103 protein-coding genes, 6 tRNA genes and 1 other RNA gene (1 of these 110 only partly in view) are annotated in these 115,343 nt (G+C 56.3%); 50 read left to right on the forward strand and 60 right to left on the reverse strand.

The window, feature by feature from the left end; all coding sequences use genetic code 11:
- Window positions 1-161: 161 nt before the first annotated feature.
- From MXM41_RS06510 to MXM41_RS06525, 4 genes are read right to left on the reverse strand one after another with little or no spacing between them, the layout of a single operon-like run.
- Window positions 162-503 (reverse strand): tryptophan synthase subunit beta, encoded by a 342-nt coding sequence (locus MXM41_RS06510; protein WP_325930613.1) that lies wholly within the window; start codon window positions 501-503, stop codon window positions 162-164.
- A gap of 26 nt (window positions 504-529) precedes the next feature.
- Entirely contained in the window at window positions 530-2,476 is a 1,947-nt protein-coding gene (gene lapD, locus MXM41_RS06515) for a cyclic di-GMP receptor LapD (RefSeq protein WP_325930614.1), read from the reverse strand.
- Between the two features lie 9 nt (window positions 2,477-2,485).
- Window positions 2,486-3,175, reverse strand: coding sequence for a cysteine protease LapG (gene lapG / locus MXM41_RS06520; RefSeq protein ID WP_325930615.1), 690 nt, complete (start codon window positions 3,173-3,175; stop codon window positions 2,486-2,488).
- A 9-nt stretch (window positions 3,176-3,184) separates the two neighbouring features.
- Window positions 3,185-4,846 carry a Mur ligase gene (locus tag MXM41_RS06525; protein WP_418936766.1) on the reverse strand — a complete coding sequence of 554 codons (1,662 nt, stop codon included), beginning with the start codon at window positions 4,844-4,846 and terminating at the stop codon, window positions 3,185-3,187.
- Window positions 4,847-4,962: 116 nt separating this feature from the next.
- Between MXM41_RS06525 and MXM41_RS06530 the strand changes: the two genes are divergently transcribed.
- From MXM41_RS06530 to ypdK, 5 genes are all read left to right on the forward strand, one after another.
- Window positions 4,963-5,856: an alpha/beta hydrolase gene (locus tag MXM41_RS06530; RefSeq protein ID WP_325930617.1), complete on the forward strand. Its 894-nt coding sequence runs from the start codon at window positions 4,963-4,965 to the stop codon at window positions 5,854-5,856.
- Window positions 5,857-6,011: 155 nt separating this feature from the next.
- A complete protein-coding gene (locus MXM41_RS06535) occupies window positions 6,012-6,368 on the forward strand; it encodes a hypothetical protein (RefSeq protein WP_325930618.1) in 357 nt (118 codons plus the stop codon).
- The gene (locus tag MXM41_RS06540) at window positions 6,365-7,810 is read left to right on the forward strand and encodes a hypothetical protein (protein ID WP_325930619.1); all 1,446 of its coding nucleotides are present in this window, start codon (window positions 6,365-6,367) and stop codon (window positions 7,808-7,810) included. Before MXM41_RS06535 ends, MXM41_RS06540 begins: the two co-directional genes overlap by 4 nt.
- Before the next feature lie 248 nt (window positions 7,811-8,058).
- Window positions 8,059-8,979: a kdo(2)-lipid IV(A) palmitoleoyltransferase gene (gene lpxP, locus MXM41_RS06545; RefSeq protein ID WP_325930869.1), complete on the forward strand. Its 921-nt coding sequence runs from the start codon at window positions 8,059-8,061 to the stop codon at window positions 8,977-8,979.
- Between the two features lie 353 nt (window positions 8,980-9,332).
- The gene (ypdK, locus tag MXM41_RS22810) at window positions 9,333-9,413 is read left to right on the forward strand and encodes a membrane protein YpdK (protein WP_098946261.1); all 81 of its coding nucleotides are present in this window, start codon (window positions 9,333-9,335) and stop codon (window positions 9,411-9,413) included.
- A gap of 54 nt (window positions 9,414-9,467) precedes the next feature.
- Here the strand turns inward: ypdK and alaC are convergent, their stop codons facing one another.
- Window positions 9,468-10,709 carry an alanine transaminase gene (alaC, locus tag MXM41_RS06550; protein WP_325930621.1) on the reverse strand — a complete coding sequence of 414 codons (1,242 nt, stop codon included), beginning with the start codon at window positions 10,707-10,709 and terminating at the stop codon, window positions 9,468-9,470.
- Window positions 10,710-11,093: 384 nt separating this feature from the next.
- Between alaC and MXM41_RS06555 the strand changes: the two genes are divergently transcribed.
- Both MXM41_RS06555 and MXM41_RS06560 read left to right on the forward strand, forming a co-directional pair.
- Window positions 11,094-12,791, forward strand: a complete 1,698-nt coding sequence (locus MXM41_RS06555) for a sensor histidine kinase (RefSeq protein WP_325930622.1) — start codon at window positions 11,094-11,096, stop codon at window positions 12,789-12,791.
- Between the two features lie 12 nt (window positions 12,792-12,803).
- Window positions 12,804-13,541, forward strand: a complete 738-nt coding sequence (locus MXM41_RS06560) for a LytTR family DNA-binding domain-containing protein (protein ID WP_325930623.1) — start codon at window positions 12,804-12,806, stop codon at window positions 13,539-13,541.
- 41 nt (window positions 13,542-13,582) lie between these two features.
- Here MXM41_RS06560 and glk read toward each other — a convergent pair whose 3' ends face one another.
- Window positions 13,583-14,548, reverse strand: coding sequence for a glucokinase (gene glk / locus MXM41_RS06565; protein ID WP_325930624.1), 966 nt, complete (start codon window positions 14,546-14,548; stop codon window positions 13,583-13,585).
- A 204-nt stretch (window positions 14,549-14,752) separates the two neighbouring features.
- Here glk and MXM41_RS06570 point away from each other — a divergent pair, with 204 nt between their 5' ends.
- Window positions 14,753-15,988: an ion channel protein gene (locus MXM41_RS06570; protein WP_325930625.1), complete on the forward strand. Its 1,236-nt coding sequence runs from the start codon at window positions 14,753-14,755 to the stop codon at window positions 15,986-15,988.
- Here the strand turns inward: MXM41_RS06570 and ipdC are convergent, their stop codons facing one another.
- Window positions 15,989-17,644, reverse strand: coding sequence for an indolepyruvate decarboxylase (ipdC, locus tag MXM41_RS06575; protein WP_325930626.1), 1,656 nt, complete (start codon window positions 17,642-17,644; stop codon window positions 15,989-15,991). It abuts the gene before it with no gap.
- Between the two features lie 184 nt (window positions 17,645-17,828).
- Here ipdC and mgrA point away from each other — a divergent pair, with 184 nt between their 5' ends.
- Together mgrA and ypeC are read left to right on the forward strand one after the other, a co-directional pair.
- Entirely contained in the window at window positions 17,829-18,827 is a 999-nt protein-coding gene (mgrA, locus tag MXM41_RS06580) for an L-glyceraldehyde 3-phosphate reductase (RefSeq protein WP_325930627.1), read from the forward strand.
- Window positions 18,828-18,953: 126 nt separating this feature from the next.
- Window positions 18,954-19,298, forward strand: a complete 345-nt coding sequence (ypeC, locus tag MXM41_RS06585) for a DUF2502 domain-containing protein YpeC (protein ID WP_325930628.1) — start codon at window positions 18,954-18,956, stop codon at window positions 19,296-19,298.
- A gap of 29 nt (window positions 19,299-19,327) precedes the next feature.
- On the opposite strand, the gene MXM41_RS06590 is transcribed toward ypeC, so the two are convergent.
- Window positions 19,328-20,569, reverse strand: coding sequence for an Nramp family divalent metal transporter (locus tag MXM41_RS06590; RefSeq protein WP_325930629.1), 1,242 nt, complete (start codon window positions 20,567-20,569; stop codon window positions 19,328-19,330).
- A gap of 346 nt (window positions 20,570-20,915) precedes the next feature.
- Here MXM41_RS06590 and MXM41_RS06595 point away from each other — a divergent pair, with 346 nt between their 5' ends.
- Window positions 20,916-22,103, forward strand: coding sequence for a NupC/NupG family nucleoside CNT transporter (locus MXM41_RS06595; RefSeq protein ID WP_325930630.1), 1,188 nt, complete (start codon window positions 20,916-20,918; stop codon window positions 22,101-22,103).
- A gap of 44 nt (window positions 22,104-22,147) precedes the next feature.
- Here MXM41_RS06595 and MXM41_RS06600 read toward each other — a convergent pair whose 3' ends face one another.
- The 3 genes from MXM41_RS06600 to MXM41_RS06610 form a co-directional block, all read right to left on the reverse strand.
- A complete protein-coding gene (locus MXM41_RS06600) occupies window positions 22,148-24,334 on the reverse strand; it encodes an EAL domain-containing protein (RefSeq protein WP_325930631.1) in 2,187 nt (728 codons plus the stop codon).
- Between the two features lie 206 nt (window positions 24,335-24,540).
- Window positions 24,541-24,616 (reverse strand) — tRNA-Ala (locus tag MXM41_RS06605).
- Window positions 24,617-24,657: 41 nt separating this feature from the next.
- Window positions 24,658-24,733, reverse strand: a tRNA-Ala gene (locus MXM41_RS06610).
- A gap of 220 nt (window positions 24,734-24,953) precedes the next feature.
- Here MXM41_RS06610 and MXM41_RS06615 point away from each other — a divergent pair.
- On the forward strand, window positions 24,954-25,313 hold the full coding sequence (locus MXM41_RS06615) for a YfeC-like transcriptional regulator (protein WP_325930632.1): 360 nt from the start codon (window positions 24,954-24,956) through the stop codon (window positions 25,311-25,313).
- Between the two features lies 1 nt (window position 25,314).
- On the forward strand, window positions 25,315-25,710 hold the full coding sequence (locus MXM41_RS06620) for a YfeC-like transcriptional regulator (protein WP_325930633.1): 396 nt from the start codon (window positions 25,315-25,317) through the stop codon (window positions 25,708-25,710).
- A 35-nt stretch (window positions 25,711-25,745) separates the two neighbouring features.
- Here MXM41_RS06620 and gltX read toward each other — a convergent pair whose 3' ends face one another.
- A complete protein-coding gene (gene gltX, locus MXM41_RS06625; protein ID WP_325930634.1) occupies window positions 25,746-27,161 on the reverse strand; it encodes a glutamate--tRNA ligase in 1,416 nt (471 codons plus the stop codon).
- 257 nt (window positions 27,162-27,418) lie between these two features.
- Between gltX and MXM41_RS06630 the strand changes: the two genes are divergently transcribed.
- From MXM41_RS06630 to MXM41_RS06655, 6 genes are all read left to right on the forward strand, one after another.
- Window positions 27,419-27,494: transfer RNA gene (locus MXM41_RS06630), tRNA-Val, on the forward strand.
- Window positions 27,495-27,538: 44 nt separating this feature from the next.
- Window positions 27,539-27,614, forward strand: a tRNA-Val gene (locus MXM41_RS06635).
- A 46-nt stretch (window positions 27,615-27,660) separates the two neighbouring features.
- Window positions 27,661-27,736 (forward strand) — tRNA-Val (locus MXM41_RS06640).
- A gap of 4 nt (window positions 27,737-27,740) precedes the next feature.
- Window positions 27,741-27,816: transfer RNA gene (locus tag MXM41_RS06645), tRNA-Lys, on the forward strand.
- 32 nt (window positions 27,817-27,848) lie between these two features.
- Window positions 27,849-27,971, forward strand: a non-coding RNA gene (locus MXM41_RS06650) — RtT sRNA.
- A gap of 121 nt (window positions 27,972-28,092) precedes the next feature.
- The gene (locus MXM41_RS06655) at window positions 28,093-28,431 is read left to right on the forward strand and encodes a FlxA-like family protein (protein WP_325930635.1); all 339 of its coding nucleotides are present in this window, start codon (window positions 28,093-28,095) and stop codon (window positions 28,429-28,431) included.
- Here the strand turns inward: MXM41_RS06655 and MXM41_RS06660 are convergent.
- A complete protein-coding gene (locus MXM41_RS06660; RefSeq protein ID WP_325930636.1) occupies window positions 28,428-29,363 on the reverse strand; it encodes a LysR family transcriptional regulator in 936 nt (311 codons plus the stop codon). The genes MXM41_RS06655 and MXM41_RS06660 overlap by 4 nt on opposite strands.
- Window positions 29,364-29,452: 89 nt before the next feature.
- Here MXM41_RS06660 and MXM41_RS06665 point away from each other — a divergent pair, with 89 nt between their 5' ends.
- Window positions 29,453-30,451: a bile acid:sodium symporter family protein gene (locus MXM41_RS06665; RefSeq protein WP_325930637.1), complete on the forward strand. Its 999-nt coding sequence runs from the start codon at window positions 29,453-29,455 to the stop codon at window positions 30,449-30,451.
- Here the strand turns inward: MXM41_RS06665 and MXM41_RS06670 are convergent.
- The 3 genes from MXM41_RS06670 to zipA all read right to left on the reverse strand — a co-directional run bounded on the left by MXM41_RS06670 (window position 30,448) and on the right by zipA (window position 33,744).
- Entirely contained in the window at window positions 30,448-30,663 is a 216-nt protein-coding gene (locus MXM41_RS06670) for a DUF3820 family protein (RefSeq protein ID WP_325930870.1), read from the reverse strand. The genes MXM41_RS06665 and MXM41_RS06670 overlap by 4 nt on opposite strands.
- A gap of 1 nt (window position 30,664) precedes the next feature.
- Window positions 30,665-32,680 (reverse strand): NAD-dependent DNA ligase LigA, encoded by a 2,016-nt coding sequence (gene ligA, locus MXM41_RS06675; RefSeq protein ID WP_325930638.1) that lies wholly within the window; start codon window positions 32,678-32,680, stop codon window positions 30,665-30,667.
- 68 nt (window positions 32,681-32,748) lie between these two features.
- Window positions 32,749-33,744 carry a cell division protein ZipA gene (gene zipA / locus MXM41_RS06680; RefSeq protein WP_325930639.1) on the reverse strand — a complete coding sequence of 332 codons (996 nt, stop codon included), beginning with the start codon at window positions 33,742-33,744 and terminating at the stop codon, window positions 32,749-32,751.
- 230 nt (window positions 33,745-33,974) lie between these two features.
- On the opposite strand from zipA, the gene cysZ reads away from it, so the two are divergent.
- The 5 genes from cysZ to crr all read left to right on the forward strand — a co-directional run bounded on the left by cysZ (window position 33,975) and on the right by crr (window position 38,818).
- On the forward strand, window positions 33,975-34,736 hold the full coding sequence (gene cysZ / locus MXM41_RS06685; RefSeq protein WP_325930640.1) for a sulfate transporter CysZ: 762 nt from the start codon (window positions 33,975-33,977) through the stop codon (window positions 34,734-34,736).
- A gap of 154 nt (window positions 34,737-34,890) precedes the next feature.
- A complete protein-coding gene (gene cysK / locus MXM41_RS06690; RefSeq protein WP_039029656.1) occupies window positions 34,891-35,862 on the forward strand; it encodes a cysteine synthase A in 972 nt (323 codons plus the stop codon).
- Window positions 35,863-36,241: 379 nt separating this feature from the next.
- Window positions 36,242-36,499 carry a phosphocarrier protein Hpr gene (ptsH, locus tag MXM41_RS06695; protein ID WP_000487600.1) on the forward strand — a complete coding sequence of 86 codons (258 nt, stop codon included), beginning with the start codon at window positions 36,242-36,244 and terminating at the stop codon, window positions 36,497-36,499.
- Between the two features lie 44 nt (window positions 36,500-36,543).
- Entirely contained in the window at window positions 36,544-38,271 is a 1,728-nt protein-coding gene (gene ptsI, locus MXM41_RS06700; RefSeq protein WP_325930644.1) for a phosphoenolpyruvate-protein phosphotransferase PtsI, read from the forward strand.
- Window positions 38,272-38,314: 43 nt separating this feature from the next.
- Window positions 38,315-38,818 carry a PTS glucose transporter subunit IIA gene (gene crr / locus MXM41_RS06705; protein ID WP_325930645.1) on the forward strand — a complete coding sequence of 168 codons (504 nt, stop codon included), beginning with the start codon at window positions 38,315-38,317 and terminating at the stop codon, window positions 38,816-38,818.
- Between the two features lie 48 nt (window positions 38,819-38,866).
- Here the strand turns inward: crr and pdxK are convergent, their stop codons facing one another.
- From pdxK to MXM41_RS06755, 10 genes are all read right to left on the reverse strand, one after another.
- Complete coding sequence (pdxK, locus tag MXM41_RS06710) at window positions 38,867-39,703, reverse strand: pyridoxine/pyridoxal/pyridoxamine kinase (RefSeq protein WP_325930646.1); 837 nt, start codon at window positions 39,701-39,703, stop codon at window positions 38,867-38,869.
- 5 nt (window positions 39,704-39,708) lie between these two features.
- Window positions 39,709-40,620 (reverse strand): cysteine synthase CysM, encoded by a 912-nt coding sequence (gene cysM, locus MXM41_RS06715; RefSeq protein ID WP_325930648.1) that lies wholly within the window; start codon window positions 40,618-40,620, stop codon window positions 39,709-39,711.
- A 67-nt stretch (window positions 40,621-40,687) separates the two neighbouring features.
- A complete protein-coding gene (cysA, locus tag MXM41_RS06720; protein WP_325930650.1) occupies window positions 40,688-41,782 on the reverse strand; it encodes a sulfate/thiosulfate ABC transporter ATP-binding protein CysA in 1,095 nt (364 codons plus the stop codon).
- Window positions 41,772-42,647 carry a sulfate/thiosulfate ABC transporter permease CysW gene (gene cysW / locus MXM41_RS06725; RefSeq protein ID WP_325930651.1) on the reverse strand — a complete coding sequence of 292 codons (876 nt, stop codon included), beginning with the start codon at window positions 42,645-42,647 and terminating at the stop codon, window positions 41,772-41,774. The genes cysA and cysW overlap by 11 nt, the downstream gene beginning before the upstream one ends.
- Window positions 42,647-43,480, reverse strand: a complete 834-nt coding sequence (gene cysT / locus MXM41_RS06730) for a sulfate/thiosulfate ABC transporter permease CysT (RefSeq protein WP_032612989.1) — start codon at window positions 43,478-43,480, stop codon at window positions 42,647-42,649. The genes cysW and cysT overlap by 1 nt, the downstream gene beginning before the upstream one ends.
- A complete protein-coding gene (locus tag MXM41_RS06735) occupies window positions 43,480-44,496 on the reverse strand; it encodes a sulfate ABC transporter substrate-binding protein (protein ID WP_325930653.1) in 1,017 nt (338 codons plus the stop codon). The genes cysT and MXM41_RS06735 overlap by 1 nt, the downstream gene beginning before the upstream one ends.
- Before the next feature lie 163 nt (window positions 44,497-44,659).
- Window positions 44,660-45,559: a Dyp-type peroxidase gene (locus MXM41_RS06740; protein ID WP_325930655.1), complete on the reverse strand. Its 900-nt coding sequence runs from the start codon at window positions 45,557-45,559 to the stop codon at window positions 44,660-44,662.
- Window positions 45,560-45,652: 93 nt separating this feature from the next.
- Window positions 45,653-46,228, reverse strand: coding sequence for an RpoE-regulated lipoprotein (locus MXM41_RS06745; protein WP_325930656.1), 576 nt, complete (start codon window positions 46,226-46,228; stop codon window positions 45,653-45,655).
- Window positions 46,229-46,290: 62 nt separating this feature from the next.
- Entirely contained in the window at window positions 46,291-46,740 is a 450-nt protein-coding gene (locus MXM41_RS06750) for a DUF2919 domain-containing protein (RefSeq protein WP_325930658.1), read from the reverse strand.
- Window positions 46,727-47,152 (reverse strand): GNAT family acetyltransferase, encoded by a 426-nt coding sequence (locus MXM41_RS06755; protein ID WP_142486647.1) that lies wholly within the window; start codon window positions 47,150-47,152, stop codon window positions 46,727-46,729. Before MXM41_RS06755 ends, MXM41_RS06750 begins: the two co-directional genes overlap by 14 nt.
- Before the next feature lie 212 nt (window positions 47,153-47,364).
- Between MXM41_RS06755 and amiA the strand changes: the two genes are divergently transcribed.
- Window positions 47,365-48,240 carry an N-acetylmuramoyl-L-alanine amidase AmiA gene (gene amiA, locus MXM41_RS06760; RefSeq protein ID WP_325930659.1) on the forward strand — a complete coding sequence of 292 codons (876 nt, stop codon included), beginning with the start codon at window positions 47,365-47,367 and terminating at the stop codon, window positions 48,238-48,240.
- Entirely contained in the window at window positions 48,240-49,139 is a 900-nt protein-coding gene (hemF, locus tag MXM41_RS06765; RefSeq protein ID WP_325930660.1) for an oxygen-dependent coproporphyrinogen oxidase, read from the forward strand. The genes amiA and hemF overlap by 1 nt, the downstream gene beginning before the upstream one ends.
- Window positions 49,140-49,518: 379 nt before the next feature.
- Here hemF and maeB read toward each other — a convergent pair whose 3' ends face one another.
- Entirely contained in the window at window positions 49,519-51,798 is a 2,280-nt protein-coding gene (gene maeB, locus MXM41_RS06770; protein ID WP_325930661.1) for an NADP-dependent oxaloacetate-decarboxylating malate dehydrogenase, read from the reverse strand.
- 292 nt (window positions 51,799-52,090) lie between these two features.
- On the opposite strand from maeB, the gene tal reads away from it, so the two are divergent.
- Both tal and tkt read left to right on the forward strand, forming a co-directional pair.
- Window positions 52,091-53,041, forward strand: coding sequence for a transaldolase (gene tal, locus MXM41_RS06775; RefSeq protein WP_325930663.1), 951 nt, complete (start codon window positions 52,091-52,093; stop codon window positions 53,039-53,041).
- 19 nt (window positions 53,042-53,060) lie between these two features.
- Window positions 53,061-55,049: a transketolase gene (gene tkt / locus MXM41_RS06780; RefSeq protein ID WP_325930665.1), complete on the forward strand. Its 1,989-nt coding sequence runs from the start codon at window positions 53,061-53,063 to the stop codon at window positions 55,047-55,049.
- A gap of 90 nt (window positions 55,050-55,139) precedes the next feature.
- Here the strand turns inward: tkt and MXM41_RS06785 are convergent, their stop codons facing one another.
- From MXM41_RS06785 to aegA, 3 genes are all read right to left on the reverse strand, one after another.
- The gene (locus MXM41_RS06785; protein WP_325930666.1) at window positions 55,140-56,183 is read right to left on the reverse strand and encodes a DUF1176 domain-containing protein; all 1,044 of its coding nucleotides are present in this window, start codon (window positions 56,181-56,183) and stop codon (window positions 55,140-55,142) included.
- 125 nt (window positions 56,184-56,308) lie between these two features.
- Window positions 56,309-56,884 (reverse strand): GDP-mannose pyrophosphatase NudK, encoded by a 576-nt coding sequence (nudK, locus tag MXM41_RS06790; protein WP_325930871.1) that lies wholly within the window; start codon window positions 56,882-56,884, stop codon window positions 56,309-56,311.
- A 65-nt stretch (window positions 56,885-56,949) separates the two neighbouring features.
- The gene (aegA, locus tag MXM41_RS06795; RefSeq protein ID WP_325930667.1) at window positions 56,950-58,911 is read right to left on the reverse strand and encodes a formate-dependent uric acid utilization protein AegA; all 1,962 of its coding nucleotides are present in this window, start codon (window positions 58,909-58,911) and stop codon (window positions 56,950-56,952) included.
- A gap of 219 nt (window positions 58,912-59,130) precedes the next feature.
- Here aegA and narQ point away from each other — a divergent pair, with 219 nt between their 5' ends.
- The gene (gene narQ / locus MXM41_RS06800) at window positions 59,131-60,825 is read left to right on the forward strand and encodes a nitrate/nitrite two-component system sensor histidine kinase NarQ (protein ID WP_325930668.1); all 1,695 of its coding nucleotides are present in this window, start codon (window positions 59,131-59,133) and stop codon (window positions 60,823-60,825) included.
- A gap of 199 nt (window positions 60,826-61,024) precedes the next feature.
- The gene (gene acrD, locus MXM41_RS06805) at window positions 61,025-64,138 is read left to right on the forward strand and encodes a multidrug efflux RND transporter permease AcrD (RefSeq protein ID WP_325930670.1); all 3,114 of its coding nucleotides are present in this window, start codon (window positions 61,025-61,027) and stop codon (window positions 64,136-64,138) included.
- A gap of 107 nt (window positions 64,139-64,245) precedes the next feature.
- Here acrD and ypfM read toward each other — a convergent pair whose 3' ends face one another.
- Complete coding sequence (ypfM, locus tag MXM41_RS06810; protein ID WP_015572204.1) at window positions 64,246-64,305, reverse strand: protein YpfM; 60 nt, start codon at window positions 64,303-64,305, stop codon at window positions 64,246-64,248.
- A 389-nt stretch (window positions 64,306-64,694) separates the two neighbouring features.
- On the opposite strand from ypfM, the gene MXM41_RS06815 reads away from it, so the two are divergent.
- The 3 genes from MXM41_RS06815 to MXM41_RS06825 are packed head-to-tail and all read left to right on the forward strand — an operon-like array spanning window position 64,695 to window position 66,406.
- A complete protein-coding gene (locus MXM41_RS06815; protein WP_325930672.1) occupies window positions 64,695-65,051 on the forward strand; it encodes an ArsC family reductase in 357 nt (118 codons plus the stop codon).
- 3 nt (window positions 65,052-65,054) lie between these two features.
- The gene (gene dapE / locus MXM41_RS06820; protein WP_325930673.1) at window positions 65,055-66,182 is read left to right on the forward strand and encodes a succinyl-diaminopimelate desuccinylase; all 1,128 of its coding nucleotides are present in this window, start codon (window positions 65,055-65,057) and stop codon (window positions 66,180-66,182) included.
- Window positions 66,183-66,208: 26 nt separating this feature from the next.
- Window positions 66,209-66,406 (forward strand): YpfN family protein, encoded by a 198-nt coding sequence (locus tag MXM41_RS06825; protein ID WP_039029679.1) that lies wholly within the window; start codon window positions 66,209-66,211, stop codon window positions 66,404-66,406.
- 39 nt (window positions 66,407-66,445) lie between these two features.
- Here MXM41_RS06825 and ypfH read toward each other — a convergent pair whose 3' ends face one another.
- The 6 genes from ypfH to dapA all read right to left on the reverse strand — a co-directional run bounded on the left by ypfH (window position 66,446) and on the right by dapA (window position 72,964).
- The gene (gene ypfH / locus MXM41_RS06830; protein WP_325930674.1) at window positions 66,446-67,141 is read right to left on the reverse strand and encodes an esterase; all 696 of its coding nucleotides are present in this window, start codon (window positions 67,139-67,141) and stop codon (window positions 66,446-66,448) included.
- A gap of 73 nt (window positions 67,142-67,214) precedes the next feature.
- The gene (locus tag MXM41_RS06835; protein WP_325930872.1) at window positions 67,215-69,212 is read right to left on the reverse strand and encodes a tRNA(Met) cytidine acetyltransferase TmcA; all 1,998 of its coding nucleotides are present in this window, start codon (window positions 69,210-69,212) and stop codon (window positions 67,215-67,217) included.
- A 15-nt stretch (window positions 69,213-69,227) separates the two neighbouring features.
- Window positions 69,228-70,091 carry a neutral zinc metallopeptidase gene (locus MXM41_RS06840; RefSeq protein WP_325930675.1) on the reverse strand — a complete coding sequence of 288 codons (864 nt, stop codon included), beginning with the start codon at window positions 70,089-70,091 and terminating at the stop codon, window positions 69,228-69,230.
- A 120-nt stretch (window positions 70,092-70,211) separates the two neighbouring features.
- Complete coding sequence (purC, locus tag MXM41_RS06845) at window positions 70,212-70,925, reverse strand: phosphoribosylaminoimidazolesuccinocarboxamide synthase (protein WP_325930677.1); 714 nt, start codon at window positions 70,923-70,925, stop codon at window positions 70,212-70,214.
- 109 nt (window positions 70,926-71,034) lie between these two features.
- Window positions 71,035-72,069, reverse strand: coding sequence for an outer membrane protein assembly factor BamC (gene bamC / locus MXM41_RS06850; RefSeq protein WP_325930678.1), 1,035 nt, complete (start codon window positions 72,067-72,069; stop codon window positions 71,035-71,037).
- A 16-nt stretch (window positions 72,070-72,085) separates the two neighbouring features.
- Window positions 72,086-72,964, reverse strand: coding sequence for a 4-hydroxy-tetrahydrodipicolinate synthase (dapA, locus tag MXM41_RS06855; RefSeq protein ID WP_325930680.1), 879 nt, complete (start codon window positions 72,962-72,964; stop codon window positions 72,086-72,088).
- Window positions 72,965-73,109: 145 nt separating this feature from the next.
- On the opposite strand from dapA, the gene MXM41_RS06860 reads away from it, so the two are divergent.
- Together MXM41_RS06860 and bcp are read left to right on the forward strand one after the other, a co-directional pair.
- Window positions 73,110-73,679, forward strand: a complete 570-nt coding sequence (locus MXM41_RS06860) for a glycine cleavage system transcriptional repressor (RefSeq protein ID WP_325930681.1) — start codon at window positions 73,110-73,112, stop codon at window positions 73,677-73,679.
- On the forward strand, window positions 73,679-74,149 hold the full coding sequence (gene bcp / locus MXM41_RS06865) for a thioredoxin-dependent thiol peroxidase (RefSeq protein ID WP_325930682.1): 471 nt from the start codon (window positions 73,679-73,681) through the stop codon (window positions 74,147-74,149). Before MXM41_RS06860 ends, bcp begins: the two co-directional genes overlap by 1 nt.
- 82 nt (window positions 74,150-74,231) lie before the next feature.
- Here the strand turns inward: bcp and MXM41_RS06870 are convergent, their stop codons facing one another.
- Window positions 74,232-75,293, reverse strand: a complete 1,062-nt coding sequence (locus tag MXM41_RS06870; RefSeq protein ID WP_325930683.1) for an AI-2E family transporter — start codon at window positions 75,291-75,293, stop codon at window positions 74,232-74,234.
- Between the two features lie 222 nt (window positions 75,294-75,515).
- Here MXM41_RS06870 and bepA point away from each other — a divergent pair, with 222 nt between their 5' ends.
- Together bepA and arsC are read left to right on the forward strand one after the other, a co-directional pair.
- The gene (gene bepA / locus MXM41_RS06875) at window positions 75,516-76,979 is read left to right on the forward strand and encodes a beta-barrel assembly-enhancing protease (protein WP_325930684.1); all 1,464 of its coding nucleotides are present in this window, start codon (window positions 75,516-75,518) and stop codon (window positions 76,977-76,979) included.
- An 11-nt stretch (window positions 76,980-76,990) separates the two neighbouring features.
- Entirely contained in the window at window positions 76,991-77,350 is a 360-nt protein-coding gene (gene arsC, locus MXM41_RS06880) for an arsenate reductase (glutaredoxin) (RefSeq protein WP_325930686.1), read from the forward strand.
- Between the two features lie 35 nt (window positions 77,351-77,385).
- On the opposite strand, the gene MXM41_RS06885 is transcribed toward arsC, so the two are convergent.
- The 4 genes from MXM41_RS06885 to MXM41_RS06900 all read right to left on the reverse strand — a co-directional run bounded on the left by MXM41_RS06885 (window position 77,386) and on the right by MXM41_RS06900 (window position 81,850).
- Entirely contained in the window at window positions 77,386-78,087 is a 702-nt protein-coding gene (locus tag MXM41_RS06885) for a DnaA inactivator Hda (RefSeq protein WP_325930873.1), read from the reverse strand.
- 95 nt (window positions 78,088-78,182) lie between these two features.
- Window positions 78,183-79,472: a uracil permease gene (gene uraA / locus MXM41_RS06890; RefSeq protein WP_325930688.1), complete on the reverse strand. Its 1,290-nt coding sequence runs from the start codon at window positions 79,470-79,472 to the stop codon at window positions 78,183-78,185.
- Between the two features lie 94 nt (window positions 79,473-79,566).
- Window positions 79,567-80,193 (reverse strand): uracil phosphoribosyltransferase, encoded by a 627-nt coding sequence (gene upp / locus MXM41_RS06895; RefSeq protein WP_106994631.1) that lies wholly within the window; start codon window positions 80,191-80,193, stop codon window positions 79,567-79,569.
- A gap of 226 nt (window positions 80,194-80,419) precedes the next feature.
- The gene (locus tag MXM41_RS06900) at window positions 80,420-81,850 is read right to left on the reverse strand and encodes a 6-phospho-beta-glucosidase (RefSeq protein WP_325930693.1); all 1,431 of its coding nucleotides are present in this window, start codon (window positions 81,848-81,850) and stop codon (window positions 80,420-80,422) included.
- A gap of 279 nt (window positions 81,851-82,129) precedes the next feature.
- Here MXM41_RS06900 and purM point away from each other — a divergent pair, with 279 nt between their 5' ends.
- The 4 genes from purM (at window position 82,130) to ppx (ending at window position 87,651) form a co-directional block, all read left to right on the forward strand.
- On the forward strand, window positions 82,130-83,167 hold the full coding sequence (gene purM / locus MXM41_RS06905; protein WP_325930694.1) for a phosphoribosylformylglycinamidine cyclo-ligase: 1,038 nt from the start codon (window positions 82,130-82,132) through the stop codon (window positions 83,165-83,167).
- On the forward strand, window positions 83,164-83,805 hold the full coding sequence (purN, locus tag MXM41_RS06910; protein ID WP_325930695.1) for a phosphoribosylglycinamide formyltransferase: 642 nt from the start codon (window positions 83,164-83,166) through the stop codon (window positions 83,803-83,805). The genes purM and purN overlap by 4 nt, the downstream gene beginning before the upstream one ends.
- Before the next feature lie 240 nt (window positions 83,806-84,045).
- Window positions 84,046-86,106: a polyphosphate kinase 1 gene (gene ppk1, locus MXM41_RS06915; RefSeq protein ID WP_325930697.1), complete on the forward strand. Its 2,061-nt coding sequence runs from the start codon at window positions 84,046-84,048 to the stop codon at window positions 86,104-86,106.
- A gap of 3 nt (window positions 86,107-86,109) precedes the next feature.
- Complete coding sequence (gene ppx, locus MXM41_RS06920; protein ID WP_325930698.1) at window positions 86,110-87,651, forward strand: exopolyphosphatase; 1,542 nt, start codon at window positions 86,110-86,112, stop codon at window positions 87,649-87,651.
- Window positions 87,652-87,659: 8 nt separating this feature from the next.
- On the opposite strand, the gene MXM41_RS06925 is transcribed toward ppx, so the two are convergent.
- Complete coding sequence (locus MXM41_RS06925; protein WP_325930875.1) at window positions 87,660-89,900, reverse strand: EAL domain-containing protein; 2,241 nt, start codon at window positions 89,898-89,900, stop codon at window positions 87,660-87,662.
- 346 nt (window positions 89,901-90,246) lie between these two features.
- Here MXM41_RS06925 and MXM41_RS06930 point away from each other — a divergent pair, with 346 nt between their 5' ends.
- Window positions 90,247-90,453: a YfgG family protein gene (locus MXM41_RS06930; protein WP_325930699.1), complete on the forward strand. Its 207-nt coding sequence runs from the start codon at window positions 90,247-90,249 to the stop codon at window positions 90,451-90,453.
- Window positions 90,454-90,480: 27 nt separating this feature from the next.
- On the opposite strand, the gene MXM41_RS06935 is transcribed toward MXM41_RS06930, so the two are convergent.
- Entirely contained in the window at window positions 90,481-91,365 is an 885-nt protein-coding gene (locus MXM41_RS06935; RefSeq protein ID WP_325930700.1) for a LysR family transcriptional regulator, read from the reverse strand.
- A gap of 98 nt (window positions 91,366-91,463) precedes the next feature.
- Here MXM41_RS06935 and MXM41_RS06940 point away from each other — a divergent pair, with 98 nt between their 5' ends.
- Entirely contained in the window at window positions 91,464-92,645 is a 1,182-nt protein-coding gene (locus MXM41_RS06940) for an MFS transporter (RefSeq protein ID WP_325930701.1), read from the forward strand.
- On the opposite strand, the gene MXM41_RS06945 is transcribed toward MXM41_RS06940, so the two are convergent.
- On the reverse strand, window positions 92,642-93,367 hold the full coding sequence (locus MXM41_RS06945) for an SDR family oxidoreductase (RefSeq protein WP_325930702.1): 726 nt from the start codon (window positions 93,365-93,367) through the stop codon (window positions 92,642-92,644). The two genes, MXM41_RS06940 and MXM41_RS06945, sit on opposite strands and share 4 nt — an antisense overlap.
- A gap of 221 nt (window positions 93,368-93,588) precedes the next feature.
- On the opposite strand from MXM41_RS06945, the gene MXM41_RS06950 reads away from it, so the two are divergent.
- The 3 genes from MXM41_RS06950 to MXM41_RS06960 are packed head-to-tail and all read left to right on the forward strand — an operon-like array spanning window position 93,589 to window position 95,096.
- Window positions 93,589-94,050, forward strand: coding sequence for a DUF6130 family protein (locus MXM41_RS06950; protein WP_325930703.1), 462 nt, complete (start codon window positions 93,589-93,591; stop codon window positions 94,048-94,050).
- A 35-nt stretch (window positions 94,051-94,085) separates the two neighbouring features.
- On the forward strand, window positions 94,086-94,340 hold the full coding sequence (locus tag MXM41_RS06955; protein WP_325930704.1) for a DUF1471 domain-containing protein: 255 nt from the start codon (window positions 94,086-94,088) through the stop codon (window positions 94,338-94,340).
- A gap of 9 nt (window positions 94,341-94,349) precedes the next feature.
- The gene (locus MXM41_RS06960; protein ID WP_325930705.1) at window positions 94,350-95,096 is read left to right on the forward strand and encodes an alpha/beta hydrolase; all 747 of its coding nucleotides are present in this window, start codon (window positions 94,350-94,352) and stop codon (window positions 95,094-95,096) included.
- Window positions 95,097-95,157: 61 nt separating this feature from the next.
- Here the strand turns inward: MXM41_RS06960 and guaA are convergent, their stop codons facing one another.
- Window positions 95,158-96,735 carry a glutamine-hydrolyzing GMP synthase gene (guaA, locus tag MXM41_RS06965; protein WP_325930706.1) on the reverse strand — a complete coding sequence of 526 codons (1,578 nt, stop codon included), beginning with the start codon at window positions 96,733-96,735 and terminating at the stop codon, window positions 95,158-95,160.
- 68 nt (window positions 96,736-96,803) lie between these two features.
- Window positions 96,804-98,270 carry an IMP dehydrogenase gene (gene guaB / locus MXM41_RS06970; protein ID WP_156239545.1) on the reverse strand — a complete coding sequence of 489 codons (1,467 nt, stop codon included), beginning with the start codon at window positions 98,268-98,270 and terminating at the stop codon, window positions 96,804-96,806.
- Window positions 98,271-98,429: 159 nt separating this feature from the next.
- On the opposite strand from guaB, the gene xseA reads away from it, so the two are divergent.
- A complete protein-coding gene (gene xseA / locus MXM41_RS06975; protein WP_325930707.1) occupies window positions 98,430-99,803 on the forward strand; it encodes an exodeoxyribonuclease VII large subunit in 1,374 nt (457 codons plus the stop codon).
- Window positions 99,804-99,809: 6 nt separating this feature from the next.
- On the opposite strand, the gene MXM41_RS06980 is transcribed toward xseA, so the two are convergent.
- Window positions 99,810-100,949 carry an MFS transporter gene (locus tag MXM41_RS06980; protein WP_325930708.1) on the reverse strand — a complete coding sequence of 380 codons (1,140 nt, stop codon included), beginning with the start codon at window positions 100,947-100,949 and terminating at the stop codon, window positions 99,810-99,812.
- A gap of 157 nt (window positions 100,950-101,106) precedes the next feature.
- Between MXM41_RS06980 and MXM41_RS06985 the strand changes: the two genes are divergently transcribed.
- On the forward strand, window positions 101,107-102,126 hold the full coding sequence (locus MXM41_RS06985) for a M4 family metallopeptidase (protein ID WP_325930709.1): 1,020 nt from the start codon (window positions 101,107-101,109) through the stop codon (window positions 102,124-102,126).
- A complete protein-coding gene (locus MXM41_RS06990) occupies window positions 102,127-102,477 on the forward strand; it encodes a protealysin inhibitor emfourin (protein WP_325930710.1) in 351 nt (116 codons plus the stop codon). It begins immediately after the preceding gene.
- Here MXM41_RS06990 and MXM41_RS06995 read toward each other — a convergent pair.
- From MXM41_RS06995 to pbpC, 12 genes are all read right to left on the reverse strand, one after another.
- Window positions 102,474-102,695 carry a zinc ribbon domain-containing protein gene (locus tag MXM41_RS06995; RefSeq protein WP_325930712.1) on the reverse strand — a complete coding sequence of 74 codons (222 nt, stop codon included), beginning with the start codon at window positions 102,693-102,695 and terminating at the stop codon, window positions 102,474-102,476. The two genes, MXM41_RS06990 and MXM41_RS06995, sit on opposite strands and share 4 nt — an antisense overlap.
- Before the next feature lie 52 nt (window positions 102,696-102,747).
- Complete coding sequence (locus MXM41_RS07000; protein WP_325930713.1) at window positions 102,748-103,782, reverse strand: Gfo/Idh/MocA family oxidoreductase; 1,035 nt, start codon at window positions 103,780-103,782, stop codon at window positions 102,748-102,750.
- A 61-nt stretch (window positions 103,783-103,843) separates the two neighbouring features.
- The gene (locus tag MXM41_RS07005; protein WP_325930714.1) at window positions 103,844-105,397 is read right to left on the reverse strand and encodes a peptide MFS transporter; all 1,554 of its coding nucleotides are present in this window, start codon (window positions 105,395-105,397) and stop codon (window positions 103,844-103,846) included.
- Between the two features lie 342 nt (window positions 105,398-105,739).
- A complete protein-coding gene (der, locus tag MXM41_RS07010) occupies window positions 105,740-107,215 on the reverse strand; it encodes a ribosome biogenesis GTPase Der (RefSeq protein ID WP_325930716.1) in 1,476 nt (491 codons plus the stop codon).
- A 110-nt stretch (window positions 107,216-107,325) separates the two neighbouring features.
- On the reverse strand, window positions 107,326-108,504 hold the full coding sequence (gene bamB / locus MXM41_RS07015; RefSeq protein ID WP_325930717.1) for an outer membrane protein assembly factor BamB: 1,179 nt from the start codon (window positions 108,502-108,504) through the stop codon (window positions 107,326-107,328).
- Between the two features lie 10 nt (window positions 108,505-108,514).
- On the reverse strand, window positions 108,515-109,135 hold the full coding sequence (locus tag MXM41_RS07020; protein ID WP_325930718.1) for a YfgM family protein: 621 nt from the start codon (window positions 109,133-109,135) through the stop codon (window positions 108,515-108,517).
- A 13-nt stretch (window positions 109,136-109,148) separates the two neighbouring features.
- A complete protein-coding gene (gene hisS / locus MXM41_RS07025; RefSeq protein WP_325930719.1) occupies window positions 109,149-110,423 on the reverse strand; it encodes a histidine--tRNA ligase in 1,275 nt (424 codons plus the stop codon).
- Between the two features lie 91 nt (window positions 110,424-110,514).
- Entirely contained in the window at window positions 110,515-111,633 is a 1,119-nt protein-coding gene (gene ispG / locus MXM41_RS07030; protein ID WP_325930721.1) for a flavodoxin-dependent (E)-4-hydroxy-3-methylbut-2-enyl-diphosphate synthase, read from the reverse strand.
- Window positions 111,634-111,663: 30 nt separating this feature from the next.
- A complete protein-coding gene (gene rodZ / locus MXM41_RS07035) occupies window positions 111,664-112,674 on the reverse strand; it encodes a cytoskeleton protein RodZ (protein ID WP_325930723.1) in 1,011 nt (336 codons plus the stop codon).
- Between the two features lie 292 nt (window positions 112,675-112,966).
- Window positions 112,967-114,133, reverse strand: coding sequence for a bifunctional tRNA (adenosine(37)-C2)-methyltransferase TrmG/ribosomal RNA large subunit methyltransferase RlmN (locus tag MXM41_RS07040; protein WP_103180711.1), 1,167 nt, complete (start codon window positions 114,131-114,133; stop codon window positions 112,967-112,969).
- A gap of 162 nt (window positions 114,134-114,295) precedes the next feature.
- A complete protein-coding gene (ndk, locus tag MXM41_RS07045) occupies window positions 114,296-114,727 on the reverse strand; it encodes a nucleoside-diphosphate kinase (protein ID WP_325930727.1) in 432 nt (143 codons plus the stop codon).
- 155 nt (window positions 114,728-114,882) lie between these two features.
- Window positions 114,883-115,343: the 3' portion of a peptidoglycan glycosyltransferase PbpC gene (gene pbpC / locus MXM41_RS07050; protein ID WP_418936767.1), read on the reverse strand. Its footprint extends 1,879 nt past the window's final position; the window shows 461 of its 2,340 coding nt (coding positions 1,880-2,340); its start codon lies off the right edge, out of view — the gene reads right to left on this strand; its stop codon occupies window positions 114,883-114,885.

Here is a 115,343-nt window from a genome sequence, read left to right on the forward strand (position 1 = left end):
CGCCTTCCTGCATCAGATTTATTGATGCAGATACGGGTCAGAGCGCTATATTAATAGAAGCTAGAAATAAACAGGAATGTAAAAGGCCAGCACAATCAACCCAGGTATTGGGAAACATCCCCTTATTAGTTGTTGATAAATCCCGACACGTAACAGACTGTCTAAATAAGCCCCTCGTCATCATCCGCGATTAACCCTTCCAGACCACTCAGCGAGCGGCGCGCCTGTGCACGGCTGGTGAGTTTGGCCTGCGCGGCAGGTGGCAGGTCGGTAATGGTTATCACCCCTTTGCTCATCAGCACCTCAATCAGATCCTCAAGCACACGCACCATTTCAAGGTCGCTTTGTCGTAGCTGATACAGCATGGCTTCGCGAATGTCCCGCTGGCGCATCCACTCGTCAATCTCGGGCGTACAGAGATCGTGCTGTTCTGTCATTGCGGGAAATGGTGTCAGTTCCACCCGAATAATTCGATTTTCCGTATCGCGTTCTATGTAATACATATCCAGCCTCTGCATATCCTGTGAGGTTAATTTGCACCCAGCGTACTGGCATCAGCGAAATAGCGCCCCATTGCGCCATACAGACCCATTTTTTCGAGGATTGCCAGTTCGCCTGCAGTTTCCACTCGTTCGGCAATTAAGGGAAGATTAATCTGACGGGCCGCCCAGTAAATAGCCTCAATAAACAGTTTCTTATCCTCTTCGCTGTCAATATCGCGAATATAACTGCCATCAACTTTAATCCAGGCCAGGCCCCATTGCGGTAAATTGCCGATAAGGTGGAAGCGACCACCAAAATGCTGGATCCCCAGACGGCAACCCAACGCCTTAAGGCGACTGACCAGAATATTTACCCGCTCGACATCGGGCAGTTCACTCTCATCCAGTTCAAACGTCAGCCAGGTTGCCAATTGCGGCGCGCTTTTCAGCGGCTGCAGCAGGGCGTTCAGGCTCTCGTCATCCGCGATGCTGGCACCGCTGATGCTCAGCGCCAGCGGACGCGGCGATTTTGCCAGCTCACGCAGGGTCTGCTGGAGCATCACGATATCCATGCGACGGCTGAGATCGAGCCGGTGAATCCACGGCATAAAGCGCCCCGCAGGCACCAGCTCGCCCTCCTGCGTTTTAATTCGCGCGAGGATTTTATGATGCAGCACCAGATGAGCGTTATTGCACGCGTAGACCGGCTGCGAGAAAAGCTCGAAGCCACCGTTCGTCAGCACCGCGTCCAGACGGGTGTACCAGCTGTGATGGTCCTCTTCGCTCTCCGTGGCTGCTGCGGTATCGGGCGTAGCAAAGATGCGCATCTCGGTTTCGGCTCTTGCCAGCGCCTGATCCGCCTGCGCCAGTACCGCCTGCGGCGTATCGCCAACGTTAAACGGCACCAGAGCGAAGTGCGCCACCGGCGTCACATCGCTCATCCCCATCTCAGACAGCGCCTTCAGCTGCGTGCTGAGGGTGTTGCGCAGATTGTCGAGATCCTGTCCCGGGATTTGCGGGGCAATAATGGCAAACTCCCCGCCGCGTACTCGGGCTAAAAAGCCGTCGTTAGGGAAATAGTTGCGCTGCAGGCCGCTCAGAATATCCGCCACGGCCACCAGCAGCCGATCGGATTTGGCACCGCCCAGACGCTGGTTAAGCCCCATCAGATCCTGCACCCGCAGCAGCATAATATGCCCGCCAGCGTTCTCTTCATCGCTCAGGCGCGACTGCAACTGCATATCAAACGCACGGCGGTTACTCAGGCCGGTCAGGCTGTCGTGATAGGCCTCCTGACGCAGCGCTTCGGTGCGCCTGGCCTGCTCGCTGAATAATGCCTTGAGCTGCGTCACCATCATGTTGGTGGCGTCCACCACCCGGCGCAGTTCGGGCGTTTTCGGCAGCGCCTGGACGTTGAGGAACTCGCGGCGGCAGATAGCCATGGCCTGCCCGGCAATATAATTAAGCGGACTCAGTACGCGGCGTAACATCAGGGTGGCCGCCAGCACAAACAGCAGGCTACAGCCGATCAGCCACAAAAAACTGGCGACGATGCTGTTCCACAGGCGGGCCAGGGCGAACATCGGATGGCTGACCACTTCGACCCGGGCGACCTGGGTCCAGCCCCGCATCACAATGGCATCGCCTTCACCGGGGCTGAGGTTCACCAGCCGTACAAACCACTGAGGTACGCGGGTGCTTTGCGGCACGTCGCTGCGCTCGATGATCGGTTTATTGGTATTAATATCGATTACGCGAATACGATAGAAATAGCCGCTGTCGAAGATGGAGTTCACCATCAGCTCGGTCATGGTTGGATCGTCAATATGGGTAGTCAACGACAGCCCCAGCGCCGTCGCCGCGTCCTGCGCATGGGCGCTGAGCTGATTACGATACTGATCCCGTGAACTTTCCAGGGTAACAAAAAAGTTGCCGCAGAAAATGACGAGCGTAAATAAACAGATGCCGATCAGTAGCTGTTTATAAAGTGACATGCCCCTATCCTATTCATTAATTACAAATCCTTCTGCACGCATACGGGTGAGAAGATCCTGCCATCGGGAGAGCCGTTTGCTGTCACCCACGCGTTTGTTGCCGCCGGATTGCGGCAGCCACAGCCCTTCGCCGTTAAACGCATAGACCGGAAGCAGATCGGTACGCTGTGTAGCAGGCAAGATGGCGGTTTTCAGATTGTCCAGAACCAGCGGGATCGCCGTGGGGGTGGAGTACCACGTCACCACCATGTGCGCCTGATTCAGTTCGAGTGCTTTAACATAGGTAATACGTAACTGGTTTGCGGGAACGCCCATTTCACGCAGGGTAAAATATTTCGCCAGCGCAAAATCCTCGCAGTCCCCTGCCCCTTTTCGCAAAAACTCAATCGGCGTTGCCCAATAATCCTGCTGCTTCCAGACGACGATATCATCGCGAAAAGCCATGCGGGTGTTAAAAAACTGATTAACGCTGTTTAACTTGTCCTGGATCGTGTTCTGAGGCGGCTGGTTGAGCAAGGCGGCCCACTCATCAATCCGCTGCCGGGCAGATGCAGTTGCCGGGCCATACAGCCGTTCGGTACGGGTACTGATGGCGCTGAAATCCCACCCGGCGCCGAGCCCGGAGGAGAAAACCAGGAGCAGCAGCCAGAGTGACAGCCAGCGTCGATAGCTCACCTGGAGAGAACGAGGAGGCCGCATGACGTTAACTTACTTCTCACCTGACCGGACAAGCCAGTGCTTACGGTACGCGACATAGCCGGAAAGGTAGTGCTCCACATCGTCAATCCGCACGCGATAGCTATGGTGGCGAATAAAAAAGCTGCCGACAATCGAGGCCGGGTTTTTGAAGAACATCGCCAGTTCCGGCCAGAAAAAGCCGTTCGCCAGATAGCGGGCCCGGGTCTCCAGCGCCTGGTTGAACAGCGTCATATCAAAGCCCGCCAGCAGATGCTGGTGCGGCGATGTCTCAAGCCGCGCAATCATCCGCGATGCCGCCATCATCAGCTCCAGCAGCGTGGGATAGGTGGTGATTCGGTTCTGGACAAAGTCAAGATGATCGCGCACGTTATCCAGCCCAAACTGGTAATACCGCTCCTGCGGTCGGTAGAGCGTCAGCTCGTTGACGCAGTAGCTGAGCCAGTGATCGTGGGCCTGCCAGTGTTTTTGTTCGATAAAATGATCCATCGCCCTTTCGACTATCGCCAGCCAGCGCGGGGCTTTTGTGAGCCCGTAAAGACGCATCAGCGCAAACGCCGCTTCACCGTCGTAATAGATAATGCGGTGCGCCGCCTTCAGCGACAGATCCCCGGCGTTCAGCACATGAATAAAACCGCCCGTCTGCGGATCCTGCATAAAGCCGATCCCATTCGCCAGCCGCGCCATCGGTTCGAAATAACGCCGATCGCCGGTCAGCTCGCTGTATTTCGCCATCGCCAGGATGCACACCGCGTTGCCGCCAAGCTTAATTTCATCCCCGGTATCGACCAGGAAATCGGCTTCGCTGCCATCTGGCAGTACGTAAGTGCGAATAAAGCTGGTGCAGAGATCGTTAAGCGCCCGTTCGATCGCCGCCAGCTGTTCAGGCTGCCGGGTAACCTCCCACCCTTCGAGCAGCGCATAGGTTGAGCTGGCGTGACGCAGGGTATTATAGGTGGGAATGGCGCGATCGAAGCAGGGAAACCAGCCGTACTGGTAGCGCCCGGAAGGGATGATTTGCCGTGCAAGATAGTCGGTAGCGGAGACGATCATCGGCTCAAGCGCCGTCGCCTGCCAGTCAGGGAGCTGGCGGTAGCCGCTGTTGCGCCCGGTAGACTCGATGGGCAGCAGCTGCTCGCCGTCGCAAAACAGCGCCCGGGTGGTGAATCGCCAGAGCGTCTGGTCAGGCTGGTCCGGCCATGTCAGCACCGCGCCGAAGCGACGGCGGGAAAAATGCGCCAGGTTGGTGGCATTCGGCGTGGCAACGCCGTGGTCGCCGTGGTAGAGCAGCGCGTTGGCCGCAATCTCCTGCTCCAGCATCGCGTAGCGAAACGCCGGATCCAGGCTAATGCCAAAGCGAAAATAGTTACGTTTGGTTTTGGCTAAACGGGATTGCAGGGTATCCCAGCGCAGGGTCTGAACCTTATCCACGAGGTCAACCCGCAGCCAGCATACCGCTGCGCCGCTCTTTTGCTGCCACTGCTGCAGCGCCTGTGTTCCCTGTTGCCAGGCCTGATCGAAGGAGTCGCCGCAGCCCTGCACAATATGCGCACGGCTTTGACCGTCAGAAGCACTAAAAAAGATCGCCCACGCGGGGCAGATCGGCGGTTTGGGCGCAACATCCAGCAATTCCATCGCCGGGCGGGTTTGCGCCAGTAATTGGCTGAGCGGCATTTTTACTCCTGATAACGCCTGAGGAAACCCTGTCAGAAAAATCCTAACCGATGATAACATTATGTATGATGAGTTGTGTATTCTGTATATCTATAGTTTCCCTTTGAGGCAATGGTGTGAGGCGACGTTTTGCGGTATGGATCCTGCTGCTGGTCAGCGTTTTTGCTTACGCTGAGCCGCCGCTGCTGTGGAACCAACCGGCGTCCCGACAGCACTGTCCGACCGGCGACGACGCCGTGTGGGTGCACTATCCGAAAGGTCACGCCTGCATACGCTATTTTAGCGCAGGCGATCTGCAGGCCGCCCCGCTTGTGGTGGTGGTATTCAGAGGCGACCGCGTCTCACAGATTAAGCGTCCTCCCGCGACGATCCCCGGCAATACCGCTGCCGATCAGCGCCGTCAGGCCCGGGCTATCCTGCGCCAGACCGGCTTGCCCACCCTTATTCTCGCCCGCCCTGGCACCTACGGCTCCAGCGGCAACCATTACCGTCGTCGCCAGGCGCAAGAGTTTCAGGCCATCAATGCCGCCCTAAATGCCATCAAAGCGCATTACGGTATTCAGCGCTTTATCCTCACGGGACAGAGCGGAGGCGCAACTGCCGCGTCCGCCCTGCTGACCACCGGCCGCCGGGATATCGACTGCGCGGTGCTGACCTCCGGTGCCTGGGGATTGCTGGAGCGGGCGCAACGTATTCATCAGAAACGCGGTGAAGGTCCCGTCCCCGCGCGGGACACCACCGGCCTGCCTCACCCCTGGGATCCGCTCGACCATGTCGACGGGATCGCCGCCGATCCCTTCCGACTGATCCTGGTGATAGGCAATCCGCAGGATCGCAATGTGCCCTTCGATCTTCAGGCGCGATTCGCAAATACGCTGCGCGAGCATGGGCACCGGGTGAGACTGCTTGAACGTCCTGCGGCTGCGCCGATGTACCACAGACTGCTGGATAATGCCGGCATTCACGCTATTCGTCTTTGTCCGCAACGCGGGCACGCCCAGAAACAGTAGGGATCAGAACACTGCCCCGCCCCGGGGCACTCTACCCCGGCCCCATCTCGTCGGAAAATAAGCAGAATTTTTAAGCGATACAACTACCTGAATTAAAATTCCCGATTACAGTTAAAAGACGTCACTCCGCTGTGCAACAGAGTCAGGACAAACTGATGAGCGTGCCACTGCAAAAAATGCCCCGCTGCGGGGTGGTGTTATTAACGCTGCTTCTGAGCGTGAGCGGTTGTGCTTCCCGTGATAATGCCGGAAGCCGGGCGCGTGTGGCGCCCAGGTATCTTCCCCCCGCGCCGGTTCAGGTTCCTGTTGTGCCTGTGTACAGCGCACCAGGCCTTTTCCTCAACGCGCCAGAAGAGGCTCCGTCGACTCCCGTAAAAGCCAAAAAACGGCCTCCGGTCAAAGCCGCAGAACAGCCGGCACCCCGGGTGGTGCCGGTGCTTGATAATTCATTACCCGAACAGATCTGGCAGCCAGCGATCACCCGTCAAACCAGCCTGGAGCTTAAATCATGACGGAACGCGTTATCGGTGAACTGGAAAGTCGGCCTGATATTAAACGCCCGACGCTGCCGCTGTGGCAAAACGGTCTGGTTATTCTCCTGACCCTCGCCTACCTCATCTGCGAGCTGGCCTTTAACTCGCGCCTGCTCGATCTGGTGGGCAGTCTCTCCACGTCCGACGACATTCACGGTATCGAGCGCTACGGGCGAGCTTTAACCGCCATCGCCGCAGCGCTGCTGGTGTTTCAGCTGGTGCTGGCGGGCAACGCCAGGCTTAAAAAACGCGGCGTTACGTTTCCTGCGCTCTGGGTGGCGAGCATGGTGTTTTCGCTGTGCCTGCTCACCGGCGTGGTGACCTGGCAAACGGTGGAGTGGGTTATTGAGCGCCAGGTCGCGCAGAGCACCGGCGAGTTTCGACAGAAATCGATACTGGCGCAACTCTATCAGCAATCTTTAATCGACGGGCATCAGACGCTGGAAGGGATCCCGCTTGATGACGATGGCAGCCAACGCGAAACCTGGACCAGCCCTTCCGGGAAAGCGTTTCTGGCGATGCTGCCGCTGCTGATGAGTTCGGTCAGCCGCTATCACGAACTGCTTGAGCGAGAGGCGGCGCAAAACCTGCGCGACAGCATCAGCGTCCAGGAGGGTGGTATTCTCGGCTATTACAAACGCTGGCTGGCCGCGCGAGGGGAAATTTATAAAGACTATCTTAGCTATAACAGCGTAATGCAGAAAAAGGTGATTTATAACGGCGTGACGATCCCGGCCCGGCTCAGCTGGGAAGCGTTTTTCATGCTCGAGGTGGTGCAGAAAGGGCTGCGTGAAAAGCTGACGCTTCCCCTGCAAATCCGGGTGCGGCCTGAGTATCCGAAAGATGATGCCCTGAAACAGTTTGCGCTGGAGCTCCAGGCGCCCCATCTTGACTACGCTGTGCAACAGCAGCTTCCTCGCCTGCAGGCTGCGCTGGCCAGTTACGGGGCGGGCGGGGCAAATGAAAAACGCGGCGAGGACGCAGCGCGGGCGGTGATTGTTCCCCCCATTGCGCTGATGTTCTCCCTGCTCGGCGCCCTTACTCATGTGGCAAAACTGCTCTATCTGCTGCTTCTCCCCTTAAGTGCCGCCCTGCTGTATATCACCGCCTGGCGTCCCGTTCGCCTGCTCAACCGCCATCCGCTAATCTTCCCGGTAATGTTGCTTTGCCTGCTGCTTAGCCTGTGCAGCCTGATGAATAACAGCATTACCGCCTCCCCTGCCTATCACTCTTTGCGGCATGCGTTGCAGGGAGCTGAAGTGTCGATCGCCGACGCGCCCTCATCCCTGAGCGGCGGCACATTATTGCGGGTGATTCATGCGGTCAGCATCGGGCAAAGTTACAGCTATCCGTTGAACCACGCCTTACGACAGAACGTGCTACTCGGCTTTGATTTTGGCTATGCAACACGTAATGAATAGCGTTTTAATCTGGATAAAAACAGCCGCTGTTTTACCCATTTTAGCGATCGTTTTTTGAGCAAAAAAGTAGTGTTAGCAGTTAAGATATATCAGTGCTACATTACGCCGCCCAACGGCGACAGACAATTTTCAGACCACAGGCATATACGTTATCAGCCCTGAACCAATAGTATAAACGCAGGTCATAATAGCAATCTGGCGTAACGCCTGTCTGGCGCTACCTGTACACTCTTCATAAAGGTCGTTTTATCTTGTCTCAATGCAAATTCACGCGCACGCTTTTGCACCCGCGTTACTGGTTTACGTGGTTTGGCCTGGGTGTCCTGTGGCTGCTCGTGCAACTTCCTTATCCGGCGCTGCGCTGGCTGGGCGCTGGCCTTGGGAGCATCTCGCGTCTTTTTTTGAAACGCCGTGAATCTATCGCCCGCAGAAACCTCGAACTCTGTTTTCCCGCACTCTCCACTGAAGCTCGTGAACATCTCATCAGCGAAAATTTTAAATCCATCGGTATGGCGTTGCTGGAAACGGGCATGGCCTGGTTCTGGCCAGACTGGCGAGTACGCAAGTGGTTCGACGTTGAAGGTCTGGAAAATCTGCAGCGCGCGCAGGCTAAAAACCGCGGGGTGATGGTGATCGGCGTGCACTTTATGTCGCTGGAGTTGGGTGGCCGGGTGATGGGGTTATGCCAGCCGATGATGGCCACCTATCGTCCGCATAACAGTGCCCTGATGGAGTGGGTGCAGACGCGCGGGCGTATGCGTTCAAACAAAGCGATGATCAGCCGCAATAACTTACGCGGGCTGGTCATCGCCCTGAAAAAAGGGGAACCGGTCTGGTTTGCGCCAGACCAGGATTATGGCCGCGATGGCAGCAGCTTCGCCCCTTTCTTCGCGGTAAAGGACGTGGCCACCACTAACGGCACCTTTGTTATTCGCCGTCTTTCAAAGTCGACGATGTTGACGGTTACGATGGTAAGAAAAGCCGACAACAGCGGATATCGCCTGTTTATCATGCCGGAGATGGAAAACTATCCTCAGGAAGAGCTGGCCGCCGCGGCTTACATCAACAAGGTTATCGAAAAAGAGATCATGCGTGCCCCGGAGCAGTATTTATGGGTGCATCGCCGCTTTAAAACACGCCCTGTGGGTGAACCTTCCCTCTACAGCTAGCTTTCTGTCGAAGGTTAGCTTCCTGATGAAACTCACCTTTTCAATCACCTGTAGTCACGCCAGTTTATCGTTAGCAGGCTATGTTGCCGAAGGGCAATTTATTACCCAAGGAAATTAAACTGTCGCCGTTCCACGACACTCGTAAGTGACGGAAATTATTTAAAAAAATGCCTCTTGTCACTGCCGAAATTTAGGCGTACATTAGCGCCGTCTGGCTATTAGAAAGCACAGAATTCTGAGCTGGAGTCCTCGCCGTAACGGGAAAATTCTCATTTCCGCCCCGGCCTGACTTCAACTCTCTATACTCAGTTGGACTCTGTTTTTTTGATGCGTATCACGAAATACGCGGAGCGATGAACGTGAAATATTTCTTTATGGGTTTTTCAGTGATTGTGTTCGCCTGGGTTGGCACGTTTGCCCTGATGATGAACTGAGCAAAGAAAATACAGTCAAAAAAACAGGCGCCTCAGGCGCCTGTTTTTTTATGGTTACTGACCAGCCTGCTCTGGCGTCGTTTTGGTTACCTGCGGCAACAGCCCGTCGGCGCGGAACATGCTTTTAATGCCCCTCACCGCCTGACGAATACGATCGCTGTTCTCAATCAGCGCGAAACGAACATGCGTATCGCCGTAGTCGCCAAAGCCAATCCCCGGCGAGACGCATACCTTCGCGTCCTGCAAGAGTTTCTTGGCAAACTCCAGCGACCCCATCGCAGCGTAGGCTTCCGGGATCTTCGCCCAGACATACATCGAGGCTTTCGGTATCTCGACCATCCAGCCCGCCTCATGTAGCCCTTTGACCAGCACATCGCGACGACGTTTGTACTGGGCAGCAATGTCCTTCACACACTGCTGATCGCCCTCGAGGGCAGCAATCGCCGCCACCTGCAGCGGGGTAAAGGTGCCATAGTCGTGGTAGCTTTTGATGCGCGCCAGCGCATTGACCAGCGTCTTATTGCCCACCATAAAGCCGATACGCCAGCCCGCCATGTTGTAGCTTTTCGACAGAGTAAAGAATTCCACCGCGACATCGCGCGCGCCGGGAACCTGCATAATCGACGGCGCTTTCCAGCCGTCATAGACGATATCGGCGTAGGCCAGGTCATGCACAACCAGCACGTCGTAGCGCTTCGCCAGCGCCACCACTTTCTCGAAGAAATCGAGTTCGACACACTGTGCGGTCGGGTTGGAAGGGAATCCGAGGATCATCATCTTCGGCTTCGGATAACTTTCGCGGATGGCGCGCTCCAGCTCGTTGAAAAAGTCGACGCCTTCTACCAGCGGAACAGAGCGCACCTGCGCGCCCGCAATCACCGCGCCGTAAATATGGATCGGGTAGCTGGGATTCGGCACCAGCACAGTGTCGCCATGGTCCAGCGTCGCCAGCATCAGATGCGCCAGCCCCTCTTTCGACCCGATGGTGACGATAGCTTCACTCTCGGGGTCAATATCAACCTGATAGCGTTCCTGATACCAGCGCGAGATGGCGCGGCGTAAACGTGGAATGCCTTTGGAGGTGGAGTAGCCATGAGTGTCCGGGCGCTGGGCGACAGTACAGAGCTTCTCAACGATATGCGGCGGCGTAGCGCCGTCCGGGTTGCCCATACTGAAATCAATAATGTCTTCGCCGCGCCGACGCGCAGCCATTTTCAGTTCAGCGGTAATATTAAATACATAGGGGGGAAGACGATCGATACGCGAAAAACGGCGTTCAGGACTGGAGTCAGCCATACATTCCTCAGATTACGTTAGCGCCCGGACCGTCCGAGCGACGTCGCCACGAATGTGGCGTGCTTAGAAAATAACCTGAAAAAATTCAGCTTGTCGAGGGGAGAAATAAAAAAAAATCGTCGCGCTAAAACGGGAACTCTGCTGCGGACAAAACCGGAAGCGAAAATGAAAAGCGGCATTTATGATTTCAACTGATTAACATTTTAATATCAATATAGTTACGACGCTCGGGTGACTTTTCCCCTTTTTGCGCCCCTGAATGATTCCTGCCCCAATCCCCTTTCATTAATATGGTTTATCCCCATTTGATAAAACAGACGGATAGCTGGTCATTAAGCGTCAGGTTTTTTATTATGACTCTTTCCCGTTTTCCCAGGTTTTCCCGTGCACGAAATATTCAATATGCTGCTGGCGGTTTTCGATCGCGCGGCATTAATGCTGATTTGTCTGTTCTTTCTCATCCGTATCCGCCTGTTCCGCGAGCTGCTGCATAAGTCCGCCCACTCGCCGCGGGAGCTGCTGGCGGTCACCGTCATCTTCTCAATGTTTGCCCTTTTCAGTACCTGGTCCGGGGTGCCGGTGGAAGGTTCGCTGGTGAACGTGCGTATTATCGCCGTGATGTCAGGAGGGATCCTGTTTGGCCCCTGGGTAGGGATTATCACCGGCGTTATTGCCGGGCTCCACCGTTACCTGATCGATATCGGCGGCGTGACGGCTGTCCCCTGCCTGATCACCTGCATCATCGCGGGCGTGATGTCGGGCTGGATTAACCGTAAATTCCCCAAACAGCAGCACTGGCGGGCGGGGATTCTCGGTGGGATGGTCTGTGAAACCATGACCATGATTCTGGTGGTGGCCTGGGCACCGACTGTCGAACTGGGGGTGGATATTGTCTCGAAAATCGGCATCCCAATGATCCTCGGCACTGTCTGCATCGGCTTTATTGTGCTGCTGGTGCAGAGCGTGGAGGGCGAAAAGGAGGCCAGTGCCGCCCGACAGGCCAAGCTGGCGCTGGATATTGCCAATAAAACGTTGCCGCTGTTTCGCGATATTAACGCCGAATCGCTGCGCCAGGTGTGCGACATCATCCGCAGGGATATTAACGCCGATGCGGTGGCGATCACCAACATAGACCGGGTGCTGGCCTACGTGGGCGTGGGTGAAGCTAACTACCGGGACAGCGATGATACCGTCAGCCCCACCACCCGCCAGGCGATAAACGGCGGCAAAATCATCATCAAAAATAATGATGAAGCCCACCGCACCCCGGAGATCCACTCCATGCTGGTGATTCCCCTGTGGGAAAAAGGGGTAGTCACCGGCACGCTAAAAATTTACTACTGCCATGCCCACCAGATTACCTCCACTCTGCAGGAGATGGCGGTCGGACTGTCGCAGATTATCTCCACCCAGCTGGAGGTCTCCCGTGCCGAGCAGCTGCGGGAGATGGCAAATAAGGCTGAGCTGCGCGCCCTGCAAAGTAAAATTAATCCCCATTTTCTGTTCAATGCGCTGAACGCGATCTCGTCGTCGATCCGCCTTAATCCGGACACCGCCCGCCAGCTGATCTTCAATTTGTCGCGCTATCTGCGCTACAACATTGAGCTGAAAGACGACGAGCAGATCGACATCAAGAGAGAGCTTTACCAGATAAAAGATTACATCGCCATCGAGCAGGCGCGGTTTGGCGATAAGCTCACGGTCATCTATGACATTGATGAAGAGGTGAACTGCGTGATCCCGAGCCTGCTGATCCAGCCGCTGGTGGAGAATGCCATTGTTCACGGCATTCAGCCGCGCAAGGGTAAAGGCGTAGTGACCATAAGCGTCGCGGAATGTGGCAATCGCGTGCGGGTGGCGGTGCGCGACACCGGGCACGGGATCGATCCGAAAGTAATTGAGCGGGTGGAGTCGAACGAGATGCCCGGCAATAAAATTGGTCTGCTTAATGTCCACCACCGCGTTAAGCTGCTCTATGGCGAAGGGTTGCATATTCGCCGCCTTGAGCCAGGTACCGAGATCGCCTTTTATGTCCCGAATGAACGCGCCGCCGTTCATGCCCAGACGCTGTTGTTGCCTTAGAGAGAGTGACGCATGAAAGTCATCATAGTGGAAGATGAAATACTCGCTCAACAGGAGCTGAGCTGGCTGATTAAAGAACACAGCCAGATGGAGATAGTCGGCACCTTTGAGGACGGGCTGGACGTGCTGAAATTTCTGCAGCACAACCGGGTCGATGCCATTTTTCTTGATATCAATATCCCGTCCCTGGACGGCGTGCTGCTGGCGCAGAACATCAGCCAGTTTGCCAGCAAGCCGTTCATCGTCTTTGTCACCGCGTGGAAAGAGCATGCGGTGGAGGCCTTTGAGCTGGAAGCGTTCGACTATATTCTGAAGCCCTATCAGGAGTCGCGGATCGTCAGCATGCTGCAGAAGCTGGAGCACGCCTGGCACCAGCAGTCCGGCGCGGAGCAGGCCGCCGCCTCACCGGTGATGCGTGAGAATGACACCATTAACCTGATCAAAGATGAGCGCATCATCGTGACGCCGATGGACGATATCTATTATGCCGAAGCGCATGAGAAGATGACGTTTGTCTATACCCGCCGCGAATCGTTCGTCATGCCGATGAACATCACCGAGTTTTGTAGCAAACTGTCGACGAGCCATTTCTTCCGCTGCCACCGTTCCTTCTGCGTTAATCTGAACAAGATCCGCGAGATCGAACCCTGGTTCAACAACACCTATATTTTGCGGCTGAAGGATCTGGAATTTCAGGTGCCGGTGAGTCGCAGCAAGGTGAAAGAGTTTCGCCAGCTGATGCACCTGTGAAGAGAGAGCCCCGGTGAACGGACGTCACCGGGGATGAGCCATTACAGCACCTGGCCCAGGGTCTGACGCAGATGCGCACCGGCGCCCAGCAGGCCCGGGTTGTCATGCACAATCAGGTACACCGGGATATCCCGCACGTAATCGCGAAAGCGCCCCTTGTCTTCAAACCCGCCGCGGAAACCGGATGATTTAAAGAAGTCGAGGAACCGCGGGACGATCCCGCCCGCGATATAAACCCCGCCAAAGGTGCTCAGGTTCAGCGCCAGGTTGCCGCCAAAACGCCCCATAATGACGCAGAACAGTGACAGCGCGCGACGACAGTCGATGCAGCTATCTGCCAGCGCGCGTTCGGTCACGTCTTTCGGCTGCAGGTTTTCTGGCAGACGCCCGTCAGATTTTACGATAGCCCGGTAGAGATTCACCAGGCCGGGGCCTGAGAGCACGCGCTCCGCCGACACGTGGCCGATCTCCGCGCGCAGCTCTTCGAGAATAATGCCCTCTTCTTCGCTGTTTGGCGCAAAATCGACGTGGCCGCCTTCGCCTGGCAGGCTGATCCAGCGCTTGTCGACGTGCACCAGATGCGAAACGCCAAGCCCGGTGCCTGCGCCATACACGGCAATCGGCTTACCTTCAACCGGCCCGGTGCCGCCGAACTGGATCAGATGGTCCGGCTTTAACATCGGAATCGCCATCGATACCGCGGTAAAGTCGTTAATAATTTCCAGATGCGCAAAACCGAGGTTCGCTCTCATTTCAGCAATAGAGAATGCCCAGGTGTGGTTGGTCATCGCCACCCAGTCGCCGGTAATCGGGCAGGCAATGGCGATACAGCCATCCTCAACGCTGACATCATGCTCCGTCAGATAGACACGAACCACCGCTTCCAGACTGGGATAATCCAGCCCGGAATAGGTTTTGGCGCGGGAGATTTCGCCGGTGTTGACGTCACATAACGCCAGACGCGCGTTAGTCCCCCCTACATCACCTACCAAAGCATACTTTGTCATTCTTCTACTGCTCCGCTAAAGTCAAAATAACTGTTTGGCACACTCTAAATTCAAGGCCCGATAACAACAACGACCTGAATAAAAGCACCCCAGGATTATCGATCTTCGTCACATAATAACTTTACCGTTTCAGCACCATTTGCACTATTACCATCAGGCTGAACGTGCAAAGTAAAGAGAGCCATTTTCTACAAGGAAATCATCATGCTCCATCCGCGTGCCAGAACGATGCTGCTGCTGGCCCCTCCTGCACTAATTATTGGCGTCGCATCCAGCCTGATCCTGATTGTGATCATGAAAGTCGCCTCGGTGCTGCAGTTGGTGTTGTGGACCTCATTACCGGCCTCCCTCGGGCTTAGCGCGAGCTCTCCGGCATGGGTTATTTTGACCCTTACTCTCACCGGTATCATCGTGGGGCTGGTCATCCGCTATAGCCCGGGCCATGCCGGGCCGGATCCGGCGACAGAGCCGTTGATTGGTGCCCCGGTGAATGCCGCAGCCCTGCCCGGCCTGATTATCGCACTGATTGTCGGGCTGGCGGGTGGCGTCAGCCTCGGGCCTGAGCATCCGGTAATGGCGGTAAACATCGCCCTGGCCGTCGCCGTCGGCGCGCGCGTCTTCCCCCGGGTCAACGCCCTTGACTGGACTATTCTCGCCTCTGCCGGCACCATCGGCGCGCTATTCGGCACCCCGGTTGCCGCGGCGCTGATTTTTTCGCAGACCCTGAGTGGTAATATGGATATCCCACTCTGGGATCGTCTGTTCGCCCCACTGCTCTCAGCCGCTGCGGGCGCGCTAACCACCAGCCTGTTTTTTCATCCTCAATTCTCGCTGCCCATTGCCCACTACAGCCAGATGCAGCTGGTCGATATTATTAGCGGCGCGATTGTCGCCGCTATCGCCATCGCGCTGGGCATGGTGGCGGTGTGGTGCCTGCCGCGACTGCACCAGCTGATGCATCGCCTGAAGCATCCGGTGCTTATCCTCGGCGTGGGCGGGTTTATTCTGGGGATATTGGGGGCCATCGGGGGCAACATTACTCTGTTTAAGGGGCTGGATGAGATGCAGCAGATGGCCTTCAGCCAGCTATTCAGCGTGTCAGATTATCTGCTCTTTGCGCTGATCAAACTGGCGGCGCTGGTGGTGGCGGCGGCCTGCGGTTTTCGCGGGGGGCGCATTTTCCCGGCGGTATTTGTCGGCGTGGCGCTGGGGTTGATGCTGCATGAGCACGTTGAGACCGTGCCGCTGGCGATCACCATTTCCTGTTCGATTCTGGGGCTGGTGCTGGTGGTTACCCGGGATGCGTGGCTAAGCCTGTTTATGGCGGCCGTGGTAGTGCCGGACATCACCCTGCTGCCGCTGCTCTGTATCGTGATGCTGCCCGCCTGGCTGTTGCTGGCGGGCAGACCGATGATGATTGCCGGACGTCAGGAGAAATAATCAGGCGCTTTTACGTGCCTCCAGCGCCTCGAGGATCCCGCTCAGCAGCGGCGGAACGTCGGCTTTTGGCAGCATAACCTCAATCAACGACAGCCGTTCCGGGTGCGCCACTCTCTCCAGCACCTCTTCAAGCTGCACCGTCTCGCTAACCCGCCAGCACTCAGCCTGACAATTCAGGCTGAGCGCCTGCGGGATCTGCGTCCAGTTCCACAGCGCAATGTCGTTATAGCGTTGATTCGGGCCATGAATGGCGCGCTCCACCGTATAGCCTTCGTTATTAAGCACCATGATCACCGGGCGTTGGTTGTCCCGCAGCATTGAGCCCAGCTCCTGAATGGTGAGCTGCGCCGCACCGTCGCCGGTAATCGCGATCACGCGACGATCCGGGCAGGCGGTCTGCGCGCCGTAGGCAGCGGCCAGGGTGTACCCAATTGAGCCCCAGATCGGCTGCACGATAAAGTTCACCTCATCCGGCAGACGCAGCGCGCCGGCGCCAAACGCCGAGGTACCCTGGTCGGCAAGAATAATGTCACCCGGACGAATATAAGTTTGCAGCGTTTTCCAGAAGCTGTCCTGCGTTAGCGAGCCGGGATTTACCGCATGAAGTTGTCTTGCCGGGCGGGGCGTATTGCTGGTGTTAGCGTACTGATGGCACAGGCTGGCGAGCACCTCAATGGCCTGGGCCATCGGGATCCCGGTATACCAGACATCTCCGATGCGCGAGGTGTGCGGCTGAACATCGATAGTCTGCTGCGGGGTGAGTTTATGGGTGAAGCCTGCGGTAAGCGTATCGGTAAAGCGCGTGCCCACGCAGATCACGGTATCGGCGCCTTCAATGGCGTCGTTGATGTCCGCCGCGCTGGCAGAGCCGCTGTAGGTGCCGGCAAAGCCGGGTTTGCGCTCGTCAAAAATACCTTTCCCCATCAGCATGGTGGCATGGGCAATTGGCGTTTGATCCACCCAGCGCTGCAGCTGGTTTTTCAGGCCGTAGCGCAGAACCAGAAAGTCAGCCAGCAGCGCGGTGCGTTCGCTCGCGCTAAGCCGCTTTTCCGCCGCCTGGCGGAATGCATCAAGACGGAAGCTGTCGCTTTCATAAATGCGATCAATGAGAGCGTTTACAGGCGGGGTGGCAGGTTTTTTTGCCACATCGGCAGGCAGCATGATATAGCCGGGACGGCGCTCTCGCAGCATTTCGGTTAATACCCGGTCGATTTCATAGCAGGCATTCTGTTCGGTCAGGTGCGCCTGCGCGACGGTAACAGGCTCACTCATCTTATAAAAGTGTCGAAACTCGCCATCACCGAGCGTATGGTGCAGCAGTTCCCCTTTTTTCTGCGAGGCGCTACCCGGCGCACCCACGATATGCAGAACCGGAACATGCTCGGCGAAACTGCCCGCAATGCCGTTCATGGCACTGAGCTCCCCCACCCCAAATGTGGTCAGCAGCGCGGCAAAACCTTTGCAGCGCGCATATCCATCGGCGGCATAGGCCGCATTCAATTCGTTGGCACAACCGACCCAGCCAATATCCGGGCTGGCGATAACGTGATCGAGAAACTGCAGATTGTAGTCGCCCGGAACGCCAAACAGATGATCGGCACCACAATCTGTAAGACGGTCCAGCAGGTAATCGGCGACGGTGTAGGGGGTATGCATGACAGTTATCCTTATAATGTTGACGTCAATTTGAGTATTGAAGAAGCGTGATTGCTGTCCAGGAATGGCGATAATCAGCTTATGGAAATAATGCTTTACGTATTTTCGCGAGGTAATCTGCTTGTCTGACGTTTAGTGTAAACGTATACACTGAAAGACATTCTGACCCAGAGGGAGAGGATTAATGGTTTACCAGGCGGACCAAAGCCGTTATAAGTCAATGACATATCAACGATGCGGGCAGAGCGGTCTTAAGCTCCCCGCCATCTCCCTGGGGCTATGGCACAACTTTGGCGATGCCACCCTGATCGAAAACAGCCGTCAACTTTTACATCGTGCCTTTGACGTCGGTATTACGCACTTCGACCTTGCCAATAACTACGGTCCACCGCCGGGCTCGGCAGAGCGTAACTTCGGGCGGATCCTGCAGGAAGATTTCTGTGCCTGGCGCGATGAGTTAATCATCTCAACCAAGGCGGGCTACACCATGTGGGATGGGCCCTACGGCGACTGGGGCTCGCGTAAATACCTGATCGCCAGCCTCGATCAGAGCCTGAAACGCATGGGGCTGGAGTATGTCGATATCTTCTATCACCATCGTCCGGACCCCGAAACGCCGTTAAAAGAGACAATGAAAGCGCTCGACCATATCGTACGCCAGGGTAAGGCCCTGTACGTCGGGCTGTCCAACTATCCGGCAGAGCTGGCCCGGCAGGCCATTGAAATCCTCGACGATTTGGGTACGCCCTGTCTTATTCATCAGCCGAAATACTCGATGTTTGAACGCACGCCGGAAGCGGGATTACTGGATGTGCTCAAGGATAAAGGGGTGGGCTGCATTGCTTTTTCACCGCTCGCGGGGGGCCAGCTAACCGACCGCTATCTGAATGGTATTCCGGCCGATTCCCGGGCCGCCAGTGGCAGCCGGTTCCTCAATCCGGATCAGCTCACCGAAGAGAAGCTGGCGAAAGTGCGGCAACTCAATGCGCTGGCCGAACGCCGTAACCAAAAGCTATCCCAGATGGCGCTGGCATGGGTGTTACAGCAGGAGGCCGTCACCTCGGTGCTGATTGGTGCCAGCAAAACGGCACAAATTGACGATGCGGTGGGCATGCTGGCTAACCGTCACTTCACGCCTGCGGAACGGAATGAAATAGAAACTATCCTGGACAGCGTAAATTAAAAGCACTTTTAGCAAAAAGTGCTACGTCTTCTGAATTAGGAGTTAAAGCGATTATCCGGGGCTTTACCGCCCCTTAATATTGCATTAACAAGCCGGTTACGGCTCCGATCGTGAAGGAGAATAATAATGTTCAGGTCCCTGATTCTGGCAGCAGTATTAATGGCTTCAGCCCCGCTGGTCGCTAATGCTGGCGAAATCACCCTGTTGCCATCCATAAAATTACAAATTGGCGATCGCGATAATTACGGTAACTACTGGGACGGCGGCGGCTGGCGTGACCGCGGCTACTGGCACCGTCATTATGAATGGCGTGGCAACCGCTGGCATAAACATGATAACGGCTACCACCGTGGCTGGGACAAACGTAAAGCCTATGAGCGTGGCTATCGCGCAGGCTGGAGCGATCGTGATGACCATCGCGGCCGCAAAGGCCACGGGCATGGTCATGGCGGGCACGGTCACCGTCACTGATATAAAAAAGGCGCCTTGCGGCGCCTTTTTTACAATCCTGACGCAGTACCGATAAGCAGCCACAGATTCAGGGCCACCACCAGCGCCACGATCGCCCAGCCTGTCCTTTTCACCGTCACACTGTTCACCAGATCGCCCATCAATGTCTTATCGCTGGTAAACACCAGCAGCGGCACCAGCGCCAGCGCAATCCCAAAGCTCAGCAGCACCTGGCTCATCACCAGAATACGGGTCGGCTCCAGTCCCATCAGGATCACAATAAACGACGGCAGCATGGTGACCGAACGGCGCACCCATAAAGGGATATGGAAGCGTACAAATCCCTGCATCACCACCTGCCCCGCCAGCGTGCCCACAACGGTGGAGGAGAGGCCCGCCGCCACCAGACTCAGACCAAAAATGGTTGCTGCCGCGTGACTCAGGAGCGGTTCCAGCGTCAGATACGCCTGATCCAGATCGGCAATACCGGTATGGCCGTTGAAATGAAATGCCGCTGCGGCGGTCGCCATCATCGCCAGATTCACAAAGCCGGCAATGGTCATGGCGAAGGCCACATCCCATTTTGTGGCGGAGTAACGCTCATGCCGTGTCCCGCCATGCAGGTTCTGGGTCAGTGAGGAGTGCAGGTAAATCACGTGTGGCATAATGGTCGCGCCCAGTACGCCGGCCGCCAGAAACACCGCTTCGGTGGTGGGCAGGCTTGGGATCGCCATCCCTTTCCCCAACTGCACAAGGTTGGGCTGAGAGAAGATCAGCTCAACAATATAGGCCGCTGCCACAAACAGCAGCAGGCCGCCGATCACTTTCTCAAGCGGCTTTTGCCCGCGTCGTTGCAGCATAAGGATCAGGAAGGTGGCGATACCGGTTAAGACCGCGCCCTGCAGCAACGACACGCCAAGGATTAGCTTAAAGCCGATCGCCGCGCCGATAAATTCCGCAAGGTCGGTCGCCATCGCAATAATCTCGGCCTGTACCCAGTAAAACCAGACCAGCGGACGCGGATAGTGGTCGCGGATCTGCTCCGCGAGGTTTTTGCCGGTGGCAATGCCCAGTTTGGCCGACAGCACCTGGATCATCATCGCCATCAGATTGGCCCATACCACCACCCACAGCAGTTTGTAGCCAAAGCTGGCCCCGGCCTGAATATTGGTCGCAAAGTTACCGGGATCGATATAGCCAATGGCGGCAATAAACGCAGGTCCCATTAATGCGAACCGCATTTTGCGTGCAGCTCTGCCACTGCTACTCTCATCAACGCGACTGTTGCTCATTTTTGCCTCAGTAATATAGCCTTTGCTATGTTTAATGCTATCAAAATGCGAATGATTATCAAGTTCATTTAAAGTGGTTATAGTGATTGCACCGATAGCGAAGAACAATAAGCAGGCTGGAATTGTGGATAAGCTGACGGGCAAAAATGCACGCAACCTTTGTGAAGCCTAGCACAGAAACTTAACTTTTAATTCATTTACACAACATAACGAAAATGTATCGTATGTCACTAATTTTGAGTCTCGTCACAGGACGCGATGATAGTGTGGCTTTGATCTCGTTTTCTTTACGCTTGTTTCATAGAATGTGCAGCGAAATTAAACCTGCCTCATATTTGGAGCAAATATGGACCGCGTCCTACATTTTGTCCTGGCACTCGTTGTTGTTGCCGTGCTTGCGTTGCTGGTCAGCAGCGATCGCAAAAAGATCCGCATTCGCTATGTTGTTCAGTTACTCGTTATTGAAGTATTGCTCGCCTGGTTCTTCCTGAACTCAGACGTGGGGCTGGGCTTCGTTAAGGGCTTTTCCGAGATGTTCGAAAAACTGCTCGGATTCGCTAACGAAGGAACCAACTTCGTATTTGGTAAAATGAACGATGAAGGTCTGGCGTTCTTCTTCCTGAAAGTGCTGTGTCCAATCGTCTTTATCTCAGCCCTTATCGGTATCCTGCAGCACATTCGCATTCTGCCGATTGTGATCCGCGCTATCGGTACCGTGCTGTCTAAAGTGAACGGCATGGGCAAACTGGAATCTTTCAACGCCGTAAGTTCCCTGATCCTTGGTCAGTCTGAGAACTTTATCGCGTATAAAGACATCCTCGGAAAAATGTCCCGCAACCGCATGTACACCATGGCGGCAACGGCAATGTCGACCGTTTCCATGTCTATCGTGGGCGCGTATATGACCATGCTGGAGCCAAAATATGTGGTTGCTGCGCTGGTTCTGAACATGTTCAGCACCTTTATCGTTCTGTCACTGATCAACCCGTACCGCGTGGATGAGAGTGAAGAGAACCTGCAGATGGCTAATCTGCATGAAGGCCAGAGCTTCTTCGAAATGCTGGGTGAATACATTCTGGCAGGCTTTAAAGTGGCGGTTATCGTTGCCGCGATGCTGATCGGCTTTATCGCGCTGATCTCCGCACTGAACGCCCTGTTTGCAGCCGTGCTGGGTATCTCCTTCCAGGGCATTCTGGGTTACATCTTCTATCCGGTTGCCTGGGTGATGGGTGTGCCAGCAAGCGAAGCGCTGCAGGTGGGCAGTATCATGGCGACCAAACTGGTCTCTAACGAATTTGTCGCCATGATGGATCTGCAGAAAATTGCCGACACCCTCTCCCCGCGCGCCGAAGGTATTCTGTCCGTATTCCTGGTCTCCTTCGCCAACTTCTCATCCATCGGTATTATCGCCGGTGCGATTAAAGGCCTGAATGAAGAGCAGGGTAACGTGGTTTCCCGCTTCGGTCTGAAACTGGTATATGGCTCTACGCTGGTCAGCGTACTGTCTGCGTCTATCGCCGCACTGGTCCTGTAATCAGCAAAAAAAACCGGGGTACGTCCCCGGTTTTTTTTCGCCTGTCATTCACTGAGCGGTTGCGGTTTGCCCACCAGATATCCCTGCAGATAATCTACTCCTGAAGCGAGCAATTTTTGCCGTTGCGCCTCCGTTTCGACATACTCCGCCACCACGCACAGCGATCGGGTCTTCGCCAGATTGCAAATCGACTTCACAATCATCGCATCCATACTGTCGCTACAAATATCCTTCACGAAGCAGCCATCAATTTTTATGATATCCGCCTGCAGACGCTTGAGCCGTTCGTAATTGGCATAGCCGGTACCGAAGTCGTCGATGGCAATTTTAAAGCCATACTGACGCAGCTGCTGAATATTAGCGATGCTGACTTCCGAGTTGGAGAACGCCTGCTCTTCGGTCACCTCGATAATCACCGTCTCCGGCTTCACGCTGTAATGCTCAAACAGCGCAACGATCTCTGACGCCACCTCTTTTTGCATCAGCGTTAACGGCATCAGATTCACGGAGAAACGGGCGCTGGAATCTTCTGAGGGATGGTTCTGCAGCCAGACCAGCAGCGCCTGAACCACGCTAATATCAAAGCGTCTGCTCAGGTTAAATTGCGCCACCAGTGGCAGAAACTTATCAGGCGTCAGGATTTCACCCTCGCTTTCCAGGCGCGACAGAATTTCGTGATAGCCCGCACCATCGGCTCGCTGAATGGGTTGCGCGTAAAGGCGCAATCCCCCCTCATCCAGCGCGCGTTTAATGCGGCTCAGCATCAGCACGCGGTCTGTGGTTTGCCCCGAAACCGTCTCAAGGCTGTTGTTCAGCGACAAAACCTGATTGGCCGAGCAGGCCTTTTCCGCCAGCCAGCTAAGCTGGCCCAGCGTGTGGTACAGGCTCTCCCCACAGTTGTACTCCACCCCTCCCCACGCGCCGCCAAACTCAATGTCCAGGGCGGTATTGTTCCAGTAAATTTTGCGGCTGTTCAGGTAATCAGTTATGTGTTGTAAGCGTGCACCAATTTCCGGGCCGTTGAGCACCACCACCAGCTCATTCCCCGGGATCTGGAAAACCTGCTCATTGGCCATCAGCAAGGGCTGCAACTGGCGAATGATGGCCCGTTTACACTGCACACGCATCATCAGGCCGTAATGTCGGCTCAGGAACTCAAGGTTATCCATGCGCAGACAGCACAGGCTGATATCCCTGTTGTCTTTCAGAAAACATTCCAGCGCGCGCAGGTTACGCAGCCCCGTCAGGGGATCGATCAGCGCCCTCTCCTGCCAGCCACGTTTAAGCCATTCGCTGCGCTGAAAAATGCGGGACATATAAGCCAGACAGATAGCGAAGGAGATAAGCACCGACAGCACAAACGCCAGTGAGTAGCCGTTCTGCACGCCCTGTAAAAAATTGCTGTTATAGGTAAGCAGCAGCAAGGCGCTCAGCGCCCAGCCCAGCGCAATGAAGGGATAACGAAATCGACTGACGCCTAAAGTGAATAAAATGAATATAACGGGAACCAGGTAGCCCGCAATAATATCGGAGGTAAAAGGTAGACAGAGTAGTAAAAGGAAAGCAACAAGAGAGAGAAGTAATACAGATGTGAATATTCGGTTGCGAGATGAAAATGAGTTATGAATATTCCTTCGCCAGAAAGCCCGCGCATAGTTCGGATTAATAACCATTCTCAAGGGATAATAGAAGAGCATTGTAAAGATCAGCACGGCACAAATCAGGCTCTGAATATCCACAATATGATATATAACAGAACCTCGGTCGGTGAAATTCGCAAGGGTAACTGGAAAATCACATAAATAACCGGCCAGGGACATCGAGAGTTTTATTGCCAGAGGCAGGATAAATCCTAACCAGAAAATACGCGCTCCGATAAAGCGATTAGGAACGTGATAGCGCCAGCGCGAGCCGAGTTGCCATCGCAGGATCCCGCTTATTATGAACGTGCTAAACACCTGACAAAAGAGCAAAATAGCATCCTGGCCTGGCGTTAAATTTAAATTCCATTCGTTAATTATGGCAAAGCTGATAACGATTGGGAGAATCCCCTGACGACCAAACAATAAGATTATCGCCAGCATTACGCTCAGTGGCATCCATGCCAGATAAACTTCAAAACCATCGATCGAAGACGTCGGTGAAATAAGGCGGGAGAAAGGGACAACAACCAGGCATAATGCCAAAGCGAGCGAGAAGCTCTTGAAGTTAATATTAATTTTGATATTCATTAATTTTATTAAACTATTTACCTGGCGATATTCTTTTCTCAATAAGAATAATTTCTTTGCGCAAGTGATTCAAGGCAAGGGTGAGGAAATAGCATTTCCTGCTCAGGAATAATCTCAAATAAGCTTTATTTACAGGACAGCAAGGGGTTAAAACGGGATGTTGAGGGCATAAAAAAACCCCCGCCAGCTGGCGAGGGTTCAAATTTTGGTGGAGCTAAGCGGGATCGAACCGCTGACCTCTTGCATGCCATGCAAGCGCTCTCCCAGCTGAGCTATAGCCCCACAGTATTCTTTACGCACCCTACTCTGTTGGGTTCAGAGTTTGGTGGAGCTAAGCGGGATCGAACCGCTGACCTCTTGCATGCCATGCAAGCGCTCTCCCAGCTGAGCTATAGCCCCATCGCGTAAAGCCTGTCGTGTTGACGGGCGGCATCATATGAATTCCATTGCTGAGTGTCAACGGCAAATTCTCACACCGTGATTCAATCGCTGAAAATTCATGCAAATGAATCACATTGCGAGCATGCTCGCAGCCATGAGTTAATCTTGTCACGTTTTCCAGTAAAACGATGTTATAAAATGACCCACTAATTAACCACACTCTTACTCAGGAAATTGCATGATCAAGGAACGAATGACGCCGGAAGAGTTGGCCCGGCTCACTGGCTATAGCCGACAGACCATCAATAAATGGGTGCGGAAAGAGGGTTGGTCAACATCGCCAAAACCCGGTGTCCAGGGCGGTAAAGCGCGCCTGGTGCATGTGAATGAGAAAGTCAGGGAATTTATCCGCAATGCGCGTAGAGTCCCGGATGCGGCCTCATCACCGGACGTTTACGCCGATAACTCGCTACAGGCGCTGCTGATCACGCTGGCCAACGAAATGACACCAACAGAGCAGAAACAACTGACCTCTTTATTACTCCGGGAAGGGATTTCCGGATTGTTGCAACGTTTAGGGATCCGCGATCAGAACTGATATGAAAAAATTACGTAGCAAAATGACCACCGAAGAGCTGGCGGTGGCGCTGGGGGTCGCCAGGCAAACCGTAAACCGCTGGGTGCGCAATAAAGGCTGGAAAACGGAAGGCATTAATGGCGTTAAAGGCGGGCGGGCGCGCCTTATCCATATTGATGACCAGGTGCGCAAGCACATCATGAATATCCCCGCCATTCGTAAACGACAGGCACTCTACCAGCTGGCAGAGAACGCAGCCAGCTACGGAGACGCCAAACCCGTTGCCGTGCTACCCGGAATCATTAATGCGCTGGAGAATATGACCTTAGGGGAACAAGAGCGGCTTGAAACGCTGCTGACACGAGAAGGGATACAGGGTTTTCTGGTGCGGCTGAACATTCATCAGCCAGAGGAATAAAAAACGGCAGGGAAACCTGCCGTTTTTGTTTCTGCTTACTGCTGGCTTTCGCGCTCAGCGATAAACTCCAGCGCTCTGTTGATACGCGCCACGCTGCGGGTTTTGCCAATCGCGTGCACCGTAACGTCCAGCGCCGGGGACTGACCCGCGCCCGTTACCGCCACACGCAGCGGCATACCGACTTTACCCATGCCGACTTCCAGCTCATCCGCTGTCGCCTGAATGGCCTGATGCACATTTTCAGCGCTCCAGTCAGTAAGAGCGGCCAGCTTATCGCGAACCACTTCCAGCGGCTGGCGTGCAACCGGGCGCAGGTGCTTCTTCGCGGCATCGGCATCAAACTCGTCATACTCTTCATAGAAGTAACGGCAGTTTTCAGCGATTTCTTTCAGCGTCTTACAGCGTTCGCCCAGCAGCTTAATCAGATCGGCCAGCTGTGGACCATTGCGGGTATCAATGTTTGCCTGCTCGATGTGCCACTGCAGCTGGGTAGCAACGTACTCTGGTGGCAGGGTATTGATGTAGTGATGATTCAGCCACAACAGTTTATCAGTGTTGAACGCACTTGCAGATTTACCCACCGCGCTCAGGGAGAAGAGCTGGATCATCTCTTCGCGACTGAAGATCTCCTGATCGCCATGGGACCAGCCCAGGCGCACCAGATAGTTCAGCAATGCTTCCGGCAGGTAGCCGTCGTCGCGGTACTGCATAACGCTGACCGCGCCGTGGCGTTTAGAGAGTTTTTTGCCGTCGTCGCCGTTAATCATAGAAACGTGCGCGTAAACCGGTACCGGCGCATTCAACGCTTTAAGGATATTGATCTGACGTGGGGTGTTATTGATATGGTCTTCGCCACGCACTACGTGGGTGATCGCCATATCCCAGTCATCAACCACAACACAGAAGTTATAGGTTGGTGAACCGTCTGTACGGCGGATAATCAGATCGTCCAGCTCCTGGTTGCTGAATTCGATCGGGCCGCGGATCTGATCGTCAAAAATGACCGAGCCTTCCTGCGGGTTAGCGAAACGCACCACGCACGGCTCATCCGCCGCGTGATGTGCATGATCGTGGCGGCAGCGACCGTCATAACGTGGCTTTTCGTTCTTCGCCATCTGTTCTTCACGCAGCGCTTCCAGACGCTCTTTGGAGCAGTAGCACTTATATGCAGTGCCCGCTTCAAGCATTTCATCAATAACTGCATTGTAGCGATCAAAACGTTTGGTCTGGAAATATGGGCCTTCGTCCCAGTCCAGATTAAGCCAGTTCATACCGTCCATAATGGCTTCGATTGCTTCCGGCGTGGAGCGTTCGAGATCGGTATCCTCGATACGCAGCACAAACTCACCGCCCTGGTTGCGAGCAAACAGCCAGGAATAGAGAGCAGTACGCGCACCGCCGACGTGCAGGTAGCCTGTCGGGCTTGGCGCGAAGCGAGTTTTGATTTTCATGAAGTGGCCTTACAGTGATAAAGATGCCGACAACCGGCATATCCTGGAAACTAAAGTGGGCAATATTCTATCACTCCAGCCTGATTCCTCAATCTTGTTGCTGCCAGATCGTTCTCTGTAGCCGTTTTTGTTTAGAAATCATGCATCACAGGCGGTTTTGCGATCGTTTTGTTTAATTTTACGACGAACGAACAAAATCTTTAGAAAAGGCGTTGACTCATTTTCAACTCTCCCTATAATGCGACTCCACACAGCGGGGGTGATTAGCTCAGCTGGGAGAGCACCTCCCTTACAAGGAGGGGGTCGGCGGTTCGAACCCGTCATCACCCACCAACTACTTAATGTAGTCTCCGCCGTGTAGCAAGAAATTGAGAAGTGGGTGATTAGCTCAGCTGGGAGAGCACCTCCCTTACAAGGAGGGGGTCGGCGGTTCGATCCCGTCATCACCCACCACTTTCTCGCCAGCTGGATTTCTTGCAGTAAAATGAAGTACCGAAGTGGGTGATTAGCTCAGCTGGGAGAGCACCTCCCTTACAAGGAGGGGGTCGGCGGTTCGATCCCGTCATCACCCACCACTTCGGGTCGTTAGCTCAGTTGGTAGAGCAGTTGACTTTTAATCAATTGGTCGCAGGTTCGAATCCTGCACGACCCACCAATGTAAAAAGGCGCCCTAAAGGCGCCTTTTTGCTGTCTGCAATTCCGACGATTCGAACCTGCCGCAGGTTCGGGCCGAACGAAGTGAGTCAACGGAGCCGCCCGCGGCGACGGCCCGAAGGGCGAGCGCAGCGAGTCATCCTGCACGACCCACCAATGTAAAAAGGCGCCCTAAAGGCGCCTTTTTGCTGTCTGCGATACCTACCCGTTCCGGTAGCCCTTCTCAAGCCCTTCAAATTTGTACCGATACCTCTTTTTTGGGCAAGAGACTCTCATCATGACAACCATTCATATATCAACACCTTCCACACAGACCCAAAGCAGCAGCGATGGCTCAGCCGGTAGCGATATTGCGTCACAAATCAGCCGCCTTACCTCACAAATCACGAAACTGACTAAGCAGCTGAAAGATGTCGCCAACGGCAGCGGCACGGCTGAAGAGAAACAAACTCAGCAGGATCTGCTGCAGGCACAAATCAGAATGCTGCAGGCGCAGCTGGAGCAGTTGCAACGCCGCCAGGCGGAAGAAGCTCAGCAGAAGCAGGAGAAACAGCAGGGTAAAGTGGAAGGTGTTAATGCCCATTTTGCTGAATACCAGATTGATATTTACGTTTAAGTATCCTCAGTAATAAAGAGCGGATCGCGTGTGCGGGCCAGTGTCAGCCGCTGTGCCTGCATACGCACCACCTCCCACAGCGCCTGCGCGGCCCCTGAAAGCGAGCGATTTTTGCGACGGACAAGCATCAGCTTGCGCTCGATCATCGGCGTGAAGCGCTTGACCGTTAACCGGCTCCCCTGCGGCAATGGGAGCGCCAGCGCCGGCAGCACGCTAATCCCTATTCCGGCCTCCACCATTGGAAAGAGCGTGGCGGGATGGCCAATCTCCTGCACAATCGTCGCCCTCACCTGCTGCTTAGCCAGGGCCGCATCGATCAACGGTCGGCTGCCAGAGGCGTAATCCTGTAATACCAGTTTGGCCCCCTGAAGCGCCTGCCAGGTGACTTTCTCTTTTGCAGCCAGCGGATCGTCGTCACGACAGAGCAATAAGAAGGGCTCTGAAAGCACCTCTTCGCACTCCAGGTCGCTAACCGGCCCCGGATCGATAACGATGCCAAAATCCACTTCCCCCAGGCGAATACTCTCCAGCACCCACTGCTGCGGTCGGTCATGCAGTACAAAATCGATATCCGGGTACTGCTGATTGCTCTGTGCGATACAGTGTGGAATTAAGTGCGCCGAAATCGTCTGGCTGGCGGCAACGCGAACCGTACCGGAAAGCTGCTGCCCTACCCGCCCCACATCCCGCAACGTGCTGGAGAGCTCATCCAGGATCCTCTCCAGCCGGGCAGCAAGCTGCTGGCCCGCTTCCGTCAGTACCACTTCACGAGTGGTTCTGTCGATCAACCTTACGCCGGTCTGCTGCTCCAGCTCCTTCACGCTATGGCTGACCGCTGACTGGCTCAGTCCAATGATCGCCCCCGCGCGGCTGAAACTTCTGGCTTGCGCGACGGTGACAAACACACGCAGCTGTCGTAACGAGTAATTCATCTGTTTTACTCATGAATTGATGCAATAAATCAATTTTATTTCTCAAACGGATAAAAGCACAATAGCGCTATCTGTTTTCAGGAGTGTTTATGAAACTTTCCCGCATCCTTGACCCGTTCACTATCATCTTGATTGTCGTTGTCCTGCTTGCCTCTTTCTTCCCGGCCCGCGGCGGCTTTGTCCCCTTTTTTGAAAATTTAACCACTGCTGCCATCGCGCTGCTGTTCTTTATGCATGGGGCAAAGCTCTCCCGCGAAGCGATTATCGCTGGCGGCAGCCACTGGCGACTGCACCTGTGGGTAATGTGCAGCACCTTTGTCATTTTCCCGGTGCTGGGCGTGCTATTTGCCTGGTGGGCGCCGGTTAACGTTGACCCGGCACTTTATACCGGCTTCCTGTATCTGTGTATTTTGCCTGCCACGGTGCAGTCGGCGATCGCCTTTACCTCTATGGCGGGCGGTAATGTCGCGGCCGCCGTCTGTTCAGCGTCAGCCTCCAGCCTGTTAGGGATTTTTCTCTCGCCGCTGCTGGTAGGGCTGGTGATGAATATGCACGGGGCGGAAGGGAGCCTGGACCAGGTGGGCAAAATCATGCTCCAGCTGCTGCTGCCGTTTGTACTGGGACATCTTTCCCGCCCGTGGACCGGGGCATTTGTGGCGAAACATAAGAAGTGGATCGCCAAAACCGATCAATCATCCATTCTGCTGGTGGTCTATTCCGCGTTCAGTGAAGCCGTGGTAAATGGCATCTGGAATAAGGTTGGGGTGGGATCGCTGCTGTTTATCGTGGTGGTCAGCCTGGTATTGCTGGCGATTATCATTGCCATCAACGTCTTTGCCGCACGCCGCTTCGGGTTTAACAAAGCCGACGAAATTACCATCGTCTTCTGCGGATCGAAAAAGAGTCTGGCAAACGGCATCCCGATGGCCAACATTCTGTTTCCAGTGTCGGTAGTTGGGATGATGGTGCTGCCGCTGATGATCTTCCACCAGCTGCAGCTTATGATTTGCGCGGTGCTGGCGCGTCGCTACAGGCGCCAGACCGATGAGCTACAGGCCCGGGAGCAGGCCCGCGCGGCAAAGGTTTAAGGACGTCTCAGGGGCTGAACCAGCTGGGTCAGCCCTTCGGTTTTAATCAGTAGCGTCAACGCCATGAGCTCACCAAGATGCCCGGCAGGAAATTCATCCTTACGGGCAAACCACAGCAAATACTCCTCCGGCAAGTCAATCAGCCGTCGGCCTTTATACTTCCCGAACGGCATCTCAGTATTGGCTATCTCAACAAGCTGCGCTTTGTCCACGTTACTCTCCCAGCAGACGCAGCATTTCGGCTTCGTCGATGACCGCAATACCCAGCTCCTGCGCTTTCGCAAGTTTAGAGCCAGCCGCTTCACCGGCAATCACCAGGTCGGTTTTCTTCGATACGCTGCCTGCCACTTTTGCGCCCAGCGCGACCAGACGCGCTTTGGCATCATCGCGCGAGAGCTGGCTCAGGCTGCCGGTCAGCACCACGGTTTTACCGGCGAACGGGCTGTCGATCTCTTCAGCATTGATTGCTACCGGCGTTGGCCAGCGGATACCTTCGTTAAGCAACTGGCCGATAACGTCGCGGTTGCTCTCTTCTGAGAAGAAGTTAAAGACATGGGTAGCCACAACAATGCCGACGTCCGGTACCTTTTGCAGTTCCTCAACGGTGGCCTTTTCGAGCGCTTCCAGCGTACTGAAATAGGCCGCCAGCCCGGCCGCCGTCGCCTCCCCCACTTCGCGGATCCCCAGCGCATACAGGAAACGGGCAAAGGTGGTCTCTTTGGCCTTTTCCAGCGCATCGGCCACGTTCTGCGCGGATTTCGGCCCCATGCGATCCAGCCCGGTAAGTTTACCTGGGGTCAGGCGGAACAGGTCAGCAGGGGTATGGACATACTCTTTCTCAACCAGCTGGTCGATGATTTTGTCGCCCATGCCGTCAACGTCCATCGCCCGGCGGGAGACAAAATGCTTCAGCGACTCTTTACGCTGGGCACCGCAGACTAAACCGCCGGTACAGCGAGCAACGGCCTCACCCTCGACGCGTTCAACGTCTGAGCCGCACACCGGACAGTGAGTCGGAAACTCTACGGCGCGCGTATCTTCAGGACGTTCTGATTCAACCACGTTAACAACCTGCGGGATCACGTCCCCGGCACGTCGAATCACCACTTTATCGCCAATGCGCAGCCCCAGGCGGTCGATCTCATCGGCGTTATGCAGGGTTGCATTGCTGACCAGTACCCCGGCGACCTGCACGGGCTCCAGGCGCGCGACCGGCGTTATCGCCCCGGTACGACCCACCTGGAACTCCACATCACGCACGAAGGTCATCTGCTCCTGCGCGGGGAATTTAAAAGCTACCGCCCAGCGCGGCGCGCGAGCCACAAAGCCAAGCTGCTCCTGCAGGGCAAGAGCGTTAACTTTGATTACCACCCCGTCGATATCAAACCCCAGCGTCGGACGATCGACTTCAACCTGACGATAAAACGCCAGCACCGCTTCCGGCGAGTCACACAGCTGAACCCGATTACTTACCGGCAGCCCCCAGGCTTTAAACTGCAGCAGGCGACCCAGATGAGTATCGGGCAGCTCTCCTCCTTCCAGGATGCCTACGCCATAGCAGAAAAACGTCAGGGGGCGCTTCGCGGTAATGCGCGGATCCAGCTGGCGCAGCGAACCTGCAGCAGCGTTGCGAGGGTTAGCGAAGATCTTCCCGCCGGTGCGGCGCGCCTCTTCGTTAATTTTTTCAAAACCCGCCTGCGGCAGAAACACTTCGCCACGCACTTCCAGACGTGCCGGAATGTTCTCGCCATGTAATTTGAGCGGAATGGCGCGAATAGTGCGCACATTGGCGGTAATATCCTCGCCTGTGGTGCCGTCGCCACGGGTGGCGGCACGAATCATCACCCCGTTTTCGTACAGAATACTGACCGCCAATCCATCCAGCTTTAGCTCGCAGCACCAGCTGAGGGCATCGGTCTGCTTCAGGCGATCCTGGACGCGTTTATTGAACGCCAGGAAGCTCTCTTCATCAAAGACGTTATCCAGCGACAGCATGGGCACTTCATGGCGCACCTGACTGAAAAAGGCCAGCGGTGCTGCCCCCACGCGCTGGGTCGGTGAATCCGGCGTGATTAACTCGGGGTACTGCGCTTCAAGCTCGCGCAGTTCACGCATCAGACGGTCATATTCTGCGTCCGGAACTTCCGGTGCATCCATCACATGATAGAGATATTCATGGTGGCGAAGCGTGGTTCGCAGTTCGGTGAGTTGTTGTTCGATTGAGTCCATGTCGCACCATTAATGAGAAAAACCCCCGACATGCGGGGGTTGAGGCGGTGTGAAACAAACGCGAAGGTTTACGCGTTAGCTTCTTTAACTTCGCGGATGCGGTCCTGATATTCACGCAATTTTTGCGGCGTCATCATTCGACGCTGATCGTCGAGCACCATACCGCCGACTTCATCGGCAATATGCTGAGCGGACTGCAGCATCAGCTTAAAGTTTTGCAGTTCATCGCCATACGATGGCACCTGCATGAAGATAGTCACGCCCGGGGTGGTGAAATCACCGGTCATCTCAGGATCAAAGGTTCCCGGATTGACCATATTCGCCAGGCTGAACAGCGATGGACCGCTACCGTCAGGGCTGAGGTGACGATGGAAGATATTCATATCACCAAACTTAAAGCCCGCCTGATGAATGCTGTTAAGCAGCAGCTCGCCATTGAGGGCGGTTCCCTGGTGGGCCGCAACGCTCATGACAATCACCGTCTCTTTACGCTGGGGTTTTTCAACCACGGGCGCGGCTTCGACAACCGGCTCTGGCTCTGGCGCTGCGGCAGGTGCTGGCGCAGGGGCCGGTTGCGGCGCAGGAACGGGTTGCTGAGCCGCGGGCGCGACAGGCTGCGGCGCGACGGGCTGAGGCTGAGGTTCAGGCTGAGCGGCATACTGAGGTTGTTGCACCGGCTGCTGGCGCGCAGGTTCGTGCTGCTGCGGTTGCGGCTGGTGTACCGGTTCGGCCACAGGCTGCGGCGCAGCGGGACGTGGCTGAGCAGATGCGTAAGGCGGCTGGTACTGATGCTGCGGAGGCTGACGAGGCGCTTCGTGCTCCCCATGGCCTGCGCCGGGCGCAGTATTGGCCCGATGAACGCGTACTTCACCCACACCCTCGTCTTCCATGTCTTCGATATCGTCATCGCTATCGTCGTCACGGTTAGACTTCATGCGCTTCAGTGGGCGATCGCGAAACATAGAAGAGCGCTCTTTACGGCTGGTCCAGAAACCATGTACCAGTAAAGCGATTATGGCGATCGCGCCAACAATGATTAATATCAGACGCAAATCCTGCATCATTATATTCTCTGTTGTTCTAACACCTTGCCACCACGGCAAACATTTACTCACTAAGAGTATTTGCCGATTACGTCAAGTGCAAGTGCGTGCAGAGCATTCGCAGCATAAAGATGAGCTAAATCGTGCTTTTTGCTGTTTTTTCGAACATTTCCGAACTGGTCAACGTGCCGCAACTGGCTAATATAGGCAGGCAATTTCACTGGTTGTGATAAAAGGAGCTCAACCTGGTTATGGTTTCATCGACATCTTCCCCTTCACGCAGCGGCGTCTGGTACTTTTCACAGGGCTGGAAACTGGTTTCACTGCCCGGCATCAGACGTTTTGTGATCCTGCCTCTGCTGATCAACATCCTGCTGATGGGGGGCGCCTTCTGGTGGCTGTTTACCCGTCTGGACAGCTGGATCCCGGCGCTCATGAGCCATGTTCCCGACTGGCTGCAGTGGCTGAGCTATCTGCTATGGCCGATTGTGATCGTTTCGGTTCTGCTGGTGTTTGGCTACTTCTTCTCAACCCTTGCTAACTGGATTGCAGCCCCCTTTAACGGTCTGCTGGCCGAACAGCTTGAAGCCCGACTGACGGGTGCCACGCCGCCGGACACCGGGGTAATGGGCGTCCTGAAGGACCTGCCGCGTATTATGAAACGCGAGTGGCAAAAGCTGGCGTGGTATCTGCCTCGCGCCATCGTGCTGCTACTCCTCTATTTTATTCCGGGTATCGGGCAGACCGTAGCGCCCGTACTGTGGTTCCTGTTCAGCGCATGGATGCTGGCCATCCAGTATTGCGACTATCCGTTCGACAACCACAAAGTGCCCTTTAAAGAGATGCGCACCGCTCTGCGCAGCCGCAAGGTTGCCAATATGCAGTTTGGCGCCCTGACCAGTCTGTTCACCATGATTCCGTTCCTTAATCTGTTCATCATGCCGGTGGCGGTGTGTGGAGCGACGGCGATGTGGGTGGATTGTTACCGCGACAAACATGCTTTGTGGAAATAAGTTAAAAAGAGGGGTGGCTTATGCCGCCCCTTATTCCATACTGATCCCCATTATTTCTATGCAGCATATAGATATGCGAATTCCTTACTTCCCCATACTTATGCAACAGGTATGCTGGGTCGGTATCCCAATTTCAAACAGTTAAGGACAGGCCATGAGTAAGATTTTTGAAGACAACTCGCTGACTATCGGTCACACGCCCCTGGTTCGACTGAACCGTATCGGTAATGGACGCATTCTGGCGAAGGTGGAATCTCGTAACCCAAGCTTCAGCGTGAAATGCCGTATCGGTGCCAATATGATTTGGGATGCGGAAAAGCGTGGCGTGTTGAAACCTGGCGTTGAGCTGGTTGAGCCAACCAGCGGTAACACCGGTATCGCGCTGGCCTACGTCGCCGCAGCGCGCGGTTATAAGCTGACGCTGACCATGCCAGAAACCATGAGTATTGAACGTCGCAAGCTGCTGAAAGCGCTGGGTGCAAATCTGGTATTAACCGAAGGCGCAAAAGGGATGAAAGGCGCTATTCAGAAAGCCGAAGAAATTGTTGCCAGCGATCCGGCCAAATATCTACTCCTTCAGCAGTTCAGCAACCCGGCTAACCCGGAAATTCACGAGAAGACCACCGGCCCGGAAATTTGGGAAGATACCGACGGTCAGGTTGATGTCTTTATTTCTGGCGTTGGTACCGGCGGTACGCTGACGGGCGTCAGCCGTTATATTAAAGGCACAAAAGGTAAAAAAGATCTTATTACCGTTGCCGTTGAGCCAACCGATTCTCCCGTAATTGCCCAGGCGCTGGCCGGTGAAGAACTGAAGCCTGGCCCGCATAAAATTCAGGGTATTGGCGCAGGCTTTATTCCTGGCAACCTGGATCTGAAACTGATTGATAAAGTGGTGGCTATTACCAACGATGAGGCCATCTCTACCGCACGCCGTTTGATGGAAGAAGAGGGTATTCTGGCGGGTATCTCCTCCGGTGCTGCCGTTGCCGCCGCGCTGAAATTACTCGAAGATGAAACCTTTACCAATAAGAATATCGTGGTTATTCTTCCATCGTCGGGTGAGCGTTATTTAAGTACTGCACTGTTTGCCGATCTCTTTACTGAGAAGGAACTGCAACAGTAGTGCCAAAATGTAAATATCGCGTAAAAAAGCACCCATCCGGGTGCTTTTTTGTGGCCTGCTTCAAACTTTTATCTCTTCCGGCATTGCTCAACCCTGTTGGCTCTGGTATTTAAGCTGACAATTATTTTGAAGCACGAAATTAATCGTTCACGGAATTCGCGCTGCTGAATCGATTTTATGATTTGGTTCAAGTCTTGCTTTCGCGGCATAATGTTTAATGTCGAGCGAGACGTCAGCAGCCTGACATGCCAGCACCGGAATACGTTTGACACATTTGTGCCGCGTGCCGTTAAGCCGGTGCTAACAATACAGGCTAAAGTCCTGCCGCCAGGCTAGACTTTAGTTCCACAACACTAAACCAATAAGTTGGGGAAATACAATGTTCCAGCAAGAAGTTACCATTACCGCTCCGAACGGTCTGCACACCCGCCCTGCTGCTCAGTTTGTTAAAGAAGCGAAAGGCTTCACTTCTGAGATCACTGTGACTTCCAACGGCAAAAGCGCGAGCGCAAAAAGCCTGTTCAAACTGCAGACTCTGGGCCTGACTCAGGGCACCGTCGTGACCATCTCCGCTGAAGGCGAAGACGAGCAGAAAGCAGTTGAGCATCTGGTTAAACTGATGGCTGAGCTCGAGTAAGTATCCGGGTTCTTTTAAATATCAGTCACAAGTAAGGTAGGGTTATGATTTCAGGCATTTTAGCATCCCCGGGTATCGCTTTCGGCAAAGCACTTCTGCTGAAAGAAGACGAGATCGTCATTGACCGGAAAAAAATTTCTGCTGATAAGGTAAATCAGGAAGTTGAACGTTTTCTGAGTGGCCGTGCAAAAGCATCTGCGCAACTGGAAGCGATCAAAACTAAAGCTGGCGAAACTTTCGGTGAAGAAAAAGAAGCCATCTTCGAAGGGCACATTATGTTGCTCGAAGATGAGGAGCTTGAGCAGGAAATCATAGCCCTGATTAAAGATAAAGGCATGACGGCGGATGCCGCTGCGCATGAAGTTATCGAAGGTCAGGCAACTGCCCTGGAAGAGCTGGACGATGAATACCTGAAAGAGCGTGCGGCTGACGTGCGTGATATCGGTAAGCGCCTGCTGCGCAATATTCTCGGCCTTGCCATCATCGATCTGAGCGCCATTCAGGACGAAGTCATCCTGGTTGCAGCCGACCTGACCCCGTCAGAAACCGCACAGCTGAACCTGAACAAGGTCCTGGGTTTCATCACTGACGCCGGTGGCCGTACCTCCCACACCTCTATCATGGCGCGTTCTCTGGAGCTACCAGCCATCGTGGGTACCGGTAGCGTCACCGCTCAGGTTAAAAACGACGACTATCTGATTCTGGATGCCGTAAACAACATGGTTTACGTCAACCCAACCAACGAAGAGATCGAAAAACTGCGCACTGTTCAGGAGCAGGTTGCGACTGAAAAAGCGGAACTCGCTAAGCTGAAAGACCTGCCAGCCATTACCCTGGATGGTCATCAGGTAGAAGTGTGCGCAAACATCGGTACCGTGCGCGACGTCGATGGCGCTGAGCGCAACGGCGCAGAAGGTGTTGGTCTCTATCGTACCGAATTCCTGTTCATGGACCGTGACGCCCTGCCAACCGAAGAAGAGCAGTTTGCTGCCTACAAAGCGGTTGCTGAGGCCTGTGGCTCTCAGGCTGTTATCGTCCGTACCATGGACATCGGCGGTGACAAAGAGCTGCCGTACATGAACTTCCCGAAAGAAGAGAACCCGTTCCTGGGCTGGCGTGCCGTGCGTATCGCGATGGATCGTAAAGAGATCCTGCGCGACCAGGTCCGCGCTATCCTGCGTGCGTCCGCTTTCGGTAAGCTGCGCATCATGTTCCCGATGATCATCTCTGTTGAAGAAGTTCGTGCACTGAAGAAAGAGATCGAGATCTTTAAACAGGAACTGCGTGACGAAGGTAAAGCATTCGACGAAGCTATCGAAGTTGGCGTAATGGTAGAGACCCCAGCGGCCGCCACCATTGCCCGTCACTTAGCGAAAGAAGTCGATTTCTTTAGTATTGGTACCAACGACTTAACCCAGTACACCCTGGCAGTTGACCGTGGTAATGATATGATTTCACATCTTTACCAGCCAATGTCTCCATCTGTGCTGACGCTTATCAAGCAAGTTATTGATGCTTCTCATGCTGAAGGTAAATGGACAGGCATGTGTGGTGAGCTTGCAGGCGATGAACGTGCTACACTTCTGTTGCTGGGTATGGGTCTGGACGAATTCTCTATGAGCGCCATTTCCATCCCGCGCATCAAGAAGATTATCCGTAACACGAACTTCGAAGATGCGAAGGTATTAGCAGAGCAGGCTCTTGCTCAACCGACAACGGACGAGTTAATGACGCTGGTTAACAAGTTCATTGAAGAAAAAACAATCTGCTAATCCACGAGATGCGGCCCAAATTACTGCTTAGGAGAGAAGGCTAATGGGGTTATTTAGTAAGCTGTTCGGTGACAAAGGCAATAGCGACAACGGAACTATTGAGATTGTTGCTCCGCTGTCTGGTGAAATCGTCAACATCGAAGACGTGCCGGATGTCGTTTTTGCTGAAAAAATCGTTGGTGATGGCATTGCTATCAAACCGACCGGTAACAAAATGGTTGCACCGGTCGACGGGACTATCGGCAAGATTTTTGAAACCAACCACGCGTTCTCTATCGAATCTGATAGCGGTATTGAGCTGTTCGTTCACTTCGGTATCGACACTGTTGAACTGAAAGGCGAAGGCTTCAAGCGTATCGCTGAAGAAGGCCAGCGTGTAAAAGTTGGCGACCCGGTCATTGAATTCGATCTTCCACTGCTGGAAGAGAAAGCCAAGTCTACCCTGACTCCGGTTGTTATCTCCAACATGGACGAAATCAAAGAACTGATCAAACTGTCTGGCAGTGTTACCGTGGGTGAAACCCCGGTGATCCGCATCAAGAAGTAATTTCTTGCCGCACAGAAAAATGGCGCCTTCGGGCGCCATTTTTGTTTGTCAGGCTGGCAGGACCAGCTCGTCGTAGCCTGCCTGCTGGGTGTACTGCATAACCTGCGTCACCCTGTCCCCTGCCCGGCTTATCGCCGCGGCCACGCTCTCGTGCTGCACCAGCGCGCTGACCAGCTCAGAACAGAACAGATCACCGGTGCCTTTCAGATCGGCCTGGATGCGTGGGTGAGCGCTCACCGTCACGTTGTCATGGGTCACTAACACCACGTGAATAGTGTCAGCATCACCGGCGACAGGTGCGCTGGTAATCGCCACCCACTGCAGCGTATCGGAGAGTAACCCTTTTGCAGCGGCAATGGCGCTGGCATTATCCCGGCAGGTTTGGCCACTGAGCACCTCCAGCTCGTAGACGTTCGGTGTAATGCCCTGCGCCAGGGGCAGCAGATGCTGGCGGTAAGCTTCAGGGATCTCCGGTTTGACGTAGGTTCCGCTGTCGGTGTCACCAATGACCGGGTCCACCAGGATAAGTACCTCTGGATGCTGCGCCTTAACCGCCCGCAGCCAGTCCGCCAGCAGCATAATCTGGCTGGCGCTCCCCATATAACCAGTCGTGACCGCTTTCAGCTCCCGCAGAACGTCGCGCTCATCCAGCGCTTTCAGATAGCCGCTGAACCACTCATCGGGGATCACCCCACCGTAAAAGGTGTCGTAATGCGGGGTATTACTGAACAGCACCGTTGGTACCGCCGTTACGTTCAGGCGATGCTGGCGAATATTGGGTACAGCAATACTGTTACCCACGCTGCCGTACACCACCTGCGACTGCACAGCCACGATATCGCTCTGCTGCGCCCGGGTTTTGTCCCGGAATAAAATCATCTCCATCGCGTTTAGATCCCTGCGCCCTGCGCATAGCTCTCCTCACCAAACACGCCGGTAGACAAATAGCGATCGCCGCGATCGCAGATGATCGCCACTACCACCGCTCCCGGCACTGCCTCTGCAATCCGCAGTGCGCCCGCTACCGCGCCGCCAGAACTGACGCCGCAGAAAACGCCTTCGCGCACGGCCAGTTCACGCATGGTATTTTCCGCCTCGCGCTGGTGAATATCCAGTACCTGGTCCACCAGTGAAGCATTAAAGATGCCCGGCATGTACTCCGCCGGCCAGCGGCGAATACCCGGTATGCTGCTGCCCTCTTCCGGCTGCAGTCCGACAATGGTGACCGCCTTTTCCTGCTCGCGCAGAAAACGGGAGACGCCGGTGATGGTACCCGTGGTCCCCATGCTGGAGACAAAATGGGTGATGCGACCTGCGGTCTGCTGCCAGATCTCCGGGCCGGTGGTGGTGTAATGAGCATAGGGGTTATCGGGATTGTTAAACTGATCCAGCAGCTTACCTTCGCCCCGGTTCGCCATCTCAAGGGCCAGATCGCGGGCACCCTCCATCCCCTGCTCTTTGCTGACCAGAATTAACTCGGCACCGTAGGCCAGCATGGCGGCACGGCGCTCCTGGCTCATGTTGTCCGGCATCAGCAGCTTCATGCGATACCCTTTGAGCGCGGCGATCATCGCCAGCGCAATGCCGGTGTTGCCGCTGGTGGCCTCAATCAGCACGTCGCCGGGGTGGATTTCACCGCGCTTTTCGGCCTGAACAATCATCGACAGGGCTGCCCTGTCCTTAACCGAACCGGCGGGATTATTGCCTTCAAGTTTGATCCAGATTTCACTGCCATTGTCCGGCCCCATGCGCTGGAGTTTGACCAGAGGAGTGTTGCCGATGGTTTGTTCGAGTGTATTCACGATTTTTGCTCAATAAAAAGCCCGGTAAGCGCAACGCCACCGGGCGATAAACATACTGATTAACCTATCAGGCGGATTCGGCCAGAGCAAGATCCTCACGCGTTTCGATACGCTCTTTGCCATGATAAATGCGGGCATGCTGCAGCCCAACGAACAGGCGCTCGCCCCGGAATGGCGGCTCTTCGTCACGCATCACCACCGTCAGCGGTTCGCTGTACCAGCCGAGCGGCTGCACCACCAGCTGGGTATAGTGACCTTTCGGGCTGGCTTCCAGCACCTGTACCGGCAGCGGCGAGTCGAGGCTGGTACGACGGCTGACGTCCACTTCCCAGGGGCGCAGGAACAGATCGACCGGGCCCTGATACGCCGGGGTGTAGCCCAGCGGCCAGCGGTGGGCGCCGACATGGAACTGACCGCCACGCACGTTACCGTGCAGACGGTTAACTTCGCCCATAAACTCCAGCACAAAACGGGTCGCTGGTTCACGCCAGAGCTGCTCAGGCTCATCAACCTGCTCAATATTCCCCTGGCTCATCACCACGACCCGGTCGGCCACTTCCATCGCCTCTTCCTGATCGTGAGTCACGAAGACGCTGGTGAATTTCAGCTCTTCATGCAGCTGGCGCAGCCAGCGACGAAGCTCTTTACGCACCTGCGCATCGAGCGCGCCGAAAGGTTCGTCCAGCAGCAGAATTTGCGGCTCAACCGCCAGGGCGCGTGCCAGAGCCACACGCTGTTTCTGGCCGCCGGAAAGCTGGGCCGGATAACGGTCAGCCAGGTGCGCCAGCTGCACCATTTCCAGCAGTTTGGTGACTTTCGCCTTGATGGTCGCGGCGTTCGGACGTTCACGACGTGGCAGCACCGTCAGGCCGAAGGCGATGTTGTCGAACACCGTCATGTGGCGGAACAGGGCGTAATGCTGGAACACGAAACCCACTTTACGGTCGCGCGCATGCAGGCGGCTGACGTCGGTGCCATGGAAGCGGATGTGCCCGCTGGTCTGATGCTCCAGACCGGCGATAATACGCAGCAGCGTGGTTTTCCCGGAGCCAGAAGGGCCCAGCAGCGCCACCATTTGTCCGGAAGGGATATCCAGTGAGATATCGTTCAGCACCTGGGTGCGACCAAAGGACTTCTTAATATTGGCAATCTCAATGCTCATGATTTCCCTCCTGATGCTGGCGTTTGGCCTGATTCTCTAAACGCCACTGCACCATACTCTTTAAAAACAGGGTCAAAATAGCCATCAGCGTTAGCAGGGCTGCGGCGGTAAAGGAACCGACGGTGTTATAGTCCTGCTCCAGCAATTCAATTTGTAACGGCAGCGACAGCGTTTCGCCGCGGATCGAGCCGGAGACCACCGACACCGCACCAAACTCACCGATCGCGCGGGCGTTGGTCAGCACCACGCCATACAGCAGCGCCCAGCGGATATTCGGCAGGGTGACGCGACGGAACATCTGCCAGCCGGATGCGCCCAGCAGCACCGCCGCTTCGTCTTCGTTGCTGCCCTGGCTTAACATCACCGGCACCAGCTCACGCACCACAAACGGACAGGTGACAAATACCGTGACCAGCACCATGCCCGGCCAGGCGAACATGATCTGTAAGTTATGTTCATCCAGCCAGCCGCCCAGCGGGCCGTTGGAGCCGTAGAACAGCAGATACACCAGACCGGCCACCACCGGTGAGACCGCAAACGGAATATCCAGCAGGGTCAGCAGCAACTGGCGGCCCGGGAAGTTAAAGCGGGTAACCAGCCAGGCCAGCAGAATGCCGAACACCAGGTTCACCGGCACGGTGATAAGTGCAATCATCACCGTCAGCCAGATGGCATGCAGCATGTCCGGGTCCGCCAGGTTTTGCAGCGCGGGCATAATCCCTTTGCTGAACGCCTGGACAAAGATGTAAACCATCGGCACGACCAGTATGAAGGCCGATACCAGCACACCGGTGCCGATCAGGACCCATTTTCCCCAGTTAATGCGGGGAGCGTCGTAGCGTTTCAATTGAGTGATTTCCGCCATCAGTGACCTACCACGCGTCGACCAAAGCGACTTTGCAGAGTGTTAATCGAGAACAGCAGCAGCAGCGAAGCCGCCAGGATCACCGAGGCAATGGCGCTCGCCGCCGGGTAATCGAACTCCTGCAGGCGAACAAAAATCATCAGCGAGGTGACTTCGGTTTTCCACGCGATGTTACCGGCGATAAAGATCACCGCGCCAAACTCACCGAGGCTGCGGGTGAACGACAGCGCCACGCCTGCCAGCAGGGCCGGAGAAAGTTCTGGCAGTACCACCTTGCGAAAGCTCTGCCAGCGGGTCGCACCCAGCGTCTCTGCCGCCTCTTCATATTCCGGACCTAACTCCTCCAGCACCGGCTGCACGGTTCGCACCACAAAGGGGATGCTGGTAAAGGCCATCGCCACCGCAATGCCGAGCCAGGTATAGGTCACTTTGATATCAAACTTCGCCAGCCACTCGCCGTAAAAACCGTTGACGGAAAACAGCGAGGCCAGGGTTAAACCCGCCACCGCGGTAGGCAGCGCGAAGGGCAAATCCATCAGCGCATCCAGCAGCGTGCGGCCCGGGAAGCGGTAGCGGGTTAAGATCCACGCCATCAGCAGGCCAAACACGCCGTTAAAAATGGAGGCGACAAACGCCGACAGCAGCGTCACCTTATAGGCTGCCACCACCTGCGGGTTACTGATCACCTCCCAGTACTGGGACCAGCTCATCTCAGAGAGCTGAACCACCAGCGCGCTGAGCGGTAATAACAAAATCAGACAGACGAACAGCAGGCTGGTCCCGAGGCTTAAGGTAAAGCCCGGCAGCACACGTCTGGAGGAAACTGCAAACATTACTTACGCCCCGCCGCCAACAGTTTGTCTAACTCACCGCCGCTGGCGAAATGCGTTTTCATCACCTCAGGCCAGGAGCCAAAATGATCTTCCACGCGGAACAGTTCGGTCTGCGGGAATTTGTCTTTCAGCTTGTTCATTACCTCCGGATTATTCACGCGATAATAGTAATCGGTGATCACCGTCTGGGCCTGCGGACTGTACAGATAGTTGAGATAGGCTTTCGCCGCTTTCTCGGTCCCGTTGGCTTTAATGTTTTTATCCACCCACGCTACCGGGAACTCTGCCAGAACGTTGGTTTTCGGGATAACAACTTCAAAGCCCTGGGCTTCGTACTGCTTACGAATGTTGTTCACTTCTGATTCAAAGCTAATCAGCACATCGCCCAGACCGCGCTCAGCGAAGGTGGTCGTCGCCCCACGGCCGCCGGTATCGAACACTTCAACGTTTTTCAGGAACTGGGTCATGAACTGTTCGGTTTTGGCTTTATCGTTGCTGTCAGCTTTGTCCGCGGCGCCCCAGGCGGCCAGGTAGGTGTAACGGGCATTGCCGGAGGTTTTCGGGTTCGGGAAAATCAGCTTCACGTCAGAACGCACGAGGTCGTTCCAGTCGTGGATGTTCTTTGGGTTGCCCTTACGCACCAGGAAGCCCATGGTGGAGTAAAACGGCGAGCTGTTGTTCGGCAGACGGCTCTGCCAGTCGGCAGGGATCAGCTTGCCTTTGTCGTGCAGGATCTGCACATCGGTAACCTGGTTATAGGTCACCACGTCGGCCTTCAGCCCCTGCAGAATGGCCAGCGCCTGTTTCGACGAGCCGGCATGAGACTGCTTAATGGTCAGCTTGTCGCCGTTGTTCTCTTTCGCCCACTGCTGCTCAAAAGGCGGATTCAGGGCGGCGAAGAGCTCGCGCGAAACGTCATAAGAGCTGTTCAACAGCTCGGTTGCCTGCGCCTGAGCGACCAGCAACACAGATGCTGCCAGCACCAGCGATCCTTTTTTCAGTACAGTAACGGCCATTGCGCACCCTTAAAATGTGATGTTTTTCTCAGGGCCATCATATTTATAACGAGTACTAAAGGAGTAACGGTTTTATATACCGTTTGGTGATTTGCAAGCAGAAAAGGGAATAAGGATAAATTCCCTCTCCCCTGGGGGGAGAGGGTAAGGGTGAGGGGTGTTTTTACAGCGCCAGCAGCCGCTCGATGGACGGCGCGAAGTAGTAACCGCCGGTCACCGGTCGGGTGAAGCGCAGCATTGCGTCGCGCTTGCCATCGGTATCGCCAAACATGCTCAGCAGCTGCTGCTCAATGTTATACAGGCGCGCACAGTAGGCGCAGAAATAGAGGCCGTGCGTACCGCTGGCGGTGCCATACGGCAGACTCTGGCGGACAATCTTCAGCCCTTTGCCGTCCTCTTTCAGATCCACGCGGCTCAGGTGCGAAGTGACAGGGCGTTCGTCGCCGTCGATCTCTTCGTTGGCCTCTTTGGTGCGGCCAATCATCATCTCCTGGTCGTGCACGCTCATGCGGTTAAGCTGTTTAAGGTTATGCTCCCAGCGCTGAACGAACACATAGCTGCCGCCCGCGTCCACGCCCTCTTTGATCACTGCCACTTCACGACGGGTTTCATCCCCTGCCGGGTTTTCGGTGCCGTCAACGAAGCCGCTCAGGTCGCGCTCTTCCACCCAGCGGAAGCCGTGGATCTCTTCTTTTACCTCCACGCAGTCGCCAAAGGCTGCCATCGCGGCCTGCGCAATGGAGAAATTCACGTCGTGACGCAGAGAGAGAATGTGGATCAGCACGTCGTACTGGGTGGCCGGCGCCAGGCCTTTGCCGTAAGGGACAAAGTCTTTCAGCTCTTGTGCCCCTTCCCCGCCGCTCAGCTGGCGCCAGACGTTGTGACCAAAGGCCACCACCGCGCCACAGTGCGCATCCGGGAATTTGGCCTGGAAGGTGGCCACGTTATCAATAAAGATTTTGCTGGCCGCACGCAGGGCATCGACATCCCCTTTTACATTGGCTTCGATCCAAATCGCCGCGCGGCAATGTTCTGGCAAAATGCCACTCTGAACCTGAGACATCGCTCCTCCTGAAAAAAAGATGCCACGAGGTCGTGGCATGGTTGGCGGCGATTATACCCGCTTTTTTAACGAGGCGGCTTGTCCAGGCGCAATTTACTGCTGCCAGATAATTTTGCTGACTTTCCAGTTTTTCAGCGCATCATCAGAAGGCATCAACCCTTCCGGGCCGTTCCAGGTTCCACTGAACCGGTAGCTGATATGCTGGCTGCCGTCAGCCTTGCACTCTACCGCCATGCTGTCTTCGTCAGGGGCGCTGATGCAGTTGCCGTAGGCCTTCTGATACAGATCGCTGAACGGGGTACCGATCTTCACCCCGCTGTCGGTTTCAATATCACCATCCAGCACTTCAATGCGGGTAACGCTGTTTTTTTCACCGTTAATCACCAGCGCCAGCCGATCGTCTTTCAGCGCTTCGAAATAGTGCACAATGTTGCCGTTCTGCGTTCTCATGCCGCTTCGCAGTCGGTAATCACCGCCTAATGCCGATTCGATGGCGCTCTGTTCCAGCGGCGTGGCGGCGGTGAGATCCCCAACACCCTGCTCGGTCACGTTAGTCGATGACCCGAACCAGTTCCAGGGATAAGCCGCAGACCAGTTAACGGCGGAGAGCGTTGAACAGCCCGTCAGGACAACGGGGAGCGCGCATAACAGTAAACGCAGCGATTTCATCGGGAGTTCCTTTCTGGTTATTTGAACGCTTGTTGGAGTACAGCATCGCTAAAAAGTGCCGTTTAATCTTTCTCGAGGGTAAAACAGGCGCGCAGACGGGGATGGGTCAGCAGCCACAGCAGCGCCACAATGTCGGCCACCACCAGCGCGATCCCCACGCCGCTCAGGGCTTCGCCTTTCAGCCACAGCAGGGGCTGCCAGCACAGCAGAACACACTGGGCGAGGATCAGCAGCCCGCACAGCGCACGCCACAGGCGTGGATAAAGATGGCGCCGCCCGCTCAGTAAAAACGCCAGCACCGCCGGGATCCCCGGCAACAGCCCCAGCCAGAAGCTATCGTGATCGGGATAAAACAGGTTCAGCAACGTGTTGCCCTGATCGCGGGAAGCACCGGCCATCACGAACAACACCCAGGTGCGGGCCTGGAGCAGCAGCACGCACCAGAACAAAAACGGCAGACGAACCCGCCCCTGGCTGTCGTAATCACCCGGGTGAAAATCAATACTCTTCATCTTCTATCAGGCGTTTGCCCAGCGTCAGCACGTCGGCATGTTCATAGTTAAGACGCTCGTACATGCCCAGCACCACGTCATTATCTTCCCGCACCATGATCTGTATTTTTGGGCATCCGCGGGCGATCAGTTTTTTCTCCAGACGATTCAGCAGCGCGTTAGCAATACCGCGTCCGCGAAACTCCGGGTGGACGCCGAGGTAGTACGCCGAGCCGCGATGCCCGTCGTAGCCGCCCATCACGGTACCCACCACTTCGCCGTTGACCTCCGCCACCAGAAACAGACTGACGTCATGATTGAGCTTACGCTCAATGTCCATCTCCGGATCGTTCCACGGTCGCAGTAGATCGCAGCGCTCCCAAAGGGTGATCACCTCTTCGAAGTCTGCCTGGCGAAAAACGCGTATCTCCATGGTATTAACCGCCTTTTTGGGTTTAAAAACTGTGATTATGACGCGAACGCCCTCTTTCGCCAATATCCTGCGAAAAACCTCTGAAAATTTGGCATAATGGCACTTTGTCACGTATTGAAATGAAAAGTAAAACAATTCGCCACATGGACTGTCGTAACGCAAAAGACGATACGATATAACACCAGGACCCCAATTTTTACAATTCAGGCCGCATGAGCACATTCAAACCATTAAAAGCACTCACATCGCGTCGTCAGGTACTCAAAGCGGGGCTGGCGGCCTTAACGTTAACGGGCATCGCAAAGCAGGCTCAGGCAAAAGACGAGAGCACCCTTAAAACCAGTAACGGTCACAGCAAGCCAAAAAGCAAAAAATCTGGCGCGAAGCGTCTGGTGATGCTCGATCCGGGCCACGGCGGCATTGATACCGGCGCCATTGGCCGTAACGGTTCGAAAGAAAAACACGTTGTGCTGGCGATTGCAAAAAATGTCCGGTCGATTTTACGCAGCAACGGTATTGACGCCCGCCTGACGCGCACCGGCGATACCTTTATTCCGCTGTACGACCGCGTTGAGATTGCCCACAAACACGGCGCGGATCTGTTTATGTCGATTCATGCTGACGGCTTTACTAACCCTTCTGCAGCGGGCGCATCGGTGTTTGCTCTCTCCAACCGTGGCGCCAGTAGCGCCATGGCAAAATACCTCTCCGACCGGGAAAACCGCGCCGACGAAGTCGCCGGAAAGAAAACCACCGATAAAGATCATCTCCTGCAGCAGGTGCTGTTTGACCTGGTGCAGACCGATACCATCAAAAACAGCCTGACGCTCGGCTCGCATATTCTGAAGAAGATTAAGCCGGTGCACCGCCTGCACAGCAAAGGCACCGAGCAGGCAGCGTTTGTGGTGTTAAAATCGCCGTCGATTCCGTCCGTGCTGGTGGAAACCTCTTTTATTACTAATCCGGAAGAGGAGCGTCTGCTCGGTACCGCAGCGTTTCGCCAGAAGATCGCCAACGCGATCGCCTCCGGGATTATCAGTTACTTTAACTGGTTCGATAACCAGAAAGCGCACTCCAGGAAACGTTGATGAAACCCAATGCACAGCTGGTCAAAGCCTTCCTGCTGCAACTGCAGGATGACATTTGCCAGAAACTGAGCGCCGTCGATGGCGGTGAATTCCAGCAGGATGAGTGGCAGCGCGAAGCCGGTGGCGGCGGGCGCAGCCGCGTCCTGCGCAACGGCGGCATCTTCGAGCAGGCCGGGGTCAATTTTTCCCACGTGCACGGCGACGCCATGCCCGCCTCCGCCACTGCACACCGCCCGGAGCTGGCAGGCCGCAGCTTTGAGGCGATGGGCGTCTCGCTGGTGGTTCATCCCCATAACCCGTTCGTGCCGACCAGCCACGCCAACGTGCGCTTTTTTATCGCCGAAAAACCGGGTGCCGACCCGGTGTGGTGGTTTGGCGGCGGCTTCGACTTAACGCCTTTTTACGGCTTTGAAGAGGATGCGCGGCACTGGCACCAGACCGCCCACGATCTGTGCCAGCCCTTTGGCGATGAGGTCTACCCGAAATATAAAAAATGGTGCGACCAATACTTCTACCTGAAGCACCGTGACGAGCAGCGCGGCATTGGTGGCCTGTTTTTTGACGATCTGAACACGCCGGATTTTGATACCGCCTTCAGCTTTATGCAGGCGGTGGGCAATGGCTATACCGAGGCTTATCTGCCGATTGTCGAACGGCGCAAAAACCACGATTACGGCGTGCGCGAGCGCGAGTTCCAGCTCTATCGCCGCGGACGTTACGTGGAGTTTAACCTGGTGTGGGATCGCGGGACGCTGTTTGGCCTGCAGACCGGCGGGCGCACGGAGTCGATTCTGATGTCGATGCCGCCGCTGGTGCGCTGGGAATACAGCTTTGAGCCAAAAGAAGGCAGCCGTGAGGCTGCCCTGAAGGACTTTATTAAGGTTCGGGACTGGGTTTAGTTTCCCCTCACCCTAACCCTCTCCCCAAAGGGGAGAGGGAACCGCACGGAACCGCCTTTTCACCCTCGCCTCTCTGGGGAGAGGGAACCGCACGAAACCGTCTTTTCACCCTCGCCCCTCTGGGGAGAGGGAACCGCACGGAACCGTCTTTTCACCCTCGCCCCTCTGGGGAGAGGGAACCGCACGGAACCGTCTTTTCACCCTCGCCTCTCTGGGGAGAGGGAACCGCACGGAACCGTCTTTTCACCCTCGCCTCTCTGGGGAGAGGGAACCGCACGGAACCGTCTTTTCACCCTCGCCCCTCTGGGGAGAGGGAACCGCACGGAACCGTCTTTTCACCCTCGCCCCTCTGGGGAGAGGGACGGGGTGAGGGGCCCGCTTACAGCGGCTGCGTCTGCGCCTCTACCACCGCCAGTGCCACCATGTTCACAATACGACGCACCGAGGCAATCGGCGTTAAGACGTGGACCGGCTTCGCCACCCCCATCAGTACCGGCCCTACGGTTACCCCTTCTGAACTGGAGACGCGCAGCAGGTTATAGCTGATACGCGCGGCCTCCACGTTCGGCATAATCAGCACGTTGGCCGAGCCTTTCAGCGGGCTGTCCGGCATACGTTCGTTGCGGATGCTCTCCACCAGCGCGGCATCGCCGTGCATTTCGCCGTCGATCATTAGCTCCGGCGCGCGCTCCCGCACCAGTTCCAGAGTCTGGCGCATTTTGCAGGCGGCTGCGGATTTGGATGAGCCAAAGTTAGAGTGCGACAGCAGGGCCACCTTCGGTTCGATACCAAAGCGACGCACCGTTTCCGCCGCCATCACCGTAATTTCCGCCAGCTGTTCCGGGGTCGGATCGTCGTTGACGTAGGTATCGGCAATAAAGGTGTTACCGCTTGGCAGCAGCAGCGCGTTCATCGCCCCGGCGGTATGCACTCCTTCGCGATAGCCGAAGATCTCCTGCACCACGCTGAAGTGCTCGTGATAGTCGCCGATGGTGCCGCAGATGAGCGCGTCGGCCTCGCCGCGGTGCACCATGATCGCCCCGATCACCGTGGTGTTGCCGATCACCGCCCGCTGCGCCTGCTCCTGGGTGATCCCCCGACGTTTCATAATCGCGTAGTATTCGCTCCAGTACTCTTTGAAGCGCGGATCGGATTCATTGTTGACGATCTCAAAATCGACGCCCGGCTTGATCTGCAGACCCAGCTTCTGGATACGCATCTCAATTACGCTCGGACGCCCGATCAGAATCGGCTTCGCCAGCCCGAGGCTTACCAGCTCCTGGGTGGCGTGCAGGACGCGCGCCTCCTCCCCTTCTGCCAGCACCACGCGTTTTGCGTCTTTGCGCGCCTGGGAGAAGATCGGCTTCATGAACAGGTTGGTTTTGTAGACGAACTCGGTCAGCTTATCGACATAGGCGTCGAAGTCGGTAATCGGGCGCGTCGCCACGCCGGAGTCCATCGCCGCCTTTGCCACCGCCGGAGCAATTTTAACAATCAGGCGCGGATCGAACGGCTTCGGAATAATGTAATCCGGGCCAAAGCTCAGATCCTGATCGCCGTAGGCCGAGGCCACCACTTCGCTCTGCTCCGCATGGGCCAGTTCGGCAATGGCGTGAACCGCCGCCAGCTTCATCTCTTCGTTGATGGCGGTGGCGCCGACGTCCAGCGCCCCGCGGAAGATGAACGGGAAGCAGAGGACGTTGTTCACCTGGTTCGGATAGTCTGAGCGACCGGTACAGATAATCGCATCCGGCCGCACCGCTTTCGCCAGCGGCGGCAGGATCTCCGGCTCCGGGTTGGCCAGGGCGAGGATTAACGGCGCCCGTGCCATCTTCAGCACCATCTCTTCAGTGAGCACTTTCGGGCCAGAGCAGCCAAGGAAGATGTCCGCGCCCTCCATCACGTCGGCCAGGCTGCGTTTGCCATCATCGTCCACGGCGTAGGCGGCTTTGGTCTCCGCCATATTGGCTTCGCGCCCTTTGTAGATCACCCCTTTGGAGTCGCAGACCACAATGTTGTGCTTCTGCATACCCAGCGCCACCAGCAGGTTCATACAGGCAATGGCTGCCGCGCCCGCGCCGGAAACCACCATACGCACGTCAGAGAGATTTTTCTCCACCACCCGCAGGCCGTTAAGGATAGCGGCAGTGCTGATGATTGCCGTCCCGTGCTGATCGTCGTGGAACACCGGAATGTTCATGCGCTCACGCAGTTTCTGCTCGATATAGAAACATTCCGGTGCTTTGATGTCTTCGAGGTTGATGCCGCCAAAGGTCGGCTCCAGCGCGGCCACCACGTTAATGAATTTATCCGGGTCGAGCTCATCCACTTCAATATCGAACACGTCGATACCGGCGAATTTCTTGAACAGCACGCCTTTACCTTCCATCACCGGTTTACCGGCCAGCGCCCCGATATTGCCCAGTCCCAGTACCGCCGTACCGTTGGAGATCACCGCCACCAGATTGCCGCGCGCGGTGTATTTATAGGCTGCCAGCGGATCTTTTTCGATTTCGAGGCACGGCGCAGCCACGCCCGGAGAGTAAGCCAGCGCCAGATCGCGCTGGGTCGCGAGAGGCTTGGTCGGAGAAACCTGAATTTTGCCGGGAACGGGGAATTCATGAAAATCGAGGGCACTCTGTTTCAACTGCTCATCCATTGTAGGGTTCCTTTCACTTATCGTTCAAAAAGGGTGATGTTGTTATGGTCCTGATGTTCACCCTGGCGTGGCGGACAGTATCGCCGTTGCATGCCGTTCAAACTTTGAAGGCTGCCAAACTCTCACCATCCAAAACAAAAATTGTTATCAATTTATAACAACCATGTTACCTGTCCAGCGAAGCAAGACCATGTCCGTCTGCTATGCTTTTTTGTTAAGTACGTCGCGAAATTCACAGAAGTGTGTTTCTAAGCACTCCATCAACTCTTTTATTTTTAAGGAGTAATCATTTATGAACCAACTAGACGGCATCAAACAATTCACTACTGTCGTGGCGGACAGCGGTGATATTGAATCCATTCGCCATTACCAACCCCAGGACGCGACCACCAACCCGTCGCTGCTGCTGAAAGCCGCCGGGCTTGCGCATTTCTCGCACCTGATTGACGACGCTATCGCGTTTGGTAAAGGACGCGGAAAAACCAAAGAACAACAGGTTGCCGAGGCCAGCGACAAACTGGCGGTCAATATTGGTAGCGAAATTCTGAAAAGCATTCCCGGGCGCGTCTCGACCGAAGTGGACGCCCGTCTGTCGTTCGATCAGGAGAAAAGCATCGCCAAAGCGCGACAGCTGGTGCAGCTCTATGAGGAGCAGGATGTGGAGAAATCGCGCATTCTGATCAAGCTGGCCTCCACATGGGAGGGGATCCGCGCGGCCGAAGTGCTGGAAAAAGAGGGGATCAACTGCAACCTGACGCTGCTGTTCTCATTCGCACAGGCACGCGCCTGCGCCGAAGCCGGGGTGCATCTGGTTTCACCGTTTGTCGGGCGTATTTATGACTGGTATCAGGCCCGCCAGCCAATGGACCCCTACGTGGTGGAAGAAGATCCCGGTGTGAAATCCGTGCGTAATATCTACGATTACTATAAGCAACACCGCTATGAAACCATCGTGATGGGCGCCAGCTTCCGCCGGACCGAACAGATCCTCGCCCTCACCGGCTGCGACCGGCTTACCATCTCCCCGAACCTGCTAAAAGAGTTGCAGGAGAAAGATGAGCCGGTTATCCGCCGCCTGGTGCCGTCTTCTACGGTGCTGCCAAAACCTAAACCTATGACCGAAGCCGAATTCCGCTGGGAGCATAATCAGGACGCCATGGCGGTCGAGAAGCTGTCAGACGGGATCCGTCTTTTCGCGGTCGACCAGCGCAAACTTGAAGATTTGCTCGCCGCCAAACTGTAACCTTGCCATGGAGTGAACTATGTCCCGTAAAGAGTTAGCCAATGCCATTCGCGCCCTCAGCATGGATGCCGTGCAAAAAGCCAATTCCGGTCATCCAGGCGCACCAATGGGCATGGCCGATATCGCCGAAGTGTTGTGGAACGGCTTTCTGAAACACAACCCCAACGATCCAACGTGGTACGACCGCGACCGCTTTATTCTCTCCAACGGTCATGCCTCGATGCTGCTCTACAGCCTGCTGCATTTATCCGGCTATAACCTGCCGCTCGAAGAGTTAAAAAACTTCCGCCAGCTGCACTCAAAAACGCCGGGACATCCTGAACTGGGTTATACACCAGGGGTGGAAACCACCACCGGGCCGCTCGGTCAGGGGCTGGCAAATGCGGTTGGGCTGGCGATTGCCGAGCGCACGCTGGCGGCGCAGTTTAACCAGCCGGGACATGAAATTGTCGATCACAACACCTATGTGTTTATGGGAGATGGCTGTCTGATGGAGGGGATCTCTCATGAGGTCTGCTCCCTGGCGGGTACCCTGGGTCTGGGTAAGCTGATCGGCTTCTACGATCACAACGGCATCTCCATCGACGGCGAAACCGAGGGCTGGTTCACCGACGACACGGCGAAACGCTTTGAAGCCTATCACTGGCACGTGGTGCATGAGATTGACGGCCACGATCCAGAGGCGCTGAAAGCGGCCATTCAGGAAGCGCAAAGCGTGACGGATAAACCGTCGCTGATAATCTGTCGCACGGTCATCGGATTTGGTTCACCAAACAAAGCCGGCAAAGAAGAGGCACACGGTGCAGCGCTGGGCGAAGAAGAAGTGGCCCTGACCCGGCAAAAGCTGGGCTGGAAATACCCGGCCTTTGAGGTGCCAAAAGAGATCTATCAGGCCTGGGATGCCCGCGAGGCGGGCGAAAAAGCCCAGAAGGAGTGGAACGACAAATTTGCCGCCTACCAGAAGGCGCACCCGGAGCTGGCGGCCGAGTTCAGCCGTCGCATGGGCGGCGGCCTGCCTGAGAACTGGGAAGAGACCACCCAGGCGCTGATTGAGAATTTACAGGCTAACCCGGCGAAAATCGCCACCCGTAAAGCCTCGCAAAACGTCCTTAACGCCATTGGCCCGATCCTGCCGGAGCTGCTGGGCGGCTCTGCGGACCTGGCGCCGAGCAACCTGACGATCTGGTCGGGCTCAACCTCGATCAAAGAGGATCTTGCCGGAAACTACATCCACTATGGGGTGCGTGAGTTCGGGATGACCGCCATTGCCAACGGCATTGCCCATCACGGCGGATTCGTGCCCTATACCGCCACCTTCCTGATGTTTGTGGAGTATGCGCGAAACGCCGCGCGTATGGCCGCGCTGATGAAGGCCCGTCAGATCATGGTCTACACCCATGACTCTATTGGTCTGGGGGAAGATGGTCCAACCCACCAGGCGGTGGAGCAGCTGGCCAGCCTGCGTCTGACGCCAAACTTCAGCACCTGGCGCCCGTGCGACCAGGTAGAAGCGGCGGTGGGCTGGAAGCTGGCGGTAGAGCGTCATAACGGCCCGACGGCGCTCATCCTTTCCCGTCAGAACCTGGCGCAGATCGAACGTACCCCGGAACAGGTGAAAAATATTGCCCGGGGAGGCTATATCCTCAAAGACAGCGGCGGCAAGCCGGATCTGATCCTGATTGCCACCGGTTCAGAGATGGAGATCACCGTCAAGGCGGCAGAGAAGCTCACCGCCGAAGGCCATGCGGTACGCGTGGTGTCGCTACCGTCAACGGATATCTTTGATGCTCAGGATGAAGCGTACCGCGAGTCGGTGCTGCCGTCAGACGTGACGGCCCGCGTGGCGGTCGAAGCGGGTATCGCAGACTACTGGTACAAGTATGTCGGGCTGAAAGGGAAAATTGTCGGAATGACCGGTTATGGCGAATCGGCGCCTGCCGAGAAGCTGTTCCCGTTCTTCGGCTTTACGGTTGAGAACGTGGTGGAGAAGGCGCAGGCCTTGCTTTAAGCGCCTTGCCCGGCTGTGCGGCCTGATGCCCTCTCCTTTAGTCCGAGGGTGCACACACTAAAAACGGCAACCCAGGTTGCCGTTTTGCTTTTATCTTGTGATCCATAACGTCGGCCATGAATCCGGGCCATGCCAGTTATCGCAGCTCGGCTCTTCCGCATAGCGCACCAGACGGAAGCGCTGGCCGGTAAAACGCCAGCGCGTCTGGATCCCGCAGTCGGCAATTCCTCGCCCCAGCGCCAGGGTTGTCAGCTCGCGGCTCTTCTCATCAAAACTGGCGTTCATGAGCTCCATCTCACTGCTGTCACTGGAGGGGACAAACGGCAGGCGCAGGCGCACAACATGGGAAGCGAACGGCTTTTTACGCGAGACCAGCCAGGCTAAATCGACGGTGTTGTACGCCCCCGCTTCGCAGCCGATCATCAGCAGCGCTTTGTCATCCGTTAAGGCGGTGACCCGCACTTCACGACGCGCCGGGTCGAGGGAACACTGGCTGTTGTTGATGCGCCAGGTACCGTAGTCGAGCAGATCGCTGCGCTCCTCGCGGGTGAGCGGCGTAGGCGTTGGATTCACCACGGCCACCTCTTTCAGCGCAGGCGCGGGCGGCACGCTCAGCGGCGGTTGCGCACCTTTATTGATCCACGCGGTTTCACTCCCGCCACGCTTTTGCTGAGCATCGATAAACTGCAGGGCCTCTTTCAGTCCATCCAGAGAGATCGTCTGCTTGCCGTCTGCGAGGGTAATAGCCCTTTTTTGCTGAAGGGTGGTCAGCAAGGCGGTAATGGTGGCGGCATGATCGGTTGTCAGGCGCCACGGGGTAATCTGCCAGTGCGGAGGATCGAGCTGCAACGGCTCGCCGTCGAGCAGTAAGCGAGGAGCGATGGCCGGCTGTTCAGGATCGGGGTTCGCCAGCCCACCGAGATCGATACGCAGCACCGCATCGGTTTTTGCGCCAGCGCTGCGGCTTAAGGTCATCACCAGCCCGTGGTGCTCACCGGTATTGCGCGCGATGCAGAAGTTCTGGTTATTGCAGGTCACCTGCCAGTCAATAAACGACTGCTGTGCAGGTGCCGCCCGGGCAAGAGTCGCCGGCAGCACGCTGAGCATAAAAACAAATAAAAGGCAGTGACGCATGAATAGCAGGATCCCGGAATCAATAGCTGGACAGACAGAGCGTATCTTCCTGCTCAGAACGGGGTTGCTCAATCAGATTTATCGGATAGATTTATCCAAAATACATCTTATTAACGGTAATAAGATCAAGCCATTAACCCGGAGCCTTGCAAATATTGTAATAATATCACCGTTTTGCCGTCCCGTATTTCACCCGATTGTATCATCGCCAGGGCCTGCGCAAAGGGCAGCTCGAGCACCTCAATCTCTTCATCTTCGATCCCGCCGCCCGTCCCGGCGCGCCGGGTATCGCTGTATTCCGCCACGAAGAAATGGACAATTTCCGTCACTCCGCCCGGAGACATATAAAGTTCAAAGACTTTACGCGCCTCGCCGACGACAAAGCCGGTCTCTTCGATCGCCTCTTTGCGAATGCACACTTCCGGTTCATCGTTATCCAGCAGCCCGGCACAGGCTTCAATCAGGCGTCCATCAGGGTTGCCATTCACCCATGTGGCGATGCGAAACTGGCGGATCAATACCACGCTCTGCTTCTCACGGTTATAGAGCAGGACCGTGGCGCCGTTACCCCGATCGTAAACTTCACGTTTGTGGCGCACTACCTCGCCGTTACGCCGCGTCAGATCGTAGGTCAGGTTGCGCAGAATGAAATAGTTATCCGAGAGGCATTTATCTTTAATCAGTTCAATTTTCAAAGTAATACGGGCTCCATTACGCGTTATGCTGGTCATACTACGCTGCGAAGCCCGCGTTGTCGCCCGTCGGGTTAATGCGCAAGGGGCGAGACCAACCCAAGCCAGTCGGCGATCCCCCGGGCGGCGTGTCGCCCCTCCGCCATCGCCGTCACCACCAGGTCGGCACCTCGTACCGCGTCGCCACCGGCAAAGATCTGCGGGTTGCTGGTCTGATAGCAGTAGCGCGACTCAACGCTTGCCGCAATTCTGCCCCAGGTATCCACCTCAACCCCCTGAGCCTGCAGCCAGGGCATCGCATGCGGATTAAAGCCAAAGGCCATAATCACCGCATCGGCAGGCATCACAAATTCGCTGCCGTCGATGGGCACCGGACGACGACGACCCTGAGCATCAGGTTCCCCCAGCCGGGTGCGCAGCAGACGAATGCCGTTTACCCGCCCGGTGTCGTCGAGGGTCAACTCTACCGGCTGGACGTTAAACTCAAAGGCGGCCCCCTCTTCTCTGGCGTTCTTCACCTCTTTTTTCGACCCGGGCATATTGGCTTCATCCCGGCGATAGGCGCAGGTGACGCTCGCAGCGCCGTGGCGCAGGGCGGTGCGTACGCAGTCCATCGCCGTGTCCCCGCCCCCCAGCACCACCACGTTCAGCCCGGCAGTATCGACAAAGGGCTCATCCACAGACGGCGCCAGCCCCATCAGCTGCCGGGTGTTGCCCACCAGGAACGGCAGAGCATCGTAGACGCCCGGCGCATCTTCATCCGGAATGCCGGCCTTCATCGAGCGATAGGTGCCCACGCCGACAAACAGGGCGTCGTAATCGCTGAGCAGCTGCGCGAGCGGAATGTCTTTACCCACTTCGCAGTTCAGTTCGAAGCGGATGCCCATCCCGGTGAAGATCTCCCGACGGCGGGCCAGCAGAGATTTATCCAGCTTAAAGGCCGGAATGCCGAAGGTAAGCAGACCGCCGATTTCCGGATGACGGTCAAAGACCGTGACCCTGACGCCGCGGCGGATCAGGGCGTCAGCACACGCCAGACCGGCAGGCCCGGCACCGACGATCGCTACCTGTTTATTGACCGGCGTGACGTGGCTCAGATCCGGTCGCCAGCCTTTCGCCAGCGCCTGATCGGAGATATAGCGTTCAATATTGCCGATGGTCACCGACCCGGACACGTCGCGCACCGTACAGGCCCCTTCGCACAGTTTGTCCTGCGGGCAGACCCGACCCGTGATTTCCGGCAGGCAGTTGGTCTGATGGGATAGCGCCACCGCCGCGTCGATATCCCCCGCTTTCACCCGCTCAATCCACTGAGGAATATGATTGTGCAGCGGGCAGGTCCATTCACACACCGAATGATCGCCACAGGTCAGGCAGCGGTCAGCCTCCCGCTTCGCCTGCGCCGGGCGAAACGGCAGATAGATTTCATTAAAATTGCCCGCCCGTGCCTCAGGCGTAAGTTTATCGGGCTCGCCACGCGTGGGCAGGGCATCCATTTGCGCACGTTTGCTGAGCGCCGTTGCCACGCCCCCCTCCCCGGTCTGCCACGGCTGCGCCTCATGACACGCCGTGCGCAACCGCCGCGCACGGGCCAGCTGGTTCAGGTTATCAGGGGTGACCAGCGACAGGGCATCCGCGGGGCAGTTTTCCACGCAGGCGGGGCCCTGCGGGCGCCCGAGGCAGAGATCGCACTTCTGGGCGGTGGCCGCCAGGGGAGTGGTGACGATCTCCATGGTGCCAAACGGGCAGGCAACGACGCAGGCTTTACAGCCGATACATTTCTGCTGCGCCACCTGTACACCGTCATGCGTTCGGCTGATGGCCCCGTTCGGACAGCTCTGCGCGCAGGGGGCGTTTTCACAGTGGTGGCAGGTTACGGCGCTGCGCTTATTCCCCTCTTTGACCACGGTAATGCGAGGGGTAAAATGGCGCGAGCTGAGAACATGTTGCTCATTATTATGTGCCATGACGCACGCGACCTCGCAGGCATGGCATCCAATACATTGCTGGCTATTTGCCATAATAAAACGGTTCATGACGGTTCCCCTTGCTGGCCCTGATAACCTTATTCTTTTAAAGGAATAGTGTATTTACCCACCGCAACGGTCACAGGCAATGTTCATTTGCCCAGAAACGGGAAATATTTGGCCTGAACCTGTGGCAGATCAATTAACTTCATTGCGGGTGAAATTACGTTTCATTTCCCTGCAGAAACGCTTATCAGGCCGATACCGTATGAGCTCAGGACGCGATTTGTGATAGTTAAACAACCTGTTTCACGCAGCCTTGCCCGGGCATTTTTCTCCATCATTGCTTTGTCGATGCTGACCAGCGCAATCGCGCTGTTTACCCTTGCCAGCGGCCAGCGCGATGCCGAAGCGATCAATCTGGCCGGTTCGCTGCGGATGCAGAGTTATCGCCTGGGGTACGATATTCAGCGGGGCAGCGTCAACCTGCTGCCGCACCGCAAGATGTGGCAACAAACGCTGAACGCCCCTGCCCTGCACACCCTGAACAGCTGGTATGTTCCGGAAGAGGTAAAGCAGCGCTATCGCCAGCTGCAGATCACCTGGCAGGCGGTGGATCAGAAACTGGCCCAGGGCGATTACGTCTGGTATCAGAACCACATGGATGAGTACGTGGCGCGTATTGACGCTTTTGTTCTCTCCCTGCAGCACTACGCCGAACACAAAATTCAGCGGGTGTTCGCCATCTCCTTTGCCGGTGGGGCCGCTATTTTTCTGCTGGTGTTTGTCACGCTGCGTCGCATCCGCCAGCAGGTTGTCGCCCCGCTCAATCATCTGGTGACCTCCAGCCTGCGCATTGAGCAAGGCCACTTTGATACGCCGGTGCCCGATAGCGATCTGCCCAACGAGCTTGGCCTGCTCTCCCGCACCTTCAACCATATGTCGGCGGAGCTGCACACCCTTTACCGCTCGCTGGAGATTTCGGTTGAAGAGAAGACGCACCACCTGCATGAAGCCCACCAGCAGCTGGAGATGCTGTTTACCTGCTCACAGGCGCTGAATACCGGCAAGATAGACAGCAATTGTTTCCGCCATATCCTGCACGTTGTTTGCGAATACACCGGAATAACGTATCTGGCCCTGCACACCAGCGATGGCTGGCAGATGCATGAGGGCGAAGCCGCTGAACATACTGAAACGCAGGTGCTGCCGGTCGTAATGCTGGAGACCCGCTTCGGCGAGCTGCGCTGGCAAAGCGGGCAGCGCCCCGTCCCGGTGCCGTTGATGAACAGCGTGGCGACGATGCTGGGCCGCGGCCTGTTTTCTAACCAGGCGCAGAAGCACTATCACCAGCTGTTGCTGATGGAGGAGCGCGCGACTATCGCCCGGGAACTGCATGATTCGCTGGCGCAGGTGCTCTCTTACCTGCGCATCCAGCTGACGCTGCTCAGGCATGAGGTACCGGAGGAGAACGAAAAAGCGCAGGCGATCGTTACCGATTTTTCCCGGGCGCTGAATGCCGCCTATAGCCAGCTACGCGAACTGCTCACCACCTTCCGTCTGACGCTGAACCAGGCGAATCTGCCTGCCGCGCTGCAGGAGACGCTGGATGACTTACAGAAACAGACCGCCGCCAGGCTGAGTCTCAACTGTCAGCTCTCGTCCCTGGCGCTGGATGCGCAGATGCAGGTGCATCTGCTGCAGATTGTCCGGGAGGCGGTGCTGAACGCCATCAAGCATGCACAGGCCAGCGACATCAGGGTCTGCTGCGTAACTGCCCCGGATGGCAGCCATACGGTGACCATTCGCGATAACGGCATTGGTATTGGCGATGCCAGCGAACCCCCGGGGCACTACGGTCTGAACATTATGCGTGAGCGCGCCGACCGGCTGGGGGGCAGCCTGCGCTTCTCGCAGCCGCCGGACGGCGGCACCCAGGTCAGCGTAAGCTTTCGCTCATCAACCGCAACCGAGGGTAAATAACGGTAAAATCAGGCAGGGTGTCACCTGTCGGCCACGCAGATGAACAATACTCACCGCAGCACAAGGGCGATGGCGCGGAGAAAGGGCATGATAATTTACATTATCTCCTTTATTTCTCCACGTTTGACATCCCCCTTCCCGCTAGAGTGATGCGGGCTATCTACAATTACGACGCGCAGCAAAACGAGGTCCTATTTTAATGGCGAATTTTTTCATCGATCGCCCCATTTTTGCCTGGGTGCTGGCAATTCTGTTGTGCCTGACCGGCACGCTGGCTATTTTTTCTCTTCCCGTTGAACAGTATCCGGATCTGGCCCCGCCTAACGTGCGGATCACGGCTAACTATCCAGGGGCATCGGCGCAAACCCTCGAGAATACCGTCACCCAGGTGATTGAACAGAACATGACGGGCCTCGACAACCTGATGTACATGTCTTCCCAGAGCAGCGCCACCGGACAGGCATCGATCACGCTGAGCTTTACCGCGGGCGCCGACCCGGATGAAGCGGTGCAGCAGGTGCAAAACCAGCTGCAGTCAGCGATGCGCAAGCTGCCGCAGGCGGTACAGAATCAGGGTGTGACGGTGCGCAAAACCGGCGATACCAACATCCTGACCATCGCGTTTGTCTCCACCGATGGCTCAATGGATAAACAGGATATCGCCGACTATGTCGCCAGTAATATTCAGGATCCACTGAGCCGTATCAACGGCGTAGGGGACATCGACGCCTACGGATCACAATACTCCATGCGCATCTGGCTCGACCCGGCGAAGCTGAACAGCTTCCAGATGACCGCAAAAGACGTCACCGACGCCATTGAATCGCAGAACGCCCAGATTGCTGTGGGTCAGCTGGGCGGGACACCGTCCGTGGATAAGCAGGCGCTGAACGCCACCATCAACTCCCAGTCGCTGTTGCAAACGCCGCAGCAGTTCCGCGATATCACGCTGCGGGTGAATCAGGATGGTTCCGAGGTACGTCTGGGCGACGTCGCCACCGTGGAGATGGGAGCCGAGAAGTATGATTACCTGAGCCGCTTTAACGGCAAGGCGGCCTCCGGGCTTGGGGTGAAGCTCGCCTCCGGCGCCAACGAAATGGCCACCGCAGAACTGGTTATCGACCGTCTCGATGAGCTGTCGCACTACTTTCCTCACGGGCTGGAATACAAAATCGCCTACGAGACCACCTCATTCGTGAAGGCCTCCATTGAGGATGTGGTGAAAACCCTGCTCGAAGCCATCGCGCTGGTGTTCCTGGTGATGTACCTGTTCCTGCAAAACTTCCGCGCAACATTAATCCCGACCATCGCCGTTCCGGTGGTGCTCATGGGTACCTTCACGGTGCTCTACGCCTTTGGCTACAGCATTAACACCCTCACCATGTTTGCGATGGTACTGGCGATAGGTCTGCTGGTGGATGACGCCATCGTGGTGGTGGAGAACGTCGAACGTATCATGAGCGAAGAGGGGCTTTCGCCGCGCGAGGCCACGCGAAAATCGATGAAGCAGATCCAGGGCGCGCTGGTCGGTATCGCCATGGTGCTGTCGGCGGTATTTGTGCCGATGGCCTTCTTTGGCGGCACGACCGGCGCGATCTACCGCCAGTTCTCGATTACCATCGTTGCAGCGATGGTGCTGTCGGTGCTGGTGGCGATGATTCTCACCCCGGCGCTCTGCGCCACCCTGCTTAAGCCGCTACACAAAGGCGAACACCACGGTCAGAAAGGCTTCTTTGGCTGGTTTAACCGCATGTTTGACCGCAACGCCGCGCGCTATGAGGCGGGCGTGGGACGGATCTTACACCGCAGCCTGCGCTGGATGCTGATCTACGTTCTGCTGCTGGGAGGCATGGTCGTCCTGTTCCTGCGTCTGCCGACCTCGTTCCTGCCGCTGGAAGACCGGGGCATGTTTATCACCTCCGTGCAGTTACCCAGCGGCTCAACCCAGCAGCAGACCCTGAAAGTAGTGCAGCAGGTCGAGTCGTACTTCTTTAACAAAGAAAAAGATAACGTGCTGTCGGTCTTTGCCACCGTCGGCTCTGGCCCCGGTGGAAACGGGCAGAACGTGGCGCGTATGTTTGTCCGTCTGAAAGACTGGGATGAGCGCGATGTCAAAACCGGCAGCTCGTTTGCCATTATCGAGCGCGCCACCAAAGCCTTCAGCCACATTAAAGAGGCGCGGGTCTTTGCCAGCAGCCCACCGGCTATCAGCGGGCTCGGCAGTTCGGCGGGCTTTGATATGGAGCTGCAGGATCACGGCGGGGCCGGACATGACGCCCTGATGGCCGCACGCGATCGGCTGCTGGAGCTGGCCGGGGAAGATCCCTCCCTGACCCGCGTGCGTCACAATGGTCTGGACGACAGCCCGCAGCTGCAAATCGATATCGATCAGCGCAAAGCGCAGGCGCTGGGCGTCTCCATCGACGACATCAACGACACCCTGCAGACCGCGTGGGGTTCGAGCTACGTAAACGACTTTATGGATCGTGGCCGGGTGAAAAAGGTCTATGTGCAGGCGGCAGCCAAATACCGCATGCTGCCGGACGATATCAACCTGTGGTACGTGCGTAATAAAGACGGCGGCATGGTGCCCTTCTCGGCATTTGCCACCTCACGCTGGGAGACGGGTTCACCGCGTCTTGAGCGCTATAACGGCTATGCTGCGGTAGAGATTGTCGGCGAAGCCGCGCCGGGCGTCAGTACCGGGACCGCCATGGATGTAATGGAAAATCTGGTGCAACAGCTGCCTGCCGGGTTTGGTCTCCAGTGGACCGCGATGTCCTATCAGGAACGCCTCTCGGGCGCCCAGGCCCCGGCGTTGTACGCCCTGTCGCTGCTGGTGGTGTTCCTGTGTCTGGCCGCGCTGTATGAAAGCTGGTCTGTGCCCTTCTCGGTGATGCTGGTGGTCCCGCTGGGTGTTATTGGCGCCCTGCTCGCCACCTGGATGCGCGGCCTGGAAAATGACGTCTACTTCCAGGTCGGACTGTTAACGGTTATTGGTCTGTCGGCGAAGAACGCCATTCTGATTGTTGAGTTTGCCAACGAGATGAATGAAAAAGGTCAGGACCTGATAGCCGCCACCCTCGACGCCTGTCGCCAGCGTCTGCGCCCCATCCTGATGACCTCGCTGGCGTTCGTGTTCGGCGTGCTGCCGATGGCCACCAGCTCTGGTGCGGGCTCAAGCAGTCAGCACGCGGTAGGCACCGGGGTAATGGGCGGGATGATCTCCGCGACCATCCTCGCCATTTACTTTGTTCCGCTGTTCTTTGTGCTGGTGCGCCGACGTTTTCCATTAAAGGAAAAGCAGAAATAAGAATATTAGAAAAGAAAAAGGCGTCCTTACCGGCCGCCTTTTTTGTGTGTTTATTTTCACACTATTGTTATTAACTAATTAAGTGCTCTCGCGATTCTTGCTGAATGTCATTTACGAAGCATGCCTTCGATAAAATCTTTCCAGTTCCCCAGTTCACGTTCAATCATAACTACCTCTCTTATTATTATCGGCCATTCTACGAGAATATATCATCATTGTGAAGACTTTTTAATCAGTGATACTGCTCTACCCCCGTTGGTACGACTGGCTTGTAGATAATATGGGTCTTTAATCGTAAATTTTATGTGACCAACTGCAATATTTTGAAATAACCTTGCTCAGGACCGGGAAAATAACTTTGTAGCTGTTCTTAAGTGTTTTTTTAGTTTTCAGCCCGGTATGCAATAAAGATGAAATAATATTCACGACTTAAGTACAATTTGTCCCGCGGATGAATATTCAATAAGGTAATAAAACAAATGTGTTATATTTCCCAAAAGGTTTAACCATCGAAATTACTGAGCAATTGACCACTTTTAAGACAAAAGGATTCACCATGACCACCCTGTACGGCATTAAAAATTGCGACACCATCAAAAAAGCCCGCCGTTGGCTGGAACAAAACAACGTCGACTACCGTTTTCATGACTATCGCGCTGACGGCCTTGATGCTGATTTAATGCACAAATTTATTGCTGAGCTGGGTTGGGAAGCCCTGCTGAACACCCGTGGTACCACCTGGCGCAAACTGGATGAAAACCTGCGCGCCAGCATCACCAATGCGGACAGCGCCGCCGCGTTAATGGTTGAAATGCCCGCAATCATCAAACGCCCATTGCTCTGGACGCCAGGTAAGCCTATGCTGCTGGGTTTCAACGAAAATCAATACCAAACCTATTTTATTGAGGTGTAGTCTATGTCATGCCCGGTCATTGAGCTGACTCAGCAGCTTATTCGCCGCCCCTCCCTGAGCCCTGATGATGCGGGTTGTCAGGCGCTGATGATCGAACGCCTGCGGGCGATTGGTTTTACCATCGAACCGATGGATTTTGGCGACACGCAAAATTTCTGGGCCTGGCGCGGTCAGGGTGAAACGCTGGCCTTTGCCGGACATACCGATGTGGTGCCAGCCGGTGACGCCGACCGCTGGATCAATCCGCCTTTCGAACCGACGATCCGCGACGGCATGCTGTTTGGTCGCGGCGCGGCAGACATGAAGGGGTCGCTGGCGGCGATGGTGGTTGCCGCGGAACGTTTCGTGGCGCAGTACCCGAACCATAAAGGTCGTCTGGCGTTTTTGATCACCTCTGATGAAGAGGCCAGCGCTAAAAATGGCACTGTGAAAGTGGTTGAAGCGCTGATGGCGCGCAACGAACGTCTGGATTACTGCCTGGTGGGCGAGCCGTCCAGCACCGAGGTGGTGGGCGACGTGGTCAAAAATGGCCGTCGTGGATCCATCACCTGTAATCTGACCATTCACGGCGTCCAGGGTCATGTGGCCTATCCGCATCTGGCCGATAACCCGGTGCATCGCGCCGCGCCGATGCTTAACGAACTGGTCGGGATCGAGTGGGATAAAGGTAATGAATATTTCCCACCGACCAGCATGCAGATTGCCAACATGCAGGCCGGCACCGGCAGCAATAACATCATCCCTGGCGATCTGTTTGTACAGTTTAACTTCCGCTTCAGCACCGAACTGACGGACGAGATGATCAAAGCCCGCGTGGTGGCCCTGCTGGAGAAACACCAGCTGCGCTACAGCGTTGACTGGTGGCTCTCCGGTCAGCCGTTCCTGACCGGGCGCGGTAAGCTGGTGGATGCGGTGGTTAACGCTATCGCGCACTATAATGAAATTAAACCGCAACTGCTGACCACAGGCGGTACCTCCGACGGACGCTTTATTGCCCGCATGGGTGCACAGGTGGTCGAACTTGGGCCGGTGAATGCCACGATTCATAAAATCAATGAATGCGTGAACGCCGCAGATTTGCAGCTGCTGGCCCGTATGTATCAACGTATCATGGAGCAACTCGTCGCCTGACGGTTGCTCCCAAGAAGGATAAGCGAATGGACTGGCTGGCTAAATACTGGTGGATCCTGGTACTGGTTTTTCTGGTAGGCGTGCTGCTGAACGTGATCAAGGATCTCAAGCGTGTTGACCATAAGAAATTCCTCGCCAACAAACCTGAACTGCCCCCACATCGTGACTTTAACGACAAGTGGGACGATGAAGACGACTGGCCGAAGAAAGACCAGAAGAAGTAATGCCTTGCCCCTCTCCCCAGCGGGGGAGAGGGTTATCAGCTACAGGAACTCCACGATATCGTCATCATTCGGCTTACCGCCGCTGAGCGCTTCATCGAAGTAGTGTTTTGGCACGGTAAAACGCAGGTGATCCAGCGCAAACTGAATGCTGCGATCGTCAATGGCGTGGCCCAGATCGTCGACAATATCCAGCGTCACATCGCCCCCCGCGCGGATCAGCGCCTCCTGGGCAGCAACCGCATGGGACAGCGCAATAACGCGATCTTCCCCGCCGTGAATTAAATGGATGGTTGTCTTTGTGGTCGCTTCCTCAGGCAGGGTCGCATAGCGGCCGTTGAAAGCAATGAGCCGTGATGCCAGTCCCGGCTGCGCCTTTATGCTCTCCAGCGCCATGATCGCGCCCTGAGAAAAGCCAATCAGCGCGGTGGCATCTGCCTTTACGCCGCTTTGCTGCTGCCAGTAACGCACGGTATCGATAAAAGTCGGCATGATAGCGTCTACGCGCCCCTGACGACTCTCTTCGGTCACGTCCTGCACCGAAAACCACTGACGACCGTTCGGGCCGCAAGGCTCCGGACCGCCTACGCTGACCACCAGCGCCTCAGGAAACAGGGGGGCAAACCAGCTACCAATTTGTCCCATATTGACCGGATTATCGCCAACGCCATGAAACAGCAGCAAGAGCTGTTTGGCCGGCTTATCGGGGCTCTGGACAACAAAATGGTCATGTTTCATGGCAGTCTCCTTATTTGATAAGCGGGATTCTACGCCTGACAGGCAGAATGAACATGCCAGTTTACTGATGAAGTCATTGAAAAAATTGCCATTGCAAAACGGTGTGCTTCAGTTCCTCGCAGCGCTGGCTGTCCAGTTGCGCCAGCGCCTGACCCGCCTCGCTGCGCAGATAACTCAGCAATGCCTTACGCCCGTTCAGCCCTAACCTCTGGCTCAGGGCGCTATCGTCCCTGCCCTGCTCGATTTTTCCCCGCAAGCCTGCCAGCGGCAGTTCCGTCGCCAGCAGTCGGGTCAGACTGGCAATCGACGCCGTAAGAGGGCGATGCGCAAAAGCAAACCCGGCCAGCTCCAGCCAGTCATCATCATTAAGGGTAGACTCACCTGCGGCCGCTACCGGGATCTTTTCTCCGTTCCAGCGCTCAATAATCGGCGCATCGCGACAGAGCCGCTGATGCTCACGCTGGCACAGCGCCTGCCCCGCCGCACTCAGCGGCAGAAGCGCCATCGCCGTGAAGCAGCCGCTGCTGGCCTCGCGATGGCTGCCGATGCGCACCAGCACAAAACCACAGCGCTGCCAGAAGCGCCAGAGCGCCCCGGTATAGCCGAAGCTGACGGAAATATAGTCGATGCTCACCTGCTGGCGGGCAGCGGCCACCAGCGCCAGGCCGATGCCTTCACGCTGGCGGGCAGGATGGACGGCCACGCGGGTTATCCGCCGGGCGGTGAGCGTCGCCGCCAGAGGCGAGCCCCCGTGTGCCGCTAAAGATTGCGCCACCAGGTTGCCGCGCGGACGCCGGTAACCCGCCCATACCGCCTGACTGAGCGCCGCACTGAGGTTGCCCTCCTCCACCAGCCACAGCGCGCCGCAGACGCTCTCCCCGGCGCGGGCGACGGTAAAATGTTGTCCGGGGGCATCCATCATGCGTCGCAGATCGAGAGGAGATGTCCGGTAGTGGGCGGCGCACAGCAGTTTATAAACCTCTGCCGGCAGCGCAGGCTCGCTGTCCCAGGCTTCCTGCTCCAGCGGTGCATAGCGGATCTCTCCCTGCGGGATCCTGTCGTCGGGCTCATCATCAAACAGCAGCACCTGCGCGATAATGCGCTCCAGCGGGCAACCCGCCGCCCAGCGCACCGGAGTTGAGAGCGTGAAGTAACGCAGCCCGGCAAAACGGGCGCAGAATTTCAGTAAGAATCCTCTGCCGGTGCCCTCATAGCCCTGCACCGTGGTGGTGAGCAGGACGCGGGGGAAGCGCGTCACCAGCTGTTCCAGCAGCGGGCCGGGAATGGCTGCCGCCTCATCGACAATCAGCCAGTCGGCGTGCTGCCTCGAGGCCAGCAGCGCGTCGGGCGCCATAAAGTGATAGCGATCACCGCCAAAGCGGGCAATAACTTCTGTCGCCGTTCTGGCGGGGGCCGTAACAATGGCGTTGCCTGCAACGCGTTGCAACAGCATACCCGCCAGCGCCGACTTGCCGCGCCCGCGCGGCGCGGTCACGGCGGCAATGCCTTCAGGCATGGTCGTGAGCTCGTCGAGGATCGCGGCCTGTTCGCGCTGCGGCTCGCCGCAGGCCGGGTGCCACTCGGGAGCAGCTGCGGTTGGCGTAAAGGAAAAAGGCTCGCCCTGCTGCCAAAGTAGCACCAGCGGATCGCGCATGATGTGGCGGCAGAAGCGTTCGATAAAACGGGGCGTGGGAATAGGCTCTGGCCTGTCGCTCCAGCGCAGTGAGTCCTGGTCGGGTGTCTGCGGCCAGCGCGTCAGGGCTGGGGTAAGCAATACCAGCACGCTTCCGGCGCACAGGGTACCCGCCACGGCGGCAAAAGCCGAGACGTCAAAGCCGCGTCGGGCATCGAAGATGGCGTGCAGAAACTCGCGGCCCAGCAGCTGATTCAGCGCCTGCGGCGCGCATGAAGGCGTTTGCGGGGCATCTGTGCCGATCCACAGCCAGTCGCCGGGATAGCACTCTTTCAACAGCAGCGCCTGCTGCTGCGTCCAGGACTCTTCCCCGCTCAGCACCAGCAGCCGCCGGTGCCCTTCCCGCGTCAGTTGTTCAGGCAACCCCGATAAATTCATCCCTGACATTAAGAATTAAAGCGCCTTGCCGAAGGTATTACATTGCGCCGGATCGCCGCCGTCAAAACCTTTTTTGAACCAGCTGTAGCGCTGTTCCGAGGTGCCGTGCGTAAAGCTGTCTGGCACCACCCGCCCCTGGCTTTGCTGCTGCAGACGGTCATCGCCAATGGCATGCGCGGCATTGAGGGCCTCCTCCAGATCCCCCGCCTCCAGCACGCCTTCCTGCTGCATACTGTGGCCCCATACACCGGCGAAGCAGTCGGCCTGCAGCTCCATACGCACCGACAGGGCGTTGACCTCTTTCTCGCTGGCATTCTGCTGGAGCTGACGTACTTTAGGTTCAATACCGAGCAGTTTTTGCACGTGGTGGCCCACTTCGTGGGCGATGACGTAGCCCTGGGCAAAGTCACCGTCGGCGCCCAGCTTGCGTTTCATATCATCGTAGAAGGAGAGATCGATATAGACTGTCGCATCGGCAGGGCAGTAAAAGGGCCCCATCACCGATTGTCCGGTACCGCAACCGGTACGCGTGGCACCGCGATACATCACCAGCTTCGGCTGCTGGTAGGTACGGCCCATTTTGTCGAACAGCTGGCCCCAGGTATCTTCCGTCGTGGCGAGGATCACCGAGGTGAATTTTGCCGCTTCGTCTTCACTCGGGCTGATGGAGCGCGGCGTTTGCTGCTGTTGCTGCACTGGCTGCCCGGTTAATAATCCGCTCAGGTCAACGCCGTAGTAGCCTGCCACCACCACCACCAGCAGAAGGACAATACCGCCCTTTCCGCGAGGTAAACGAAACCCCGGACCGCCCATTGATGGGCCGCCGCCACTACGTCTGTCTTCAACATTGTCGCTTTCGCGACGTCCTTGCCAACGCATAACCACCTCGAAAATATCATCCTAATAATAGGTAGATCGTAGGCGGTTCAGGGGAGAATTACCACAGGAAACAAGGGTGAGATGCCAGAGGAACAGGCGCTCCTCTGGCTGAAAGCAGGATTAATCGAGCTTCACGCCCAGGCGGTGGGCCACGGCTTCGTACGCTTCAATCACGCCACCGAGGCTCTGACGGAAACGGTCTTTGTCCATTTTATCTAGCGTCTCTTTGTCCCACAGGCGGCTGCCGTCCGGGGAGAACTCATCGCCCAGCACCACTTCGCCTTTGAACAGACCGAACTCCAGTTTGAAATCGACCAGGATCAGGCCCGCGTCATCAAAGAGTTTTTTCAGCACGTCGTTGGCTTTGAAGGTCAGCTCCTGCATGCGCGCCAGGTTCTCTTTGCTCACCCAGCCAAAGGTTTCGCAGTAAGACTCGTTGACCATGGGATCGTGCATGGCGTCGTTTTTCAGGAACAGGTCGAACAGCGGCGGGTTAAGCTCGATGCCCTCTTCGATGCCCAGACGCTTCACCAGAGAGCCCGCGGCGCGGTTACGTACGACACATTCTACCGGCACCATATCCAGCTTTTTCACCAGACACTCCGTATCGGACAGCAACGCTTCCATCTGCGTCGGGATGCCCGCTTCTTCCAGCTTGCTCATAATAAAGTGGTTGAACTTGTTGTTCACCATCCCCTTACGGTCAAACTGTTCAATGCGCGCGCCGTCTCCTGCTGACGTATCATTGCGGAACTCGAGCACCAACAGATCCGGGTTTTCCGTGCTGTATACGGTTTTCGCTTTGCCACGATACAACTCAGCTTGCTTCTGCATCTTCATTACTCCTGGTGTGATGATATGTGTTCAAAACTGGAGATATTATGCCACGCACACGTTTGCGTAGCACTAAAATTAAAAGGGCTGGATTTACCAGCCCTCTTTTTTACTTACTGAATGCCGCCTGTAGGACAGCGACCAGCGCATCGTTCTGCGACTGGGTCAGGGTGTGACCTTTCGGATCGATAAACTGCAGGCTGCTACGGTTATCCAGATCGCCGACCTGAAGCTTGTAATCACCAGAAGCCAGACCCGGATCGCTTACGCCCAGCTCTTCCCAGCTGCTGTCGGACAGCGGCTTGTAAGTCAGCGCCATACTGCCGGTTGAGCGGGTGCTGTCGGTGACCTTCATGCCGACGCGCTCAAGGGTGGCAGGCAGACGCTGCCAGACCTGATTGAACGGACCACGCACCACCAGCATTGGCAGACCGGTATCGTCGGCAGCGCTCTGCACGTCGAAGGTCGAACCATTGCGGCTCTGCGCGGCATTGGCAGCGTCAGTGGCATTTTTGTCGAGACCTGCAGCAATAACGTTAAGCAGCTCGGTGCTGTAACGCTGCATTGATGCCGCGTCGGCAACCGGTTTGCCCGCCTGCTCCAGGTTTATGAGTTTAACCACCACCGCCTGCTGGTAACCCTGAGGTTTAACAGAGACTTGATAGCGTCCACGGTACTGTTGATCTTCATCCAGACGGCTCCATTCGATCCAGTCTGTCGTCAGCGACTGGCTGGCGTCGTCGCGCTGGGTAATGGCGTAGTTCTTTGACTGAAGCACGCTGACTACCTGCGGCCACAGCGTGGCATTGCGCGCGCTCTCAACCTGCAGCGTCGCGGTATCGCCGGTGAACTGAGTACGCGCTCCGCTCACCAGCGCCAGAGGCTGTGCAGGCGGACGAATATCAAGCGCTTTGCCTACCGCGCCGCTACCGTTGGCGACCGGAATGTTGTAGTCGCCATTCTGTATCGGCAGGATCATGCCAGCAGGCGCATGAAGTTCAGCAAGCGGCGCGGCATCCAGATAGGATTCGTCACCGCTCACCTGACGCTTGTAGCGTGAATCTGAGCTACAGGCCGCGAGCAGCATAACAAGCGAAACACCCGCAACCTTCGCCAGGCGCGACTTCTGTACTGAGTAAGCCATCAAATCTCCCTAAACTTTACAGCAGACCGGCATGCTTCAGCGCCGCAGCGACCGTTTCACGACCGTGGTCGGTAATCGGGGTCATCGGCAGACGCAGCGTATCGGTCGCTACAAGTCCCAACTCCTTGCATGCCCATTTCACTGGGATCGGATTGGGTTCGACAAATAATTTGTTGTGCAGCGGCATCAGACGCTGGTTAATCACGCGCGCTTCCTGGAAATGACCGGCCGCGGCCAGTTTACACATTTCAGCCATATCGCGGGCTGCAACGTTAGAAGTCACGGAAATCACGCCGTGGCCACCAAGCTGCATAAAGTCCATCGCGGTCGCATCATCGCCACTCAGCAGAATAAAGTCGTCTGAAACCAGCTCTTTGATCTGATGAACGCGGCTTAAGTTCCCGGTCGCCTCTTTAATACCGATAATATTTTTTACTTTCGCGAGGCGGCCTACCGTTTCTGGCAGCATATCGCAGCCGGTGCGCGACGGCACATTATACAGAATTTGTGGCAAGTCAGTATGTTCAGCGATGGCTTTGAAATGCTGGAACAGACCTTCCTGGGTCGGACGGTTGTAATAAGGCGTGACCGTCAGACAACCTACCACACCGCTGTCGTTGAAGCGCTGGGTCAGGCTGATGGCTTCAGCGGTCGCGTTGGCGCCCGTACCGGCAATAACCGGGATACGCCCGTCAGCCAGCTCCAGCGTCATCAACACCACTTCGCCATGCTCTTCGTGGCTCAACGTAGCAGATTCACCGGTAGTTCCTACCGAAACAATCGCCGAGGTTCCGCTGGCGACATGATAATCAATCAGTTTCTTCAGGCTTGACCGGCAGACATTACCTTTCTCATCCATCGGTGTTACAAGCGCGACAATACTTCCCGTGAACATGGGCCATCCTCTGTGCGTACAAGAGCCTCAATGGTACGTTTGGTGCTGTAATAAAAGCAAGCGACGTGAGGCCTCCAGGTTATTGTATGCCGGTTTTTTTTATGCTTTCCTTAGAAAGACTAAACCACGCAAAGGAAGAACAGGTTTGACAACCTCATCACAACATTACCTGGTAATCACTGCGCTGGGTGCCGACAGGCCGGGGATCGTAAACACCATAACACGCCACGTCAGCAGCTGCGGCTGCAACATTGAAGACAGCCGCCTGGCGATGCTGGGTGAAGAGTTCACCTTCATCATGCTGCTTTCCGGGTCGTGGAATGCGATCACCTTAATTGAGTCGACCCTGCCGTTAAAAGGCGCAGAGCTGGATCTGCTGATCGTGATGAAGCGCACCACCGCGCGCCCGCAGCCGGCCCTGCCTGCGACCGTGTGGGTCCAGGTAGAAGTGCCTGACTCCCCGCATTTAATTGAACGTTTTACCGCCCTGTTTGACAGCCACCAGATGAATATCGCCGAACTGGTCTCGCGTACTCAGCCGGGCGAAGCAGACACCGTACCTAAACTGTTTATTCAAATCACCGCGCACAGCCCGGCGTCACGCGATGCCTCAAATATCGAGCAAGCGTTCAAAGCCCTCTGTACAGAACTGAATGCGCAAGGCAGTATTAACGTCGTCAATTATTCCCAGCATGAACAGGATGGAGTTGAGTAATGAATCCACTGAAAGCCGGTGACATCGCACCGAAATTTAGCTTGCCCGATCAAGACGGTGAGCAAGTAAATTTAACCGACTTCCAGGGACAGCGTGTACTGGTCTATTTCTACCCGAAAGCCATGACCCCAGGCTGTACCGTACAGGCCTGCGGCTTACGCGATAACATGGACGAGTTAAAAACTGCCGGCGTCGAAGTGCTGGGTATCAGCACCGACAAGCCAGAAAAGCTGTCTCGTTTCGCTGAAAAAGAGCTGCTTAACTTCACGCTGCTTTCCGATGAAGATCACCAGGTTTGCAACGCGTTTGGCGTCTGGGGTGAGAAATCCTTTATGGGTAAAACCTATGATGGTATCCACCGTATCAGTTTCCTGATCGATGCCGACGGTAAAGTTGAGCATGTCTTTAACGACTTCAAAACCAGCAATCACCACGACGTGGTGCTGGCGTGGGTGAAAGCGAACGCCTGAGTCGGCTTCTGCGCTTGTTTCGCCGGGTGGCGCTACGCTTACCCGGCCTACAAACCTCACAGGCCCGCTTCCGGGCAACAGGCTACTCCTCTACCGCAGGCACATCCGGCCAGGCATGCACCACCGCTTTGATCAGCGTCGCCAGCGGGATCGCGAAGAATACGCCCCAGAATCCCCATAATCCGCCAAAAATCACCACCGACAGAATAATGACCAGCGGATGCAGATTCACCGCTTCCGAGAACAGCACCGGTACCAGCAGGTTGCCGTCCAGCCCCTGGATGATCAGGTAGACGATAAAACAGCTCCAGAACTCCGTGCCCAGACCAAACTGGAACAGCGCCACGCCCACCACCGGAATGGTGACCACAAACGCCCCGATATAGGGGATCAGCACCGAGAAGCCGACCAGCACCGCCAGCAGCAGCGAATAGTTGAGGCCAAAGATTAAAAAGCCAATCCAGGTGGCTATCCCAACGACAATCATCTCCAGCACTTTGCCGCGGATGTAGTTGGTGATCTGCTGGTTCATCTCCTTCCATACCTGCCCTGCCAGCCCACGGTTGCGCGGCAGGACGCGACGCACCGCGTTAAGCATCTGCTCTTTGTCCTTAACCAGGAAGAAGACCATTAGCGGCACCAGCACCAGATAGACCGCCAGCGTCAGCAGGCCGACCAGCGACGCGAGGGAGAATTTCACCACCGTGTCCCCCATCGTCATGATGCGGGTGCGCATGTTCTCTGCCATCGCGTCGATGATGCCCGCATCCATCAGGGCCGGATAACGGCGCGGCAGGGTGGCGGCAAAATCGGACAGTTTGCTGAGCATCCCCGGCATATCGCGGATCAGGTTAATCCCCTGTTGCCAGGCGATCGGCATCACCACGAAAGACATCACCATCAATATCCCGACAAAAAAGACCAGTACGATGATGCTGGCCCAGCGGCGGGAGCAGCCAATATTTTCCAGCCGGACGGTGGGCCACTCCAGCAGATAGGCGAGCACAATCGCCACCAGCAGCGGCGCCAGCAGCCCGCTAAAGAAAAAGAGGATGCCAAATCCGGCGACCAGAATAACCAGCAAAGCAATGGCCTCAGGATCGCTAAAGCGTCGGCGGTACCACTGCATTAATAACTCGAGCATACAACCCTTACCTGAAGATGATGGCTGGACGTAAAGTGTGAATTGTATCGAAGAGTCAATGAAAAGACTTTCGCTTTTTCTTGCTCTGTCACAAAACGCAAAAGCCTGAAAAGAGGGATTTTCTTATCGCCCTGACGCGAATACACTTGCAGAGCAGCCGCAGATGAACGATATGCGGGTTCTTCGGTCAAACTAGCACACCCACCAGACAGGACAGAGGTTATGTTCAGGCAGTTGAAAAAAACGTTAGTTGCGACGCTCATCGCTGCGCTGACCGCTGGCCAGATGATGCCCGCCTTCGCTGACTCTACAGACTCATTGCCGGATATGGGCACCTCGGCAGGAAGCACGCTCTCCATTGGTCAGGAGATGCAAATGGGCGACTTCTATGTACGCCAGCTGCGCGGCAGTGCGCCGCTGATTAACGATCCGTTGCTGGTGCAGTATATCAATTCTCTGGGGATGCGCCTTGTCTCGCACGCGAACTCGGTAAAGACCCCTTTCCACTTCTATTTAATCAATAACGACGAGATCAACGCCTTCGCCTTCTTCGGCGGCAACGTGGTGCTGCATTCGGCGTTATTCCGCTATGCCGATAACGAAAGCCAGCTGGCCTCGGTAATGGCGCACGAAATTTCCCACGTCACACAGCGCCACCTGGCGCGAGCGATGGAAGATCAGAAGCGTAGCGCCCCATTAACCTGGGTAGGTGCGCTGGGTTCTATTTTGCTGGCAATGGCCAGCCCACAGGCGGGTATGGCGGCGCTGACCGGTACGCTGGCGGGCACGCGTCAGGGGATGATCAGCTTTACCCAGCAGAACGAACAGGAGGCCGACCGCATCGGTATTCAGGTGCTACAGCGCTCCGGGTTTGACCCGCAGGCAATGCCGGGTTTCCTCGAAAAATTACTCGATCAGGCGCGTTACTCCTCTCGTCCGCCGGAAATTTTGCTTACCCACCCCCTGCCGGAAAGCCGTCTTTCGGATGCGCGCAACCGCGCCAACCAGATGCGTCCGGTGGTGGTCCAGTCCTCGCAGGAATTCTATATGGCGAAGGTCAGAACCCTCGGCATGTACAACTCCGGGCGTAACCAGCTGACCAACGATCTGCTGGATGCCCTGAATAAAGGCAACGTGCGTGAACAGCGTGCCGCCCAGTATGGCCGTGCGCTACAGGCGATGGAAGCCAGCAACTATGCTGAGGCCCGCAAGAACCTGCAGCCGCTGCTGGCCGCCGATTCCGCCAATGCCTGGTATCTGGATCTGGCGACGGATATCGATTTAGGGCAGAAAAAAGCCCAGGATGCGATTAACCGTCTGAAAGGCGCCCGCGAACTGCGCAATAACCCGGTACTGCAACTTAACCTGGCGAATGCTTACTTACAGGGTGGGCAGCCGCAGGAAGCCGCCACGCTGCTCAACCGCTATACCTTCAGTAATAAAGACGATCCTAACGGTTGGGATCTGCTGGCTCAGGCGGAAGCGGCGCTCGGCCATCGCGATCAGGAGCTGGCTGCCCGCGCCGAAGGTTATGCCCTTGCCGGACGCCTGGATCAGGCCATCTCCCTGCTCAGCAGCGCCAGCTCGCAGGTGAAACTCGGCAGCCTGCAACAGGCCCGGTACGATGCCCGCATTGACCAGTTGCGCCAGCTGCAGGAGCGCTATCGCCCGTATGAAAAGATGTAAAAGGAGAAAAGATGTCTGACGCAGTCACGATCTACCATAACCCTCGCTGCTCAAAGAGCCGCGATACCTTAAGCCTGCTGAAGTCCAACGGCATTGAACCGCGGGTAGTGCTCTATCTGGAAACACCGCCGGACGCCGACACCCTCCGCACCCTGCTGAGCCAGCTGGGCATGACCAGCGCCAGGGAATTAATGCGTCAGAAAGAAGACTTGTATACCACGCTTGGGCTGAAGGATAGCCATCTCAGCGAAGCCGAGTTGATTCAGGCGATGGTGGATAATCCGAAGCTGATCGAGCGCCCGATAGTGGTGGCTAACGGCCAGGCCCGGATTGGTCGCCCACCTGAACAGGTGCTTGAGATTGTGAACTAAACATGAAGTTGCCCGGTAGCGTAGATGCGCCGGGCCTACAGATTAAGGATGTCTTTCACAAAGGGAATGGTTAACTTACGCTGGGCCGTAATAGAAGCCTTGTCCAGCTGATCGAGAGTCATAAACAGCGTACGCATCTCGCGATCCAGACGCTTTAACAGAAAACGCCCGACGTCTTCCGGCAGTTCAAATCCCCGTAACCGCGCCCGCAATTGCAGAGCCTGCAGTTTATCTTCGTCGGAGAGCGGCTGTAATTTGTAGATTTGCCCCCAGTCGAGGCGCGAGGCGAGATCGGCCAACCCCAGGTTCAGCTGACGCGGCGGCCGATCGCCGGTGATAAGCAGTCGGGTTTTGCCGGATTCCAGTATGCGGTTATAGAGATTAAAAATCGCCATTTCCCACAGCTCATCGCCCGCCACGCATTCAATATTGTCAATGCAGACCAGCGACAGCTGTTCCATCCCATCCAGCACTTCCGGCACAAACCAGGTGCGTTTATCCAGCGGCACATAGCCGACCGCATCGCCACGCTGGGAGAGTTCAGCACAGGCGGCGTGCAGCAAATGGCTGCGCCCCGCGCCTTCGCGCGACCAGATATAGATGTAACCGCTGTGATCCTGGCGCAACACGTTTTGCAGTGCAGCCAGTAAAGAGGGGTTATCACCCGGCCAGAAACTCGCGAAAGTTTCATCGTCGGGAAGATAAAGTGGCAAAGAGAGCTGTGCCGGTGCGTTCAGAAATACCTCAACCAGGTCTTACTCAGAATCGGCCCAGAGTTTAACACGGAACAAGCGGGGAGAGAACCGGGCGGATCGACCGCCCGGTTGGACGATCAATGAGAGATTTTTTCGCTATCTTCGGCGTCCAGCACCACTTCTTCCGGGCGCAGAACAGAGATCAGCTTAAAGATCAGGCTCAGGCCAATACCGACGATGGTCGCCAGTGCCATGCCTTTCAGCTCCGCAGCACCAATGTGAACCTTGGCGCCGCTGACGCCAATAATCAGGATCACCGAGGTCAGAATCAGGTTCTGCGCTTTGCTGTAATCGACTTTTGATTCGATCAGCACGCGGATACCGGATGCACCGATTACCCCATACAGCAGCAGAGAGACACCGCCCATCACCGGTACCGGGATGATCTGGATAGCCGCCGCCAGCTTACCGACGCAGGAGAGCAGAATAGCGATAATCGCCGCGCCGCCGATAACCCAGGTACTGTAGACGCGGGTGATAGCCATCACGCCAATGTTCTCACCGTAGGTGGTATTTGGCGTCGAGCCAAAGAAACCGGAGATGATGGTCGAAAAACCGTTGGCAAACATTGAGCGGTGCAGGCCTGGATCGCGGATCAGATCGCGCTTAACGATGTTCGCCGTGACCACCAGGTGACCGACGTGCTCGGCAATCACCACCAGCGCCGCGGGCAGAATGGTGAAGATTGCGAACCACTCAAAACGCGGGGTATAGAAGGTTGGCAGAGCAAACCAGTGCGCCTGCGCGATAGGGGTGGTATCCACAACGCCCATCGCGAAGGAAAGCGCATAGCCCGCCAGTACCCCGATCAGGATCGGGATAATCGCCATAAACCCGCGGAACAGCACCGAGCCAAAGACCGTCACCCCCAGGGTCACCAGCGAGATGATAATGGTTTTGGTATCCGGGGCCTGGCCATCGGCCGGCAGCAGGCCCGCCATGTTCGCCGCGACACCGGCTAACTCAAGCCCGATGACGGCAACGATTGCGCCCATTGCCGCAGGCGGGAACATCACATCCAGCCAGCCGGTACCCGCTTTTTTGACAATGAAAGAGACCAGGCAGAACAGCACGCCGCACATAATAAAACCGCCCAGCGCCACTTCGTAACCTAACGGCAACAGCAGCAGGACCGGCGAGATAAAGGCAAAGCTGGAGCCCAGGTAGGCCGGGATTTTACCTTTACAGATAAAGAGATACAGCAGCGTCCCGATACCATTAAACAGCAGCACGGTGGCCGGGTTAATGTGGAACAGAATGGGCACCAGCACGGTTGCGCCAAACATCGCAAACAGGTGCTGCAAACTAAGCGGGATAGTCTGTAAAAGTGGCGGTCTTTCACTCACCCCGATAGCACGGCGCGTCATAGAATCTTCCTCAAGTGTTGTTTGTTTTAAGCGGTTGGGTTTTTTATTCAAAAAAAAGCCGACTATCAAAGTCGGCTTCTTTTTCGTTATTTACTTATTTAGTACCAAAAATCTTATCGCCGGCGTCGCCGAGGCCCGGGATGATGTACCCGTGCTCGTTCAGACCCTGATCGACAGAGGCGGTGTAGAGCTCAACGTCCGGGTGCGCTTTTTCCAGCGCGGCAATACCTTCCGGCGCGGCAACCAGCACCAGCACCTTGATGCTGCTGCAGCCCGCATTTTTCAGCAGGTCGATGGTGGCGATCATAGAACCACCGGTCGCCAGCATTGGGTCAACAACCAGCGCCATACGCTCGTCGATGTTGGACACCAGCTTCTGGAAATAAGGTACCGGCTCCAGCGTCTCTTCGTCACGGTAGATGCCGACCACGCTGATGCGCGCGCTCGGAACGTGTTCCAGCACGCCTTCCATCATGCCCAGACCGGCACGCAGGATTGGCACAACGGTAATTTTTTTGCCTTTGATCTGCTCAACCTGTACCGGGCCGTTCCAGCCTTCGATGGTGACCGTTTCGGTTTCAAGGTCGGAGGTTGCTTCGTAGGTCAGTAAGCTGCCAACTTCGGAGGCAAGTTCACGAAAGCGCTTAGTGCTGATGTCATGCTCACGCATCAGGCCCAGCTTGTGTTTAACGAGTGGGTGTTTCACTTCCACAATCTTCATTCTCTTTCTCCTTCGGGTGGCAGCCACAAAAAAAATCGCCGGATTATACCGCTTTTTTCAGACAGCGCCATACCCATCTTGCTTGACGCTGATCAAGCAAAGTGATTTAGAGACAAAAAAGCCGGAGACTGGGCTCCGGCTTGAGTGCGGGATCTGCCCGGTGGCGCTACGCTTACGCGGGCCTACGTGTAGTGTAGGCCGGGTAAGCGTTAGCGCCACCCGGCAACTAAAGGTTATCTCCGTTGCTGGCGATGACCTTCTGATACCAGGCAAACGACTTTTTCTTGCTGCGATTCAGCGTGCCGTTGCCTTCATTGTCTTTATCGACATAGATAAAGCCATAGCGTTTTTTCATTTCGCCGGTTCCGGCAGAGACCAGATCGATACAGCCCCACGGGGTGTAGCCCATCAGATCCACGCCATCTTCCACCACCGCTTTTTTCATCTCACGGATATGGGCGCTGAGATAGTCAATGCGGTACTGGTCGTTGACCGTACCGTCGCTCTCCTGCACATCGATGGCCCCAAATCCGTTCTCAACGATAAACAGCGGCAGCTGGTAATGATCCCAGAACCAGTTCAGAGAGTAGCGCAGCCCCACCGGGTCAATCTGCCAGCCCCAGTCCGATTTTTGTACATACGGGTTAGAGACCAGGCTTTTACTTTCGTCGTAATCCAGCTGCGGGTTGTCTTGCGTCGCTTTGGTGGCAAACGACATGTAATAGCTGAAGCCGATGTAGTCCACGCAGCCCGCTTTCAGCGCCGCTTTGTCCTCTTCGGTGATATCCAGCGCAAAACCGCGACGGGCAAAGTAGTTAAGCAGATGCTGCGGATAGCTGCCGCGCACGTGCACGTCGGTGAACCAGTAGCGGCGGTGCATGGCGTTCATCGCCATCATCATATCGTTCGGGGCGCAGGTCAGCGGGTAGATTGGACACATAGCGATCATGCAGCCAATGTGCAAAGACGGGTTGATCTCGCGCCCGGCTTTTACCGCCAGGGCGCTCGCCACCAGCTCGTAGTGCGCCGCCTGGAACATCACCGGCTCGCGATTTTCACCCGGCTGGTATTTCAGTCCGGAGTTGGTAAATGGGGCGAAATCTTCGTGGAAGTTAGCCTGGTTGTTAATCTCGTTGAAGGTCATCCAGTACTTCACTTTGTGCTGGTAGCGTTCGAACACCACGCGGGCAAAGCGCACAAAGAAGTCGATCAGCTTGCGGTTACGCCAGCCGCCGTACTCTCTCACCAGGTGATAAGGCATTTCGAAGTGCGAGAGCGTGATCACCGGCTCAATGCCGTGCTTCAGGCACTCATCAAACAGATCGTCATAAAACTGTAAGCCCGCCTCATTAGGCTGCTGCTCATCGCCTTTCGGGAAAATACGCGTCCAGGCAATGGAGGTGCGGAAGCATTTAAAGCCCATTTCGGCGAAAAGCTGGATATCGTCTTTATAACGATGATAAAAGTCGATGGCTTCATGGTTGGGGTAGTTTTTGCCTGGCAGCACGCCGTCGGTAATTTCACGGGGGACGCCGTGTGCGCCAGCGGTCATCACGTCCGCAACGCTCGCGCCCTTCCCGCCCTCCTGCCAGCCGCCTTCAAGTTGATGCGCCGCCACCGCGCCGCCCCACAGAAAACCCTCTTTGAATCCTGACATACGATATCCCTCATTTAGCGTTAATTATCGGCAAAAAAGAGCACAGAAACCGGTTTCAGTGAAATGATGTGCATTCAACGACAGGGTTGCAAGAATAAGAATGTACCCGGTTTCATTTTCGTGAACGGGATCAGGTTTGTGCGTTAAGGTGCGATTTTGGCTGGATTTTCAGGGGCGCGATTATCTGTTGCAGAATGGGCTCGCAAACGTTTGCCTGGACTGTTAGAATTGCGCCGATTTTTCTTACTATCGCAATGCAATCGCGTGGGGACTTGAGCCGTGACCAACAAAACTTCTCTCAGCTACAAAGATGCCGGTGTTGATATTGACGCAGGTAATGCGCTGGTTGACCGTATCAAAGGTGTGGTGAAAAAGACCCGCCGCCCGGAAGTGATGGGAGGTCTGGGAGGATTCGGCGCACTGTGCGCGCTGCCGCAAAAATACCGTGAACCGGTTCTGGTCTCCGGCACCGACGGCGTGGGCACCAAGCTGCGTCTGGCGATGGATCTGAAACGCCACGACACTATCGGTGTGGACCTGGTCGCGATGTGCGTGAATGACCTGGTGGTTCAGGGCGCTGAGCCGCTGTTCTTCCTCGACTATTACGCGACCGGCAAACTGGACGTTGATACCGCAGCCAGCGTGATCAGCGGTATCGCCGAAGGCTGTCTGCAGTCTGGCTGTGCGTTGGTTGGCGGCGAAACCGCTGAAATGCCGGGCATGTACCACGGCGAAGATTACGATGTTGCCGGCTTCTGCGTGGGCGTTGTCGAAAAATCTGAGATCGTTGACGGCAGCAAAGTGACCGATGGCGACGTGCTGATCGCGCTGGCCTCAAGCGGCCCTCACTCTAACGGCTACTCCCTGGTACGCAAAATCGTTGAAGTGAGCGGCTGCGACCCTCTTACCACCGAGCTGGAAGGCAAGCCGCTGGCCGATCACCTGCTCGAACCCACCCGTATTTACGTGAAATCGGTGCTTGAGCTGATTGAGAAAGTAGACGTTCACGCTATCGCCCACCTGACCGGTGGCGGCTTCTGGGAAAACATTCCGCGCGTGCTGCCGGACAACACCCAGGCGGTGATCGACGAATCTTCCTGGCAGTGGCCTGCGGTATTTAACTGGCTGCAGGATGCCGGTAACGTCAGCGATCATGAAATGTATCGCACCTTCAACTGCGGCGTGGGGATGATTATCGCCCTGCCGGCAAGCGAAGTGGACAAAGCCCTGGCGCTGCTGCAGGCGAAAGGTGAAAACGCGTGGAAAATCGGTATCATCAAGGCTTCTGATTCCGAACAGCGTGTGGTCATTGAATGAAAAATATAGTGGTGCTCATTTCCGGTAACGGAAGTAATTTGCAGGCTATCATTGATGCCTGCAAACAGAAGAAAATTAATGGCACCCTCCGCGCAGTATTCAGTAACAAGGCCGACGCGTACGGCCTTGAGCGTGCCCGCGAAGCGGGCATTGCCGCGCATGCGCTCAGCGCTTCCCAGTTTGCCAGCCGCGAGGCTTTTGACCGCGAGCTGGTACAGGAGATCGACGCCTATGCCCCCGACGTGGTGGTGCTTGCAGGGTATATGCGTATCCTCAGCCCGGCGTTTGTCGCGCACTATGCCGGACGTCTGTTGAATATTCACCCCTCCCTGTTGCCAAAGTATCCCGGCCTGAACACCCATCGTCAGGTGCTGGATAACGGCGACGAAGAGCACGGCACCTCGGTCCATTTCGTCACCGACGAACTGGATGGCGGCCCGGTCATTCTGCAGGCGAAAGTGCCGGTATTTGCAGGCGACAGCGAAGAGGATGTCACCGCCCGGGTGCAGACTCAGGAGCACGCCATCTACCCGCTGGTGGTCAGCTGGTTCGTTGACGGTCGTCTTGAGATGCGCGATGGCGCCGCCTGGCTGGATGGCGCGCCGTTACCCCCGCAAGGACATGCAGCGGAAGAGTAGTTTTTTGCCGGGTGACGCGCGGCGATCCCGGCCTACAAAATTGCCTTACTCCGTAGGCCCGTGCAAGCTAAGCGCGGCCGGGCAACAAGCCTGCACCATAGCAACTTCTTAAAATCCCTCAAAAAAAAATTTAACTGTCATACTTTTCTGGCACAGTTGGACATATAGTGGAAATGCTCGCCATAATAAGAGCGAGACGGATTTACCACGTCCTGTGATTGAACTGGAGTGTGAGTAGTAATGGGTCAGGAAAAGTTATACATCGAAAAAGAGTTAAGCTGGTTAGCATTCAACGAGCGCGTGCTTCAGGAAGCGGCGGATAAAAGTAACCCGCTGATTGAGCGCATGCGTTTTCTGGGGATTTACTCCAATAACCTGGACGAGTTCTATAAAGTTCGCTTCGCTGAACTGAAACGGCGGATCATCATTAGTGAAGAGCAGGGTTTAAATTCGAACTCGCGCCATCTGCTTGGCAAGATCCAGTCCCGCGTGCTGAAAGCCGATCAGGAGTTTGACAGCCTGTATAACGAATTGCTGCTGGAGATGGCACGCAATCAAATCTTCCTGATCAACGAGCGCCAGCTCTCGGTCAACCAGCAGAGCTGGCTGCGGCACTATTTCAAACAGTATCTTCGCCAGCACATCACCCCGATCCTGATTAACCGCGAAACCGATCTGGTGCAGTTCCTGAAAGATGACTACACCTATCTGGCGGTAGAGATTATCCGCGGCGACAGCATCCACTATGCGCTGCTGGAGATCCCGTCGGACAAAGTACCGCGCTTCGTCAATCTGCCGCCGGAAACGCCGCGGCGCCGCAAGCCGATGATCCTGCTGGATAACATTCTGCGCTACTGCCTGGACGACATCTTCAAAGGCTTCTTCGACTACGATGCGCTGAACGCTTATTCCATGAAGATGACCCGCGACGCCGAGTACGATCTGGTGCATGAGATGGAGGCCAGCCTGATGGAGCTTATGTCATCCAGCCTCAAGCAGCGTCTGACGGCGGAGCCCGTACGCTTTGTCTACCAGCGCGATATGCCAGATGCCATGGTCGAAATGCTGCGCGAGAAGCTGACCATCTCCCGCTATGATTCCATCGTGCCGGGCGGTCGCTATCACAACTTCAAGGACTTTATCGGCTTCCCGAACGTCGGCAAAGCCAACCTGGTGAACAAACCGCTGCCGCGCCTGCGCCATATCTGGTTCGATAAGTTCCGCAACGGCTTCGACGCCATACGCGAGCGCGACGTCCTGCTTTACTATCCGTACCATACCTTTGAGCACGTGCTGGAACTGATGCGTCAGGCATCGTTCGATCCCAACGTGCTGGCGATTAAAATCAACATCTACCGCGTGGCAAAAGATTCTCGCATCATCGATGCGATGATCCATGCCGCCCACAACGGCAAGAAAGTGACCGTGGTCGTGGAGCTGCAGGCGCGTTTCGATGAAGAGGCTAACATCCACTGGGCCCGCCGCCTGACAGAAGCGGGCGTACACGTGATCTTCTCGGCGCCGGGGCTGAAAATCCACGCCAAGCTGTTCCTTATCTCCCGTAAGGAGGGCGATGAGGTGGTGCGTTATGCCCACATCGGCACCGGTAACTTCAATGAAAAAACCGCGCGCATTTACACCGACTATTCGCTGCTGACCGCCGATGCGCGGATCACCAATGAGGTGCGTCGGGTATTTAACTTCATTGAAAACCCGTATCGCCCGGTCAGCTTCGACTATCTGCTGGTCTCCCCGCAGAACTCCCGTCGTCTGCTGTATGACATGATCGACAAAGAGATCGCTAATGCGCAAAATGGTCTGCCGGCTGGCATTACGCTGAAGCTAAACAACCTGGTCGATAAAGGACTGGTGGATCGCCTGTATGCCGCCTCCAGTTCAGGCGTGATAGTCAATCTGTTGATCCGCGGCATGTGCTCGTTGATCCCCGATCTTGAAGGGATCAGTGAAAATATTCGCGTCATTAGCATCGTTGACCGCTACCTTGAACACGATCGCATCTATATTTTTGAGAACGGTGGCGATAAACGCGTCTACCTCTCTTCTGCCGACTGGATGACGCGTAACATCGATTACCGGATAGAAGTGGCAGCACCGCTGCTCGATCCGCGACTGAAGCAACAAATTCTTGATATCATTGACTTATTGTTAAGCGATACTGTAAAAGCACGTTATGTCGATAAAGAACTGAGTAACCGCTATGTGCCGCGCGGCAATCGCCGTAAAGTGCGGGCACAGCTGGCGATTTACGACTATATCAAATCACTCGAGCAACCCGATTAACCTATGCCGATAAACGACAAGACCCCACGACCGCAGGAGTTTGCTGCGGTCGACCTTGGCTCTAACAGCTTCCACATGGTCATCGCCCGTGAGGTGGATGGCGCAATGCAGATCATCGGTCGTCTGAAGCAGCGCGTGCACCTGGCTGACGGCCTGGGTGCGGACAATATGCTCAGCGAAGAGGCGATGGAGCGCGGACTCAACTGCCTGTCGCTGTTTGCCGAACGTTTGCAGGGTTTCACGCCGTCGAGCGTCTGCATTGTCGGCACCCATACCCTGCGCCAGGCATCAAACGCGACGGAATTTTTAAAGCGCGCGGAAAAGGTGATCCCCTACCCTATCGAGATCATTTCGGGTAACGAAGAAGCCCGTCTGATTTTTATGGGGGTCGAACATACGCAACCCGAAAAAGGCCGCAAGCTGGTGATTGATATCGGCGGCGGCTCTACGGAGCTGGTGATCGGCGAAAATTTTGAACCGCACCTGGTCGAAAGTCGCCGAATGGGCTGCGTCAGTTTTGCCCAGCTTTACTTCCCGGGCGGAGTTATCAGCCGGGAAAACTTCCAGCGCGCGCGGATGGCCGCCGTACAAAAACTTGAGTCCCTCGCCTGGCAGTACCGTCTGCAGGGCTGGAACGTGGCGCTTGGCGCCTCGGGCACGATCAAAGCGGCGCATGAAGTGCTGGTGGAGATGGGCGAGAAAGATGGCTTTATTACCCCTGAGCGTCTGACCATGCTGATGGAAGAGGTGATTAAGCACAAGAGCTTTAATGCCCTGAGCCTGCCGGGCCTGTCCGAAGAGCGCAAAGCGGTGTTTGTTCCGGGTCTGGCAATCCTGTGCGGCGTCTTCGATGCCCTGGCCATTCGTGAACTGCGTCTCTCTGACGGCGCGCTGCGCGAAGGAGTGTTGTATGAGATGGAAGGCCGCTTCCGTCACCAGGATATTCGCAGCCGTACCGCCCAGAGCCTGGCCAATCAGTACAATATTGATCGTGAACAGGCAAAGCGCGTACTGGAAACCACGACCCATATGTATGAGCAGTGGGAAACCCAGAACCCGAAACTGGCTCATCCGCAGCTGGCAGCGCTGCTCAAATGGGCAGCGATGCTGCATGAAGTAGGGCTCAACATCAACCACAGCGGAATGCACCGCCATTCGGCCTATATCCTGCAGAACAGCGACCTGCCTGGCTTCAGCCAGGAGCAGCAGTCCATGATGGCCTCACTGGTTCGCTATCATCGTAAAGCCGTGAAGCTGGACGATATGCCACGCTTTACGCTGTTCAAGAAAAAACAGTTTATGCCGCTGATCCAGCTTTTACGTTTGGGCGTGCTGCTGAATAACCAGCGCCAGGCGACCACAACGCCGCCAACGCTGACGCTCACCACGGACGACAACCACTGGACACTGAGCTTCCCGCACGACTGGTTTAGCCAGAACGCGCTGGTGTTGCTGGATCTGGAAAAAGAGCAGCAGTACTGGAACGCCGTCACCGGCTGGTGCCTCAAAATTGAAGAAGAACGCTCGCCGACCGTCGCCGCATAACCCGCCCGTCAGGCGCTCATACCGAGCGCCTCAACCATAAGCAGACTCTCCAGCGGCACGGGTTTGCCAATTAAATAGCCCTGAAAATAGTCAATGCCCAGCGCCTCAGCGGCATGGCGGATCTCTTCGCTTTCGACATACTCCGCCACGACCAGCATTTTTTTCATCCGCGCCAGATGACAAATCGAGGCGACAATCTGGTAATCCAGGCTGTTACTGACGATGTTACGAATAAAACTGCCGTCAATCTTGAGGATATCGGCATCCACGTTTTTCAATCGGGCATAGCTGGCGTAGCCGGTACCAAAATCATCAATGGCGATCCGACAGCCCATCTGCTGCAGCTGATTCACGGTCTGCATGGCCAGCCCGGCATTGCCGAAACTGCTGCTTTCGGTGATCTCAAAGATGAGCTGCCAGCTTTCAATGGCATATTTTTGCAGCATCCGGTTGACCTCAAGCGGCAGCTGCGCCCGGCAGACGGACGTTGGCGAGAGGTTGATGGCAAATCGTTGCCCCGGTAGCTGCTCCCGATTATCCGCCATAAACCGCAGCGTTTTCTCCAGCACCAGTAAATCAATACGCGATGAGAGGCCAAACTCCTGAGCGACGGGCAGAAAGATATCGGGCGCAATCAGCTCGGTGTCGCCATTTTGCAGACGGAGCAGTATCTCGTGATAGTTGTCGCCGCGGATGCCCTGTACGGGCTGCGCCAGCAGGGTAAATTCGTCTTTTTCCAGCGCCCGCTGCAGGCGATTCATCATCGCGACTTTATCTTTCAGGCCGCGTTGCAGATTGATGGCGCCGCGCTGCTGCAGGTTTTCCGGATGATTGGTCGCCAGAGAGAGATCCGCAATCGTACTCAGCTCGCCCAACAGCAGATAGAGATGCACCACCGGTGAGCGCACGTAGCAGTAGCTGACACCCACTGGCGGCTGGAGCGGCATCCCGTCCCAGATGAAGCGAAAGCGTTTGATGTGCAGATCCAGCTCGTCAATACGGGAATGATGTGATTCGGTATTTAAACGCAACACCAGATCGTGACCCGAGAGCTGATAAACGCACTCGTCCGACTGTAGATAGTCGTTCAGCCATGCGGCCAGTTTCTGTTTGTACTGAATGCGCAGCAGTACACCGTAGTTACGTCCCAGCACCTCCAGCTCCGGGATACGCAGGAAGCAGAGTACCGACCAGGGCGCTTTCCCCAGCGCGCGGTTGAGCGCCCGCAGATTGGGCATGTGCACCACCGGATCGAGAAACGCCAGCCGTCTGGCACGCAGGTTAATAGCCCGCTGGCGCGTCGCCAGCACCGCCATGTAAACCACCACAAAGGTAAAGACCAGATAGCTGGAGGAGGTAATGGTGAGTTGAATGTCATAGCCCTGCGACCAGGGTATGTAGCGGTAAAAATAGTGAATAGAGAGGATGAGTATCGGGGTCCAGATCAGGGACATCAGCTTATAGCCGAAGCGCATCGATCCCCATAGCATTACTGGCATCAGCAGTGACAGCGTGTAGTTAGTACTGAAAATAGAGCTGTTTTCGTTGATCGGCCACAGCAGCAGGGTCAGCAATGCACTGGCAACCAGAGACCAGATAATACCCTCTGTTAATGTTACTTTGCTGTCAATCTGAGCCACAATCTGCGACATCAGACTGCGCAGATAGCGGGGATGACGCAGGGTCCGGATAACCAGGTAGCAGAACGGCACCCCTGTCAGGCAGCCAACCAGTAACCCCTGATAGTTGATTAGCGAGCGGATACCGATGGTGTTGATACCGACCAGGTCAAATCGAGTCTGGTAAAAGCCAAGATAGACAGCAAACTGAAACAGCAGCAGGAACAGGCTGGCCGGGCAGAACATCTGCCAGAACATCCGTTGCGCCATCAGCCGCCCGTCGCCATAGGAGATCTTGTTTCGACGCGGCGCAAAAACCTTATACCCGCCCCAGCTGAGCGTTATCGGGATCAGGAAGTTCGCCATCGTGACGGCTGTTTCGTAGCCGCCTATAGAGGGATAATAGCGCAGGAAGAGCGCCGCCATAATGCCAGGCACTGCCGCCATGCCATAGAACAGCATCAGCGAGAGCAATAGCGCCAGGGGCATGTAATACAGCACCACCACGTTACCCTGCACATGCGTATAAGTGGTGGCGTGACGCGCGACTGGTAAAAGGATAACCGGCAGGATGAGTGGAAGCCCCCACCAGCGATCTCTGTATTTTTTGTATAAAGCGAAAATAGTCATAGATGCCATAGTAAACCCGCTCGTCCAGGGGTAGTTCAGACAGGCATCCAACCTGACGCTGTTGCCGTGCAGACGAAATAACGATTACACGAAAGGAATAAAGATTTTAGTTAGCAACGGCGAGTGATATTTGACTTAAATCAAACATATTAATATCGATAAATAAGTTTCACATTTTTTAACCATACTTTTGTGCTAATTATCAATGGCGTAAATAAACTAATTATTATACATAACAATAAGCGGGTTAGTTGTTGACGGAATTTTACATAACGATTAATTGACCCCTGCCCGCCCGTATGCCTTAATGGCGTACCGCCCGCAGGGTATTTTCAGGAAAACAACAGTGAGTCAGGCCACACGTATGCGAAGACGACATCGGTTTAACACTCGGATGACGCGTATCATACTGCTAATCAGCTTCTTCTTTTTCCTTAGCCGCTTTGTCTATTCCTCTATAGGTGCCTGGTATCACCACCAGGAGAAAAAGCAGGCCCAGCAATCCAGCCTCTCCGTCGATTACGCCGGGCGTTCTACGTCAACAATTAATTAATGCTTTGGTTTATATTGGTTAATTTAATTATTCTGCAGTTTGTAATAATCGAATAACTTCGCTAATCCCTTTGCTCAGTATTTTATCCTGACGCATAACGATGGCCAGCTGACGCTGTAATACCGGCGTAAGCGACCGCACGCATAACCCCTGCCTGTCTTCTGCGCAAGCAACCGCCATTCGGGGAATAATGCTGTATCCCAACCCGACGCGAACCATACGCTTGATCGCTTCGATGCTGCCGGACTGCATCACCGGCTGCGCGTCCACACCGCTTGCCTGGAACCAGGCGTCGATTACCAGGCGCGTGCTGCTTCCGGCGCTAAACGCGATAAAAGGCTGGTCCTGTAACTTTTCCGCGCTCAGCGTGTCAGACTGTCCCTGCTGCTCTTCGGCGGCGATAAAGACAAACTCTTCATCCATTACGGGCGCGATCGCCAGCGCAGCACCGGCAGCAGGCAGCGTCACCAGCCCCAGATCGAGACGGTTCTCCTCTACGGCGCGAACAATCTCAAGAGTATTTCCGGTGGTGACGCCAATCCGCAACAGGGGATGAGCCTCGCGCAACTGCTGCAACAGGGGCGGCAGCAGGTGGATGCAGGCCGTCGCGCCCATTCCGAGAGTAATGGTTCCGCTCACTTCATGGCTGAATGCCGCCACCGAGCGTATCGCCTCATTTACCGCCTGCTCGATTCGCTCGCCGTGGGTCAGTAACGCCAGCCCGGCCGCTGTGGCTTTGATACCCCGCCCGGTACGCTCAATTAATCGCGCCTGCAGAAACTGTTCCAGCTGGCGGATCTGCAAACTGACGGCCGGCTGCGAAAGCCCAAGCACATCTGCCGCGGCAGAAAAACTGCCCCGCAGCACCACCAGTCGAAAGGTCGCCAGCTGTCCCAGATTTAGCGTTGTCATCACAAAGTTTCTCTTATAGGCGCCATAAACGCACCGGCCTGCCAGAGTCCTGCTGCACCCGATATGCTCAGGATAACTCTCTGACGGATTGAAAGATAATGAAAAACCCTGCCATACCGCGCGCCATCCCACTGACAACCGGCTGTAACCAGCTTATTAACTGGGGGATCTCTTTTTATATGCCGGGCACCTTTGGCCGGGCAATTTCGGCAGATACCGGCTGGTCATCACCGCAAATTTTCTCAGGTCTGACGCTTGCCATGCTGGTGATGGCCGCCCTCTCGCCGTTTGTTGCTCGCTTCCTGTCGCGGGCAGGCGGGCAACGCGTGGTGATGACAGGATCCCTGCTGCTTGCCGTCGGTTGTCTGGTCATGGCTGAGGCGCATTCGCTCGTCGCCTGGTACAGCGCCTGGGTGTTAACCGGCATCGGCATGCGTTTGTCGCTGTATGACGCGCTGTTTGCCGCACTGGTTAATCTCTACGGCCAGCAGGCACGGCGAACGATCTCCCGCGTTACGCTGGCGGGTGGGCTGGCCTCGGTGGTGTTCTGGCCGCTGGGGGAGGCACTGCTCACAGCCATGAGCTGGCGTGAAGCGCTACTGATTTATGTTCTGTTCGGCCTGCTGAGCGCCGCGTTAACCTTGCAGCTACCCAATAAAACAGGCTTCACCGTTAACAAACCCGCCGCGCCTGCTGCGGCAGGCGATCGGCGAAACGGCTGGCTCTACGCCGCGTTTATCGCGCTGATCACCTTTGTCTCTAACGGCACTTCCACCCATCTGCCGGAATTTATCGCCAGCGTCGGCCTGCCGGTTGCCGTCGGCATGTTATGGGGCGTAGGGCAGACCGGCGCACGGTTTCTGGAGGTGGTTGCCGGGGCGGGTCTCACCCCGCTTCGTCTGACACTACTCACCGCCCTGGCCATGCCGGCCTGTTTTCTGCTGGGGCTAAGCAGTACGCTTTTCCTCTGGTCAGCCGCCGGTTTTGTGCTGGGTTACGGGGCGATTAACGGCCTGGTGACGATAGTAAAAGCCACCCTGCCCTTACAGCTGTTTGCCCCTGAAGAGTACGCCAGACGCACCGGCGTGCTGCTGATCCCCGCCCAGCTGATGGCCGCAGCCTCTCCGCTGGCCTACGCATGGCTGAACCGGGCCCTGGGCGTCGTGGGTGCGATGTGGCTGTCGTGGGGCGTAACGCTGGCAATCACCGGGCTGGCGATAGCTATGGTGAAGGGTCAGGCAGCGCGTGGCAATCAGGGCATCCCTGCCCTGAGTGACTAAAGAACAAAACCGCCGTCAATGGTCAGGCTTGAACCGGTCATGTAGCCGGATGACGCCCCGGCAAGCCAGGCCGCCAGCGAGGCGATTTCGTCCGGCTCGCCCATGCGCTGCAGGGGAATACTACCGACAATCTGCTCCCTCATCCCGGCGGTCATGTCGGTGGCAACAGGCCCCGGCTGGATGTTGTTAATGGTGATGCGCCGTGGCGCGAGGTCCAGCGCCAGGTTTTGCACCATTGATGCCACAGCCGCTTTACTCATGGCATAAACGCTGCTGCCGGCATGGCCCGTGCGCACCGCGGTATTACTGCCGATGGTGATTATCCTTCCCCCTTCGGCCATCGGTTTAACCGCCGCCTGAATGGCGAGGAAGACGCCACGCACGTTTACGGACAGCGTGGCGTCCAGATCTGCCAATGAGTAATCCTCAAGGGTGCCGAGACGAAGCACGCCCGCATTCACCACGGCGACGTCCAGCCTGCCGTACTGACGCAGCGTCGTATCGACTGCCGCCTGGATTGCCGACGCATCGGCACTGTCGGCTTCAATAGCTATCGCCTCCCCGCCCTGACGCGCAATGGTTGATACCAGCGCCTGCGCCCGATCCGGGCGTGATACCCAGGTAATGGCAACCCGGTAACCGTCGCGCGCCAGCCGCGCCGCAATGGCCGCACCGATACCGCGTGCGCCGCCGAAAACCAAAGCAACTTTTTCGTGATTCATGATGGACATTCTCCTGTTGGCTTTAGCACCCACCCGGGTGCCTGTGCAGACACCATGCCAGCGAAAATGCCCCCACGCCTGCACGGAATGTATCGCACTGTATCCCTGCCGCCCTGCTTACACAGCCATACAAAAAAGCCACCGGCGGCAAACAGATCCGATACATAAAAATGGTTTTATGAGGCTGTCGCCACAACTTACCCGATGAGGAGAGACCCCCGATGATAGGTCGAAATTTACTGATTACGCTGTTCGCGCTGACATCAGGCTGCACCTGGGCTGCACCGCTTAGCGGACTCAGTGCCGCAGATGTTAACGGCCCCGCTGCCGTTGCACCGCTCGAACACCCGCAGCCACCGGCAAAACTGATTGTGGATCCGCCGCTGGCGGGCCCGCTGAGTAAAGGCGCCGTCTTTATTCAATACCGCGCCGAGAACATGCGCATTGAGCCCGTGTTCGGACCCGAAGCGCTCAAAGTGACGCCGCGCATCGGTCATCTCCACGTCATCGTGGATGACAACCCCTGGCACTGGGCCGACGCCAGCGGCGAACCGGTCATTCTGGTGGGACTGCCCGCAGGGCATCACAAGGTGACCCTTATTCTCGCCGACCCAACCCATAAACCTGTTGATCGTAAAACCATTGAATTTACCGTGCCGCCGCATGCCGCGGTTATGCACTGAACGCAAGCACTCACTTATTTTTGAGGATGTTAACCATGAAAACATTACTGATTGCTGTCCTGGCCTTCTCCGCTGCAATGACCTCTTCCGCTTTCGCCTCCCAGGAAATTGATCGTCCTCAGGGGCAGCAAAAAATTGGCACCGTTTCCGACAGCAGTGGCGCATCGTCCCTCGCGGATCTGGAGGCGAAACTGCAGGCCAAAGCCGATAAAGCCGGTGCCAGCGCGTTTCGCATTACTTCAGCCGGAGGGAACAACACCCTGTCAGGCACAGCCGATATTTATCGCTGAGGTGTGAACATGAAAAAACGTTTTCCTCTCACCCTGATGGCGGGCCTGTTTCTGGCCGCCGCCAGTGGTACGGCGCTGGCGAAGCATAAAACCGTGGTGCTGGTGCACGGCGCTTTTGCCGACGGCAGCAGCTGGAACCGCGTAATTGGCGAGCTGCAACATCAGCATACCGAGGTCATTGCCGTTCAGCTGCCGCTCACCTCGCTCCAGGACGACGTGGCCGCTACCCGACGCGCCATCGCCCGGGCTAAAGGTGATGTGGTGCTGGTAGGCCACTCCTGGGGCGGCACGGTTATTAGCGAGGCGGGTAACGAGGCGCGGGTTAAATCACTGGTGTATGTTGCGGCGTTTGCCCCGGATTCGGGCCAGTCGACGGCAGATCTGGCAAATAGCTATCCCGCCCCACCGGGCAGCGCGGGCATCGCCAAAACCGCAGATGGTTTTCTCTATTTGTCCGCTAAATCGGTACGCCAGGATTTTGCCCCGGACATTACGTCAGCCGAACAAAATACGCTGGTGGCGACCCAGGGTCCGCTCCGTGCGGATGCCTTTGCAGAAAAGGTCACGCACGCGGCCTGGCACGATAAGCCGAGCTGGTATGTGGTCAGCAAAAATGACCGGATGATCAATCCGGAGCTGGAGCGTGCAATGGCGAAGGCAATAGACGCCAACACCCGTGAAGTGATGGCAAGCCATGTGTCGATGGTCAGTCATCCACTGGAGATTGCCCGGGTGATTGAGCAAGCCGCGAAATGAGACAGGCGAAAAAAAGCCCGCAGGATGCGGGCTTGATGTGATAACGCTTAACGGGCGGGGATTATTCCCACTCGATTGTTGCCGGTGGCTTACCGCTGATGTCGTACACCACGCGGGAGATGCCGTTCACTTCGTTGATGATGCGGTTAGACACACGGCCCAGGAAGTCATACGGCAGGTGCGCCCAGTGCGCGGTCATAAAGTCGATGGTCTCTACGGCACGCAGGGAGACAACCCAGTCGTACTTACGGCCATCGCCCATTACGCCAACAGAACGAACCGGCAGGAACACGGTGAACGCCTGGCTCACTTTGTTATACAGGTCGGCTTTGTGCAGTTCTTCGATGAAGATCGCGTCCGCGCGACGCAGCAGGTCGCAGTACTCTTTCTTCACTTCGCCCAGCACGCGCACGCCCAGACCCGGACCCGGGAACGGGTGACGGTAGAGCATGTCATACGGCAGACCCAGCTCCAGGCCGATCTTACGCACTTCGTCTTTGAACAGCTCACGCAACGGCTCAACCAGGCCCATCTTCATCTCTTTCGGCAGGCCGCCCACGTTGTGGTGAGATTTGATGACGTGCGCTTTACCGGTGGCGGATGCCGCGGATTCGATCACGTCAGGGTAGATGGTGCCCTGCGCCAGCCACTTAACGTCTTCCAGCTTCAGCGCTTCTTCGTCGAACACTTCAACGAACACGCGGCCGATGATTTTACGTTTGGCTTCCGGATCGTTTTCACCTGCCAGCGCCTCCAGGAAGCGCTGCTCGCCTTCAACGTGAACAATGTTCAGGCCGAAGTGGTCGCCGAACATATCCATAACCTGCTGTGCTTCGTTGAGGCGCAGCAGACCGTTATCCACAAAGACGCAGGTCAGGTTTTTGCCGATGGCGCGGTGCAGCAGCATCGCGGTCACGGAGGAGTCAACGCCGCCGGACAGGCCGAGGATCACTTTATCGTCACCCACCTGCTGGCGGATGCGCTCAACGGCGTCGTCGATGATTTTGGCTGGCGTCCACAGCGCTTCACACTGGCAGATATCGCGAACAAAGCGTTCCAGCATACGCATGCCCTGACGGGTGTGGGTCACTTCCGGGTGGAACTGCACGCCGTAGAAGCGCTTCTCTTCGTTCGCCATGATCGCGAACGGGCAGCTTTCGGTGCTGGCAACGGTCACAAAGTCGGACGGGATAGCGGTCACTTTGTCGCCGTGGCTCATCCAGACGTCCAGCAGCGCTTTGCCGTCTGCGGTCAGGGAGTCTTCGATACCGCGGATCAGGGCGCTGTCGGTCTGTACTTCAACCTGCGCGTAACCAAATTCACGCTCGTTAGAACCTTCGACATGACCACCCAGCTGCATCGCCATGGTCTGCATGCCGTAGCAGACGCCGAACACCGGCACACCGGCCTCGAACACGTACTGCGGCGCGCGCGGGCTGTTGTGTTCGGTGGTGCTTTCCGGGCCGCCGGAGAGAATGATACCGCTTGGGTTGAATTCGCGAATCTGTGCTTCCGTGACATCCCACGCCCACAGTTCACAGTACACGCCCAGCTCACGTACGCGACGTGCCACCAGCTGAGTATATTGAGAACCGAAATCGAGGATGAGAATGCGATGTTTATGAATGTTTTCCGTCATTGACGCTAATTCCGAGGCAAGTGAAACAAAAACAGAGCGCCCGGCTTAAAGCCGGGCGCGGAAATTAATCAGGAGCCCATACGGTAGTTCGGAGACTCTTTAGTGATCGTCACGTCGTGAACGTGGCTTTCCTGGATACCCGCACCGCTGATACGTACGAATTCCGCTTTAGTACGCAGCAGGTCAATGGTACCACAGCCGGTGAGGCCCATACAGGAGCGCAGGCCACCCATCTGCTGGTGGATGATCTCTTTCAGGTAGCCTTTATAGGCCACGCGACCTTCGATACCCTCCGGTACCAGTTTGTCAGCGGCGTTATCGGTCTGGAAGTAGCGGTCGGAGGAGCCTTTGGACATCGCGCCCAGGGAGCCCATCCCGCGGTAGGATTTGTAAGAACGGCCCTGGAAGAGTTCGATTTCGCCCGGGGATTCTTCAGTACCCGCCAGCATGGAACCGACCATTACCGCTGCCGCACCGGCTGCGATCGCTTTTGCGATGTCGCCAGAGAAGCGGATTCCGCCGTCAGCGATAACCGGAATACCGGTGCCTTCCAGCGCTTCTACCGCGTCGGATACCGCAGTGATCTGTGGAACCCCCACGCCGGTGACGATACGGGTAGTACAGATAGAGCCAGGGCCGATACCCACTTTCACCGCGCTGCAACCCGCTTCTGCCAGGGCACGCGCACCTGCGCCGGTCGCCACGTTACCGCCGATGATCTGCAGGTCAGGGTATTTTGCACGGGTCTCACGAATACGTTGCAGCACGCCTTCGGAATGGCCGTGAGAGGAGTCGATCAGCAGGACGTCAACGCCCGCGGCAACCAGCGCGTCTACGCGCTCTTCGTTACCGGCACCAGCGCCAACCGCTGCACCGACGCGCAGACGGCCATGCTCGTCTTTACAGGCGTTCGGTTTACGTTCTGCTTTCTGGAAATCTTTAACGGTGATCATGCCGCGCAGGTGGAAGCTGTCGTCCACAACCAGCGCTTTTTCAACGCGTTTTTCGTGCATTTTGGCAAAGACGACGTCGCGGGATTCACCCTCACGGACGGTAACCAGACGCTCTTTCGGCGTCATGTAGACGCTGACCGGCTGGTTCAGGTCGGTGACGAAACGCACGTCACGACCGGTAATGATGCCCACCAGTTCGTTATCGGAGGTCACTACCGGGTAGCCTGCAAAACCGTTACGCTCGGTCAGCGCTTTCACTTCGTGCAGGGTGGTGGTCGGCAGAACGGTTTGTGGGTCGGTAACGATGCCAGATTCATGTTTCTTCACGCGGCGAACTTCTTCCGCCTGGCGCTCGATAGACATGTTTTTATGGATAAAGCCAATGCCGCCTTCCTGAGCCAGGGCGATAGCCAGGCGCGCTTCAGTCACGGTGTCCATTGCCGCGGAGAGCATAGGAATGTTCAGGCGAATGGTTTTGGTTAACTGCGTGCTGAGGTCGGCAGTATTCGGCAGAACGGTGGAATGAGCGGGAACGAGGAGGACGTCGTCAAACGTCAGTGCTTCTTTAGCGATACGTAGCATGGGCAATATCTCTGACCTGGGTGGTTAAATATTGCCGTGGCATTATACAGAGCGTAACCGATTGCATCCACACTTTTTTATAAATAATGCTTGCGATCGCCTCTCAGCAGGTTACTATCGACTGAATAACTTGCTGATTTAGAATTTGATCCCGCTCACATGTTATCCTCCCAGTCCCCCTCTATTTATACCGTCAGCCGCCTGAATCAGACGGTCCGTTTGCTGCTGGAGCAGGAAATTGGCCAGGTGTGGATCAGCGGAGAGATCTCCAATTTCACCCAACCGGCGTCCGGTCACTGGTACTTCACCCTGAAAGACAACACCGCCCAGGTGCGCTGCGCGATGTTCCGCAACAGCAATCGTCGGGTCACGTTCCGACCGCAGCACGGGCAGCAGGTGCTGGTTCGCGCCAGTATCACCCTGTACGAGCCGCGCGGTGATTATCAGATTATCGTCGAAAGCATGCAGCCTGCGGGTGAAGGGCTTTTACAGCAGAAATATGAGCAGCTGAAAGCCGCGCTCTCAGCTGAAGGGCTGTTTGATCAACAGTACAAACAACCGCTGCCCTCCCCCGCTCACTGCGTGGGGGTGATCACCTCGAAAACCGGCGCCGCGCTGCATGACATTCTGCATGTCCTGAAACGTCGCGACCCCTCTCTGCCGGTCGTCATCTATCCGACCGCCGTTCAGGGCGACGATGCGCCGGGGCAGATTGTCCGTGCCATTGAGCTGGCTAACGCCCGCCAGGAGTGTGATGTGCTGATCGTCGGGCGCGGAGGTGGCTCACTGGAGGATCTCTGGAGCTTTAACGACGAACGGGTGGCGCGGGCGATTTTTGCCAGCCGGATCCCGGTGGTGAGCGCCGTCGGCCACGAAACGGATGTGACGATTGCCGATTTTGTCGCCGATTTACGCGCGCCTACGCCTTCTGCGGCGGCAGAAATGGTGAGCCGTAACCAGCTGGAGCTGCTGCGCCAGATCCAGAACGGCCAGCAGCGCCTGGAGATGGCGATGGACTATTTCCTCGCCAACCGCACCCGTCGCTTTACCCAGCTTCACCACCGCCTGCAACAGCAGCACCCGCAGCTGCGCCTGGCGCGCCAGCAAACGGTGCTGGAACGTCTGCGCCAGCGAATGAACGTGGCGGTGGATAATCAGCTTAAACGGGCCGGGCAGCGCCAGCAGCGCACCGCCCAGCGCCTGAATCAGCAAAACCCGCAGCCGCGTATCTGGCGCGCGCAAACGCGTATTCAGCAGCTGGAATATCGTCTGAGCGAGAACCTGCGCGCCCGCCTGAGCAGCACCCGGGAGCGCTTCGGCAATGCGGTGACGCATCTTGAAGCCGTCAGCCCGCTTTCGACACTGGCGCGCGGCTACAGCGTGACTACCGCCACCGACGGCAAAGTGCTGAAGCAAACGAAACAGGTCAAAGCGGGTGATGTGCTCACCACCCGGCTGTCGGACGGCTGGGTAGAAAGCGAAGTGAAAGGCGTCACGGTAGCCAAAAAAACCCGCGCCCGCAAAAAGGCCTGACGCGGATCAGGACGCCTGATGTTCGGCATCGGGCGCCACCGCCAGCATCGCCAGTGATAGCGCGGAAAACGTCAGCAGCGCCCACGCCGCGCCGGCCGTCCCATACAGCTGACCAAAAAACACCGAGCCGATAATCTGCCCAAGCGCCAGCATCAGGAAGGCAATGCTGACCCCTGCCGCAGGCGAAGGCTCCGCAACCCGCGCCCCCTGCACCAGCAGCACGCCCGATAAAATCACATACCCCGCCCCGCTCATCGCCACCACCGGCACCAGCCACCAGGCAAAGTCCTTGCTCAGGGCCAGGGCGATCAGCGACCCCGCCATAAAGAGCTGCGATCCGCTATACACCCCGCGCATGCCGATGCGCTTCGCCAGGCTGCCGGTAAACACGGCGGCCACCCCTGCCCCACCGCTCACCAGCCACAGGACGTTGGTGGTAGCATCATCCAGTTTGGTATGGCGTTGCAAAAGCTCAGGGCCGAAGCTCCACCAGGCGGCGCTGGCGATGCCGCTGACAAGGGCGATAGCGGACAGGCGAATCATTCCCGGTTTCTGCATCAGAGCGCGCCAGCCCGGCACCTCTTCGGCTGCCCTCGTCGCGCGGGGCAGATAGCGCCAGACGGGGATAAGTGATGCTAATGCCAGCAGGGCAAAGATCGCGCAGGCGACCCGCCAGCCTCCCGGTACAAAAAACAGCACCGGCACCGACAGGATGATACCGCCGCTGGTTCCGGCGTTAATGATGGTGTTCACCTGGGTTTGCCGCTCGGGGTTAACTCCGGCGCTCACGGCCCCCGCAAGAGCGGGAGACGCCAGCCCCGAGCTGAGGCCAGCAATAAACAGGCCCGCGGCCAGCACCGGCGGCGAAGGGGCTAACGCCAGAATCAGCAACCCGGCCGCCGCCGTCAAGGCCGCCAGTACGGCCGGGAAGCGGGGCCCGAAGCGCTGCGTCAGAAAAGAGGCGAAAAAAACTGACAGACAACAGGCCCCGTAGCTGCAGGCGGCAATCAGGCCTGCGGTCTGCGGTGAAAAAGAGATAGCCTGCCGGATATCCGGCAGCATGATGCCCCATGAAAAGCGTGCCATCCCATAGGTGACGGCGATTAAGGCAAATCCCGTGATGGCCAGAGCCAGATTTTTTTTCATACCGTTCCTCGCGTCAGGTCGTTAAAAAACCTAATCCCTGAGCGTCGGTTGCGCCACTTTTTTGCCCCGCGATTTGTCCGACTTACCCGCCGTTTTGCCGCTATGATTTACACTTAAGCTGTTGCTTTTTTCGGCATTGCCATAACAGGAGAGACGCATGACCCGAGCCTGTAGCGTGATCCCACCCTATATTCTTCGCCGCATTATCGAGAGCGGCTCTGAGCCGCAGCAGCGCTGCGCCCGCCAGACCCTGACCCATGTCCAGACGCTGATGGCCCATATGCCGGGAAAACCCGCCGCGCCGCACGTTAACCGAGCCGGGCAGCTGGAGCGGGACATCTATGACGCCAGGCAGACCCAGGAGCTACCTGGCACCCAGGTGCGCTATGAGGGGCAGCACTCTAACGGCGACGTGGCGGTGGATGAAGCCTACGATTATCTGGGCATCACCCATGATTTTTTCTGGAAAAACTATCAGCGCGATTCCCTTGATAACAAGGGGCTGATCCTTACCGGCACCGTGCATTATGGCCGGGAGTATCAGAACGCCTTCTGGAACGGGCAGCAGATGGTGTTTGGCGACGGGGACGGCGAGATTTTTAACCGCTTTACCATCGCCATAGACGTGGTCGCCCACGAGCTGAGCCACGGCGTCACAGAGACCGAAGCCGGGCTTATCTACTTTGAACAGTCCGGCGCGCTGAACGAGTCGTTATCAGACGTATTCGGCGCGCTGGTGAAGCAGTATCACCTTAAGCAAACCGCCGATGAGGCCGACTGGCTGATTGGCGAAGGGCTGCTGGCCGAGGGGGTTAACGGCAAGGCGCTGCGCTCCATGTCCGAGCCGGGAACCGCCTACGACGATCCGCTGCTGGGAAAAGATCCGCAGCCGGGGCACATGGATGATTTTATCAAAACCCGTGAGGACAACGGCGGTGTGCATCTTAACTCCGGCATCCCTAACCGGGCTTTTTACCTGGCGGCCACCGCCATCGGGGGCTATGCCTGGGAAAAGGCAGGCTACGCCTGGTACGATACGGTTTGCGACCGAAACCTGACGCAGGACGCGGATTTTGCCGCCTTTGCAAGGCTGACTATCTATCACGGAGAGAAACGCGCCGGGGCCGACGTCGCGGCGGCCATTGAACAAGCCTGGAAGACGACAGGAGTGCTGTAAATGCAGATCCCGGAACTGACAGACGACGCGGTGGTTGAGCTGGCCCGCGAGGGCGGTGTCGCCTTTATTCCTAATCTGAGCGGCCTGCGGCGTATCGCCCTCTCAGAACTGAGCGCGCAACAGCGCCAGCGGGTGGTTGAGATCCTCGACCAGGCGCTGGTCCTCGGCCAGCCGCCCGGCCAGGCGTCGCCGCCGGGGCGCGGCGATCAGCGCTACTTTCGCATCCAGATCGTCTGGACCCGCCATAACCAGGCGCAGTATACCGATGTGATCCTGCTGGTGCCGGAGCAGGAAGCCCCGCCGTCGCTGATAGATTTGTGGCGCAAGGGCGAAGGCTGCATCTGTGATTAAGCGCCGGGCAGGACGAACTCAACGCGCTTTTTCGAGATCAGGCCGTGGCCGTTCTGGCAAAAATAATCCACCGCACCGCAGGCTTTTAACACCTCAAGCGGCTTATGGCATTCCGGACAGCGCGCTTCCAGAGCAATATCTTTATTACAACTCTCGCAGTGCGCTACGCCGTTTTGCGGCTCCAGCGCTGCATGACACTCCGGGCAGGTAATCGACATGATGACTCCTTTGAAGGGTATTCAGTACAACGTCGATGTTAACACGATGCGTTCAGTGGGGGCCACGCAGCTGTTGCTGTAATGCCAGCAGGCATTCGACTTCTTCCAGCCGGCGCTGGGTTGTGCGGCTCACCTCCTGCGGGTCGCGGTTAAACAGACTCTGCTCGCCGAGAATATGCTCAGCCAGGCAGTGGGCGTAAATCGTGCCGCCAAAACGCCAGCGCTGAACCTGCTCGCCATCGAACAGCTCCAGCACATCCTCCGCCCCTTGACGGTCGTGGCTGATTACCCGTCCATCCCGCAGATGCAGCCGCAGCCCTTTTTGCCCGCCGGATGGCCCGGCATATTTGTTCAGCCAGATATCCACCGGCACGCCGCCCATCGTTCCCTTAAGATGCGCCTCACCTTCCGCGGTGGTCAGATCGCCTCTGGCAATATCGCGCCCCAGCCGATCTTTTGCCGTCACCATCTGCAAGGCCAGATCGCTGCTGCCGCCCAGATAACGCACCGTTTCCCGCATCATCGCCAGCACATGCGTGCCGATATCGAGGATCACCCCGTCCGGGTGGCGAAGCGAGCGGGTATCCGGCTCGCCGGTGGCAAAGTTGAGCGCAATGGGCTCTCCCGCCGCGTTAAATCCGCTCGGTTCCTGTAAAAAACCCTCGATTCTGGCGATGTCAGAGAAGCTCCCGACCAGCCCCAGGCGCACCAGGTTAATGCGCGCCATCCAGTGATCGAGCGTCAGCACCCGGGAAGCCGCCGCCGGTTTTGCCAGCAGCAATCGCAGTTTTTCGGTCTGGGCAAGCGTGGCGACAATGGGTTTTTCGACCACGATCCTGGGGATGGAAGAGGCCAGCGCCTGCTCAAGCACTTCAAGATGTTGCAGTGATGCGGTGGTGATAAAAAGCGTATCGAGAGGCCGGGCAAGGAGGTCGTTGAGCGAAGGACAACGCGTGACGCCAGCCAGGCTCCTGGCGGGCTGGATATCAAAGCCCAGACAGCGAAGCGAATCGCCAAAGGTACTTTTTAATGCGGGCAGATATGCGGTCTCTACTACCGCGCCAAGCCCAACAAAACCAATCTGCATCTCCCACCTCTTTTGTTACACTGCCGGGGCGTAACCACGCCCCGGCCAGTCAGGGCAGGATTCAGGCGTTGGTTACCGGTTTCGGCTCACTTTTCGTTTGTGCATTTTCCAGCATACGACGTACCGGAACAATGAGCACCGTCAGAACGGCGGCACAAATTAGCAGGGCAATGGAGCAGCGCGCGAAGAGATCCGGCAGCATGTCCAGCTGATCGGCCTTCACGTGACCGCCAATCAGGCCTGCCGCCAGGTTGCCCAGCGCGCTGGCGCAGAACCACAGCCCCATCATCTGACCGCGCATTCTTTCCGGAGCCAGCAGGGTCATGGTCGCCAGACCAATCGGGCTCAGGCACAGTTCACCGAGGGTCAGCATCAAAATACTGCCCACCAGCCAGAACGGCGATACGCCCGCCCCACCATTATTGAGAACGTTCTGCGCCGCCAGCATCATCAGGCCAAAGCCTCCTGCCGCGCACAGAATACCGATCACGAACTTGGTGATGCTGCTCGGGCGAATGTTGTTGCTCGCAAGCTTCGGCCACGCCCAGCTAAAGACCGGCGCCAGCAGGATAATAAACAGGGCGTTAATCGACTGGAACCACACCGCCGGGATTTCAAAATCGCCAATCATGCGGTTGGTGTAGTCGTTGGCAAACAGGTTGAATGAGGTCGGCTTTTGCTCAAACGCTGACCAGAAGAAGGCCGCCGAAACCAGCAGGATAAAGCAGACCAGCAGTCTGGCGCGCTCTTTACGGTTGAGGCCAGCGAAAACAAACAGCCAGATAAAATAGAGCGCCACCGAAGCGGCAATCACATAAACCAGCACGCTGGCCACGGCAACCGGGTTAATAACAATCACGCCCTGGGCGATCAGGATGACAATAATCGCAATACCCGCCGCCAGCGCCAGCAGCCAGGCGCCAACACCGTTTTTCTTCGCCACCGGGCTGTTCCAGGTGGAATCCAGCCCCACCTCGCTGTCGTAGCGTTTCATGGCCGGAACGGCAAACAGGCGGAAAATGACCAGCGCCACCAGCATCCCGATACCGCCGATACCAAAGCCCCAGTGCCAGCCGTGCGATTTAATCAGCCAGCCGGAGATCAGCGGCGCGATAAATGAGCCCATGTTGATGCCCATATAGAACAACGAGAAGCCACCGTCACGGCGCGCATCGCCTTTCTTATACAGCGTGCCCACCATCACCGAGATACAGGTTTTGAACAGGCCCGAGCCAAGCACAATAAACATCAGACCGATAAAGAACAGGTTGTTACCCATCACCGCAGAAAGCGCAATCGACAGGTGGCCAAGCGCAATCAGAATCGAACCGTACCAGACCGCTCTCTGCTGTCCGAGCCAGTTGTCCGCCAGCCAGCCGCCGGGCAGCGCGGCCAGGTACATGGTACCGGCAAAGATACCGACGATGGCGGAGGCATTTTCACGTGCCAGCCCCATCCCACCATCATAAACGGTGGCTGCCATAAACAGGATCAGTAACGGACGAATGCCGTAAAATGAGAAGCGTTCCCACATCTCGGTAAAAAATAGCGAGCCAAGGGGATAAGGATGGCCGAAGAAAGTTCGGCTTTCATTTTTATTAACAGAGGATTGCATAATTCTCCCGAGATGATGTGTCGTCATGCTTGTAAACACCGGAAATCAGCCGCACAGCGAGTATTCTGTGCGGCTTTTTTTGCAACCGGCGAAATGTTATTTAACCATTTGATAACCTGACGCTACTTTTGTCCAGCCCCTGATGCACCATCAAAAGATGAAAACTCGACAATCATCTTATTTCTTAGATTTTATGTTGGATAAACATGAATAGTGATTGACATCACATCAATAATTATTCGCTCCTTTCAGATATAAAAAACCCGCGCAGGGCGGGTTTTCAGCAGTTCAGACATAAAAAAACCCGCGACTGGCGCGGGTTTTCGAGCATAACAGCAAGGATTATTTGCTTTTCTTGATGTGCTTAATCAAACGCTTACGCTTACGCATCTGGTTTGGCGTCAGGGTGTTGCGCTTGTTGGCAAACGGGTTATCCCCTTCCTTGAACTGGATACGGATCGGCGTACCCATTACATCCAGCGATTTGCGGAAGTAGTTCATCAGGTAGCGCTTGTAAGAATCAGGCAGATCCTTCACCTGGTTACCGTGAATAACCACGATAGGCGGGTTATAACCGCCCGCGTGAGCATATTTCAGCTTCACGCGACGACCACGTACCAGCGGTGGCTGATGGTCTTCCGCCGCCATGGTCATGATGCGGGTCAGCATCGCGGTACCCACACGGCGGGTGGAGCTGTCGTAGGCTTCACGTACGGATTCAAACAGGTTGCCGACGCCGCTGCCGTGCAGGGCAGAGATGAAGTGCACCCGGGCAAAGTCGATAAAGCCCAGACGGAAGTCCAGGGTCTCTTTCACCTGCTCACGCACTTCATTGCTCAGGCCATCCCACTTGTTGACGACGATAACCAGTGAGCGCCCACTATTGAGGATAAAGCCGAGCAGGGAGAGATCCTGATCGGAGATGCCTTCACGGGCATCGATAACCAGCATCACCACGTTAGCGTCTTCAATCGCCTGCAGGGTTTTGATTACCGAGAATTTTTCCACCACATCGGTGATTTTCCCGCGCTTACGCACGCCCGCGGTATCGATCAGCACGTATTCACGCTCGTCGCGCTGCATCGGGATGTAGATGCTGTCACGGGTGGTGCCCGGCATGTCGTACACCACCACGCGGTCTTCACCAAGGATGCGGTTAGTAAGCGTTGACTTACCTACGTTCGGACGGCCCACAATCGCCAGCTTAATCGGCAGATCCTGCGGGTTGAAGTCATCTTCAGGCTCCTCTTCTTCGCCTTCTTCGCCGTCTTCGAACTGCGCCCAGTATTCTGCGTCTTCATCCACCTCTTCCGGCGGATTGATCTCGTCAACGAAAGGCAGCAGTGCGGTTTCCAGCAGGCTGGTGACGCCGCGACCGTGGGAGGCAGCGATCGGGTAGATATCGCCCAGGCCTAACGACCAGAAATCTGCCATCGCCTGATCGGCATCGATACCGTCGGTTTTGTTCGCCACCAGGAAGGTCGCTTTTTCACGCGAGCGCAGGTGTTTGGCAATGGCGGAGTCGGCAGGCATCAGGCCGGCGCGCGCATCAACCATAAACAGCACAACGTCGGCTTCTTCAATCGCCAGCAGGGATTGCTCCGCCATGCGGGTTTCAACGCCGTCTTCTGTACCGTCGATACCACCGGTATCGATACAGATAAATTCACGACCTTCCACTTCTGCACGACCGTACTTACGGTCACGCGTGAGCCCCGGGAAATCCGCAACCAGCGCATCACGGGTGCGTGTTAAACGGTTAAATAAAGTGGATTTTCCAACGTTCGGGCGCCCGACAAGCGCGACCACAGGTACCATGTTTAAAGCCTCATAAAATTCGATATCACGTCGCGTTTGCGGCGTTTTTTAAAAAATCAAAACGGCCCCTGAAGCAACAGGAGCCGTTGAGTATACTACAACCGCGGTGATTAACGCGTGATCGCGTACAGCGTACCGTCTTTTGCCTGGATCAGCAGTTTGCCGTCAACCGATACCGGCTCGGTCAGGAAGCCGGAACCGTCAACTTTCTCCTGAGCGACAAAACGACCGTTGCTCGGGTCAATCCAGTGCATATACCCTTCGCTATCCCCCACAACCAGGCTGCCGTTATAGAGCGCCGGTGTGGTCAGCAGACGGTGCAGCAGATCGCTTTGCGTCCACAGCGTCACGCCGCCTTCCGTGCTCAGGGCCAGCACGCGATCGTTCTGATCGACCAGATAGATACGGTTACCGTCAACGATGAAATCGTTCACTGAGCCCAGCTCGCGTTTCCACATGATCTGGCCGCTACGCAGATCCATCGCGGTCAGGTTGCCGTTATAGGCCAGCGCATACACTACGCCATTCACAATTACCGGGGTGGTATCTACGTCGCTCAGACGGTCAATTTCGGTCGGACCGGTAGCCTGAGAGATACGCTGCTGCCAGATCAGCTGGCCTTGCTGCATCAGCACGGCGCTGACGCGACCGTTATCACCACCGACAATGGCGGCGCCAAACGCGGAGGCCGGAGCCGATTCACCACGCAGGGAGAGCGCAGGCATATCCAGGTTTACGGTCCACTTCACCGCACCGTCAGCTTCATTCAGAGCCTGCAGCTGACCGTTTGCGGTATGCACCAGCACCATCCCGTCGCTGACGACCGGACGAGAGAGCGCTTCACCCGCTACGCGAGTCTGCCAGGCGATGGAGCCATCGCTGGTGTTAAGGGCATAAACCTGTGCCTTCTCGCTGCCAATATAAACATGACCACCGGCCACCGTCACACCACCGGAAAGCAGAGCTGGCGTGCGTGACAGCCAGCCGCTTTTTTCAGCGAGGTTGACAGACCACACTTCTTTGCCGTCATCGGCGTTAAGGGCTTTCACCGTGCCTTTGCGATCGGCCGCGTAGACCACGCCGTCCGCAGAAGCAGGATGCAGGTTGGAATAGAAATCGCCAATCCCGTCGCCCACGGACGTGCTCCAGGCGGTGGATGGCTCAAACTGGTTTTCAACCGTCGGCAGTGGCGACATGGTGACAACATCTTCTTCGCCGCTGAACAGTGAACAGCCGCTCAATAACGTAACGGAAAGCAGTCCTGGCAGAAGTAATTTACGCAATTGCATCGGGTCCCTCTCAGACGGACAAATTATTTATTTTCATCTGCAGCATTTCGCTCAGCGCGGGTGAGGCGTTGCTTTTCACGCCCGCTTCCCATGCGCTACGCGCGCCCTGTTTGTCACCCTTGCTCAGCAATGCTTCGCCACGCAGGTCGGCAACAATGGCAGCAAAACCTTCGCCTTTAACGCTGTCCAGCGTTTTCAGCGCGTCGTCAGTTTTCTTCTGCTGAACCTGAATACGGGCGAGACGCAGGTTGATAACCGCTTTCAGGTTATCGTCGCTTGCTGATGCCAGACCCTGCTGCAGCTGCGCTGCCGCTTTATCCAGTTCATTTTTATCAACAAACTGCTGAGCCACTTCCAGCGAAGCCAGCGCGCCATAGGTGTTCTTGTTGTCTGCGGCAAATTTCTCTGCCGCTGTCAGCGTTTGCGGCTGATCGGCACGGATTGCGCTCACGGTATTTTCATACTGTAAGGAAGAACCACGCGCAGAGTCGACCTGATGACTGTTCCAGTAACGCCAGCCCACCAGCGCGCCAATACCTAAAACTACCCCAACAGCCAGGGCTTTGCCGTTTTCAGCAAAGAAGCGTTTAATCGCATCAACCTGGTCGTTTTCGTTCTCGTAAATTTCCACGCAGTCCTTCTCCTTAGCCCAGTAGAGTGCGCAAGTGCGCCGCAACGCCGTCCTGCGTTACCGTTGTTTGCTCACCAGAGCGCAGATCTTTCACTACGACATCGCCGTTAGCCACTTCTGACTCGCCGAGTACCAGTGCGATACGCGCGCCCCACTTATCGGCACGGGCGAACTGTTTCTTAAAGTTGCCGCCGCCGTGGTTGGTCATCAGCTTAGCGTCCGGCAGCGCATCGCGCACGCGTTCGGCAAGCTGCATTGCCGCAGACTGCGTTTCCGCGCCTGAGGCTACCAGGTATATATCGACAACAGGATCGGCTTTAAATTCCGGATTAACTGCCTGAACTAACAAAACAAGTCGCTCAAGACCCATGGCGAAGCCAACGGCAGGTGCAGGACGTCCGCCTAACTGCTCGACCAGGCCGTCATAACGACCGCCGGCACAGACGGTGCCCTGCGAGCCCAGGCTGGTGGTGACCCACTCAAATACGGTGCGGTTATAGTAGTCCAGACCACGCACCAGGCGCTGGTTTACGGTGTAGGTAATCCCGGCGGCTTCCAGCAGTTTACACAGACCGGCAAAATGTTCGCGGGAATCGTCATCCAGGTAATCACCCAGGGCAGGTGCATCGTTCAGCAGAGCCTGCACGTCCGGGTTCTTGGAATCCAGCACGCGCAGCGGATTGCTGTACATACGGCGCTTACAGTCTTCATCCAGCTTCTCTTTGTGCTGTTCCAGGAACGCCACCAGCGCATCGCGGTAATTAGCGCGCGCGTCAAGAGAACCAATAGAGTTCAGCTCCAGCGTAACGTGTTCGGCGATGCCCAGCGCGCGCCACCAGCGGGCGGTAAGCATGATCAGCTCTGCGTCGATGTCCGGTCCTTGCAGACCAAAGGCTTCGACACCCAGCTGGTTAAACTGGCGGTAGCGGCCTTTCTGCGGACGTTCGTGGCGGAACATTGGGCCGATATACCACAGGCGCTGCTCCTGATTGTACAGGAGACCATGCTCGATGCCGGCGCGTACACAGCCCGCCGTGCCTTCAGGACGTAAGGTCAGGCTGTCGCCGTTACGATCCTCAAAGGTGTACATCTCTTTTTCAACCACATCGGTAACTTCGCCGATTGCGCGTTTGAATAACGGGGTCTGCTCTACAATCGGCAAACGGATTTCGCTGTAACCGTAGCTGCCGAGCACCTGCTTGAGGGTGCCTTCAATGCGCTGCCAGATGGCGGTCTCGCCAGGCAGATAATCGTTCATGCCGCGAATGGCTTGAATATTCTTTGCCACGTTTGTTCTCTTTCTATAGACAAAAATGAACCCTCAGGTTCATAACCGAAGGGTTCAATCATACACAGGAAGCAGACCGCTTCCCATCACGTTATTTTTCGACCTGTTGCACGCTGATGCGCTGCGCTTCATCAAGCATGGTCGCTTTGGCGCGGATACGGGCTTCAAGCTGGTCAATCATGTCGCTATTATCCAGACGATCTTTGCGAACGCCATCTTCATAGAGACCACTTTTCTTGTTACCGCCCGTAACGCCGAGCGTTGACACCAGCGCTTCACCCGGACCGTTCACCACACACCCGATAATAGAGACATCCATTGGGGTGATGATATCTTCCAGACGCTGCTCAAGGGCGTTCACCGTACCGATAACGTCAAACTCCTGACGCGAGCAGGTCGGACAGGCGATAAAGTTGATGCCACGGGAACGAATACGCAGCGACTTCAGAATATCGAAGCCCACTTTGATCTCTTCGACCGGATCGGCGGCCAGCGAGACGCGCAGGGTATCACCGATGCCTTCGTTCAGCAGCAGGCCGAGGCCAATGGCTGATTTTACCGCCCCACTACGTGCACCACCGGCTTCGGTGATCCCGAGGTGCAGCGGCTGATCGATCTGCTTCGCCAGCAGACGATAGGACTCAACGGCAAGAAATACATCTGACGCTTTCACGCTGACTTTGAACCGATCGAAGTTCAGACGATCGAGATGATCCACATGACGCATAGCCGATTCGAGCAGCGCCTGCGGCGTCGGTTCGCCATACTTTTCCTGGAGATCTTTTTCCAGAGAACCGGCGTTCACGCCGATACGGATGGGGATATTCTTGTCGCGGGCGCAATCGACTACCGCGCGGATACGCTCTTCACTGCCGATGTTGCCGGGGTTGATACGCAGGCAATCGACGCCGTATTCCGCCACTTTCAGCGCGATACGGTAATCGAAGTGAATATCGGCAACCAGCGGAACGGAGACCTGCTGTTTGATGAGTTTGAACGCTTCTGCCGCATCCATTGTCGGCACGGAAACACGAACAATGTCCGCGCCTACGCGTTCTAACGCTTTGATCTGATTGACCGTCGCTTCCACATCGGTGGTGCGGGTGTTGGTCATCGACTGAACGGCGATGGGTGCACCATCGCCAACTGGCACATTTCCGACGTAAATACGCTTCGATTTTCTACGTGGAATAGGAGCCTGGTTATGCATGAAAAATCTCCCGCGTTGCCTGACTGTTACTTACTGTGCTGCTGATTGTTCGGCATTGACGGTCAGACGCGCAACCTGGTTAGTTCTGATAAAACGGCTCAGATCGACAGGTTTACCCTGGAACTGAATCTGGACCGCAGCCGGAGCACCAATTTTAAGCTTGTACGGCGCCTGGCCTGTCAGGTTTAAGCTGCCGTCTTTACGCTGCAGGCCGCTGAACAGTTTTTTGCCCGTTGCATCGGTCACTTCCAGCCAGCAGTCGGCGGTGAAGTTCATCACCAGCGCGTTCGGGTCAACAGGTGCCGCCGTCACGCCTGCCGGATCGGCAGGTAATGTCTGGTTAGTGGCATCCGCCGTTGCTGCCGGAGCGGTGGCAGGTGCAGTATCAACGTTGGCCTGAGAAGGCGAAACCACGGCGTTATCCGCAGGTGCCTGCGCCGTCTGATCGGCGGCTGGCGCAGCAGTTTGCGCCGTTGCCGTATCCTGAGTGCCGGTTGCTGGCGCCTGCGTTTCGCTGGCGGTGGCAGAGGCGTCGGTATTCAATGGGATGCTCTGCGCGCCATCGCCCGCTGAATTATTCAGCTCGGCGGATGTCTGATCGGCCATGGTGGTGATCTCTTCCTGCTGCGCTTTGTGGTTCTGCCACCACCATGCGCCCGTCAGGCCGACTACCACAAACAGTACCAGCCAGGTAAAACTCATCAGCCAGCCATCACGTTTTTTACGGCGTTTGCCCAGCGAAAAACTCTGCATCGGCGCGACTTTCGCCGCCCGTACCGGTGCCTGTTTTTCCATCATTGGCAGCAGTTCGTTTTCGGGGATATGAACCAGTTTCGCATAGGAGCGGATATAACCACGCAGAAACGTTGAAGCAAGATCGGCAGGCGCCTTATCTTCTTCAATATCGCGGACCGTGGAAACCTTCAGACATAAGCGCTCCGCAACGGCTTGCTGGCTTAGTCCGAGTTGTTCACGGGCGTTGCGAAGACGAACGCCAGTGGAAAGTGCTGCATTTTGGTCGTGAGTGGCTTCAGTATTCATTCGCTACAACTACTGGTACGTGAAAATTGAGGATCCTGGCGCCGGTGAGTCACAATGCCACCCGCACCGCGAAACTTCTGGTCAGTTAACCTTAGTAACCCAGCCCAACGCTGTCAGGTTTTCATTGACAGAAGCGGCTTGCCAGTAAGGCTAAACTGTTGTTGCGTCGTTACATACTGCCTTAAAGTCATATAAAACGCACCGTAATTATTACCCATATCCCGGCGCGATGACGGTTTATTCGCATCCGCAGACGTCACGGCGCAAATAACGCGCCGTGACGGCATAATAATTACACGCTCTTAATGGCGATAGCGTCGCCCTGCATGCGTTTACGCAGCGTACGCTTGGTGCGGTCGATAACATCACCGGCCAGCTGACCACAGGCGGCATCAATATCGTCGCCGCGGGTTTTACGCACAATAGTGGTAAAACCATACTCCATCAGAACTTTGGAGAAACGGTCGATACGGCTGTTTGAGCTGCGGCCATACGGCGCGCCCGGGAACGGGTTCCAGGGGATCAGGTTGATCTTGCACGGCGTGTCTTTCAGCAGCGCCGCCAGCTCGTGGGCGTGCTCGGTGCCGTCGTTGACGTGGTCCAGCATGACGTACTCAATAGTGACGCGACCCTGGTTGGCGTTGGACTTCGAAATGTAGCCGCGAACCGAATTCAGGAAGGTCTCGATATTGTACTTCTTGTTGATGGGCACGATCTCATCGCGAATGGTGTCGTTTGGCGCGTGCAGCGAAATCGCCAGCGCAACGTCAATCATATCGCCGAGCTTGTCCAGCGCGGGTACAACGCCTGAGGTAGAGAGCGTGACGCGACGTTTAGACAGGCCAAAACCGAAGTCATCGAGCATGATTTCCATCGCCGGAACCACATTGGTCAGGTTCAGCAGCGGCTCGCCCATCCCCATCATCACCACGTTGGTGATAGGACGGGTGCCGGTGATTTTTGCCGCACCGACGATTTTCGCCGCACGCCACACCTGGCCGATGATTTCTGAAACACGCAGGTTACGGTTAAAGCCCTGCTGCGCCGTGGAGCAGAACTTACACTCCAGCGCACAACCTACCTGGGAGGAGACGCACAGGGTGGCGCGATCGTCTTCCGGAATGTAAACCGTTTCAACGCGCTGATCGCCTACCGCAATTGCCCATTTGATGGTGCCGTCAGCAGAACGCTGCTCTTCCACCACTTCCGGGGCGCGGATTTCAGCCACTTCTTTCAGCTTGTTGCGCAGCACCTTGTTGATGTCGGTCATCTCATCAAAGTTGTCGCTGCAATAGTGGTACATCCATTTCATCACCTGGTCGGCACGAAACGGCTTCTCGCCCATCTCTTTGAAGAACTCGCGCATCTGCTGACGGTTCAAATCCAGCAGGTTGATTTTTCCATTCTTATTCGGAACCGCAGGAATGGCGACTTCGGAGGTGTTAACTAATTCAGACATAATATATTCCGGCCTCGTTGTTACACGTTATGGCCCATGGAGGGTTGAAAAGAAACGCCCCGGAAAGCGGTCTGCTCGTCCGGGGCGTTGCATTGTACAAAGTCTGGTGCAGGGATGCCACGTCTGCACGTGGCATTTACAGAAAAAATATTCCCGCAGGAATTAACGTGTGCGAGCGCACACCTCGCCTTCTGCGAAGAAGTAAGCGATTTCACGTTGGGCAGATTCTACGGAGTCGGAACCGTGGGTGCCGTTCTCGGTGAAGCTGTCAGCGTAGTCTGCGCGCAGGGTACCTGCCAGCGCGTTGTCCGGGTTAGTTGCACCCAGCAGATCGCGGTGACGCTGAACCGCGTTTTCGCCTTCCAGTACGGAAACCACGATTGGGCCAGAGGTCATGAACTCAACCAGACCGTCGAAGAATGGGCGACCTTCGTGCTCAGCATAGAAACCGCGAGCCTGCTCAACGGTCAGATGCAGCATTTTGGTGCCAACGATTTTGAACCCTGCCGCTTCAAAGCGAGCAAAGATGCTGCCAATAACGTTTTTTGCCACCGCGTTTGGTTTAATGATGGAAAAAGTACGTTCAATAGCCATGATTACCTCTGTGATTTGTTCTGTTGTTTTGCATTCATGCGAAATATATGGCGCGGATTATAATGAGCATTGTCGCCATTGCCTATGGATGCACGTAACATTTTTTTAAAATAAGACGAGTTTTAACAACAGATCGTCGCCGAAACGCGTTTTATCTATTGCAGCGTGAAATCCACGGTCGCCACCTGCCCCGCCTCATCCATCACCAGCAGCTGATAATCCCCTGCGTGGTCAAGTTGCAGCGTATACATTCGCCCCTGAACACTCAGCGGTTCCCCGTTAAGAAACCACCAGCGCGGCCCCTCGCTGCCGCTGACCTGCAGAGGTAACGAGACGCGCGGCTCACCCGGCAGACGCTTAATCACCGCTCCCTGACGAATGCCGGAGAGCAGCAGCGGCGCGGGGAAGTTATGGCTGAGCGGCGGGCAGACAGCAGATGCAGGCGGGATACGCGCGGCCCGCCGCTCCGTCTGCGGCAGCCAGGGCTCCAGCGGCAGCGGCCAGACGTCCACGCTTTTTTCCTGCGCCTGCGGGCAGTCTGCCGCCACCCGTTTACCGCTGCTATCCAGCCAGATCGGGAAACGAATGCCGCGAATGCCCTCCTGCTCCGGCAGCA

The organism is Leclercia adecarboxylata, assembly GCF_035787115.1.
GTDB lineage: Bacteria > Pseudomonadota > Gammaproteobacteria > Enterobacterales > Enterobacteriaceae > Enterobacter > Enterobacter adecarboxylatus_E.

What these genes read in the sequence shown, in the direction of transcription:
- amiA (WP_325930659.1), top strand. Translation starts at nt 47,365, where the DNA reads ATGAGCACATTCAAACCATTAAAAGCACTCACATCGCGTCGTCAGGTA.
- crr (WP_325930645.1), top strand. Translation starts at nt 38,315, where the DNA reads ATGGGGTTATTTAGTAAGCTGTTCGGTGACAAAGGCAATAGCGACAAC.
- tkt (WP_325930665.1), top strand. Translation starts at nt 53,061, where the DNA reads ATGTCCCGTAAAGAGTTAGCCAATGCCATTCGCGCCCTCAGCATGGAT.
- dapE (WP_325930673.1), top strand. Translation starts at nt 65,055, where the DNA reads ATGTCATGCCCGGTCATTGAGCTGACTCAGCAGCTTATTCGCCGCCCC.
- dapA (WP_325930680.1), bottom strand. Translation starts at nt 72,964, where the DNA reads ATGTTCACGGGAAGTATTGTCGCGCTTGTAACACCGATGGATGAGAAA.
- hemF (WP_325930660.1), top strand. Translation starts at nt 48,240, where the DNA reads ATGAAACCCAATGCACAGCTGGTCAAAGCCTTCCTGCTGCAACTGCAG.
- MXM41_RS06660 (WP_325930636.1), bottom strand. Translation starts at nt 29,363, where the DNA reads ATGAATTACTCGTTACGACAGCTGCGTGTGTTTGTCACCGTCGCGCAA.
- MXM41_RS06755 (WP_142486647.1), bottom strand. Translation starts at nt 47,152, where the DNA reads ATGGAGATACGCGTTTTTCGCCAGGCAGACTTCGAAGAGGTGATCACC.
- zipA (WP_325930639.1), bottom strand. Translation starts at nt 33,744, where the DNA reads ATGATGCAGGATTTGCGTCTGATATTAATCATTGTTGGCGCGATCGCC.
- MXM41_RS06980 (WP_325930708.1), bottom strand. Translation starts at nt 100,949, where the DNA reads ATGAAAAAAAATCTGGCTCTGGCCATCACGGGATTTGCCTTAATCGCC.
- MXM41_RS06665 (WP_325930637.1), top strand. Translation starts at nt 29,453, where the DNA reads ATGAAACTTTCCCGCATCCTTGACCCGTTCACTATCATCTTGATTGTC.
- ipdC (WP_325930626.1), bottom strand. Translation starts at nt 17,644, where the DNA reads ATGCATACCCCCTACACCGTCGCCGATTACCTGCTGGACCGTCTTACA.
- MXM41_RS06950 (WP_325930703.1), top strand. Translation starts at nt 93,589, where the DNA reads ATGATAGGTCGAAATTTACTGATTACGCTGTTCGCGCTGACATCAGGC.
- mgrA (WP_325930627.1), top strand. Translation starts at nt 17,829, where the DNA reads ATGGTTTACCAGGCGGACCAAAGCCGTTATAAGTCAATGACATATCAA.
- arsC (WP_325930686.1), top strand. Translation starts at nt 76,991, where the DNA reads ATGTCTGACGCAGTCACGATCTACCATAACCCTCGCTGCTCAAAGAGC.
- xseA (WP_325930707.1), top strand. Translation starts at nt 98,430, where the DNA reads ATGTTATCCTCCCAGTCCCCCTCTATTTATACCGTCAGCCGCCTGAAT.
- acrD (WP_325930670.1), top strand. Translation starts at nt 61,025, where the DNA reads ATGGCGAATTTTTTCATCGATCGCCCCATTTTTGCCTGGGTGCTGGCA.
- ypdK (WP_098946261.1), top strand. Translation starts at nt 9,333, where the DNA reads ATGAACGTGAAATATTTCTTTATGGGTTTTTCAGTGATTGTGTTCGCC.
- MXM41_RS06940 (WP_325930701.1), top strand. Translation starts at nt 91,464, where the DNA reads ATGAAAAACCCTGCCATACCGCGCGCCATCCCACTGACAACCGGCTGT.
- ypfH (WP_325930674.1), bottom strand. Translation starts at nt 67,141, where the DNA reads ATGAAACATGACCATTTTGTTGTCCAGAGCCCCGATAAGCCGGCCAAA.
- ypeC (WP_325930628.1), top strand. Translation starts at nt 18,954, where the DNA reads ATGTTCAGGTCCCTGATTCTGGCAGCAGTATTAATGGCTTCAGCCCCG.
- bcp (WP_325930682.1), top strand. Translation starts at nt 73,679, where the DNA reads ATGAATCCACTGAAAGCCGGTGACATCGCACCGAAATTTAGCTTGCCC.
- der (WP_325930716.1), bottom strand. Translation starts at nt 107,215, where the DNA reads ATGGTACCTGTGGTCGCGCTTGTCGGGCGCCCGAACGTTGGAAAATCC.
- MXM41_RS06590 (WP_325930629.1), bottom strand. Translation starts at nt 20,569, where the DNA reads ATGAGCAACAGTCGCGTTGATGAGAGTAGCAGTGGCAGAGCTGCACGC.
- MXM41_RS06535 (WP_325930618.1), top strand. Translation starts at nt 6,012, where the DNA reads ATGAGCGTGCCACTGCAAAAAATGCCCCGCTGCGGGGTGGTGTTATTA.
- MXM41_RS06985 (WP_325930709.1), top strand. Translation starts at nt 101,107, where the DNA reads ATGACCCGAGCCTGTAGCGTGATCCCACCCTATATTCTTCGCCGCATT.
- uraA (WP_325930688.1), bottom strand. Translation starts at nt 79,472, where the DNA reads ATGACGCGCCGTGCTATCGGGGTGAGTGAAAGACCGCCACTTTTACAG.
- MXM41_RS06935 (WP_325930700.1), bottom strand. Translation starts at nt 91,365, where the DNA reads ATGACAACGCTAAATCTGGGACAGCTGGCGACCTTTCGACTGGTGGTG.
- MXM41_RS06925 (WP_325930875.1), bottom strand. Translation starts at nt 89,900, where the DNA reads ATGACTATTTTCGCTTTATACAAAAAATACAGAGATCGCTGGTGGGGG.
- MXM41_RS06990 (WP_325930710.1), top strand. Translation starts at nt 102,127, where the DNA reads ATGCAGATCCCGGAACTGACAGACGACGCGGTGGTTGAGCTGGCCCGC.
- ndk (WP_325930727.1), bottom strand. Translation starts at nt 114,727, where the DNA reads ATGGCTATTGAACGTACTTTTTCCATCATTAAACCAAACGCGGTGGCA.
- MXM41_RS07000 (WP_325930713.1), bottom strand. Translation starts at nt 103,782, where the DNA reads ATGCAGATTGGTTTTGTTGGGCTTGGCGCGGTAGTAGAGACCGCATAT.
- ispG (WP_325930721.1), bottom strand. Translation starts at nt 111,633, where the DNA reads ATGCATAACCAGGCTCCTATTCCACGTAGAAAATCGAAGCGTATTTAC.
- MXM41_RS06600 (WP_325930631.1), bottom strand. Translation starts at nt 24,334, where the DNA reads ATGAATATCAAAATTAATATTAACTTCAAGAGCTTCTCGCTCGCTTTG.
- bamC (WP_325930678.1), bottom strand. Translation starts at nt 72,069, where the DNA reads ATGGCTTACTCAGTACAGAAGTCGCGCCTGGCGAAGGTTGCGGGTGTT.
- MXM41_RS06745 (WP_325930656.1), bottom strand. Translation starts at nt 46,228, where the DNA reads ATGAAATCGCTGCGTTTACTGTTATGCGCGCTCCCCGTTGTCCTGACG.
- MXM41_RS06995 (WP_325930712.1), bottom strand. Translation starts at nt 102,695, where the DNA reads ATGTCGATTACCTGCCCGGAGTGTCATGCAGCGCTGGAGCCGCAAAAC.
- MXM41_RS06540 (WP_325930619.1), top strand. Translation starts at nt 6,365, where the DNA reads ATGACGGAACGCGTTATCGGTGAACTGGAAAGTCGGCCTGATATTAAA.
- MXM41_RS06615 (WP_325930632.1), top strand. Translation starts at nt 24,954, where the DNA reads ATGATCAAGGAACGAATGACGCCGGAAGAGTTGGCCCGGCTCACTGGC.
- cysW (WP_325930651.1), bottom strand. Translation starts at nt 42,647, where the DNA reads ATGGCGGAAATCACTCAATTGAAACGCTACGACGCTCCCCGCATTAAC.
- MXM41_RS06900 (WP_325930693.1), bottom strand. Translation starts at nt 81,850, where the DNA reads ATGTCAGGATTCAAAGAGGGTTTTCTGTGGGGCGGCGCGGTGGCGGCG.
- MXM41_RS06815 (WP_325930672.1), top strand. Translation starts at nt 64,695, where the DNA reads ATGACCACCCTGTACGGCATTAAAAATTGCGACACCATCAAAAAAGCC.
- MXM41_RS07005 (WP_325930714.1), bottom strand. Translation starts at nt 105,397, where the DNA reads ATGCAATCCTCTGTTAATAAAAATGAAAGCCGAACTTTCTTCGGCCAT.
- cysK (WP_039029656.1), top strand. Translation starts at nt 34,891, where the DNA reads ATGAGTAAGATTTTTGAAGACAACTCGCTGACTATCGGTCACACGCCC.
- ppk1 (WP_325930697.1), top strand. Translation starts at nt 84,046, where the DNA reads ATGGGTCAGGAAAAGTTATACATCGAAAAAGAGTTAAGCTGGTTAGCA.
- MXM41_RS06785 (WP_325930666.1), bottom strand. Translation starts at nt 56,183, where the DNA reads ATGCGTCACTGCCTTTTATTTGTTTTTATGCTCAGCGTGCTGCCGGCG.
- guaA (WP_325930706.1), bottom strand. Translation starts at nt 96,735, where the DNA reads ATGACGGAAAACATTCATAAACATCGCATTCTCATCCTCGATTTCGGT.
- MXM41_RS06560 (WP_325930623.1), top strand. Translation starts at nt 12,804, where the DNA reads ATGAAAGTCATCATAGTGGAAGATGAAATACTCGCTCAACAGGAGCTG.
- upp (WP_106994631.1), bottom strand. Translation starts at nt 80,193, where the DNA reads ATGAAGATTGTGGAAGTGAAACACCCACTCGTTAAACACAAGCTGGGC.
- gltX (WP_325930634.1), bottom strand. Translation starts at nt 27,161, where the DNA reads ATGAAAATCAAAACTCGCTTCGCGCCAAGCCCGACAGGCTACCTGCAC.
- MXM41_RS06595 (WP_325930630.1), top strand. Translation starts at nt 20,916, where the DNA reads ATGGACCGCGTCCTACATTTTGTCCTGGCACTCGTTGTTGTTGCCGTG.
- MXM41_RS06510 (WP_325930613.1), bottom strand. Translation starts at nt 503, where the DNA reads ATGTATTACATAGAACGCGATACGGAAAATCGAATTATTCGGGTGGAA.
- MXM41_RS06740 (WP_325930655.1), bottom strand. Translation starts at nt 45,559, where the DNA reads ATGTCTCAGGTTCAGAGTGGCATTTTGCCAGAACATTGCCGCGCGGCG.
- MXM41_RS06955 (WP_325930704.1), top strand. Translation starts at nt 94,086, where the DNA reads ATGAAAACATTACTGATTGCTGTCCTGGCCTTCTCCGCTGCAATGACC.
- glk (WP_325930624.1), bottom strand. Translation starts at nt 14,548, where the DNA reads ATGACAAAGTATGCTTTGGTAGGTGATGTAGGGGGGACTAACGCGCGT.
- cysA (WP_325930650.1), bottom strand. Translation starts at nt 41,782, where the DNA reads ATGAGCATTGAGATTGCCAATATTAAGAAGTCCTTTGGTCGCACCCAG.
- aegA (WP_325930667.1), bottom strand. Translation starts at nt 58,911, where the DNA reads ATGAACCGTTTTATTATGGCAAATAGCCAGCAATGTATTGGATGCCAT.
- MXM41_RS06655 (WP_325930635.1), top strand. Translation starts at nt 28,093, where the DNA reads ATGACAACCATTCATATATCAACACCTTCCACACAGACCCAAAGCAGC.
- MXM41_RS06870 (WP_325930683.1), bottom strand. Translation starts at nt 75,293, where the DNA reads ATGCTCGAGTTATTAATGCAGTGGTACCGCCGACGCTTTAGCGATCCT.
- MXM41_RS06945 (WP_325930702.1), bottom strand. Translation starts at nt 93,367, where the DNA reads ATGAATCACGAAAAAGTTGCTTTGGTTTTCGGCGGCGCACGCGGTATC.
- MXM41_RS06750 (WP_325930658.1), bottom strand. Translation starts at nt 46,740, where the DNA reads ATGAAGAGTATTGATTTTCACCCGGGTGATTACGACAGCCAGGGGCGG.
- MXM41_RS06840 (WP_325930675.1), bottom strand. Translation starts at nt 70,091, where the DNA reads ATGCGTTGGCAAGGACGTCGCGAAAGCGACAATGTTGAAGACAGACGT.
- bepA (WP_325930684.1), top strand. Translation starts at nt 75,516, where the DNA reads ATGTTCAGGCAGTTGAAAAAAACGTTAGTTGCGACGCTCATCGCTGCG.
- ptsI (WP_325930644.1), top strand. Translation starts at nt 36,544, where the DNA reads ATGATTTCAGGCATTTTAGCATCCCCGGGTATCGCTTTCGGCAAAGCA.
- MXM41_RS06570 (WP_325930625.1), top strand. Translation starts at nt 14,753, where the DNA reads ATGCTCCATCCGCGTGCCAGAACGATGCTGCTGCTGGCCCCTCCTGCA.
- cysT (WP_032612989.1), bottom strand. Translation starts at nt 43,480, where the DNA reads ATGTTTGCAGTTTCCTCCAGACGTGTGCTGCCGGGCTTTACCTTAAGC.
- lapD (WP_325930614.1), bottom strand. Translation starts at nt 2,476, where the DNA reads ATGTCACTTTATAAACAGCTACTGATCGGCATCTGTTTATTTACGCTC.
- rodZ (WP_325930723.1), bottom strand. Translation starts at nt 112,674, where the DNA reads ATGAATACTGAAGCCACTCACGACCAAAATGCAGCACTTTCCACTGGC.
- cysZ (WP_325930640.1), top strand. Translation starts at nt 33,975, where the DNA reads ATGGTTTCATCGACATCTTCCCCTTCACGCAGCGGCGTCTGGTACTTT.
- MXM41_RS06735 (WP_325930653.1), bottom strand. Translation starts at nt 44,496, where the DNA reads ATGGCCGTTACTGTACTGAAAAAAGGATCGCTGGTGCTGGCAGCATCT.
- purC (WP_325930677.1), bottom strand. Translation starts at nt 70,925, where the DNA reads ATGCAGAAGCAAGCTGAGTTGTATCGTGGCAAAGCGAAAACCGTATAC.
- maeB (WP_325930661.1), bottom strand. Translation starts at nt 51,798, where the DNA reads ATGGATGAGCAGTTGAAACAGAGTGCCCTCGATTTTCATGAATTCCCC.
- lapG (WP_325930615.1), bottom strand. Translation starts at nt 3,175, where the DNA reads ATGCGGCCTCCTCGTTCTCTCCAGGTGAGCTATCGACGCTGGCTGTCA.
- guaB (WP_156239545.1), bottom strand. Translation starts at nt 98,270, where the DNA reads ATGCTACGTATCGCTAAAGAAGCACTGACGTTTGACGACGTCCTCCTC.
- ptsH (WP_000487600.1), top strand. Translation starts at nt 36,242, where the DNA reads ATGTTCCAGCAAGAAGTTACCATTACCGCTCCGAACGGTCTGCACACC.
- MXM41_RS06525 (WP_418936766.1), bottom strand. Translation starts at nt 4,846, where the DNA reads ATGCCGCTCAGCCAATTACTGGCGCAAACCCGCCCGGCGATGGAATTG.
- alaC (WP_325930621.1), bottom strand. Translation starts at nt 10,709, where the DNA reads ATGGCTGACTCCAGTCCTGAACGCCGTTTTTCGCGTATCGATCGTCTT.
- MXM41_RS06960 (WP_325930705.1), top strand. Translation starts at nt 94,350, where the DNA reads ATGAAAAAACGTTTTCCTCTCACCCTGATGGCGGGCCTGTTTCTGGCC.
- ligA (WP_325930638.1), bottom strand. Translation starts at nt 32,680, where the DNA reads ATGGACTCAATCGAACAACAACTCACCGAACTGCGAACCACGCTTCGC.
- purN (WP_325930695.1), top strand. Translation starts at nt 83,164, where the DNA reads ATGAAAAATATAGTGGTGCTCATTTCCGGTAACGGAAGTAATTTGCAG.
- ppx (WP_325930698.1), top strand. Translation starts at nt 86,110, where the DNA reads ATGCCGATAAACGACAAGACCCCACGACCGCAGGAGTTTGCTGCGGTC.
- MXM41_RS06825 (WP_039029679.1), top strand. Translation starts at nt 66,209, where the DNA reads ATGGACTGGCTGGCTAAATACTGGTGGATCCTGGTACTGGTTTTTCTG.
- MXM41_RS06835 (WP_325930872.1), bottom strand. Translation starts at nt 69,212, where the DNA reads ATGAATTTATCGGGGTTGCCTGAACAACTGACGCGGGAAGGGCACCGG.
- MXM41_RS07040 (WP_103180711.1), bottom strand. Translation starts at nt 114,133, where the DNA reads ATGTCTGAATTAGTTAACACCTCCGAAGTCGCCATTCCTGCGGTTCCG.
- tal (WP_325930663.1), top strand. Translation starts at nt 52,091, where the DNA reads ATGAACCAACTAGACGGCATCAAACAATTCACTACTGTCGTGGCGGAC.
- bamB (WP_325930717.1), bottom strand. Translation starts at nt 108,504, where the DNA reads ATGCAATTGCGTAAATTACTTCTGCCAGGACTGCTTTCCGTTACGTTA.
- pdxK (WP_325930646.1), bottom strand. Translation starts at nt 39,703, where the DNA reads ATGGAGATGATTTTATTCCGGGACAAAACCCGGGCGCAGCAGAGCGAT.
- MXM41_RS06620 (WP_325930633.1), top strand. Translation starts at nt 25,315, where the DNA reads ATGAAAAAATTACGTAGCAAAATGACCACCGAAGAGCTGGCGGTGGCG.